Source organism: Flavobacterium sp. ASV13, assembly GCF_000745775.1.
Taxonomy (GTDB): domain Bacteria; phylum Bacteroidota; class Bacteroidia; order Flavobacteriales; family Flavobacteriaceae; genus Flavobacterium.
Genome location: NZ_JQJY01000008.1, coordinates 115,344 through 230,686 on the forward strand (window position 1 = coordinate 115,344; position 115,343 = coordinate 230,686).

Annotated in this window: 86 protein-coding genes (2 of these 86 cut by a window edge); 41 read left to right on the forward strand and 45 right to left on the reverse strand. The window is 34.1% G+C overall.

What is annotated here, in order from left to right; all coding sequences use genetic code 11:
- From GQ47_RS17040 to GQ47_RS17125, 18 genes are all read right to left on the reverse strand, one after another.
- Positions 1 to 675, reverse strand: partial view of an AsmA family protein gene (locus GQ47_RS17040; protein ID WP_035650951.1) — the beginning only. It extends 2,145 nt beyond the left edge of the window; only the first 675 of its 2,820 coding nucleotides appear in the window; its start codon is at positions 673 to 675; its stop codon lies beyond the left edge, outside the window.
- A gap of 12 nt (positions 676 to 687) precedes the next feature.
- Positions 688 to 1,533 (reverse strand): MlaD family protein, encoded by an 846-nt coding sequence (locus GQ47_RS17045; RefSeq protein ID WP_035650954.1) that lies wholly within the window; start codon positions 1,531 to 1,533, stop codon positions 688 to 690.
- A gap of 22 nt (positions 1,534 to 1,555) precedes the next feature.
- A complete protein-coding gene (locus tag GQ47_RS17050; RefSeq protein ID WP_035650957.1) occupies positions 1,556 to 2,335 on the reverse strand; it encodes an ABC transporter ATP-binding protein in 780 nt (259 codons plus the stop codon).
- Between the two features lies 1 nt (position 2,336).
- The gene (locus GQ47_RS17055) at positions 2,337 to 3,095 is read right to left on the reverse strand and encodes an MlaE family ABC transporter permease (protein WP_035650960.1); all 759 of its coding nucleotides are present in this window, start codon (positions 3,093 to 3,095) and stop codon (positions 2,337 to 2,339) included.
- Positions 3,096 to 3,357: 262 nt separating this feature from the next.
- Entirely contained in the window at positions 3,358 to 5,628 is a 2,271-nt protein-coding gene (locus GQ47_RS17060; RefSeq protein WP_035650962.1) for a glycosyltransferase, read from the reverse strand.
- The gene (locus GQ47_RS17065; protein ID WP_035650964.1) at positions 5,609 to 6,688 is read right to left on the reverse strand and encodes a glycoside hydrolase family 130 protein; all 1,080 of its coding nucleotides are present in this window, start codon (positions 6,686 to 6,688) and stop codon (positions 5,609 to 5,611) included. Before GQ47_RS17065 ends, GQ47_RS17060 begins: the two co-directional genes overlap by 20 nt.
- A gap of 510 nt (positions 6,689 to 7,198) precedes the next feature.
- The gene (locus GQ47_RS17070) at positions 7,199 to 7,666 is read right to left on the reverse strand and encodes a hypothetical protein (RefSeq protein ID WP_035650966.1); all 468 of its coding nucleotides are present in this window, start codon (positions 7,664 to 7,666) and stop codon (positions 7,199 to 7,201) included.
- A gap of 34 nt (positions 7,667 to 7,700) precedes the next feature.
- Positions 7,701 to 8,210, reverse strand: a complete 510-nt coding sequence (locus GQ47_RS17075) for a DinB family protein (RefSeq protein ID WP_035650968.1) — start codon at positions 8,208 to 8,210, stop codon at positions 7,701 to 7,703.
- 20 nt (positions 8,211 to 8,230) lie between these two features.
- Positions 8,231 to 8,605: a VOC family protein gene (locus tag GQ47_RS17080; protein WP_035650970.1), complete on the reverse strand. Its 375-nt coding sequence runs from the start codon at positions 8,603 to 8,605 to the stop codon at positions 8,231 to 8,233.
- A gap of 71 nt (positions 8,606 to 8,676) precedes the next feature.
- Complete coding sequence (locus GQ47_RS17085; RefSeq protein ID WP_035650972.1) at positions 8,677 to 8,886, reverse strand: hypothetical protein; 210 nt, start codon at positions 8,884 to 8,886, stop codon at positions 8,677 to 8,679.
- 12 nt (positions 8,887 to 8,898) lie between these two features.
- The gene (locus GQ47_RS17090; RefSeq protein ID WP_035650975.1) at positions 8,899 to 9,279 is read right to left on the reverse strand and encodes a DoxX family protein; all 381 of its coding nucleotides are present in this window, start codon (positions 9,277 to 9,279) and stop codon (positions 8,899 to 8,901) included.
- Between the two features lie 258 nt (positions 9,280 to 9,537).
- Entirely contained in the window at positions 9,538 to 10,269 is a 732-nt protein-coding gene (locus GQ47_RS17095) for a GNAT family N-acetyltransferase (RefSeq protein WP_035650977.1), read from the reverse strand.
- A 69-nt stretch (positions 10,270 to 10,338) separates the two neighbouring features.
- On the reverse strand, positions 10,339 to 10,944 hold the full coding sequence (locus GQ47_RS17100; RefSeq protein WP_035651392.1) for a Crp/Fnr family transcriptional regulator: 606 nt from the start codon (positions 10,942 to 10,944) through the stop codon (positions 10,339 to 10,341).
- Positions 10,945 to 11,236: 292 nt separating this feature from the next.
- Positions 11,237 to 12,655: a TolC family protein gene (locus GQ47_RS17105; protein ID WP_035650979.1), complete on the reverse strand. Its 1,419-nt coding sequence runs from the start codon at positions 12,653 to 12,655 to the stop codon at positions 11,237 to 11,239.
- A gap of 124 nt (positions 12,656 to 12,779) precedes the next feature.
- Positions 12,780 to 15,944 carry an efflux RND transporter permease subunit gene (locus GQ47_RS17110; protein WP_035650981.1) on the reverse strand — a complete coding sequence of 1,055 codons (3,165 nt, stop codon included), beginning with the start codon at positions 15,942 to 15,944 and terminating at the stop codon, positions 12,780 to 12,782.
- Positions 15,945 to 15,955: 11 nt separating this feature from the next.
- Positions 15,956 to 17,173 carry an efflux RND transporter periplasmic adaptor subunit gene (locus GQ47_RS17115; RefSeq protein WP_035650983.1) on the reverse strand — a complete coding sequence of 406 codons (1,218 nt, stop codon included), beginning with the start codon at positions 17,171 to 17,173 and terminating at the stop codon, positions 15,956 to 15,958.
- Between the two features lie 245 nt (positions 17,174 to 17,418).
- Entirely contained in the window at positions 17,419 to 18,012 is a 594-nt protein-coding gene (locus GQ47_RS17120) for a TetR/AcrR family transcriptional regulator (protein WP_035650984.1), read from the reverse strand.
- 325 nt (positions 18,013 to 18,337) lie between these two features.
- Positions 18,338 to 19,249 (reverse strand): SMP-30/gluconolactonase/LRE family protein, encoded by a 912-nt coding sequence (locus tag GQ47_RS17125; protein ID WP_035650985.1) that lies wholly within the window; start codon positions 19,247 to 19,249, stop codon positions 18,338 to 18,340.
- Between the two features lie 397 nt (positions 19,250 to 19,646).
- On the opposite strand from GQ47_RS17125, the gene GQ47_RS17135 reads away from it, so the two are divergent.
- The gene (locus GQ47_RS17135) at positions 19,647 to 21,083 is read left to right on the forward strand and encodes a gluconokinase (protein WP_081909373.1); all 1,437 of its coding nucleotides are present in this window, start codon (positions 19,647 to 19,649) and stop codon (positions 21,081 to 21,083) included.
- A 62-nt stretch (positions 21,084 to 21,145) separates the two neighbouring features.
- On the opposite strand, the gene GQ47_RS17140 is transcribed toward GQ47_RS17135, so the two are convergent.
- Positions 21,146 to 21,445: a type II toxin-antitoxin system RelE/ParE family toxin gene (locus GQ47_RS17140; protein ID WP_035650987.1), complete on the reverse strand. Its 300-nt coding sequence runs from the start codon at positions 21,443 to 21,445 to the stop codon at positions 21,146 to 21,148.
- Complete coding sequence (locus GQ47_RS17145) at positions 21,435 to 21,662, reverse strand: hypothetical protein (RefSeq protein WP_035650988.1); 228 nt, start codon at positions 21,660 to 21,662, stop codon at positions 21,435 to 21,437. Before GQ47_RS17145 ends, GQ47_RS17140 begins: the two co-directional genes overlap by 11 nt.
- Before the next feature lie 125 nt (positions 21,663 to 21,787).
- Here GQ47_RS17145 and GQ47_RS17150 point away from each other — a divergent pair, with 125 nt between their 5' ends.
- Together GQ47_RS17150 and GQ47_RS17155 are read left to right on the forward strand one after the other, a co-directional pair.
- Positions 21,788 to 22,231 (forward strand): cupin domain-containing protein, encoded by a 444-nt coding sequence (locus GQ47_RS17150; protein WP_035650989.1) that lies wholly within the window; start codon positions 21,788 to 21,790, stop codon positions 22,229 to 22,231.
- Between the two features lie 285 nt (positions 22,232 to 22,516).
- On the forward strand, positions 22,517 to 23,494 hold the full coding sequence (locus tag GQ47_RS17155) for a 3-keto-disaccharide hydrolase (protein WP_035650990.1): 978 nt from the start codon (positions 22,517 to 22,519) through the stop codon (positions 23,492 to 23,494).
- A gap of 117 nt (positions 23,495 to 23,611) precedes the next feature.
- On the opposite strand, the gene GQ47_RS17160 is transcribed toward GQ47_RS17155, so the two are convergent.
- The 10 genes from GQ47_RS17160 to GQ47_RS17205 form a co-directional block, all read right to left on the reverse strand.
- Positions 23,612 to 23,956 (reverse strand): dimethylsulfonioproprionate lyase family protein, encoded by a 345-nt coding sequence (locus tag GQ47_RS17160; protein WP_035650991.1) that lies wholly within the window; start codon positions 23,954 to 23,956, stop codon positions 23,612 to 23,614.
- 16 nt (positions 23,957 to 23,972) lie between these two features.
- Positions 23,973 to 24,398, reverse strand: a complete 426-nt coding sequence (locus tag GQ47_RS17165) for a DoxX family protein (RefSeq protein ID WP_035650992.1) — start codon at positions 24,396 to 24,398, stop codon at positions 23,973 to 23,975.
- 222 nt (positions 24,399 to 24,620) lie between these two features.
- Positions 24,621 to 25,415 carry a helix-turn-helix domain-containing protein gene (locus GQ47_RS17170; RefSeq protein WP_035650993.1) on the reverse strand — a complete coding sequence of 265 codons (795 nt, stop codon included), beginning with the start codon at positions 25,413 to 25,415 and terminating at the stop codon, positions 24,621 to 24,623.
- 142 nt (positions 25,416 to 25,557) lie between these two features.
- The gene (locus GQ47_RS17175; protein ID WP_035650994.1) at positions 25,558 to 25,875 is read right to left on the reverse strand and encodes a GIY-YIG nuclease family protein; all 318 of its coding nucleotides are present in this window, start codon (positions 25,873 to 25,875) and stop codon (positions 25,558 to 25,560) included.
- 360 nt (positions 25,876 to 26,235) lie between these two features.
- Positions 26,236 to 26,649: a hypothetical protein gene (locus GQ47_RS17180; RefSeq protein ID WP_035650996.1), complete on the reverse strand. Its 414-nt coding sequence runs from the start codon at positions 26,647 to 26,649 to the stop codon at positions 26,236 to 26,238.
- A 198-nt stretch (positions 26,650 to 26,847) separates the two neighbouring features.
- Entirely contained in the window at positions 26,848 to 27,174 is a 327-nt protein-coding gene (locus GQ47_RS17185) for a hypothetical protein (protein WP_035650997.1), read from the reverse strand.
- Positions 27,175 to 27,177: 3 nt separating this feature from the next.
- Complete coding sequence (locus tag GQ47_RS17190) at positions 27,178 to 29,082, reverse strand: SIR2 family NAD-dependent protein deacylase (RefSeq protein WP_035650999.1); 1,905 nt, start codon at positions 29,080 to 29,082, stop codon at positions 27,178 to 27,180.
- Between the two features lie 411 nt (positions 29,083 to 29,493).
- Complete coding sequence (locus GQ47_RS17195) at positions 29,494 to 30,582, reverse strand: efflux RND transporter periplasmic adaptor subunit (RefSeq protein ID WP_035651000.1); 1,089 nt, start codon at positions 30,580 to 30,582, stop codon at positions 29,494 to 29,496.
- Positions 30,572 to 33,856 carry an efflux RND transporter permease subunit gene (locus GQ47_RS17200; RefSeq protein WP_035651002.1) on the reverse strand — a complete coding sequence of 1,095 codons (3,285 nt, stop codon included), beginning with the start codon at positions 33,854 to 33,856 and terminating at the stop codon, positions 30,572 to 30,574. The genes GQ47_RS17195 and GQ47_RS17200 overlap by 11 nt, the downstream gene beginning before the upstream one ends.
- Before the next feature lie 11 nt (positions 33,857 to 33,867).
- Complete coding sequence (locus tag GQ47_RS17205; protein ID WP_035651004.1) at positions 33,868 to 35,253, reverse strand: TolC family protein; 1,386 nt, start codon at positions 35,251 to 35,253, stop codon at positions 33,868 to 33,870.
- A gap of 164 nt (positions 35,254 to 35,417) precedes the next feature.
- Between GQ47_RS17205 and GQ47_RS17210 the strand changes: the two genes are divergently transcribed.
- The 3 genes from GQ47_RS17210 (at position 35,418) to GQ47_RS17220 (ending at position 37,729) form a co-directional block, all read left to right on the forward strand.
- Positions 35,418 to 36,455 (forward strand): sensor histidine kinase, encoded by a 1,038-nt coding sequence (locus GQ47_RS17210; RefSeq protein ID WP_035651006.1) that lies wholly within the window; start codon positions 35,418 to 35,420, stop codon positions 36,453 to 36,455.
- The gene (locus GQ47_RS17215; protein ID WP_035651009.1) at positions 36,455 to 37,153 is read left to right on the forward strand and encodes a LytR/AlgR family response regulator transcription factor; all 699 of its coding nucleotides are present in this window, start codon (positions 36,455 to 36,457) and stop codon (positions 37,151 to 37,153) included. Before GQ47_RS17210 ends, GQ47_RS17215 begins: the two co-directional genes overlap by 1 nt.
- Before the next feature lie 171 nt (positions 37,154 to 37,324).
- On the forward strand, positions 37,325 to 37,729 hold the full coding sequence (locus tag GQ47_RS17220; protein WP_238568004.1) for a hypothetical protein: 405 nt from the start codon (positions 37,325 to 37,327) through the stop codon (positions 37,727 to 37,729).
- Positions 37,730 to 37,817: 88 nt separating this feature from the next.
- On the opposite strand, the gene GQ47_RS17225 is transcribed toward GQ47_RS17220, so the two are convergent.
- From GQ47_RS17225 to GQ47_RS17255, 7 genes are all read right to left on the reverse strand, one after another.
- Entirely contained in the window at positions 37,818 to 38,534 is a 717-nt protein-coding gene (locus tag GQ47_RS17225; protein WP_035651011.1) for a DUF4386 domain-containing protein, read from the reverse strand.
- 172 nt (positions 38,535 to 38,706) lie between these two features.
- Complete coding sequence (locus tag GQ47_RS17230; RefSeq protein WP_035651014.1) at positions 38,707 to 39,471, reverse strand: SDR family oxidoreductase; 765 nt, start codon at positions 39,469 to 39,471, stop codon at positions 38,707 to 38,709.
- A 104-nt stretch (positions 39,472 to 39,575) separates the two neighbouring features.
- Positions 39,576 to 40,298: an SDR family oxidoreductase gene (locus tag GQ47_RS17235; RefSeq protein WP_035651015.1), complete on the reverse strand. Its 723-nt coding sequence runs from the start codon at positions 40,296 to 40,298 to the stop codon at positions 39,576 to 39,578.
- A gap of 153 nt (positions 40,299 to 40,451) precedes the next feature.
- Positions 40,452 to 41,375: a helix-turn-helix domain-containing protein gene (locus tag GQ47_RS17240; protein WP_035651018.1), complete on the reverse strand. Its 924-nt coding sequence runs from the start codon at positions 41,373 to 41,375 to the stop codon at positions 40,452 to 40,454.
- Between the two features lie 140 nt (positions 41,376 to 41,515).
- The gene (locus GQ47_RS17245; RefSeq protein ID WP_035651020.1) at positions 41,516 to 42,079 is read right to left on the reverse strand and encodes a 2'-5' RNA ligase family protein; all 564 of its coding nucleotides are present in this window, start codon (positions 42,077 to 42,079) and stop codon (positions 41,516 to 41,518) included.
- Between the two features lie 25 nt (positions 42,080 to 42,104).
- Complete coding sequence (locus tag GQ47_RS17250; RefSeq protein WP_035651021.1) at positions 42,105 to 42,419, reverse strand: response regulator; 315 nt, start codon at positions 42,417 to 42,419, stop codon at positions 42,105 to 42,107.
- Positions 42,420 to 42,886: 467 nt separating this feature from the next.
- Positions 42,887 to 43,819: an alpha/beta hydrolase gene (locus GQ47_RS17255; protein ID WP_035651024.1), complete on the reverse strand. Its 933-nt coding sequence runs from the start codon at positions 43,817 to 43,819 to the stop codon at positions 42,887 to 42,889.
- A gap of 374 nt (positions 43,820 to 44,193) precedes the next feature.
- On the opposite strand from GQ47_RS17255, the gene GQ47_RS17260 reads away from it, so the two are divergent.
- The 9 genes from GQ47_RS17260 to GQ47_RS17300 all read left to right on the forward strand — a co-directional run bounded on the left by GQ47_RS17260 (position 44,194) and on the right by GQ47_RS17300 (position 55,494).
- Positions 44,194 to 45,789, forward strand: coding sequence for an MFS transporter (locus GQ47_RS17260; RefSeq protein WP_035651026.1), 1,596 nt, complete (start codon positions 44,194 to 44,196; stop codon positions 45,787 to 45,789).
- A gap of 41 nt (positions 45,790 to 45,830) precedes the next feature.
- Complete coding sequence (locus tag GQ47_RS17265; protein ID WP_035651028.1) at positions 45,831 to 47,147, forward strand: MFS transporter; 1,317 nt, start codon at positions 45,831 to 45,833, stop codon at positions 47,145 to 47,147.
- A 100-nt stretch (positions 47,148 to 47,247) separates the two neighbouring features.
- Entirely contained in the window at positions 47,248 to 48,087 is an 840-nt protein-coding gene (kduI, locus tag GQ47_RS17270; protein ID WP_081909374.1) for a 5-dehydro-4-deoxy-D-glucuronate isomerase, read from the forward strand.
- 5 nt (positions 48,088 to 48,092) lie between these two features.
- Entirely contained in the window at positions 48,093 to 48,884 is a 792-nt protein-coding gene (locus tag GQ47_RS17275) for a gluconate 5-dehydrogenase (protein WP_035651032.1), read from the forward strand.
- A 25-nt stretch (positions 48,885 to 48,909) separates the two neighbouring features.
- Positions 48,910 to 50,313 (forward strand): glucuronate isomerase, encoded by a 1,404-nt coding sequence (gene uxaC, locus GQ47_RS17280; RefSeq protein WP_035651035.1) that lies wholly within the window; start codon positions 48,910 to 48,912, stop codon positions 50,311 to 50,313.
- Between the two features lie 178 nt (positions 50,314 to 50,491).
- Positions 50,492 to 51,514, forward strand: coding sequence for a sugar kinase (locus GQ47_RS17285; RefSeq protein ID WP_035651398.1), 1,023 nt, complete (start codon positions 50,492 to 50,494; stop codon positions 51,512 to 51,514).
- Positions 51,515 to 51,521: 7 nt separating this feature from the next.
- Positions 51,522 to 52,193 (forward strand): bifunctional 4-hydroxy-2-oxoglutarate aldolase/2-dehydro-3-deoxy-phosphogluconate aldolase, encoded by a 672-nt coding sequence (locus GQ47_RS17290; protein WP_035651037.1) that lies wholly within the window; start codon positions 51,522 to 51,524, stop codon positions 52,191 to 52,193.
- A 214-nt stretch (positions 52,194 to 52,407) separates the two neighbouring features.
- On the forward strand, positions 52,408 to 53,856 hold the full coding sequence (locus tag GQ47_RS17295) for a tagaturonate reductase (RefSeq protein ID WP_035651040.1): 1,449 nt from the start codon (positions 52,408 to 52,410) through the stop codon (positions 53,854 to 53,856).
- 18 nt (positions 53,857 to 53,874) lie between these two features.
- Positions 53,875 to 55,494, forward strand: a complete 1,620-nt coding sequence (locus tag GQ47_RS17300; protein WP_035651042.1) for a UxaA family hydrolase — start codon at positions 53,875 to 53,877, stop codon at positions 55,492 to 55,494.
- A 149-nt stretch (positions 55,495 to 55,643) separates the two neighbouring features.
- Here the strand turns inward: GQ47_RS17300 and GQ47_RS17305 are convergent, their stop codons facing one another.
- Entirely contained in the window at positions 55,644 to 56,672 is a 1,029-nt protein-coding gene (locus GQ47_RS17305; protein ID WP_035651045.1) for a LacI family DNA-binding transcriptional regulator, read from the reverse strand.
- Positions 56,673 to 56,959: 287 nt separating this feature from the next.
- Between GQ47_RS17305 and GQ47_RS17310 the strand changes: the two genes are divergently transcribed.
- The 9 genes from GQ47_RS17310 to GQ47_RS17350 all read left to right on the forward strand — a co-directional run bounded on the left by GQ47_RS17310 (position 56,960) and on the right by GQ47_RS17350 (position 69,108).
- Complete coding sequence (locus GQ47_RS17310; RefSeq protein ID WP_035651048.1) at positions 56,960 to 58,399, forward strand: glycoside hydrolase family 28 protein; 1,440 nt, start codon at positions 56,960 to 56,962, stop codon at positions 58,397 to 58,399.
- Between the two features lie 211 nt (positions 58,400 to 58,610).
- Positions 58,611 to 59,546: an alpha/beta hydrolase gene (locus GQ47_RS17315; RefSeq protein ID WP_035651051.1), complete on the forward strand. Its 936-nt coding sequence runs from the start codon at positions 58,611 to 58,613 to the stop codon at positions 59,544 to 59,546.
- Positions 59,547 to 59,587: 41 nt separating this feature from the next.
- Complete coding sequence (locus GQ47_RS17320; protein ID WP_035651402.1) at positions 59,588 to 60,808, forward strand: glycoside hydrolase family 88/105 protein; 1,221 nt, start codon at positions 59,588 to 59,590, stop codon at positions 60,806 to 60,808.
- A gap of 146 nt (positions 60,809 to 60,954) precedes the next feature.
- Positions 60,955 to 62,553, forward strand: a complete 1,599-nt coding sequence (locus tag GQ47_RS17325; protein WP_051951615.1) for a glycoside hydrolase family 43 protein — start codon at positions 60,955 to 60,957, stop codon at positions 62,551 to 62,553.
- Positions 62,554 to 62,766: 213 nt separating this feature from the next.
- Positions 62,767 to 64,767, forward strand: coding sequence for a pectate lyase (gene pelA, locus GQ47_RS17330; protein WP_035651054.1), 2,001 nt, complete (start codon positions 62,767 to 62,769; stop codon positions 64,765 to 64,767).
- Between the two features lie 24 nt (positions 64,768 to 64,791).
- Entirely contained in the window at positions 64,792 to 66,141 is a 1,350-nt protein-coding gene (locus GQ47_RS17335) for a glycoside hydrolase family 28 protein (protein ID WP_035651056.1), read from the forward strand.
- Between the two features lie 69 nt (positions 66,142 to 66,210).
- Entirely contained in the window at positions 66,211 to 66,954 is a 744-nt protein-coding gene (locus GQ47_RS17340; RefSeq protein ID WP_035651059.1) for a rhamnogalacturonan acetylesterase, read from the forward strand.
- Between the two features lie 452 nt (positions 66,955 to 67,406).
- Positions 67,407 to 68,321 carry a PorP/SprF family type IX secretion system membrane protein gene (locus GQ47_RS17345; RefSeq protein WP_035651061.1) on the forward strand — a complete coding sequence of 305 codons (915 nt, stop codon included), beginning with the start codon at positions 67,407 to 67,409 and terminating at the stop codon, positions 68,319 to 68,321.
- 388 nt (positions 68,322 to 68,709) lie between these two features.
- Positions 68,710 to 69,108 (forward strand): hypothetical protein, encoded by a 399-nt coding sequence (locus tag GQ47_RS17350; RefSeq protein WP_035651063.1) that lies wholly within the window; start codon positions 68,710 to 68,712, stop codon positions 69,106 to 69,108.
- A 96-nt stretch (positions 69,109 to 69,204) separates the two neighbouring features.
- On the opposite strand, the gene GQ47_RS17355 is transcribed toward GQ47_RS17350, so the two are convergent.
- From GQ47_RS17355 to GQ47_RS17370, 4 genes are read right to left on the reverse strand one after another with little or no spacing between them, the layout of a single operon-like run.
- Entirely contained in the window at positions 69,205 to 71,010 is a 1,806-nt protein-coding gene (locus GQ47_RS17355) for an alpha/beta hydrolase fold domain-containing protein (protein WP_035651064.1), read from the reverse strand.
- Complete coding sequence (locus tag GQ47_RS17360; protein ID WP_035651066.1) at positions 70,994 to 73,960, reverse strand: glycoside hydrolase family 2 protein; 2,967 nt, start codon at positions 73,958 to 73,960, stop codon at positions 70,994 to 70,996. Before GQ47_RS17360 ends, GQ47_RS17355 begins: the two co-directional genes overlap by 17 nt.
- Complete coding sequence (locus GQ47_RS17365; RefSeq protein WP_051951616.1) at positions 73,960 to 75,084, reverse strand: glycoside hydrolase family 88/105 protein; 1,125 nt, start codon at positions 75,082 to 75,084, stop codon at positions 73,960 to 73,962. Before GQ47_RS17365 ends, GQ47_RS17360 begins: the two co-directional genes overlap by 1 nt.
- 22 nt (positions 75,085 to 75,106) lie before the next feature.
- Positions 75,107 to 77,905, reverse strand: a complete 2,799-nt coding sequence (locus GQ47_RS17370; RefSeq protein ID WP_035651068.1) for a glycosyl hydrolase — start codon at positions 77,903 to 77,905, stop codon at positions 75,107 to 75,109.
- Positions 77,906 to 78,352: 447 nt separating this feature from the next.
- On the opposite strand from GQ47_RS17370, the gene GQ47_RS17375 reads away from it, so the two are divergent.
- The 14 genes from GQ47_RS17375 (at position 78,353) to GQ47_RS17440 (ending at position 102,835) form a co-directional block, all read left to right on the forward strand.
- Positions 78,353 to 81,508 (forward strand): SusC/RagA family TonB-linked outer membrane protein, encoded by a 3,156-nt coding sequence (locus GQ47_RS17375; protein WP_035651069.1) that lies wholly within the window; start codon positions 78,353 to 78,355, stop codon positions 81,506 to 81,508.
- Positions 81,509 to 81,549: 41 nt separating this feature from the next.
- Positions 81,550 to 83,652 (forward strand): RagB/SusD family nutrient uptake outer membrane protein, encoded by a 2,103-nt coding sequence (locus tag GQ47_RS17380; RefSeq protein ID WP_035651071.1) that lies wholly within the window; start codon positions 81,550 to 81,552, stop codon positions 83,650 to 83,652.
- A gap of 453 nt (positions 83,653 to 84,105) precedes the next feature.
- Complete coding sequence (locus GQ47_RS17385; protein WP_035651073.1) at positions 84,106 to 87,225, forward strand: SusC/RagA family TonB-linked outer membrane protein; 3,120 nt, start codon at positions 84,106 to 84,108, stop codon at positions 87,223 to 87,225.
- 19 nt (positions 87,226 to 87,244) lie between these two features.
- On the forward strand, positions 87,245 to 89,188 hold the full coding sequence (locus tag GQ47_RS17390; protein ID WP_035651076.1) for a RagB/SusD family nutrient uptake outer membrane protein: 1,944 nt from the start codon (positions 87,245 to 87,247) through the stop codon (positions 89,186 to 89,188).
- Between the two features lie 314 nt (positions 89,189 to 89,502).
- A complete protein-coding gene (locus GQ47_RS17395; RefSeq protein WP_035651079.1) occupies positions 89,503 to 91,038 on the forward strand; it encodes a sialate O-acetylesterase in 1,536 nt (511 codons plus the stop codon).
- Between the two features lie 224 nt (positions 91,039 to 91,262).
- A complete protein-coding gene (locus GQ47_RS17400; RefSeq protein ID WP_051951618.1) occupies positions 91,263 to 92,282 on the forward strand; it encodes a family 43 glycosylhydrolase in 1,020 nt (339 codons plus the stop codon).
- A 2-nt stretch (positions 92,283 to 92,284) separates the two neighbouring features.
- A complete protein-coding gene (gene rhaM / locus GQ47_RS17405; protein ID WP_035651080.1) occupies positions 92,285 to 92,614 on the forward strand; it encodes an L-rhamnose mutarotase in 330 nt (109 codons plus the stop codon).
- A 42-nt stretch (positions 92,615 to 92,656) separates the two neighbouring features.
- Positions 92,657 to 93,925 carry a DUF4861 domain-containing protein gene (locus GQ47_RS17410; protein ID WP_035651083.1) on the forward strand — a complete coding sequence of 423 codons (1,269 nt, stop codon included), beginning with the start codon at positions 92,657 to 92,659 and terminating at the stop codon, positions 93,923 to 93,925.
- A gap of 28 nt (positions 93,926 to 93,953) precedes the next feature.
- Positions 93,954 to 95,303 carry a glycoside hydrolase family 88/105 protein gene (locus GQ47_RS17415; protein WP_035651085.1) on the forward strand — a complete coding sequence of 450 codons (1,350 nt, stop codon included), beginning with the start codon at positions 93,954 to 93,956 and terminating at the stop codon, positions 95,301 to 95,303.
- A 248-nt stretch (positions 95,304 to 95,551) separates the two neighbouring features.
- Positions 95,552 to 96,886 (forward strand): hypothetical protein, encoded by a 1,335-nt coding sequence (locus tag GQ47_RS17420; RefSeq protein WP_035651087.1) that lies wholly within the window; start codon positions 95,552 to 95,554, stop codon positions 96,884 to 96,886.
- An 80-nt stretch (positions 96,887 to 96,966) separates the two neighbouring features.
- A complete protein-coding gene (locus GQ47_RS17425; RefSeq protein ID WP_035651089.1) occupies positions 96,967 to 98,343 on the forward strand; it encodes a family 43 glycosylhydrolase in 1,377 nt (458 codons plus the stop codon).
- Positions 98,344 to 98,365: 22 nt separating this feature from the next.
- Positions 98,366 to 99,694 (forward strand): rhamnogalacturonidase, encoded by a 1,329-nt coding sequence (locus GQ47_RS17430; protein WP_035651092.1) that lies wholly within the window; start codon positions 98,366 to 98,368, stop codon positions 99,692 to 99,694.
- A 299-nt stretch (positions 99,695 to 99,993) separates the two neighbouring features.
- A complete protein-coding gene (locus tag GQ47_RS17435) occupies positions 99,994 to 102,435 on the forward strand; it encodes a glycosyl hydrolase 115 family protein (RefSeq protein ID WP_035651095.1) in 2,442 nt (813 codons plus the stop codon).
- Positions 102,436 to 102,658: 223 nt separating this feature from the next.
- Entirely contained in the window at positions 102,659 to 102,835 is a 177-nt protein-coding gene (locus GQ47_RS17440; protein ID WP_026729959.1) for a histone H1, read from the forward strand.
- A gap of 126 nt (positions 102,836 to 102,961) precedes the next feature.
- Here the strand turns inward: GQ47_RS17440 and GQ47_RS17445 are convergent, their stop codons facing one another.
- From GQ47_RS17445 to GQ47_RS17455, 3 genes are all read right to left on the reverse strand, one after another.
- Positions 102,962 to 104,470: a rhamnogalacturonan acetylesterase gene (locus tag GQ47_RS17445; RefSeq protein WP_035651097.1), complete on the reverse strand. Its 1,509-nt coding sequence runs from the start codon at positions 104,468 to 104,470 to the stop codon at positions 102,962 to 102,964.
- A gap of 156 nt (positions 104,471 to 104,626) precedes the next feature.
- Positions 104,627 to 107,509, reverse strand: coding sequence for a glycoside hydrolase family 2 protein (locus GQ47_RS17450; protein ID WP_238568005.1), 2,883 nt, complete (start codon positions 107,507 to 107,509; stop codon positions 104,627 to 104,629).
- Positions 107,510 to 107,515: 6 nt separating this feature from the next.
- Positions 107,516 to 108,892 carry a rhamnogalacturonan acetylesterase gene (locus GQ47_RS17455; protein ID WP_035651099.1) on the reverse strand — a complete coding sequence of 459 codons (1,377 nt, stop codon included), beginning with the start codon at positions 108,890 to 108,892 and terminating at the stop codon, positions 107,516 to 107,518.
- 293 nt (positions 108,893 to 109,185) lie between these two features.
- On the opposite strand from GQ47_RS17455, the gene GQ47_RS17460 reads away from it, so the two are divergent.
- The 3 genes from GQ47_RS17460 to GQ47_RS17470 all read left to right on the forward strand — a co-directional run.
- Positions 109,186 to 112,551 (forward strand): DUF4450 domain-containing protein, encoded by a 3,366-nt coding sequence (locus tag GQ47_RS17460; protein WP_238568006.1) that lies wholly within the window; start codon positions 109,186 to 109,188, stop codon positions 112,549 to 112,551.
- A gap of 198 nt (positions 112,552 to 112,749) precedes the next feature.
- Positions 112,750 to 114,873, forward strand: coding sequence for a hypothetical protein (locus GQ47_RS17465; protein ID WP_035651415.1), 2,124 nt, complete (start codon positions 112,750 to 112,752; stop codon positions 114,871 to 114,873).
- A gap of 219 nt (positions 114,874 to 115,092) precedes the next feature.
- Positions 115,093 to 115,343: the start of a rhamnogalacturonan lyase gene (locus GQ47_RS17470; protein ID WP_371199648.1), read on the forward strand. Its footprint extends 1,534 nt past the window's final position; the window shows 251 of its 1,785 coding nt (coding positions 1-251); the start codon lies at positions 115,093 to 115,095; its stop codon lies off the right edge, out of view.

Consider the following 115,343-nt stretch of genomic DNA (forward strand, 5'->3'; position numbering starts at 1 on the left):
TTTTCTTCTCAAATACCCAGTGCGGTCATAATAAAAATCAAGATTGTCAATGTCAGCATTGGTATTTAAATCAAAAATATCTTCGCTTAGATTTCCTTTTCCAACATAATTAAAACCTTTTGCATCGATTAAAACTTTTGCCGAACGGTCATTATATTTGACATGGCAATTTTTAAGATCTATTCTTTCGAGTCGTATTGCAGTTCCTTCTTCGGGCGCGTTAGGATCTTTTTTATCGTTTTTTCGATCCTCGGGCGCAATATAAATATTGTAGTTCGCTTGCCCTTTTTGGTTGATCATTATATTGATCAAAGCATCAGAAACGTACAATTTATTGATTTTGACTTCATTGTCAAAAATCAATCTTTTCAGGTTTATTCCAAATGAAACCTGTTCGGCTTTCAATAAAGTATCATTGCCGAAAGGAGCAGATCCCGTCATCGACAAATCATCTAACGAAACGGTCAGTAATGGAAAATGAGTAAAAAAGGAGAGCTTAGATTTCGAAAAATCCAATTTGGTATCTAAACGTTCATTGGCAATTTTTTTAACTTCAGAGGCAATTTTTCCGGGAAAAAATAACGGAATTAGAAAAAGCAATAATAATATTCCTGCGATTGTTATTCCACTCCATTTTAGAATTTTAAGGCTTATATTTTTATACGAAGTTTTCATGGCGTAGAAATTTTACTGTTTTTTTTCAGGCTCTTTTTTAGCTTCCTCGGCTTTTTGTTTGTCCTGTTTTTCTTTTTCTTCTTTTTCTTCTTTAGCTTTTTCTTGTTTTTCCTTTTCTTCTTTGGCAGCTTTCTCTTGCTGTTCCTCCTGTTTCTCTTTAATTTCTTCTTGCTTTTTCGCTTTTTCTTTTTCTTTTTCTTTTTTCTTGAAGTAGCCTCTAAAAAGGAAATTGCTTTTTGCTGCTTCCATATTTTCACTGAAACCTTTAGTACCGCTTTCTAAGTTTGAAAGCGTATTTGTAACACTATTTGCCATTTTATCATCGCGCACTAGTCTTGCCAAAGCACCGTTTCCGTTGTTCATACTGTGGCTGAAAATGGCCAGTTCTTCAGAAATTACGCCTACGTTGTCAACACTTTTTTTGACGCTTTTCATGATGTCATTCATTTCGATTCCGTTAATAGAAGCAATCACACCGTTGTCTTCAATAATTTTTGTTGATTTAACGCCGGGAGTAATGGTCAGCACTTTGTCGCCCATTAATCCGTCAGAACCAATAGACGCGCGGGCATCGGTTTTGATGAATTTTCGAATTTCATCTTTAATAACCATTGAAACTACTACAGAAGAATCGTTTATAATGCTGATTTCTTCTACAGTTCCAATGTTAATACCAGAAAAACGAACATTGTTCCCGACTTCTAAACCGCTTACCGTTTTAAATTTTGAACTGATGTGAAAAGTAGAACCAAACAGATTTTTTTGTTTTCCAATAAAATAAATGGCCATAATAAACAGCAGCAGCCCAACCGATACAAACATTCCTAATTTCCAATTATATCCTGATTCCTTTTCCATGATTTCTACAATTTATTTTGCTTTATTCAAAAAATGAGCGCACCCATTCGTCTTCATCTTTTTCCAGTTCTTCATAGGTTCCTTCGGCATGGATGACTCCATCTTTTAGAACCATAATGCGGTCGGCAGTCATTTTGGCGCAGGCCATATCGTGCGTAATTATTATCGATGAGGTTTTTTGTTTATGTTTTATATCCAGAATAAGTTCGCTTATTTCTCGCGACGTAATTGTGTCTAATCCTGTTGTGGGTTCATCGTATAGAATGATTTCTGGTTTTAGAATTAATGTTCTTGCTAAACCAATTCGTTTTCTCATTCCGCCAGATAATTCAGCAGGCATTTTATCAATTGCATCTCCTAAACCAACACTTTCAAGGGCTTCAATAACTTCATTTTCAATTTCCTCTTCGTTTAAATCTCTTCTGTGTGCACGTAATGTAAAAGCCAGATTTTCTCTAACCGACATTGAATCGTAAAGCGCACCGCTTTGAAATAAAAAACCAATTCGAACCCGCATTTTATTTAATTCTTCTTTTGAAAGATTCAGTAAATTTTCATCAAAAACAGTTATTTCGCCCTGATCCGGTTCAATCAAGCCCACAATACATTTTATAGTAACTGATTTTCCAGAACCAGAACGGCCTAGAATCACCAAATCTTCACCTTTATTGACGGTGAGATTGACGCCTTTCAGAACTTCATTGTCTTTGCCAAAAGTTTTACGCAGATTCTTGATCTCAATGATTGGAGTCTGTTTTTTTTCTTTTGATTTTTGTTTGATATTTTTTTCTTCTTTAATCATCTTAAAAAAATAAATCGGTTATTTGTACTGCGACCATATCAATAATAAATATGCTTAAAGAAGCCGTAACGACAGATGAATTTGCAGCTCGGCCTACGCTTTCTGTTCCATTTGCGGCATTAAATCCTTTATAACATCCAATCATTCCAATAAAAAATCCAAAGAAGAATGTTTTTATGGTTGCCGGAATCACATCTAAAAATTCTAAAGACTGAATAATTTGAGTTAAATAACGATAGAAATTGACATCTCCGTGAATATTTATTCCAACGTATCCACCAATAATTCCAACGGCATCGGCAAAAAACACTAATATTGGGACCATTAAGGTACAAGCGGCAATTCTGGTTACAACCAAATAATTATAAGGATTGATGGCCGAAACTTCCATAGCGTCAATTTGTTCTGTAACTTTCATAGAACCTAATTCGGCACCAATTCCAGATGAAATTTTACCTGCACATATTAAGGCTGTTATCACGGGAGCAATTTCGCGAATCAGCGAAAGTGCCACCATTCCGGGAAGCCAGCTTTCTGCGCCAAATTTTACCAATGTGGGGCGAGACTGAAGCGTGAGCACCAACCCCATTATGAAACCTGTTATAGCAACCAATGGCAATGATTTGTAGCCAATAACATAACATTGTTTTAAGAACTCTTTTGCCTCATAAGGAGGAATTAGAAGCTCCTTAAAAAAACGCGATGCAAACACGGTTGCATTTCCAATTTGTGCGAATGTATTTTTTAAGCTGAGAATCAAAATAATGTTGTTTTAGAGTTGAAACATATTGCAAATCAGTTTTTTTAACAGTTTTGTATGCCTTTTGTAATTATAGAGGAAAGTTACCCTAATACTTGTTAAAATCTTTTACACAACTTTTTTGGAAGCTTATATAATTTTCATTAGGATACAATAATTCGTCAGAAATTGCGTTTTTTGGTCCTCAAAACAAAAAATCCCTTTCATTGAGAAAGGGATTTTAAGGGTTTAAAAGAATTTTGGTCAGCTTTGCTGTTTGAATTTATGAGTTGATTGCAATTCCTGTTCTAGATTTCAAAAGCGGAATAACTCGGAACTGCGATAAAGCTAATTTCTCCATTAATAATCTTGCCGTCAGAAAACATACAGTTGATTCGGCACCTTGATTTAAGTTAACATTTTCTTTTTCAAGTCCGTCATAACCACCGCCGCTCACCGGATTGTACATAATTTGATTTAAATGATTTTTGCCTAAAAACCAGTTAAAGGCAGCTTTCATTTTCTTTTTGTAATGCGGTGTTTTAAAAGCATTATAGAAAGTATTTAATGTTTGAATTGTATAGGTAACATCAATTGGCTGTTCTCCGTATTCATTTGGTTCAGAGCCTTTATGATGCCAGCTTTGATTTGAAATTGCTTTAAAATTGCCATTTACAAATGTTTTAGAGATCAAGAAATCTAATGAGTCTAATGCTACTTTTTTGTAGACAGGTTTATTGGTAATTAAATAAGCATAAAGCATTGATTCTGGAAGAATTCCATTTCCGTATGTTAAATAATTTTCAAACCACTGCCACTCTTCAGTTGCTGTGTCTTCATAATTTGCCAGCAATTTTGCATTTAGTTTATTGATTATGGCTGCGACATATAAATTAGGAATTGCAGTGTGATACAAATACAAACCTTTAGTAGCAAATCCAATAGAACGTGGTGACTGAATAGTTTCTGCCCATTTTAATGAATTCAATAAACATTTTGTTGCTTTTTTAATAATAGCTTCCGGAAGCATATCTGAAAGAGAAACTACCGTTCCTAACGCCCAGATTGCTCTTGCATTTGAATCTTCTAAATTAACTTCGGCATTTTGTTCAATATGCTCTCGGTTTTCCTGATCGACATAATTGATGAAATCTCCTTTTGGTTTTTGACAACGCTGAATAAAATCTAAATAGATTAAAATATAAGGTAAATCATCTTTATCCTGAGTCAGTTTATAATGCATGCAAAAAGCAATTAATGCTCGTGCATTATCATCTAAAGTATAGCCTGAATCTAAATCGGGAACAGAAATTTTGCTGAACTGAATAATACCAAGTTCTGTAGTCAGTTTTTTAATATGATTCAAGCGAATTTCAGGATAACTAAATTTGATTTCCGATGGATTTTCTATTAATTTTTTATAGGTATTGATGTGCGTAATGGCGGCATTTTCCCAAGAAGAAGCGCGCATTTTAGTAAACGATTGGATTCCCATTTCGTTTCTTAAATTTTCATCAGAAATCAGTTTTATTGCTGCTTCTGCAAATTGATCGACATTTCCAATATCAACTAATATTCCTGAATCTGGCGTTAAAACTTCTCTTGTATGCGGAATTTTTGAAGCAACAATCGGACAAGCACAGCTCATCGCATAAGCAAATGTGCCACTTACTGCCTGATTTGGATCTTTAGAAGTAAACATGTAAATATCTGTTGCTTTTAGATAATCTAAAAGTTCATCAGTATCTAAATATTGATTAATGAAACGAACGTTGTTTTCAAGTTTTAAATCCGCAACAATCGCTTCAAGTTTATCTCGGTAAGTATCTACGCCATCTTTAATTAAATTTGGGTGCGTTTTTCCAATTATTAAGTAAAGCGCATTTGGTGCTTTTTCAATAATTTTTGGAAGCGCCTGCAATCCTGTTTCTATGTTTTTTCCTTCGCCTAAAAGTCCAAAGGTAGAAAGCACTAATCGATCCTGAATATTTAATTTTTCTTTTGCCTGAGCTGGAGTTTCATAAACCACGATGTGAGTTCCGTGTGGTACGTAGGTAATTATTTTTTCATCGATTTCATAATCCTCAATCAAAATTTCCTTTGATTTATTTGTCATTACAAAAACCGAATTGCTGTAACTCAATAACAGTTTTACAAACGTTTTTAAATCATTATTCGGATTTGGAATTACACTATGAAAAGTAAAAGTAACCGGTTTTTTAATCGCATTTAAAAAGTCTAAAATATAATCTCCATAATTCCCTGAAAATAAACCAAATTCATGTTGAATATGAACTAATTTTACCGCTTCATCTTTATTGATTTCTTCAGCTGTTTTAGCATATTCCTCTCTGTTTTTTGTGTTTAAAGTAAATGCCTGTGTAGGTTTTTCTTTTGGTTTATCAACAAGTTCACATATTTCGCATTTGATTGATTTACCATAAACATCTGTGATTCCTTTAATTGTATCTTGTGTATAAGTTGCTATTCCACATTGAGTTGGAGGAAAAGTTGAAAGAAAAACTATTTTCGATTTATTTGATATCGTCTTCATGGGGATTCTGTTTTAATTCGGTTAATAAGTCGTTCAAGTTCAGTGAAGCCACCGCAATTTTGTCATCGGCGGCACCGTAATAAATATATAGAAGGTCATCAAAAATGGCTGTTCCGGTTGGAAAAACTACATAATTTACATAACCGTGTCGTTCGTAATGTTCTGAAGGCGTAATGATAGGTTTTGTTAATCTTGCCAACACTTTTGCAGGATTATTAAGATCCAATAAAGCAGCGCAGGCATGATATACCAAGCCTTTTTCTCGTCTTTCAGCTGCATGATAAATCAGCAGCCAACCATCTTTGGTTTCAATTGGTGGGGCGCCTGGACCAATATGACTGGTTTCGTGGTCAAATTTTGGTTCCAGAATAATATGGTCTGGTAAGTTTTTAATGTACTCTTTCCAGAATTCAACAGTTAAGTCACTTTTTTTATCAAAAGAGACAATCTGAATGGAAGGAAACAATCTGTGTAAAGCTATAAATTTTCCACCAATTTTCTTAGGAAAAAGGACTACATTTTTATCCCAAACAAACAAATTTTCTTTCATTGTTTCTGTCAGCGGATAATTTCTTGCTGTATTGAAAGCTAATATTCTTGCTATACTTGGGTTTTGTAAGTGTCTTCTAATCAGATTTGTAAAATCGTGTAAAATAAATTTAGGCGTTATTATCCCTTTTTTTTTAAACTTGATTAAATCTTTTGATGTTGCCAAAGCACCACATGCATTTATTCCGTCGTATGTTACATACGTCATATAAAACGTATTATCAATTTTTGTAATTCTGGGATCTTCGACGCCGTGGATTTCATAAATATATTCAGGAACAAAAATTGGCTCTGTATGGCGCTCCACTAATGTTTTTGGTCCCTCAAATCTGCAATATCCAATCGTTGAAAAATTACCTCTTTTTGCAGCTCTGTAAAACATATGAATGTTATTTCCATCTTGATAAATAGCAGGATTTAAAACACCTAATTCTTCAAAAGAGCGTTCCGTTTTTTCTAAAATTATGCCATGCTTTGTAGCTGTAATGCTTTGAACCGTTGCTATTTCCATAGTGCTAATAAATTTTATCTAAAATTACTTTACGAACTAAGCGACGATTAATCCAATCGATCAAAAAGTTAACTCAAAAACATTTGTGTGGGAATTTTGTAACAGCTATTCGTGAATTGTAAAACGTTATGAGCGAGTATAGTAAAATCCTAATGCGTTAATAAAAAAACTTTTAGAGTCAATGAAAATCTGTTCAGAAATTACCTTTGAAAAATAATAAAAAGACTATGAAAATTTTATTAACAAATAAAATCATGAAGTATGACACATTGGACAGTTACTTTTGTTGTACTCGCTTTAATAGCGGGAATCTTGGGATTTGGGACAATGGGAAATGATCAATCCTTGTTTTGCCAGGCGCTGTTTATTGTATTTTCAATATTATGCTATATAACCGTAATAATTGGAAAGATAAAAATAACGCATTAAAAAAGTTGTAACTAGAAAACAAAAAAGCGAAACCTAATAATTTAGGTTTCGCTTTTTTTAATTTTATATTTTGTTGTCAAGCTATTGTCGAAACGATAGATATTTTTTGTGAAGGAAGGCTATCGGAATTCCAATGCAACAGATCAAAATTATCATGGATAAGAATAACGGAAAATCTAAATGTTTTTCTGGCAAAACTGGAAATACAACCGGAAGAACTACAAGATTCATTATAATCCAAACAAAAATGCCGTAAACAATTCCAGATATTAATGTGTTTTTTTTCAAAAATGAAAAATAAGGGTAAACGGTAAAATAAAACCAAGTAAAGGTAAAAGCTATAAAATAATGCAATAATAACCCGTATAATGCCATTTGCGAGCCTCCAGAATAGGCTTCTTTTTTAAAGATACCGCTTGCAATAGATTGTAAAATTTTAACTCCGGTGGTTTTGTTCAGAATTCCGGCATAAATAGTAATTGCAGCAACAACGTCGAGAGTTCCGGCAATTAATCCTGTAATAAAAATTGCTCCGCTTTTTGATTTCATATAAATAGGTTTTGGTTGATTTGAAGCTTTGGAATTATATTTTGGTCAGCATTTTAAAAATAGAATTTAATTGGTGTGTATGTCTTTGCGTATGTACGAGTGCAAAATGAATCCATTCATAAATCGTGAAATTTTCAAAACCAGGAACATGAAAATCCAGACAAGTTTGGGTTAAATCATGCTTTTCAGTTTCCTCAAGCAAATCCGATTCTATTTTTAAGATAGATAAAGTTAATGAATTTTTATTGTAATCTTTTTTTTCCGGTACAAGAAACTCAGGAGAGCTCATTTTAGTATTAAAATTGAGAAAAATGGAATCTAATTGCGATACAAATTCATCATATTTTCGAATGGTTTTTTTTTTATTTCCCCCAAATAATTTTGGATAGCCAGAACAGGCAAGTATAATATGTTGCGTTGTTTGTCCTGCGGTCCAGCCGTCTTTATAAGGAATTGTGTTAAATTCTTCTTCTGAAAAAGAAGAAACTATTTCGTTTAATTTTTTGAATGTTTCAACAATATTCTTTTGAACTTCGGTTTTCATATTATTGATTTTTAAGTTAATCAGTTTACTGATGTAATCCACCAGACATTTCCAAACGGATCAGTTACGCCACAGGTTCTTCCATAATCCTGATTGCTTAATCCCATTAAAGAAGTGGCTCCGTTTTCTAAAGCTTTTTTATATGTTTCATCAGCATTTGGAACATAAACAAACAAGTTTGCATTTTGTTTCGCCCAGTCTGTTGTTTCATCGGTAATCATTATGGTGCTTCCGTTGAGTGTAATTTCGGCATGCATAATGGTTCCATCTTCGCGAAGGGATTTGGAACTCGTTTCAGCTGCTCCAAAGACATTTTTTGTGAAATCTATAAATTTAGATGCGCCTTGCAAAATTAAATAAGGCATTATCGTTTGATGTTCTGCTGGAATATTCATTTTTCAAAAAATTAAGTAAATTAAAATTACAATTTTATTTTTAATATTTTGTAATTCAGTTGATTATGAATTTAAAGAAGTGTTTCGCACTGATACCCGCAGGAATTTAGAAGTTCAATTACGCTAGTATTGCAAATAGATGATGCCTGGATACGAAGAATTTTATCGCAATCTTCTAAATCAAAATTGATAATGCTGTTTGGAAAATGTTCAAGAAGTTTCCCAACAATCAGATTAGATTGTTCAACTTCCTGAACATTTGTTTTGAAAACCTCAATCATCACAACACAAGGTTATAAGGCTATATTTTTATAACGCTCAATTTTATGATAATAGATATATGAAATGGCTAAAATCAGTAAAATGATCAATGGGAAGAAACTTTGAAAGTTCACTCCATCAACTGCAAAATGGCTAATTGAAGCAAAGATAAAATCGAATCCGAATCCGGCGTATGCCCATTCTTTTACATTTTTTGGAACTTGAGGAATGACTAACGCTAAAACGCCCAATACTTTGAAAACGACTAAAGCATTTCCAAAATATTCCGGATAACCTAAATGTCTGATTCCTTCTTTCGCCAATTCAGTTTGCGAAGTAAGTGCGGGCATAACTCCTTCGAATAAGAAAATTAGAATTGTCGTTGTCCAAAAAATAATTTTTGCTTTTTTCATGTGGTTTTGTTTTTTAAATAGTTATTAGTTAATGTCTTACAAACTTAATAAACTTATTTTTCTCCGAAATACACATTTACGACTATTTTAGGGGCATTTGAGACAATTAAAAGGCTCAAAGGCTGAAAGTGACAAAGCTTCAGAGGTTTTTTATTGTTGTGTTAGAGTTTTATAATTAAAAAAACCTTTGGCAAAGTTTAAAACTTTGACAAAGGTCAATCATAAGTATATTGGAATTTGGATTTTAAAATTTGGAATTTACATAAGTTGATAATTAGTAATCCTAAACAAATCTTCAAAACCTAATCTGCTGTAAATGTTTTTTCCTAAAGCAGATGCTTGTAATTGTGCATATTCGCAATCAGCATCAATAGCTTCATTGATGGCAAATTTCATGATTTCTTCGGCAAAACCTTTTTTGCGCATTTCTGGAATAACACCAACTCCGTGAATTCCCATAATATCTTCTGTTTGAAAAAGCGTAAGGGTTCCGATTGGTTTTTCTTCGAAATGAACGAGATAAAATTTGGCATTTTGATAATTTGAAATCAATGTTTCTTTACTGATTACATAATTAAAAGATAACGGATAAATATCAGACCACGTTTTAGCATCTTCTTCATTTAAAACTCTTTTGAAAGTAAACTTGTTTTCAAGTTGAAATTTTTCATCCAATTTTAAAGCCATTGCTACAAGTTGGTTTCGAATTTCAAATCCGTTTTTCTCAAGAATTTCATTTGAATTACTTTCGAAAATATCCCAATACGGAATCACTAAACCTGGATTTTTTTCAATTGTTTCCAGAATTTGAGGAAGATTTTCTTCTGTAATATCTTCTCGAAACCATAATCGGTTTGGCCAGCCTGAATTTTTTATTTGGCTAAATTCAAATGGATCATTTTTATGGTAAGAAAGGAGCGGAGTGGCAACCGTTTTCCAAAGCGTTGTAAGATTGTCAATGTTATCTTTGATGCGTTTTATATTTTTCATTTTAATATCAAATTAATTATAAAACAAAGATAAACGGGCAATGTGAGGAAAGCCTTTACATATGTTGATTTACAAAACTTTTTCAAGATTTTTTCTAATTCGGCTTAATTGTGTTGGTGTAATGCCTAAATGCGATGCAATATGCAATAACGGAACGCGATCTGCAATAGTGGGGTGTTTCTCTAAGAAACTTAAATATCTTTCAGTTGCATTTTGCATAACCAGAGCAATTTCTCTTTGTTCTTTTTCAATAATCCAGTTTTTTTCCAAATAGGCAATATAGAAGGTTTTAAGATCATCATTTTCGTTAATCAACTGAGTATATTTTTTGTAATCAAGAGTGATTAAAATACAATCTTCTAAAGCTTCGATCGTAAAGCTGGAAGGAGTTTGCAGTATTGATGAAACTTTAGAGCAGGCAAGTTTATTTTCGAAAAAAAGGTTTTTGTTATAGAAATTTCCTTGTTCGTCTGTAATAAAAGTTCGCAGAATTCCTTTTGCAATAAAATAAAGGTTTCTGCAGATTTCCCCATTTTCAAGTACTATTTCTCCTTTTTTGATGGTCTGGAAATGTGTCAGGTTTTCAATCAATTTCCAGGACTTTTCAGAAATAGGAGCATAACTTTCGAAATATAGTTTTAGATTGTTGAGGTAATTCTGTTGGTCAGATGTCATTTTATTTTTGCTTTTACGATAGACTAAAATTAGACAAGTTTTTTGTTTGATGCAAGGTAGATTAATAGCTCTCGCAAAGACGCGAAGGCGCAAAGTTATTTTAGTATTTATTTCACGCCGATTCTGCATGAAAAATAAGCCTTTGCGACTTTGCGAGAAATTGAAAAAAGCTTTTGCGTTCTTTGCGTAAACCTTCGCGCCCTTCGCGGTTAAAAGCAAAAAAAACGCCATGAAACCAAAAAGTCTCACAGCGTTTTCATCTCAAAAAATAAATAATTAACGGGTATGGGTATTATTTCCAGCCGCCTCCGAGTGCGCGATACAGTTCCGTATTGGCTGTTAATTGTTGTCTTTTTATGTCTGCCAATTCTAATTCGCTTTGTAATAAATTAGCCTGTGCAGTCAAAACTTCAAGATATTCTGCCATTCCGTTTTTGAAAAGCAAATTGGCATTTTTAATAGCTTGTTGAAGTGTTTTTACTTTTTCCTGAAGAAAAGTTTCCTGTTGTTGCAATTTTTCGTTTACCACCAAAGCATCAGCAACTTCGCTTACGGCAATTAAAACCGATTGTCTGAAATTTAAAACTGCTTTTTCTCTTTCGGCAACAGCGATATTATATTGCGTTTTTAATCTTTTATTATTTAATAAAGGTTGAGTTAAACCTCCGGCAACCGTTCCAAACAAAGAAGCTGGAATTGTAAACCAACTGCTGGTTTCAAAAGAATTCACACCACCTTGCGCTGTAATTCTCAATGTTGGATATAAATCTGCTTTTGTGATTCCCACGTTTGCATTTGCAATTTTCAAAGCCAATTCAGCACTTTTAACATCAGGTCTTCTGCTTACTAATGAAGACGGAATTCCTACTGAATTGTTGTTTTTAACCGGAACTGAGCTTAAAAGAACTGTTCTTTGTTTTGATGTTGGAAACGAACCAGTTAAAACACTCAAAGCATTTTCCTGAATCGCAATATTTTGTTCCAATAACGGAATCAATTGTGCTGAGTTTAATTTCTGCGCTTCAGATTGCTGAATTGCCAATGACGTTGTTTGTCCAGCATCATATTTTAATTTGATGATGTTGGTTGTACTGTCATTTAATTTCAGATTTTGTCTTGCAATATCCAATTGTGCATCCAACATCAAAAGATTATAATATCCTCTTGAAACATTGGCAACTATATTTGTTTGCAAAGCTTTTTTCACTTCTTCAGATTGAAGATATCCTGCAAAAGCACCTTTTTTCTGATTTTTGATTTTTCCCCAAATATCAGCTTCCCAAGAAAGCGTTGCTCCAGCCGAATAATCATCGATATGTTTAGCACCTAAAGCCTGATTCAAGTTCATTCCTGTAAAACTATTGTCAGACGGATTGCTTGAACTTGCATTTACAGCTAAGTTAATCTGAGGAATATTTCCCCATTTTGACTGAGTGAATCGGTATTGCGCAATTTCGATGTTTTTAATAGCAATCTGCAAATCATTATTTTTTGCGATAGCGCTGTCAATCAACTGTACAATATCTTTTTCGGTATAGAAATTTTTCCACTCCAAATCGCCAATACTTGCCGTATCTTTTGAAACAGCTGCATTCCTGAAATTCTCAGGAAATGCATCTTTTGGTGTTTCAATATCCTTTGATACCTTACAGGATATTAAGGTCGTGATCAGAATGGCGAAGACCACGATTTTGGTTATATGATTTTTCATTGTCTTTTTATTAGATTTCTGTACAAGTATCTTTTCTAGTTTCAAGATCTTTTGAGATTCTGTACGATATATAAGCGATGCCAACTATTATGGTCACCAAGATTGTCGTTATATAGTTTTCCATTTATTTTTCTTCGTTATGAATTACTGCTACTGGTTTTCCAGTAACTTTTTCTTGTAAATGTTGGAATACGATGAATAAAACCGGAATAATAAATAATCCGAGAATTACTCCAGAAAGCATTCCGCCCGCTGCTCCAATACTGATCGAATGATTTCCTTGAGCCGATGGTCCTTTGGCACTCATCATTGGCACTAAACCAACCACAAAGGCTAGGGAAGTCATGATAATTGGTCGCAAACGTAGTTTTGCTGCGTCGATTGAAGCTCGTACTAAAGCTTGTCCTGATTTTCGTTTTTGGACCGCAAATTCCACAATCAAAATGGCATTTTTCGCTAGAAGTCCAATCAGCATGACAAGTGCAACCTGAACGTAAATGTTGTTTTCAATTCCGGTCAAGCCGATAGCCACAAATACTCCAAAAATACCTGCAGGGATTGATAAGATTACAGCCAATGGCAGAATATAACTTTCATACTGTGCGGCAAGTAAGAAATAGACGAATATCAAACACAGTAAGAAAATCGTTGCCGACTGTCCTCCAGAAGAAATCTCTTCGCGAGTTTGTCCTGAAAATTCATAACCATAACCTGCAGGCAATTGTTGTGCTGCAACTTCTTCAATTGCTTTAATAGCGTCTCCAGAACTAAATCCAGGTTTCGGAATCGCATTAATCGAAATTGAGTTGAACAAGTTGTAACGTGAAGCGGTTTCTGAACCATAAACACGTGTTAGTTTTACTAAAGTGTTTATCGGAACCATTTCACCTGTTTTATTTTTTACAAAAACTCTGTCAATTGATGATGGATCAGCTCTGTCAGCAATATCAGCCTGAACTACAACTCGGTAATATTTTCCGAATCTATTAAAATCGGAAGCCTGAGCACTACCAAAATAAGTCTGCATAGTTTGTAAAATGTCTTTTACATTTACACCTAACTGATTTGCTTTTTCATCATTGATATCCAATTGTAATTGTGGATAATCGGCTTTGAAACTGGTAAATGCTACAGCAATTTCCGGACGTTTCATTAATTCTCCAATGAAATTCTGAGAAATTCCACTGAATTTATCCAGTTTTCCTCCGGTTTTATCCTGAAGCACTAAATCTAAAGCTTCAACATTACTAAATCCAGGAACAGTTGGGAAACTGAAGACGAAGAAACTTCCGCCTGAAATACTACCCAATTTACCACGAACCTGATTCATGATTTCGTCGATGTTTTTCACTTCACCTCGGTCTTCATTTGGTTTAAGCAATACGAAAACTACTGCTGAAGATGGACTAGTAGAATTAGTCAACAAGTTGAAACCTGAAATTGCGGTTACAAATCGTGAAGCATCTAAACCTCTTAAAGTATTTTCAGCTTCCGTCATTACTTTTTGAGTTCCGTCAAGAGATGTTCCAGATGGTGTATTTACTGCAATCGCAATAAATCCTTGATCTTCAGTTGGAATAAATCCTGCTGGAGTTGTTTTTACCAATATAACAGTTGCTATTGTAATTGCAGCTAATCCGCCTAAACTCAACCATTTTTTTCTGATTAAGAATTTAATTCCGCCCACGTAACGATTGGTAAGAGAGTCAAAACTGCTGTTGAATGCAGTGAAGAATTTTTCTTTAAATCCTTTTTTCACGTAAGGCGCATTTGTATCGTGAGCACCGTGATTATCTTTCAAAAATAATGCAGCAAGTGCCGGAGACAACGTCAAGGCATTAACAGCCGAAATTACAATTGCAATCGCCATAGTAAAGGCAAACTGACGATAGAAAACTCCTGTTGAGCCTTCCATAAAACCAACCGGCAGGAATACAGCAGCCATTACCAGCGTAATCGAGATAATAGCACCCGTTATTTCGTGCATTGCTTCATGTGTGGCTACTTTTGGAGATAAATGTTTATGCTCCATTTTCGCATGCACGGCTTCTACCACGACAATCGCGTCATCCACCACAATACCAATCGCCAGAATTAATGCGAAAAGCGTTAGAAGGTTGATCGAGAATCCGAATAACTGCATGAAGAAGAACGTTCCTAAAATTGCTACAGGTACAGCAATAGCCGGGATTAATGTTGATCTAAAATCCTGAAGGAAAATAAATACCACAATAAATACTAGTATAAAAGCTTCTAATAAAGTGTGTTCAACCTGTTCAATTGATTGATCCAGCGATACTTTTGTACTATAGAAAATATTATGTTTTATTCCTTTTGGGAAATCTTTTGAGGCTTTTTCCATCATTTTATTGATGGCAATCTGAATATCATTTGAGTTGGAACCCGCTAACTGAATAACTCCAATTACAACTCCTTTTTTACCATTTAAACGTGTTAAACTGTTATAAGAATATGCACCTAATTCAACTCTTGCAACATCTTTTAAGTGAAGAACAGAACCGTCAGGATTAGAGCGAATAGCTATATTTTCATAATCCTCAGGTTTAGTTAGTTTTCCTTTGTATTTGATTACATATTCAAAAACTTCTTTGCTTCGTTCACCAAATTTACCCGGAGCAGCTTCCAAACTTTTATCCTGAATAGCACTCATGATTTCGTTTGGCGTGACTTTGTAAGTTGACATTTGCGTTGGATTCAACCAAACACGCATAGAATAATCTTTTACACCACCAAAAATACTGGCAGAACCAACACCCGGAATACGTTTTAATTCCGGAATAATATTAATTTGTGCATAATTGGCAACAAAAGTCTGATCGTATTTCGATTCATCTTCGGTATACATACCAATCGCCATGATGAAACTGTTTTGTTGTTTCGCCGTGATCACACCTTGTTGTACAACCTCTGCAGGAAGTTGGCTAGTTGCCTGAGCAACTCTGTTTTGAACGTTAACTGCAGCCTGGTCGGCATCTGTTCCTAATTTGAAGAAAACAGTGATAGCCAAACTACCGTCATTACTCGCGGTAGAACTCATGTAAGTCATGTTTTCTACACCATTTATAGATTCTTCCAAAGAAGGTGCAACAGAACGCAAAACCGTTTCTGCGTTTGCTCCCGGATATACCGCCGTTACCAAAACCGATGGAGGCGCAATATCAGGAAATTGCTGTAAAGGCAATTTAGTTAAGCCAAGTACTCCCAGAATCACCAATAAAATGGAAATAACGGTTGCCAGTACAGGCCTTTGTATAAATATTTTGAACATTGTCGTTTTTATTATTTTTGATTAATTACTTGGGCAACTTTAGTTGATTTTTCAGGTTGAATGACCTGTCCTTCCTGAAGTTTGTCAATACCGCTCAAAACGATTTGGTCACCCGATTTTACACCATCTTTAATCAGATAGTTAACACCGCTTTTACCAGCAATTGTGATTGGCATTTTGCTTACTTTATTGTCTTTGCTTACAGTGAATACAAATATTTTATCCTGCATTTCAACCGTAGCCGATTGCGGCACTAAAATCGCATCGTCGTGTTGAACGCCTAAACGGATTCTTCCTGTATTTCCAGAACGTAAAATTCCGTTTGCATTCGGGAAAGTTGCTCTTACAGTAATCGCTCCGGTAGTTTTGTCGAACTGACCGTCAACCATATCAATTTTTCCGGTTTGAGGATACGCATTGTTATCTGCCAAAACTAAAGTTACAGGAGGCAGTTTTCTGATTTTATCGTCGATAGTATTTCCTGCATATTGTGCTTTGAAGTTGATGAAATCAGTTTCTCCAAGAGAGAAGTAAGCAAAAACTTCATGAACATCTGAAAGATTTGTCAAAGGTTCAACATCTGTAGCTGAAACTAAACTTCCTTGTTTTTTAGGTAATCTTCCAATGTAACCACTTACAGGAGCAGTTACAGTAGTATATCCTAAATTGATTCTAGCCGAACCCACCATTGCTTTTGCTTGTTCGATATTTGCAGCAGCAATTTTTTGAGAAGCTTTAGCCGTTTTTAATTGATAATCTGAAACTACTTTGTTTTGAACTAACGGAGTCAATTTGTCAACTTCTAAATTAGCGTTGATTAAAGCCGCTTCTGCTGCGTGAAGATTTGCTAAAGCATTGTTCAATTGCTCACGGAAAGGGCGTTCGTTTATTTTGAATAAAGTTTGACCTTTTGTTACATAAGCACCTTCGTCAACATAAACTCTTTCAAGGTTTCCGCTTACTTGCGGACGAATTTCAACGTCAACAGTACCTTGTATAGAAGCAGGATATTCAGCGTCAGTAGTTGTGTTAGCGCTTGTGATTGCTGCCACAGGTAAAACCGGTGGAGGCGGAGCAGCAGGCGTCTGATTTTTATCAGCACAGCTGCTTAGTACTAATGCCAGAATAAAGCTGGTTATAATTACATTTTTCATTTTCATATTGGTTTTAATTTGTTGGACATTCATTTGTTTTAAAATCTTTTGCATTCTGACATTCTCAGGATTCATAATTAATTTAATTAAATTATCTAACGTTGTTAAGTTTAAGTGCGCAATTTTCTTATTGTAAGCTGTTTTTTTGATTCTGCTTTAAATCAGTATTAAATCATTTATCACTGTTAAGTAAAAGAGTAAAAAAAGGCTCTAATTACGTTAATTAAATTTTCTAACAGTGTTAAGTGAAACTTCTAAAAAAAAGGATTTTAAATTGTCCTTAAATTATTTTACACTGTTAAGTAAAATTAAAAATTTTTTTATTGTATTGATTTGATAATACCGCCAATAGCGTCTTTCAAAATTTGATTGTTGATACTTTCTAAAGCTCCATTTCTGTTGATGATGTTGATCGCAATCAAACCATGAATAATAGAAAAGAAAGTAAAATACTTTTGTTTAATAATTTCCGGATCCGGATTACTGCTTTTCATGACTTCAGCAATAACTGCCGTGAACATCATATAAGGCGAATCTGAAAGCGAACATTGTTGCGAACAGCAATTCATCTGAACCCCAAACATTACCTGATACATTTCAGTATCTGTAAAGGCAAAATCCCAATAGGCCATCCACATGGCTTCTAATTGTTCTTCAGGTTTTTCAAATTTTGCTTTCGCTTTTTCTAATTCTTTTGCCAGTTTAATAAACCCTTGACCAGTTAATTCAGTCAAGATAGCATCTTTATTAGAAAAGTATTCATAAATAATAGGGGCAGTATATTCAATTCTGTCAGCAATTTTGCGCATACTCAAACCATTCCAGCCGTCTTCTTTTACGATGTCATAAGCAGCCCCAAGAATGTTACTTCTTGTCTCTTCTTTTTGTCTTAAAATTCGATCTTTACTAGCCATTTTGATTTAGTATTAAATTGTTTAACACTGTTAGGCAAATGTATGGCAGTTTTTCTGATAATGAAATATTTTTATCATAATATTTTCTTATTGAATCATAGAGAGAACTAAAACGTTAGCAAAATAAGGTATTTCGAAAGGTTTTGTGTTTTTACAAAACTTCATTTTAAACAAAATTCAAACAAAATTCAAACGAAATTCAAATCAAATTAAGATGATTTTGAAGTTTTTTGATTCAGAAAAAAGTCTGATTTTCTCATTGACGAATAAAATTTCAATCAAAATTTTGGAAAATGCTAAAAATAAACAAGAGAAATAGGAACGATTATTTCATTCCCCGAACGTTCATTTCTATCGTATAAACACTTTTACTGGCAGTAATAAATAATGTTTTTAATTTTTTTCCTCCAAAACAAACATTAGCTGTCCAAGGTTCAGTAACATCAATATGGGCTATTTTTTCTCCCTTTGGATTGAATACGGTAACTCCGTTTCCGCATAAGTAAATATTTCCGGACGCGTCTATTGTCATTCCATCTGAACCTGATTCGGTAAACAGTGTTTTTTTGCCTAAAGAACCGTTACTTTCGATAGTATAAGAGTATGTTTTATTTGCTCCTATATCTGCTACGTATAAGGTTTTTCCATCCGAAGTTCCAATAATACCATTCGGTTTTACAAGGTCATTACCAACGTTGAAAATTTTGGATTTATCCGGAGATAAATAGTAAACACATTCTTTCTCAATTTCTTTGTAAGTATGTTTCCAGTAATCTCTTTGGTAGAAAGGATCTGTAAAATAGATTCCGCCTTTTGGATCAACCCAAAGATCATTGGGGCCATTCAGTCTTTTTCCTTCGAAGTTGTTTAGTATTACAGTATAATTTTTGTTTTGGTCTATTTTCCAAAGTTCATTTTTTTCATCGGCGCAAGCCAAAAGGTTGCCTGCATGATCAAAATACAAACCGTTAGACCTTCCTGCATTTTCCATAAAAACAGAAAGTTCGCCATTAACCGACCATTTCATGATTCTATTATTAGGCTGATCCGTAAAATAAATATTTCCCTTTTTATCCGAAGCAGGTCCTTCTGTAAAACTGAATTGATCTGATAGTTTTGTGAGAACTGCGCCATTTGCAATTAAATTATGGTTTTTTTGAGCGTATATAAAATTTGTAAAAGTTAAAGTAATAACAAATAAGAGAAGTGATTTTGTTTTAAGTTGGTGTTGATTCATTATAAAAAAGTTGCTTTTGAAGTGGTTTTAAAAGTAGTTTTTATTTCTGATATTCTGCAAAGTTGGGTTAAGATTCTTTTCAGAAGCAGAAATTTCGTTTTCAAAAGAATGTTTTGTCCTGCTCTCCACTATATTCCCGATAAACAAAAACTACGGCTAAAAAGCCTTGTTTTTCTAAATCGGGAGATGCCGTTTCCATCAGGGCTAGACGAGAAGGTCTCTTTTTCATAATTTTCCTAAGCAACTTTAAATGAATTTATTTAACATATTAAATTTGAAATGAGGACTTTTAACGTGTAGAAAGTGATAATTTTACGAGACAAATTCAAAAACAATTAATCAATAATTTAAGTATGTGGCGCTACACAGCGAAGCGGTTCTGTTATACTTTAAATTTATGGATCAAATAAATAACATGGAGGCATTGTATATAGGCATTGACATAGGAACAACAGCCACAAAAGCTGTTTGTTTTGATAAACAGGGAAATGTGCTTCGACAAATTGTAAAGTCGTACGAAATGTATCATCCCAAGCCGGAATGGAGCGTTCAAAAACCATACGAAATTTTGCAAACCATAAAGGAATGTATTAACGAGATTACAAACGGAATTCAGCCTCAGTTTATCAGTTTTAGTTCAGCGATGCAAAGTGTTATTGCAATTGACGAAAATGGAAAACCACTGACAGACGCTATTTTATGGGCAGATAACAGAGCGACGGGAATTGCCGAAAAACTTAAAAATTCAGATCAGGGAAAACACTTTTATCAAAAAACCGGAATACCAATTCATCCTTTTTCTCCCTTGACAAAAATTGCCTGGTTCAAAGAATTCGACTCTGAACTATTTTCCAAAACTTATAAATTCATCAGTATAAAAGAATATGTCTGGCATCATTTGACTAATGAATATTATACAGACACTTCAATGGCGTCTGGAACGGGATTATTAAACATTCATACTTTAGATTGGGATGAGGAAGTTTTAGATTTCTTAAACATAAAGCCACATCAACTATCTAAAGTTTGCGAAGTCACACACCAATGCAAAGGAATTTCAGATGATTTTCTGTATATAATGGGCGGTGGCGACGGTGCGTTGGCCAATCTCGGAACAGGTGCCATGAACAAAAATTGTATTGCTTTAACTATTGGTACGAGCGGAGCAGTTCGACTACCCATTGACAAACCGTATCTTGACGACCAAATGCGTACGCAGTGCTATCATTTAATGGACAATCAATATCTTACTTTAGGTGCTGTCAATAATGGTGCGATAATTTTACAATGGCTGAAAGAAAATTTGCTAAATACAACACAATCTTTAGAAGTTCTTATTGAAGAAGCTGCAAAAATTCCTGCGGGTTCTGATGGACTGCTTTTTGTACCTTATTTATTGGGAGAACGAGCGCCAATCTGGGATGCCTCGGCTCAAGGAACCCTTTTAGGAATGCAGATTACGCACACACAAGCGCACTTGGTACGAGCTACTTTAGAAGGAATTTTATTTGGATTGTTCCAAATCACAGAAATTTTAATTCCGAATCCCGAACATAGAAAAGATACAAAAGTTATGGCCAGCGGCGGATTTGGTAAAAGCGAACTATGGCTCCAAATGGTTGCTGATATTTTTCAGATGCAGGTTGAAACCTCGCAAACTATCGAAGGATCTTCTTGGGGTGCTGTTCTTATAGGTTTAAAATCACTCGGCGAGGAGATCACAAATGATAACAAAACGGGACAAACCTATTTTCCTAATATTGAAAATAAAAGTGTATATGAAGTTGCGTTCAACAAGTTTAAAAAAGTATATCCTTTATTGAAGGATTTTTAAGAACTAATATGAATTTGTATCAGAGCTTTAAAACATAAAAATTAATTATTGGTGTTGGCTCTTTATCTTAAAGGATATTTTTCTGGATTTTGAGCTGTATGAAAAATAGCATTTAAAAATATAGTTTTTGACAACTCATCAACTATATAAAATGCAACATAAGGAAATTTTTTAAATGGAAGATAGCGGTAATTGTTGTCATGAAATTGGTAAAGAGGATTTAACTGCAATGCTTTATAAACCTTTCTATAATCATTAAGAAAGTCTAAGGCGACTTTTTTGCTGACTTTTAAAATATAATATTCAACTGCTTCTTCAATATTTTTTAGTGCAATTGGAGAAACAATAACCTTATAATTCATACTTGTTTTTTAAATCTGTATAAAGAGATTCTGCATCAGTATAAAGATTTTTATCTGAAGCAATCTGGTCATTTAAAATTTGTTGTTGTTCTTCAGATAATTCGTAAGGCTTTACATTTGCTATTTCAAATTTGATCTTTAGCGACTTCATAAAAGATTTAACAGCTTCTATTTGAGAAGCATCTTCAGTGTATGCTGTGATGTTAATTGCTTGCATGATATATTTACTAAAGTTAATAAACAAAGTTAAGACAAAAGTCTAATTTTCATGTTAATCTCTGTATTTATTTGTATTCTCATTTCTACTAATTGCAATTTTTCGTAACATTACAGCAAAAAATAATGAAACCAACAACAATCATAAAAACCACATTAGCTGTTCTGTTTTTCCATCAAATTAGCTTTTCTCAAGAAGTAAAAAAAGAAACAACTTCAACAGAGCCAAAATACACAATCGAAAACTGTGTTAATCACTTTGATTTAAACAAAGCCACAAAAACAAAAGTAGGTTATCAATATTGGTTTGCCGATAAAAATTTCACTCAGGAAAATACACTCAAAATGAGCATCGTCGAACCTGGAAAATCTACACACGCTCCGCATCACCATCCCGAAGAAGAATTTTTCTACATCTTAGAAGGAACAGCTGAATTCTTCCTAGATGGAAAAACCGTTACAGCCGGACCTAACACTAGTTTTTACTGTCCGCCAAATGCTGAACACGGAATTAGCAATGCTGGAAAAACAGATCTGAAATACTTGGTTATTAAGAAGGATTTGAAGTAAATATATTGCAGATATAATAAAAGCTTAAAAAAGTAAATTTCATTTTTTCATAAAATAAAAAACAAAAATTCCGAAGGAATGATTCATATTGTAGAGCTGGACTTTAGTCCAGTTTAAAACGAATGTATTAACGTGGAAATTTGTTTCGTAAAAATAATTATCTAAACTGGACTAAAGTCCAGCTCTACAATATTGGCAGAGCCTTTGGCTCTTTTTTTAGTCTTAAATATTTGACTGCAAATAGATTTCTTTTGAAAATTAATTATCTTTAATATCAAAAAAGATATGAACCAGAAAACCAAAACCACAGCATTTCCAAATTTCCGTAACCACATTTTGATAGTTAGCTTGTTATTGACTCTTTTTGCTAGCCAAATCAGCAACAATCTTTATGCTGTTGAAAAAGATACTTTAAAAGGACATTGGGACATAACAATTGATATTGACGGAAAACCTGCGCCAGCCTGGCTCGAAATCAGACGATCGGGACCAAAAACACTCGTAGGACAATTTATGTGCGTAGTAGGCAGCGCCAGACCAATATCTGAAATTCATGTTCAGGATCGAAAATTTAGCTTTTCAATACCACCGCAATGGGAGAAAGGAAGCAACGATCTTCGTGTAGAAGGCGAAATTGAAGGTGAAAAAATATTCGGAACCTTGCAAACTGTTGATGGAAAAACCCAAACCTGGACTGGTGTTCGTTCGCCTGCACTTCGTCGCACTGCTGCACCTGTGTGGGGTAAACCGATTCATCTTCTCAATGGTAATTCAATTAAGGATTGGCATACAGAAGGAACGAATCAATGGACTATCGAAAATGGTATTTTGCGAAGTGCAAAATCGGGTGTTAATTTAGTGACCAACGAAAAATTTAATGATTTTAAACTTCATATAGAGTTTCGTATTCCAAAACACAGTAATAGCGGTGTGTATCTTCGCGGTCGTTATGAAGTACAGGTGACAGATGGCAAAGGAATGGAACCTGCTTTGGATCAAATGGGAGCGATTTACGGACTGCTGATTCCAAATGAAATGGTTGCCAAAGAAGCCGGCGAGTGGAATACGTACGATATTACCCTGATTGGTAGAATGGTAACGGTTGTTGCCAATGGTAAAACAGTAATCAGCAATCAGAATATTCCCGGAATTACTGGTGGCGCTATAGACAGCAACGAGGCCGAGCCCGGACCAATATTCCTTCAGGGAGATCACGGTCCTGTTGAATATCGTAATATTATTATAACTCCGGCGAAAAATTAAAAACTTCAAAACAAAATAAAAGTCAGGAGGCTTTTATTTCGTTTTGAAGTTTTAAGATTATTAAAAAAAAACGCAAAGTCGGGAGACTTTGCGTTTTTTTTTAATAACTCATTTTGTTTACTTCAAAATCACAACTTCCTCAGGCACCATAAACAAAAGCGTACAGCCAGTTCTTGAAAATACTGAATGCGTACTTCCAGGAGGCATATACAAATAATCACCTGCTTTTAGTTCATCTTTTCCGGAGCGCACTTCGCCTTCGAGAACGTAAATTTCTTCGCCTGCCGGATGCACGTGATTTGGGTACGACGCGCCGGGTTCAAATTTTAAAAGAAAAGTAGGAGGTCGGTTGGTGGTTTTGTCGAAGCGTAATACTTTAGCATAAATTCCGTCTGTTTTTATGCCTTCTTCCTGAAGTGGTTTCCACTCTAATTCATTGCTTTTTGTGATTTTAGTTTCCATAATTTATTCCATTTAATTAGTTAATTTTTAAAAGATATTCATCTAAACTCCATCGGTATTTGTCGGCGGTTGCTAAAAGAAAAGCAGCTATAGAAAAGACAAACACAGAATAATCAAGAGGTTCTTTAATTCCGAAGGAATACGTCATTGCCAGCGCAAACAAAAAAGTTAGAATTGAAGCACCAATAGCAGTTTTTCTGGTTTGATATCCAACCAACAATAAAACAGCAAATAATGATTCCAAAAAAGTACTGAAAATTGCAATTGACGGAATAAAACTTTTAGGCAAAAAAGAATTGACTTCTTCGGCGTAAGCCAGAAAATTTTCCCATCCTGAAGATTGTTTTCCCAACAAACCCAACCGACTTAAAACGGCGGATAAAAATCCAATTGCCATTGCAATTCGTAAAAGCAAAATGGCATAATCCTGATATCTTTTCATAAACTATTTTATTAGTTATTAATCAGATACAAAGATCGGGCGGTGGTACTTTTTAAAGAATAGAGAATTCTGGAAAAAGCATGTAATTATGTGGGGGTATTATTAAATAGACCACAGATGGCACTGATTGAACAGATTTACACTGATAATTTTTTGCACCAGTATGCAATAGAAAATCTGTGTAAATCTGTTCAATCCGCGTTATCAGCGGACCATTTTAAATCAAAGGCTAACCAATTTTTCTTTATAAGATTTTGGAGAAATATTAGTATGCTTTTTGAAGAAGTTCGAAAAATAAAACGGATCATTAAAACCCAAAGCATAAGCGGTTTCTTTTACCGAAAATTTCTCGTAAGTAAACAAACGTTTTGCCTCAGAAATAATCAATCCGAAGATGATATTTTGAGCGGTTTTATTGCAATGCAGTTTTGAGAGTTCATTTAGTTTGGCTTCGGTAGTTCCAATTAAATTGGCAATTTCAGTAACCGAAAGATTTTTGTCAAAATTCCCGCGAATGGCCTCCAGAAAATGAAGAAACAAAGCATCGGGTTTATAGATTTCTTCTCCAAGTTTTATTTTAGAACGATTGATTTCAATTAAAATCAATTGGATTCTGGAATGAATAGAGATGAGGTATTGATATGGTTTTTCGGCAATTTCCTGCTGAATAAGTTTTAATGAATCAACAACCAATTTTTCGTCATCAACTTGAATGACTTCATTCATTGCAAAATGGCAGAACAAACTGTTGTGAAAAATCAATTCGATGTCGTTATCATTTTTGCAGAAAAAATCATAAGTAAATTCGAGAACAAATCCGGTTGCTTGGTTGCTGTTTTTGATATAATGAATTTGACCAGAAGTAATCGTAATGACTGAATTTTTGGTAATGATATATTCATTTTCATCCACAGAAAGCGTCATTTCTCCCGATGTACAAAATAGAAGCACATATTTTAATACACGTCTTGGATTTTGTAAATCTTTTGCTTGATCAAATGTTTTTATATCAATCATTTATTGGGAATTTTATACTCAAAAATAGGAATATTTTTGTTGAGATTTTGGTTTTCGGATTTTTGAGTTCAGTTTGTCATTTCGACCGAAGGGAGAAATCACACTCGTTGATCGACAAAGATTGTAAGGTATATTTAATTTTTTATTGAAACTGAAAATTAAGAAATTCAAAAGTTTCATTAAAGCTTCTTATCAATTCAATTTTTTTATCTCTTCGCCATTTTTTCAATTCTTTTTCTCTTGCGATTGCTTCTTGTATCCAAGTGAATTTTTCGTAATAAACTAAAAACTGAATATTATATTTTCCTGCAAAACTATTAATGTTCAAATCTATATTTTCTTTATGTTTTGCAAGTCTTTGTTTTAAGTTATTTGTAACACCAATGTAAAAAGATGTTCGATGTTCATTTGTTATAATGTAGACATAATAGCTATGAAAGCCAATTTGAGGATTAAACATGTTGTTTTTTTTGTACGAATATACATGTTTTTCTATTCGATTTTGTCATTTTACACAATAGTTCAATGCGTACAGTTTGTCATTTCGACCAAAGGGAGAAATCACACCCGTTGATCGACAAAGATTGGCGACATACTTTGCGGAGTTTCTAGTGTGATTTCTCCCTTTGGTCGAAATGACAAAATCGTATCAAACGTTCAGTTTGTCATTTCGAGGGACGAGAAATCCCCACAAGTAGCTCTACAAAGATTGACGATTCAAAAGTATTTAGGGAAAAGTCAGGAGACTTTTAGTTTGTTTAGAATTTCTAAGAACTGATAAAAAAAACGCAAAGTCTCCTGACTTTGAGTAGCGGGGCTTTTATGGCATAATTTCTTTAATTTCCTTTTCTGAATATTCAAAACTGTCAATTTTTCCATTTCGATGAACTATTTTCACAATAATCTTTTCATAATTGAAAGGAGAATTTATTTTGATAAGGAAATTATAATAATTGAGTGCTATTTTTCTAGAATGAATTTGAATATTTTGCAAATCTTGATCCAATAAATCACTATTGGTTAAGGTATATCTATAATTGTTTTTTCCATTTCCATTTTTAATTTCTTCTTGTTGCATCATTTCAGGCCGATATAATTGACCAATCTCTCGGATTTCATAATCAATTTTTGGAGGACCTATTTTTTTTACATTTTGTTTTTCCTGAACTTCAATTTTATTTTCTTTACAAGAGAATAACGTGATTAAAATGGCTAAATAGATATATGTTTTCATATTTTTTGTCGATTGCTGTATTTATGATTTAAGTACTAGTAATAATTTATCCGTCTCCGTAACAGTTTTACACAATATAGTTCATTAATACAAAAAAGCAAACCAATCTTTGTGGGCACAGATTGCAAATCCGCGCTATCGGATTTTTTGTTTATAAATATTGTAAGTAATATTAATCAGAAATAATAAGAATATCCTTCAGCTTAATTTTTCGAAATATCTCCATCCATATTCGGGTGTTAACATTACAAAACATTTAGGCTCTTTTTTTATATATAATTTTAAATTTAATATGGTTTTTTCTAATTCTAAATGTAGACCATTAACTATAATATTAAAATTTTCATCACCCATATCTTCTATATCATAAATTCCTTCTGCAATTATTCGGTTATTACTTTCTGTTTGATATAAAGTTGCATACTTTCCGAAATGAAATGTAAATTCTATTCTATCTTCATATTGATAGAGAGGAAAATCTTTACTAATCCATGTTCCGATTAATTCTTCTCTTGTTGGGATCATTTATTATTTTTTTTGTTTTGGTGAATTTGATATAAGTGTTTCATTATCTGAATATTGAAGATAAATTAAATTATCTTTACTTTTCATAATTATTTCATTTTCCTTATTAGATTTTACATTCTCCCAGTTTTCTACTACGATGTTATAAATGATGTTATGTAGATAGCCTATTTCAAATTTATTGTCATACAATTCTACAATTGTTTTTTTGTTTTCAGACATTATTAAAACTCTTTCGTCATTACCTGTCTGAACAAATTTATCAAATTCATTTTTATCCTCAATTTTAAATGAATGTCCATCAAATTTTTGAGGAATTGATTTTTTATCTATATATGAGATAATTTTTTCTATAGATTTTTCAAATGTTTTATTTAATGAAATCTTACTAAATCTTACGTCAAAATGCTTTTCTATTTTCTTTAAATTTTGAAAATACTTTAGTAACAATTTTGCATCAAATGTATTTTCATCAAATATTAATTTTGGAGAATAACTGTATAAAAGTTTATTATCTTGATAAATTTTGAATTTTTGATTAGTGGCTATTCTGGATAATATTTGATAAAATTTTAAGCCAGACATAGTAGATTTTATCTCATCATTTGGAAGAATTTCAACATTATATTTTGTTTCATCTTCAATTGTTTTGAATTCAATTTTTATGACAACATTGAAATCATCTAGTTCTATCTTTATATGAAATTCATTCTCATTAGGATTTATACAATAAAGTTTAAAAGGATAATTATCGATTTCAAAATCATCATCAAAAATTATATGAATTTTAAAATCGTAAAATGGCAGTTTTTTAACTATAAGATTAGCAATATCTTCTTTAGTTTTAAAACGGAAGCCATTAAAGAAAAAGTTGAGTTCTGTAAAATCGGTATGATTTATATGAATATCGTCAAAATTTTTACCATTTAAAGAATTTAATATACTTTCTGTGGTTTCATTTTTAGGTAGTTCAAATTTTACTTCAATTTTGTGATTTTGATTTTTATCTAATGATTTAATATTGCTTATTCCAATTTTTTCCTCTTTTTTTTCTAAAGTTATACTTATCTGATTTGCATTTGCAAAATCTAAAGCAGTACCTGCTACTCCAATTCCTTTAGATAAATTTGTAAAATAATTTAATCTCAAATCTTCATGTATTTCATTGATTAACTTTTCGCCAGTAGATTCAATATATTCGATACCCAATCTTTGAAAATATTTTAATTTAGCAGGAGTTATAGAAGGTGACACGAAGAAAATTTCCTTTTTATTAGAACCCAATTCTTCTATGATTTTATCTAGTAAAACATTGATATTTGAATCTTCCATTCCATAACCAATAAATAGAATATGATTCGATGCAAGTCGATCTCTAACTGCATTCCAAAATACAGTATTTTCTTTAGCTTTAGAAAAATAATTAATATAATCTGAAGTTGTCAGGATAATGTTTTCCGTGTCACTTAGGTCAGAATGTATTTTAAAAAGGAATGTTTTTTTTGGATCAGCAATCGAGTAATCAGCACTTTTACGAATAACTTCAATATTCTTATTTGTGGATTCAATTAATGTATCATAATTAGTAGTTATAATATTTTTAAAGTGAGGTATTTTTGCTAATAATTGGTGAGTTTCAGTTGAGGTGGGTGTTTTTTGAAATATTTTTTTAAGAGAAGAGAATAAATAATTTTTATTTCCACCCTTCATATTACAGATTTCTTCTGTTAACTTTGATAAATCATAATTTAATGGAATATCACTTTTTAATTCATCTGTAAGACCTTCATGCAAAATTTCGGCGAGTTTTACACCAGATGGATAACCAGCAGATATAGACATTCCAGCTCCGATAAACAAAACAACTTCTTCATTTCTTATAAGTTCGAAAACTCTCTCTTTAGCCATATTTATTATAATTTAAGATACTTGACCAATTTAATAATATTTCTAATATTAATCTTATGTTTATAAAAGAAATAGCCCCCAAATTCATGAGGGCTGTTAGGCAAATTTTAAATTTGCATTCTTAAGAATGCGAACAGTTTTTGGTAATCCCCGTTTGCGTGAGCGTCTAGCTCGTGAACGTAATCTAAATTTTCTTATATCAATTAGGATTTAAAAAACTTTGCGACTCAGCGCCTTTGCGAGATTAATTTTTAATCACAAAAAAAAGAAGCGGCACTAAAAATAGCACCGCTCCCTTTTCAAAATAAATTTAATTTTGCATTTTAAAACCAAATCAAATTTTAAAATGCCGCATTCGTAAATGCGTACAGTAATTTTGGGTAATCTACTAAAAAGAAGACTAAACGCAGGTTATTCGTTTATTGTATCGCCTTCCTTAGTTTCTTCGCTGGCAATTTTTACCAGTTTATCTTTCAGAGTTAAATCACCGAAAATTTCAATTTTATCGTCGATTTCTCTTCCTTTTTTAATATCAACTCTTGTGGCTTTGTGGTTTACCACTTTTACCACATATATTCCTTCTGCAGAACTTACTACCGCTGATTTTGGCACTACAAATGTGCTGTCTTTCGCGTTAAGCGGTAATAAAACTTCGGCAACCATTCCTGGCAATAAATCGCCTTTTGTGTTGTGAACGTCCATTTCGACTCTTTCAGAACGTAATTTTAAATCCAGAGCGCCAGACATTCTTGTAATCGTAGCTTTAAAAGTTTCTGGCAATGATTTTACGTTGAAACTCATTTCGTCGCCTTGGTGCAAATATCCTGTGTACAATTCCGGAACTGAAACCGCTAAACGCAATTTGCTTTGTTCCTGAATGGTCAATAAAGGCAAATCAGAACCTTTTCCTGACGGACCAACAAATGTTCCTAAATTCACATTTCTAGCGGCTACAACACCGTCAAACGGCGCACGAATTTCTAAATAACCTCTTATAATCGAAATTTCTTTGTGCGCTGCAATCGCGGCTTGATATTGTGCATAATCAGAGTTTTTCTTTCCGTTTGCCATTTCTAAATCATTTTTAGAAATCGTTCCTTCCACTTTGCTCGTTTCATACAAACGGTTGTACGTGCTTTTGCTAGTTGCGTAAATGGCTTCCATCGATTTTAATCTCGATTCGGCTGCAGCCAATTGCGAACTGATTTCAGGCGCTTCCAAAACAATCAAAAGCTGTCCTTTTTTTACTTTGGAACCAATATCAACTTTTAAATCTTTTACGAAACTGCTCACTTTTGCATATAAATCTACTTGTTGAAAACCAGTTAATTCGGCTGGTAAACGCAATTCGGTAGTCAGTTTTTCTTTTTCTAAAAGAAAAGTTTCTGTTTTAGGTTCGATTTCTGCCGTAACAACTTCTTCTTTTTTAGAATTACAGCTGTTCAGGAAAAATAATGCTGAAAAAAACAGCGCGCTATATTTTATAATTTTAGTGTTCATTTTTTGGTTTTAAAGATGAGATATAATGGATGCTTTCTTCGTCTTCAGGATCTAAAGAAACAGATTGTGTTGTTGTTTTTTCTTGTGCCCACGCAAATATCTGCGGAAGGATTAACAGTACGGCAAAAGTAGAAAATAATAATCCACCAATAACCGCTCTTCCTAACGGAGAAACCTGATCGCCTCCTTCGCCGTGTCCAATCGCCATTGGCAACATTCCCATAATCATCGCAACTGATGTCATGATAATTGGACGTAAACGCAAGGCCGCAGCTTCACGCGCCGATTCTAATGCATTTCCGTTTCGTTTTCGTAATTGTTCGGCATTGGTAACTAATAAAACGGCATTCGCAATCGAAACCCCAACCGACATGATGATTCCCATATACGATTGTAAATTCAATGTTGAACCAGTTAGTGTCAGCATTATTAAGGCTCCCAAAACCACCGCCGGAACGGTTGTTAAAATAACCAGTGAAACTTTGAATGACTGGAAATTAGCGGCCAACATTAAGAAGATTACAAAAATGGCAACCAATAATCCTACTTGTAAACTGCTTAATGTTTCTTCCAATACTTTACTCAAACCAATTGGCGTAATGAATAACCCCCTAGGTAATTCTCCCAATGAATTTATAGTTGCAGCAACATCTTTTGACGCGGTCCCCAAATCGGTCTGGTTGATGTTTGCTGTAACGGTAATGTACGGCATTGCCCCTAAATTGTCATTTTCACCGCTGACAAAGCTTGGTGTAATTTTTGCAACATCACTTAAAACTGGACGAAGCGAGTTTTTCAATACTGGAATTTCTCCAATATCGGTTTTGCTTTTCATTTTGTTCAATGGCACTTGTACCTGAACGTTGTATGATAATCCGGCTCTTTCATCGACCCAGGTATTTTTCTCGGTATATCTTGATGATGAGGTTGAAGCCACAAGTGATCTCGAAATATCGTTCATATCAACGCCTAATTCGGCGGCACGCGTTCTGTCAATATCAATATTCATTGCTGGATAATGAATTGGCTGTCCAATTTGAACGTCTCTGAAATAGGAAATCGCTTTTAGTTTTTCAACAATTTGATTGGCGTATAATTCATTTCTTTTTTTGTCTTTTCCTGCAATTCGAACTTCGATTGGAGTAGGAGAACCTTGGCTTAAAACTTTATCCGTCAATTCGATTGGTTCGAAAGAAAGTTTAGTATCAGGTAATACTTTTTTTAGTCTTGCTCTAAATTCATCTTTAAAGTCATCCATGTCTTCGTGATATTCTTTCAAACTCACTTGGAAAACTGCTTCATGAGAACCCGCCATGAATAAATAAATTGGGTTGATTGAGAAAAGAGAAGGGTGCTGGCCGACATAAACAGAGGAGATTCCGATATGTTCTTTGCCAACCATTTTTTCCAGTTCTTTCAAAACAATTCTCGCTTGTTCTTCTGTTCTTTCTAAACGCGTTCCGTCAACAGCGCGTATTCTCAATTGAAACTGACTTGAATTGGTTCTTGGGAAAACATCTTTTCCAATAAAAGTAATTAATAGGATAGCCAATGCCGTAGCAGAAACCAAATACGTAATACTTGTTATTTTTTTATGAACGAATAAACGATCCAGCAATTTCATAAAACGAACTTTGAATCGCTCAAACGGACTTATTTTTCCATTTTGATCGGTATCCAATCTTTCAACCATTACTTTTTTCTGCGTAATCAAATCTTGTTCAGATTCTGGCGTCAGTCCGCAAGCGTTAAATTCTGCTTCATCATCTGTGATTTCAGGCGTATGTTCGTGTTTTTCATGTCCTTTCATCAACCAGTTTGCCATTACAGGAACAAATGTCTGAGATAATAAGAATGAAATTACCATTGAAAAACCAATTGCTAAAGCCAAAGGCAAAAACAACGCTCCTGGAATACCAACCATTGTAAATGCTGGTGCAAATACAGCCAAAATACAAAGCAAAATCAATAATTTAGGCAACGCAATTTCCTGACAGGCATCCCAAATGGCGAGTGCTTTTGGTTTTCCCATGTCGAGATGCTGGTGAATATTTTCAATTGTTACGGTACTTTCATCCACCAAAATACCAATTGCCAAAGCCAATCCTGATAAAGACATCAAGTTGATTGTTTGACCGAATAATTTTAGGAATAAAACTCCAGAAATAATCGAAATCGGAATTGTCAAGATTACGATCAAAGCCGCACGACGGTCGCCAAGGAATAATAAAACCATTAATCCCGTTAAAACCGCACCAATAATTCCTTCAGTAATCAAACTTTTTACCGAGTTGATTACATAAACGGATTGGTCAAATTCGTATGATAATTTTACGTCTTCAGGAAGTGTGCTTTGGATTTTTGGCAATTCAGCTTTTAATTTCTGAACCACATCCCAAGTTGAAGCATCTCCCGCTTTTGCAATACTGATGTAAACCGAACGTTTTCCGTTTACCAAGGCATAACCCGCAGTAATATCGGCACCGTCTTTTACAACTGCTACATCACCTAATTTTAGGTTTTGAACACTTCCTTTAAATAGTGGAATATTTTCAAAATCTTTAATTTCTTTAATCGTATTGTTGGTTGGCGTAATATAGTTTTTGTCGCCCATACGAACGTTTCCTGATGGCGCAGTCTGGTTGTTTAAACGAATCGCCTCTACGATTTGATCTGGCGTCATATTGTGAGAACGCAATAAATCGGGATCTACGTTAATCTCAATAGTTCTTGGACTTCCTCCAAACGGAGCTGGAGATAATAAACCAGGAATTGAGGTAAATGAAGCACGAACATAAACGTTGGCCAAATCCTGTAATTCATTATTTGATCTGATTTTACTGCTCAAAACCAATTGTCCGATTGGTAATGAAGAAGCATCAAAACGAATGATAAACGGAGGTTGTGTTCCCGGAGGGAAAACCGCCTGGATTCTGTTTGAAAGTGCACTCAACTCGGCAGCAGCCTGAGCCATATTTGTACCTTCGTAATAGGTTAATTTCATAATCATTAACCCTTGAATATTTTTGGTTTCTACTGATTTTATACCATTCGAGAAAGGCAAAACATTCACGTAGTTTTTGGCAAAATAAGCCTCCATTTGATCAGGTGTATAACCTCCAAACGGATGCGCAATATAAATTACCGGCAAGTTCATTTTTGGCAAAATATCTACCTTAATGTCCTTGATGGCACCAATTCCGAAGAAAAATAGACCCGCAACCAATACTAAGATGGAAATGGGCTTGCGGAGTGCAAAACGTATTAAATTCATTTGGCTTTTAATTAAAATTCATTTATAAATAAGTCGAAATTGCCCGTTGCAGCAACTTTCAGCAAATACGACTGCCATACATTATTGTTGACAATATCACGGTCGATTTCGGCACGGTTTAACGTAAACATCGTTTGAGTCAAATCGGTCAAATCTGTTAAACCGTTTTTGTATAAAGTTGATTTTTGAATATAAGCGCGTTGTGCAGCATTGACCTGAATTGGCGCTTCGGCATAATTTTCCAAAGTGATTTTTATTTTGTCTTCGGCAAAAGTCAACTGCGATTGCAATTCTCTGCTCGCCTGATTGTATTCTTCCTGCAAAGCCTGAGAAACAAATTTTTGAGACGTTACTTGTTTGTTAGCTCTAAAAGGCGTCGTTAAATTCCAGGTAATTCCAACTCCAACTAAATAATTAGAGCGATCCGGGTTTACACCATCCCAATAATTTCTGCTGAAGTTTGACTGATCTACTGCATAACCCGTTTCAAAACCTGAAGCTCTGGTTTGCAAAACACCAAAAGCGCTCATAGTTGGGTAATAAAAACGTTTGTATAATTTAACCTGTTGGTTGCTGTAATCAATTTTTGTTTTATAAAATTGCAATAAAGGATGCAAACTGTCAGTTGAAGCCGTTGATCTTAAAACTTCTTTCGGAATTTGATTTACAAATAAAGTATCGGCGATAAAATCCTGAGGCGCAACACCCATTAAATCAACTAATTTGTTGTTTTGTTCTTTGACAAAATTTCGCGCAAGATTCAAGGCAATTTTTGCTTTTGAAACTTCAGCAGTTGCTAAGGTCGAATCAACTCCAGCCAATAATCCGTTTTTAACTCGGGCAACAGCTGTCTTTTTGAAAACTTCTGCACGGCTTAAATTCTTTTGCTGCGAAATCAGTAACCTTTGGCTCGCCAATAAATTCAAATAAGCAGCCGAAATTTTAATTTTCTGCTGAAACATCTCCTGCTCTAAATCTTTTTCTTTTGCCTGAACATCAACTTTTGCTAAATTGATTTTTTCCTGAGTTTTTCCGAAAGTGAAAAAGTCCCAGTTCATGTTCACTAAATATAACGCACCAAAAGCAGAGTTCCAGTTTTGTTCTGGCAAGACTGGTCCGGAAGAAGCCGTTCCTAAACCATTAAATCCGTAAAGCGCACCATTTTGGCCATTAATAGTTCCATAATCTTGTTGTGCGGATAAATTAAGATTAGGAAGATAATCACGTCGAGATTGTTTTAATGTCTCTTTTGAGGCACTGGCGTAATTGTTTTTTGCTTTGATCGAACCATAGTTTTCGAGACCTGTTTTTATTGCTTCTTTTAAAGACAAGGTTTGTGAATAACCATTTGAGGCTAAAATCAAGAAAAATAATAAAGTAATTTTTTTGAAATACATAAAACTCAAAGTGTGAAATTAAAGCGCAAATTTATTTCTCTTATGGTGATAAAGCTCAGGTTAAGTGATGTACTGCACTGATAAATGACCAATTGAATTTGTCATTTTTTGGAAAAAATAATTAAATATTTGTCCGTACTTTGTACACTATTTAAGTTTTAAAAATGAATAAAAAGATTGATAATATTTTGGATAACAAGTGGTGGCAGGAAATTGCTGTTGTCCTTTTTTCATTTACAATTTATACATTAAAAAATGACTGGATGCTTTTCAGCTCCGTCACTTCCATTTTAATGGGGATTTTTTTCTATTTTATTTTGTACATGCATGCGCAGTTCAATCGGTTTTTTCTTCTTCCTATATTATTCAAAACGCAGCGTCCTTTAACTTATATTTTTCTGACTCTTTTCGGAGTTTTTGTGTTCTCTGTTATTTTGTATGAAATCACAATGTTGGATATGTTCAGCAATTGCCGTTTGTATCAGAATTCGCATCAAAGAAGTTATGTATACCAATTGGCGAGTGTTTTAGGGACTTTGGTTTGTATTTTAAGCCCGATTATTGTTTTTAAATTCTACAGAATTCATAAAAGAAGAACTGATGAAACTTTGTTGTTCAATCAGATGCAATTGAATTCCTTAAAAGGACAATTAAATCCGCATTTTTTATTTAATACCTTTAATACGCTTTACGGAATCAGCTTGGAATTCCCTGACCGAACTCCGGATTTGATTATGAAAGTATCGCAATTAATGCGTTATCAGCTCGAAAGCAATAATAAACAATGCGTATCTTTAGAAGATGAATTGGAATTTATAAACAGTTATGTACAGCTTGAAAAAGAACGAGTAGGGTATCGTTGTGATATTACTTTTGATAGTAAAGTTGATAATGAAAATGCCTATAAAATTTCGCCGATGCTGTTGATTGCTTTTATAGAAAATGCGTTTAAACACGGAACTTGCGCGATTGAAAAATGTTTTGTCCGAATTTTTATTACGGCTGAAAACGGATATCTTCATTTGCACGTTGTTAATTCAATTCCGACGAAAAAAACAGATGTGGTTTCGACTAAAATTGGTTTGAAAAATACCATCGAAAGATTGAATTTGATTTATGGAAAAGACTATAAATTAGATATTCAGGATGAAAAAAATACCTATATAATTGATTTGAAACTGCAGTTGAAAAAGTTTTTATAATGAAAGAGCCAAAAAAATGTATAATTGTTGATGATGAGCCGGCGGCGCATTATGTTTTGGCGAATTATATCAAACAAAATCCACAATTGGAATTGGTTTTTCAAGGATATAACGGAATCGAAGCAATGGATTATCTGCGTGAAAATCATGTCGATTTAATGTTTTTGGATATTAATATGCCAGAGATTTCAGGAATGGAATTATTAAAGATCATTCCGAATCATCCCAAAACAATTTTAACTACAGCTTATTCTGAATTTGCTTTAGAAAGTTACGATTACGGTGTAATTGATTATTTGCTGAAACCTATTTATTTTCCAAGATTTTTAAAAGCAGTTGACCGTTTTTTCTCAACAGAAACATTAAAAGTAAAAGAAGAAGAAACTATCGTAAATTCAATAAGCGTTAAAGTTGATGGTTATTTTATTGATATAGAATTAGATCAGCTTTTATATGCGCAGAGTTTTGGAAATTACGTTAAACTTCACACCATTAAGCGAACCTATCTGGCTTCCATAACTACGACTGAATTAGAGAAATGTTTGCCAGAAAAAAGCTTTATTCGAATCCATAAATCGTATATCGTTGCGCTTGATAAAATTGAAGAGACAGAAAAAGATTTTGTGGTCATCAAACACGAAAAATTACCAATTGGAATTACATATAAAAGAGAATTATCAGACCGTTTAAAAAGATAAGAAATTGTTGATAAATTTTTTGAAGGCCTTCATTTAATCTTCATTTAAAAGTAGTAATTTTAATACGTTATTTCAAGGCTATTAATTTGTAAATGAGGGATTATGAGAAATCTTTTGCTGATTGTTCTTTTTTTATCCAATGGTTTTCTTTTTGCGCAGGAAGGCATAAATATGAAGAAAGTAATAACGCCTCCGGAAAAGGTTCGATTTGCTTTTGAAAAAGAATATCCCGGAAAAACTGCGGTTTGGTCTGAAGAATATGTTGGCGATGATGATGACGAAGTTCGTTATGAAGCGAAATTCAACAAAGATAAAAACACAAAAGCGGTGGCAATTTATGATAATTCCGGAGTTTTGAAAGCGTTCCAACTTCAAATTCCTTTAAGCAAACTGCCAATTAATGCACAGACTTATTTAAAAAAGAATTATTCGCCAAAAGCTATTAAAGAAATTGCGGTTGTTGTTGACGATAAAAATAAAACAACGTATGAAGTTGGAGTTACAAAAGACTCAAAATTTTACGATGTTGTTTTTGATAAAGATGGTGACTTTAATGTTTCTATCGAGAAAAATTGAAATATACTTGCTTACTAATTCAATATATTTAAAAAGGCAAACCCGGCAGTTTTTATGACTGTCGGGTTTTGTTTTTTATGAGAATAAATTATGAAATGGCTAATTTTTCTTTCCAAATATTTAGCCTTACGCCTTTGAAAATAAGCCATAAAGTAAGTCCGAATTCGGCAACTATACATGGAAATAATAATGCAAAGCTAGAAAGTTCAGGCGCCAGAATTGATGCAAAACTATTTGCTAAATAACAAATTCCTGCAATTGCCATTAGAACACCCAAAACTTTTGGAAAATAACCAGATTTATAAATTAAATACCCTTCAATCAGACACACAAATCCAAAAAAGATCAAACCAACTCCAAATCCATAACCATGCAATTTTATGGAAAGATAGGCAAGCGTATGCAATTGGTCAGGATTAAAGGATTTTAGATATTCGCCATCTCCTAAAAAGAATAATGCAGCAAGAAGATTTAATTTATTAGCTACCAAAACGGCAGTCTGAATCAAATTAAAGGATACATTAAGAAGTGCCAATTTTTTGCTTACAGGCTTAAAAAGATGATAAAGTATAATCATTACAGGCAGATCGCAAATCTGCATAATCAAATCAGCGCTGATGCCTAATCTCCATAAAAAATCAGCATGAATAATATTGTTTGCTGTTGCATTAGCGTTTCCAGGAACAAATAATTTATTTCTGACGAAAGCTTCAGCAAATAAGCCCGTTAGTATAATGACTAAGTATAATAGTCCCGCTATTCTCGCATAAAACTGCGGAGAAGTTTCAAAATTTTTTGGTTTCATATTTTGGTTGGTTTTAGATAAGACGTTTGTCTAATCAAATTGTTACCAGCCTATGAAAATAGTTTAATGTTTTGATATTGAATGAGAAAACCCGACAGATTTCATTACTGTCGGGCTTTGTTTTTATATTAAAGTTATAGTTAATAATTTACAATTAACCATTTACAATTAATTAAAGCATCATTCCGCCAGAAGCTTCAATACGCTGCGCATTTACCCAACGTGCATCTTCGGTACATAAAAATGCAACAACGCCGCCAATATCGTCTGGCAAACCAACTCTTCCTAAAGCAGTCACAGAAGCAATTTGCTGATTCATTTGTTCATTATCGCGAACAACGCCTCCTCCAAAATCAGTTTCGATTGCGCCTGGAGCCACAACATTAGCTCTGATTTTTCTTGCGCCCAATTCTTTTGCCTGATATTTGGTTAAAGTTTCAATCGCACCTTTCATAGATGCATAAGCAGCGTAACCTGGGAAAGAAAATCGAGCTAAACCAGTTGAAATATTTACAATTCCGCCACCGTCATTCATTACATTTAATGCTTTTTGCGTCAGGAAAAATGGACCTTTAAACTGAATATTAGTCAATTGATCAAATTCAGCTTCAGTTGTTCCAATGAATGAATTGTGAATCCCGATTCCTGCATTATTCACCAAAAAGTCAAATTTGTCTGTTTTGAAAGTATTTTTTAACGCGGTTTTTACTTCTTCAAAAAAAGAATCAAAAGTCCCAGAATCAGCAACATTCAATTGAAGTGAAGCTGCTTTTTGTCCTAAGTTTTCAATTTCTTTAACTACTGAATCAGCTTCTTCTTTTTTACTGTTGTAAGTTATGATTACGTCGATTCCTTTTTTTGCAATTGCAATTGCCATATTTTTTCCTAAACCTCTGCTTCCTCCTGTAACCAGAGCTATTTTTGTATTTACTGCCATGTTTTTTTAATTGTTAATTATTAATTGTTAATTGTTAATTGTGAATGGTGAAATGTCAAATGCTTTGTCTTTTTAATTAACAATTCACCATTTATCATTTACCATTAATTATGCATTGCATTAAAATGATTTCTCAAATCTTCTGCACTAGCGTTTAATCTTGTTTCGCTGGTTCCAAAAGTAAGTTCTGATCTTCCTTCTTTAAGTTGTTCAAAGATTGATTCAATAAAACTGCTTACGCTTGGGTGCGCGTCATGTAGACCAATTCCGCCTAAATCTGTGTTTAATGCTGGTGGAATAATTTCAATTACTTCGATATTTTTCGCTTTTAGCAAATGACGAAGTGAAAGTGTAAACGAACGGAAAAATGCTTTTGTAGCCGAATAAACCGGAACTTTTGCAAAAGGAGAAAATGCCAATCCAGAAGTTACATTCATCACTGTTGTCAATGATTTCAGCTGAATAAATAAAGACGTTAAATGTAATTGAGCTTCAATATTAGTGGTAAGTTCTGATTTCATACTTTCGTAGAACTCAGCATCTGTAACTGAAACCCATTTCTGAATTCCTGCATTATTGATTAAAACGTTTAAATCCGGATGATTTTCAGAAATCCATTCATAAAGTGCAATACGTTCTTGTTCTACAGATAAGTCACAGACTTTAGTAATAACTGAAGGAAATTTAGCTTTCACTTCATTTAAAGCCGATTCTCTTCTTCCGCAAATTATAACAGTATTGTTTTCCTGAATAAATCGTTCGGCAAGCCCAAGTCCGATACCGCTTGCACCGCCTGTTATTAAAATTTTGTTGTTTGATAAATTCATCTTTTCGATCTTTTAAATTGATAAGACAAAGGTAGGAGTGAAGTAGATGTGGAGAATTGTAAATATCAAACCGATTTTTGCAAAATTCAAATCAGGTATTAAATTTTTAATTTATAGATTTCAAACTTGAAACCTGAAACCTGAAACAAAATATTAACTCCTAAAAGCCAGAGGCGTCAAAGAAGTTTGTTTTTTAAAAAAGTTAGAAAAATGCGCCAATTCTTCAAAACCAAGCGAATAAGCAATTTCAGAAATGTTCCAATCCGTTTGTTTTAGAAGGATTTTGGCTTCGTTGGTTAATCTTGAACTAATTAATTCGGTTGTGGTTTTTCCTGTGTTTTCTTTTAAAACCTTATTTAAATGATTAACATGAACGGATAATCGGGCTGCAAAATCTTTCGCGGTCCTTAATTCTAATTTCTGATGTGGCGATTCAATTGGGAATTGTCTCTCTAATAATTCAGCAAATAATGAAGAAACCCTCGCAGCCGAATTATGTTTGGAATATAATGCTGTAATAGGTTGTAATTTTTGTCCAAAGTGAATTAATTCCGCAACATAATTTCGGATTAAATCGTATTTGTAGATGTAATCAGAATTAATTTCTTTTTGTATTTTATTGAAAATCAATTCAACTTCTGAAACTTCTTCATCTGATAGCTGAAAAATGGGATAACCGTCAGAAGCAAAAATTGGAAGTTCGTCCAAATCAATTCCGCTTTTGTTTTTGGATAAAAATTCACTGGTAAAAACACAAAATTGTCCACCTTGATTGGTGTCTTGCGGTAAATAGTTATAAGGAATTTTAGGAGTGGCAAACAACAATCCTTGTTTTTCTATTTCGATTACTTTATCCGCATATTCAGCTTTGTTGTGACCTCTAATAAGACTTATTTTGTAATAAGCTCTTCTGTCATAAGGCATTCCAGGTTTTCCTTTCATACGTTCCAGAAGCTCTTTAATGTCAAAAACATTAAAATGGCCAATTTCTTTTTGAATGTCATTTGGTAATAAAGAGTTCGGTTCAATGGTTGAGCCTTCGGTAATATCCTGATAAAATGAATCTAGAGATTTCATATTGTTATGAATTGTAAAATTCAAATATACGAAAAAATAAGCTTCGTAGGTTTAACCGCAAAGAACGCAAAGAATTTACGCAAAGCACCCTATTTTATTTTTCTTGCGAACCTTGCGTAAATTCTTTGCGTTCTTTGCGGTTAAAAAAGGCTTCCCTGAACAAATTCAAGTTCTGGATTATTGCCAAAGGGAATTGTGTCAATTACAAAAAACTGCTTTACAACAGGATCAAATTCGCGTAAGACGATTTTATCGCACAAAAAATCCATATTTATTGTAGTAAAAAGTTGTGACGCGATTTTTAGATTTTCGGGAGTTAGTCTTCTACCAATTGAAATGTGTGGGTCGTCACTTTTTTTTAGTTTTAAAGATTTTAAAGTTTCATGAATCTTTTTCATGATAGGCTTTAAATTATTTTTAGAATCTTCATTTGGATTTATAAAAAACGCGCCGCTGTTTTGATAAGATCCAAAATCATTAAGATAAACTGTACTCGAAGAAAAAGTATTGCAGATTTTAACAAGTTTTTGATTGAAGTTTCCAAATTGCGATTCGTCAATCGTAAATTCGCAAATTGTAATATGCGCAACAGAATTGCAACTGTTGTACCATTTAATTTTACTTCTTAAAAAATCCTTCATTGTTTTGATAGCATCAATGACTTCTGGTGAAGGATGAAATACAACAGAATATGTTTTCTCCATTTTTAAGGCTTTGGTTTGAACAAATTTAAAGTTTTCCCTTTAAATATAATCGATGCAGGATTTCAGATTTCAATAAACCGCTTCCGCCGCCAAAATGCTCAATTACTTCAACATTTGGTTGTTGTTTTAGGCAAAATGAAGTAAATTCTTTTTCGACATGATCTTCGATTCCAGAACTTAAAAGAACAATATCAATTTTATGATTTTGAAAATATTCCTGTGCTTCTTTTTCATTGTTGAAAGCAACAGCATTCCAATTTTCATCTGCATTTACTAATCGAAGCAAAATAGCTAAAATGGCTTCGTTTTTTCCGAGCAATAAGAATTCAAGCGTTTTCATAGTATTTCAGTTTTCAAAGCAAATTTATTGGTTAAATCGTGATTCCAACTTAATCTAGAATAAGAAATAATGTAAAGAAAAAGTTAAGTTTTGTATTTTTTTAATTTTTATAAGTTAAAATTTAAAACGTTAGTCCTTTGTTTTCAGTGTTTTAAATAAAATACGAATGTTAAAAATAAAATTATTTTTTTAGAATGAGGAAAACCGTAATGTTTTAGCAAATCATGAAAGTAAATTTGTCGCATAGAAATAGAGATTTATGGTGTTTTTGCCTTTTTTAATCATCATTTAAAGATTTCTATTGATTGTTACTAGTTTTTGGAGAAACACAGTAAGTTGAAATTTGACACATTCATTTGATCGTGGGTACTTGTATAAATTTGCAAGATAAATACAAGAAGTCAAAATTTTTATCGGGTTTTTAGATTTGGTTACACGTTAGCTGAATTTAAAAACCCTTTTTTTATTTAATAATATCCATGACTTTTAAGCCATTCTTCGCAGTCTTTTGTCCAGTTTTTGCTGGTATCTTTAACGCCTAAACCAAAGCCGTGACTGCCATTTTCATATAAATGTAATTCTGATGTAACATTATTTTTTTTGAGTGCGAGATAGTAATTAATACTGTTTTCGGGTAAAACGGCTGTATCATCGGTAGCATGCACTAAAAAAGTCGGAGGTGTTTGTTGTGTCACTTTTTTGTCATTGGAAAAAGAATCAATTATTTCCTGTGATGGATTATTTCCCAATAAATTGGTTTGTGAACCTTTGTGTGTGATGTTATTTTCCATAGAAATAACGGGATAAATTAAAAGAGAAAAATCTGGACGTGCACTTATTTTTGAAACAGATTCATACGTTTTGTCATTGTAATGTGTTGCCAAAGTGGAAGCCAGATGTCCGCCAGCCGAAAACCCAATTGTACCTATTTTATTACTGTCGATATTCCATTTTGCAGCATTTTCACGCACATAACGAATAGCTTCCTGAGCATCCTGCAACGGACCAATATTTTTGTTTTTCATAATTAAATCGCTTGGCAAACGATACTTTAAAACAAAGGCAGTAATACCTAAACTATTCAGCCAGTTTGCGACTTTTGTTCCTTCTTTATCCATTGAAAGGTGCGAATATCCTCCGCCAGGAAAAATAATTATAGCGGTCTGATTTGGTTTTACATCTTTTGGAATAAAAATACTTAGAGTTGGTATTGTAACAAAACTTGTGCTTTGAAGGATCCCATCTTTTATAGTTTGTTTTTCCTGGTAATCTGCAGAAATAATTTCATCTGGAATTTTACTCCATAAAGGAATTATTTGGTTTTGGGCCTGCAGTTGACAAATAGTTAATGTAAACAAAGTGAGCAGGATGAATGATTTTGGATAAAAAAGGGCTTTCATTTTTATGATTTATGATGTAATAGTTTGATATAGTTTATGGTAAGGAAAAATGACTTAGAAATACGGGCAAATATCCCTTATTGTTTCAGGACAATTTTTGTACTTTAAACGGATGAATTTAGCACTTTGATATTTAACAAATATATTGTTTAATATGTAATATTGTGGTATTTTTTTTATTCGATATGTTTATTTATTCAAATAAAATAATTTTTTATATAATTTATTTGGATTATAAAGATTAAAAACTATATTTGTGCAATCGATTACATTAATTTGTTTTATTTGTATTAAATCCTTGTTTTTTAGTGCTTTTAAATTCGAATTGAGAGATAAAACTAACTAACTAAAAAACATAAATTTTTATACCAACCATGAGCCAAAAAGATTCAGTTACTACCAGCCAAAGCAGTAAATCAATAGGGAAATATCGATGGAGCATTTGTGGGTTGCTTTTTTTTGCAACAACAATTAATTATTTAGACCGTCAGGTTCTTTCGTTGACTTGGAAAGATTTTATTGCGCCAGAATTTCATTGGACAAATAGTGATTATGGAGATATAACTGCTTTGTTTTCGATATTTTACGCTGTTTCACTGTTGTTCGCTGGTCGATTTGTGGATTGGTTAGATACAAAAAAAGGATTTTTGTGGGCAATTGGAATTTGGTCTATAGGAGCTTGTCTTCATGCTTTTTGTGGGATTGCTACTTCTGGAATAATTACTGGAGATTGGTTTGTGGGCTTTCATGGATCAAAAGAAATAATAAGCACAGTCCAGGATACTGCTTTGGTAATTAATGTGAGTGTTGCTTTATTCATTTTTGCACGTTTTGTTCTAGCTGTAGGAGAAGCAGGAAACTTTCCTGCTGCAATTAAAACTACGGCAGAATATTTTCCAAAAAAAGACAGAGCTTTTGCAACAAGTATTTTTAATGCTGGAGCAACAGTTGGGGCTTTGGCGGCGCCGGTTACAATTCCTTTTATAGCTAAATCTTTTGGTTGGGAAATGTCTTTTATAATCATTGGAGCTTTAGGATTTATCTGGATGGGATTTTGGATGTTTATGTATGATAAACCAGAAAATCATAAAAATGTATCTGCAGAGGAATTGGCTTATATTCAGCAAGATGATATTGCTGAAAGTAAATTAGAAAATTTCGTTCCAGAAACTTCTTCAAAAGTGTCTTTAAAAGAATGTTTTAAATACAAACAGACATGGGCTTTTGCATTTGGAAAATTCATGACTGACGGGGTTTGGTGGTTCTTTTTATTCTGGACGCCAGCTTATTTGAGTTCAGTTTACGGAATGGATTCTACTGAGGCAGCTTTGCCGTTGTTTGTTCTTTATATGATTACGTTATTGTCAATCATTGGAGGATGGTTACCGACTTATTTTGTAGAAAAAAAAGGCATGAATCCGTATGAAGGGAGAATGAGATCGATGCTTATTTTTGCCTTTTTTCCTTTGTTAGCTTTAGCTGCTCAGCCTTTAGGTTATATTAGTTATTGGGTGCCAGTTATTATTATCGGAATCGCAGGTGCAGCGCACCAGTCTTGGTCAGCAAATATTTTTACTACTGTTGGAGATATGTTTCCAAAAAAAGCAATCGCAACGATTACAGGTATTGGAGGATTAGCTGGAGGAATTGGTTCTACAATTATAAACAAAGGTTCAGGCGTATTATTTGATTTTACACAAAGAAATTGGAGTACTATAAATGGTCAGCCATTATTAGAAAAATATCCACAATTCCAAAATGCAGTAACAGAAAAGGCTTTTCTGGCTGAAAGAGGAGTGGGGAATTTAGAAGATTTCTTAAAGTCGCTTACAACTGCGGGTGAAAATGTTGTAAACGGAATAAATACAGGATATATGATTATTTTTTCAATCTGTGCTGTTTCTTATTTGGTAGGTTGGTTAGTGATGAAATCATTAGTTCCAAAATACAGTCCAATTAAGAATCTTTAAAAGATTAACTGACTACCAACCAACTAAAACCAAAAACAACCATGAATCAAGCTAATGCAGCAATAGGAAAATACCGCTGGACTATTTGTAGTTTAGTTTTTTTTGCAACGACTGTCAATTATTTAGACAGAAATGTAATAAGTTACCTTAGGCCTTTTTTAGCAGAAGCTTTTCATTGGACACCTGAACAAGAAGTTATTGATTATTCGAATATTGAATTAGCATTTAAAATTGCATATGCTCTGGGAATGCTGGTTGCAGGTGGGATTATTGATAAATTGGGTACAAAATTAGGATATGCAATTGCAACCGGTTTGTGGAGTTTGGCAGCAATTGGACATGCATTGGCAACTGGAACAGGAGGTTTTTTAATTGCTCGTGTATTTTTAGGAATTACAGAAGCAGGAAATTTTCCGGCAGCGATAAAAGCGACAGCTGAATGGTTTCCACAGAAAGAAAGGGCTCTTGCAACAGGGATTTTTAATTCAGGAAGTAATATTGGGGCAATCATTGTACCGCTTACAGTTCCTCATATTGCAGAAAAATACGGTTGGCAATGGGCTTTTATCTTAACAGGGATTGTTGGTTTTGTTTGGCTTTTATTATGGTTTTTATTGTATGAAGTGCCTCAAAAACAAAAGCGTTTATCTCAGGCTGAATTAGAATATATTATTTCAGATCAAGTTGAAATTGCTGAAGTGGATTCAACAGAAAAAGTTTCATGGATAAAACTCTTATCATTTCGTCAGACATGGGCTTTCGCAATTGGAAAACTGCTGACAGACCCAGTTTGGTGGTTTTACTTATTCTGGCTTCCTGACTTTTTAATGAAACAATACAAACTGACTGCAACTGAAATTATTTGGCCTTGTGCGCTTGTATATATGATTGGAAGTGTTGGAAGTATTGGCGGTGGCTGGCTTCCGCTGAAATTAATAAATAATAATTGGCCGGCATACAAAGCTCGTAAAACAAGTATGTTGCTCTATGCGTTTGCAGTTTTGCCGGTTTTGTTTTCACAATATCTCGGAACGATAAATATGTGGTGGGCAATTTTAGTTATTGGTTTGGCAGTTTCAGCACATCAAGCATGGAGCGCAAATATCTTTACTACAGTTTCGGATATGTTTCCTAAAAAAGCCACAGCATCTGTTACAGGAATGGGAGGAATGTTTGGTGCGCTTGGCGGTATATTACTGACTTTATTAGTGCAAAAAAACATGTTCGTTTATTATACCAAAATTGGTAAAATTGAAACGGGATACTTCATTATGTTCTGCATTTGCGGATTCTCTTATTTATTAGCGTGGCTCATCATGCATATATTGGTTCCGAAAATGAAAAAAGTAGAATTATAAAGAAAAAACAACGCTAAGTGAAATATTTTTTTGGTTTCAATTATGGTATTTCAATATAAAAAATTAAATTTGTGCAATCGATTACATTAATTTAGAAATTATGACAAAATATAGTTCAAGATACGCATCAAGCCCCGAAGCTGTAAAAAAATATGACACACAACAATTGAGAGAAGAATTCTTAATTGACGACTTAATGCAGGAAGATGAAGTGGTGTTGGTTTATTCTCATTACGATAGATATATTGCTGGATCAGCAGTTCCTGTAAAAGGAGATTTGGCTTTGGAAACAATTGATCCGTTGAAAGCGCCTTATTTTTTAGAAAGAAGAGAATTAGGTATTATTAATGTTGGAGGAAGCGGTTCTGTTGTTGTTGAAGGAACTACTTATGAGTTAGGTTTTAAAGATGCTTTGTACATCGGAAGTGGTAATAAAGAAGTAATTTTCAAAAGTACTGACGCTAAAAATCCAGCTAAGTTTTATCTTAATTCAGCACCAGCTCATACAACTTATCCAACTGTAAAAGTAAGTTTGGCTGAGGCAAATAAATTAAACTTAGGTGCAGTGGAAACAGCAAATCACCGTACAGTAAACCAAATGATTATTGGAAGTGTGGTTACAACTTGCCAACTGCAAATGGGAATGACAGAATTAAATACAGGAAGTGTTTGGAATACTATGCCAGCGCACGTGCACGATCGTAGAATGGAAGTTTATTTCTATTTAGATATTCCAGAAAACCAGGCGGTTTGTCACTTTATGGGACAGCCACAAGAAACAAGACATATCTGGATGAACAATCATCAGGCAGTTATTTCTCCGCCTTGGTCAATTCACTCTGGTTCAGGAACTAGTAATTATACTTTTATCTGGGGAATGGCAGGTGAGAATTTAGATTACGGAGATATGGATGTTTGTAAAATCACAGATTTAAGATAAGAATTATGACAAACTTATTTGATATAAATGGAAAAGTTGCGTTAATCACAGGAAGTACACACGGACTTGGAATGGCAATGGCAAAAGGATTAGGTCAAGCGGGAGCGACAATTGTGGTGAACGGAAATTCTTCTCAAGAAAAAATTGACAACGCTGTTAATGAATTGAAAAGTGAGGGAATAAATGCTGTAGGATATAAATTTAATGTAACTGAAGAAAAAGAAGTTGCAGAAGCAGTTCAAAAAATTGAAAAGGAAGTTGGTCCAATCGCTATTTTAATCAACAACGCAGGAATCATTAAAAGAATTCCGCTTCTAGAAATGGAAGTTGCTGATTTCAGAGAAGTAATTGATATTGATTTGGTAAGTCCGTTTATCGTTTCGAAGCATGTTGCAAAAGGTATGATCGAAAGAAGACAAGGGAAAATAATCAACATTTGCTCGATGATGAGTGAATTAGGAAGAAACACAGTTTCTGCTTATGCTGCAGCAAAAGGAGGCTTGAAAATGCTGACTAAAAATATGGCGACAGAATGGGCAAAATACAATGTTCAAATCAACGGAATTGGTCCTGGATATTTTGCAACGGAACAAACAAAACCTATCAGAGTTGACGGACATCCGTTTAATGATTTTATCATCAGCAGAACTCCGGCAGCAAAATGGGGTGATCCGAGTGATTTAGCTGGAGCGGCGATATTTTTGTCTTCAAAAGCAAGTGATTTTGTAAACGGTCACATTTTATACGTTGACGGTGGTATTTTGGCAACTATCGGGAAACCATCAAACGAAGAATAATTCTCAATTTTTATTAAAAGAAGACATGAGCGCGAATACATTCATAAACGATAATTTTTTATTAGAAAATAAATTTGCTGAAGAATTATATCATAATTATTCTAAAAACCAGCCAATTATTGATTACCATAATCACTTAAATCCACAGTTTATTGCCGAAGATAAAATTTTTGACAATATCACACAGGTTTGGATAAACGGTGATCACTACAAATGGCGCGCAATGCGTACATTAGGAATCAACGAACAGTTTGTAACCGGAAATGGTTCTGATAAAGATAAATTCTTGAACTGGGGAAAAACAGTTCCGTACACTATGCGTAATCCTTTGTATCACTGGACGCATTTAGAATTGGCTCGTTATTTTGATATTTATGACCTTTTGAATGAAAAATCGGCTGAGAAAATTTATATCGAAACTTCTGAAAAAATAAATTCTCCGGCTTACAGCACGCAAAATCTTCTTAAAAAAGTAAATGCTGAATTAGTTTGTACTACTGAAGATCCTATTGACAATTTGGAATTTCATAAAAAACTGACTCAAAATCCAATTGGAACTAAAATGAGTACAGCTTTCAGACCTGATAAAGCGATTTTAATTTCAAATGACGGATATAATGCCTATGTAGATACTTTAGGAGAAGTATCAGGCATCGCGATTGAAACTTATACTGATTTACGTGCAGCACTGAGAAAAAGAATTGAATTCTTTAATGCAAATGGATGTAAATTAAGCGATCACGGACTTGATCAGATTTATTTTGAAAATTTCACTGAAAATGAAGTAAGCGCAATTTTCAAAAAGAAAAGAGAAAACGGAGAATTAGCTCCAGAAGAAGCATTGAAATTCCAAAGTGCCATTTTATTGTTCTTGTCTGAAACGTATCATGAATTTGGATGGGTACAGCAGTTTCACTTAGGTGCTTTGAGAAATAATAATGCACGTATGCACAGAATTTTAGGTCCAGATACTGGATGGGATTCTATTGGAGATTATCCGCAGGCGCAAAAATTGTCTAGCTTTTTAAATGCTTTAGACAGTAAAGATAAATTATCAAAAACGATTATCTATAATTTAAATCCTGCCGATAATGAAGTAATGGCGACGATGATTGGAAATTTCAATGACGGAAGCGTTCGCGGAAAAGTACAATTTGGTTCAGGATGGTGGTTTTTAGATCAGAAAGACGGAATGACTAAGCAGTTGAACGCACTTTCAAACATGGGGTTAATCAGCTGTTTTGTTGGAATGCTAACAGATTCTAGAAGCTTTTTATCATTCCCAAGACACGAATATTTCAGACGTATTTTGTGTAATCTCCTTGGAGATGAAATTAAACGTGGAGAACTTCCAAATGATATGGAATGGATTGGGAAATTAGTTTCTGATATTTCATACAACAACGCTAAAGAATATTTCAAATTTTAATTTTTTTTAACCATTAAGGCATTAAGAAAATTAAGTTTTTGGTTTATTAAATAGTTACTTAAATAATGAAGATAATTAAGCGAGTGCGCTTAATAAACTTAACCTTTAATCGCAAAGAGAACATAAAGTAAAGCTTAATTTTCTTAATGCCTTAATGGTAAAATTAAAAATAAAAAAAATGAGTAGAGTAGTTTCATTTGGAGAAATTATGTTGCGTCTATCTACAGAAAGACATTTACGTTTTTCGCAATCTACAGCATTTGGTGCTACGTACGGAGGTGGAGAATTTAATGTAGCAGTTTCTTTAGCAAATTATGGCGTGAATGCAGAATTCGTTACAAGATTACCGGAAAATGAAATTGGTTTTTCGGCATTAAAAGAAATCCGAAAAATGAATGTCGAGTCTAAAAACATTGTTTACGGAGGAGAACGTTTAGGGATTTATTTTCTTGAAACAGGTGCAGGAACCCGCGGAAGCAATGTAGTTTACGATCGTGCGCACAGTTCGATGGCAACTATTCAAAAAGGAAATATTGACTGGGATAAAGTTTTAGATGGTGCCGAATGGTTTCATTGGAGCGGTATAACGCCAGCAATTTCTGAAAGTGCTGCTGAAGCTTGTTTAGAAGCAATTAAAGTCGCTCACAAAAAAGGAATTACTATTTCCTGCGATTTAAATTATAGATCAAAATTGTGGCAATACGGAAAAACGCCAAGCGAAGTAATGCCAGAAATGCTAAAATACAGCAATGTGATTTTAGGAGATATTGATACGGCTTATTTTATGTTAGGAATCCCTAAAGTAAATCCTAATTATCAGGACGAAAAAACACTTCCGGCGGTATATGATAAATTGTTCGAATTGATTCCGAATCTTAAAGTTGTGGCAACGACATTACGCTATTCTGTTAGTGCTTCGCATCAAAGAATTGGCGGGATTTTATACGACGGAAAAGCAATTTACAGCGCTGCAGTTAAAGAAGTAACGCCTGTAGTTGACCGTGTAGGAAGTGGAGATGCTTTTATGGGCGGATTAATTTATGGTTTGCTACAATATCAAAATAATAATCAGAGAGCTTTGGATTTTGCCGTTGCTGCTTGTTGCTTAAAACATACAATTGCCGGTGATTATAACTTGGTAACATTAAAAGAAGTTGAAAATATGATTGATGGCGATGGTTCGGCATTAGTTTCAAGATAAAATAAAAATGGCAAAATATTCAAGAATTGAAGTAGCACAGCAAATGAAAGAAAACGGAATGGTTCCGTTATTTTTTCATTCTGATATAGAATTAAGCAAAAAGGTTTTAAAAGCTTGTTATGATGGTGGTTCACGTTTAATGGAATTTACGAGCAGAGGCGATTTTGCCCATGAAGTTTTTGGTGAATTGAACAAATATGCATTAGCAGAATTACCTGGAATGATGTTAGGAGTTGGTTCGATAACAGATGCAGCTTCAGCTTCACTTTATATGAGTTTGGGCGCAAATTTTATTGTAACTCCAGTTTTTAGAGAAGATATTGCAATTGCTTGTAATCGTCGTAAAGTATTGTGGTCGCCAGGTTGCGGAACGCTTACTGAAATTGCAAGAGCGGAAGAATTAGGTTGTGAAATTGTGAAATTGTTTCCAGCGGATATTTACGGACCAGAATTCATCAAAGCAATAAAAGGACCATGTCCTTGGACAAACATTATGCCAACTGGAGGTGTTTATCCAACGGTTGAAAGTTTAAGTTCTTGGTTAAATGCCGGAGCAACTTGCGTGGGTCTTGGTTCACAATTGATTTCAAAAGATATATTGGATAAACAAGATTTTGACGGTTTACAGACTAAAGTAAGTCAAGTTTTGGAGATCATTAAAAATATTAAAAATAAATAGGGAATAATCATACCAGTTCCTTATTTGGCATGCGGTTTTTTTTAGAGTTTTAGATGTTGTAATTGAGCATTACGCTTGCAAAATAAATCTTGTCACTCCTCACAGCAGGATTTATTTACTCTTTCAGGTGTAATGTTTCTTTTACAATATAAAGCCGAGAAAAAATGAATAAGGTAATGAAGATGGTTATTTATAACGCTCAAATGAATTTATAATGGAAAAAATAAACAGATCAAATACGGAGTTTTCACATAGACTTCCGATAAAAATAGTGCAGTTTGGAGAGGGAAATTTCTTGAGAGCTTTTGTAGAATATGCTTTTCAGGAATTAAATAAAAAAGCAGATTTCAATGCTGGAATTGCAGTTGTACAGCCTATTGACAGAGGATTAGTGAACATGATTAATGATCAGGACGGTCTGTATACTTTATTCATGAAAGGTGTTAAAAAAGGTGAGGAAATTCAGGAAAAAGAATTGATTACAAATATTGTAAAAGCGGTTGATCCTTATGCTTCTTTTCAGGAATTTTTGTCTTTAGCCAAAGAAGAAGAATTAGAATTTATTATTTCTAATACAACTGAAGCTGGAATAGAATATATTGAGTCTGATAAACCTACTATGCAGCCTCCAGTTTCTTTTCCTGCAAAATTAACCGTACTTTTACATGAAAGATTTAAGCATTTTAATGGCGATAAATCAAAGGCTCTAACAATTATTCCTTGTGAGTTAATTAATTATAATTCAGATACTTTAAAGGAAATTGTTTTGAAATATAGCAATGATTGGAATCTTGGAGAAGATTTTAAATCATGGCTAACTAACGATTGTTCTTTTCATAATACTTTAGTTGACAGAATTGTTCCTGGGTATCCAAAAGACCAAATCGAAGAATACAATAGTCAGCTTCTTTACAAAGATGATTTGATTGTAAGTGCTGAAAGTTTCTTTTTATGGGTTATTGAAGGAGATGACAAATTAAAAGCGAAACTTCCGTTTGAAAAAACAGATTTAGATGTGAAAATTGTGGCTGATATGCAGCCGTACCGTACGCGTAAAGTTAGAATTTTGAATGGTGCACACACTGCAATGGTGCCATTTTCATTGCTTTACGGAAACGAAACTGTAAAAGAAACTGTTGACAATGCCTTTACTGGAGAATTTGTAAATAAAGCAGTTTTTGACGAGATTAATGAGACTTTAAATATGGATAAAGCGGAATTGGCTAGTTTTTCTGAAGAAATATTAGACCGTTTCAGGAACCCATTTATAAAGCATTTATTGTCTTCTATTGCTTTAAATTCTATTTCTAAATTTAAAGTCCGTGTATTACCAAGTTTAACGGGATATGTTGATGTTCATCATAAATTACCGGTTCATTTAACTTTTGCATTTGCGTGTTTAATTCGTTTTTATAAAGGTACTTGGAAAGGTGAAAGCTTGCCAGTTCAAGACAGTGAGGATATTGTTTCGTTCTTTAACGGACTTTGGACGTCAGATGATTATAATAAAATAGCAAGATTGACTTTGCAAAATAAAAACTTCTGGGATGAAGATTTGACTGAAATTCCTTCTCTTACAGAATCAATTGCAAAAGCTTTAGAAGAAATTGATGCAAATGGAGTTGAGCAAGGCTTCATCAATTTTCAAAAACAATTAAATTAAGAATTACATACGATAGTTATGGCAACGCAAAAAAAATTAATAAAAGTCAACCCGGCAGATAACGTAATTGTCGCTTTAACCGATTTGGTACAAAACGAACAAATTATGTTTGAAGGAACCACTGTCTCGCCAACAACTGATGTTAAAGCAAAACATAAAATCGCAGAGAAAGATTTTTCAATTGGTAATGATATTATAATGTATGGTGTTTTGGTTGGAAAAGCTGCTAAACCTATAAAAAAAGGAGAAGTAATTACCACCGAAAATGTAAAACATCAAAGTGAAAAAGTTTTTGGTAAAAACGGAAATTTAGGTTGGACTCCACCAAATGTAGATCGTTGGAAAGACAAAACTTTCAACGGATACCACCGTACTGATGGACAAGTTGGAACCAAAAACGTTTGGTTGTTTTTTCCATTGGTTTTTTGCGAAAACAAAAATATCGAAAAACTGAAAGATATTTTTGAAAATGAATTAATGCCCAAAAAAGAAGTTTCTTATAAAAATTTGTTGCGCTCCTTAATTGAAGAAAAAAGCGTAGAAGAAGTTTCGAGTAAAAATTTAAATGAAAATCTTTTAGATAATGTCGAAGTAAAATTTATCAATCATCAAGGTGGTTGTGGAGGGATTCGACAAGATTCAGAATTGTTGGCAAAACTGCTTGCAGGATATGTGAACAACCCAAATGTTGCAGGTGCAACTGTTTTAAGTTTAGGTTGCCAAAATTTGCAAGTTGATATTTTTAAAAAGGCATTGAAAGAAATGAGTCCGAATAGTGATAAAGAAATTTTGATCTATGAGCAACAACAAATTGGAACTACTGATCAAATGTTTCAAATGGTGATTAAAGATTCTTATGAAGCCATTAAAAGAGCCAACAAAATTGAACGCAAACCTGCTCCTCTTTCAAAGCTAAGTATTGGTTTAGAATGTGGAGGGTCTGACGGATTTTCCGGAATTTCTGCTAATCCGGCATTAGGAATTGTTTCAGATATTTTTGCGGCTTTGGGTGGGAAAACAATTTTGGCAGAGTTTCCAGAATTATGTGGCGTTGAGCAAGAATTGATGAATAGATGTGTGGACGAAGAAAAAGCAGATAAGTTTTTAACTTTAATGAAAGCTTTTGAAAAATCAGTTGTAGATGCAGGTTCAGGGTTTGATATGAATCCATCTCCGGGAAACATCAAAGACGGATTAATTACAGATGCAATGAAATCTGCTGGCGCAGCTAAAAAAGGTGGAACTTCACCTGTTGTAGATGTTTTAGATTACGGAGAATATATTTCAAAACCAGGATTAAATCTTTTAAATACGCCAGGAAATGACGCAGAATGTACCACAGGATTGGTTGGATCGGGCGCAACAGTTGTTTTATTTACCACAGGTTTAGGAAATCCGATGGGAAATCCGATTGCACCCGTTGTAAAAATTTCTTCGAATACGGCATTAATTAATAGAATGTCTGATATTATCGATGTAAATGCCGGAACGGTGATTACTGGTGAAAAAACCATTACGGAGGTTGGAGCAGAAATAGTAGATTACATTATAGAATTGGCGAGCGGAAACGTGGAAACAAAAGCAGACCAGTTGAAACAAGATGTATTTATTCCTTGGAAAAGAGGAGTTTCATTGTAGTTTTTTAGGCTCAAAGTTACAAAGATACAAAGTGACAAAGTTTTATATGTAGAGACGCACGGTAGTGCGTCTTTTTTTTTGTCTATATATAGACAAAAAAATAAGCCCACTTTTAAATGGGCTTATATAACTTATATGGTGAAAAAAAATTAGAAGTTTGTTCTCGAAGAAGACTTACGAATATGTAATTCTGGTGCAAGAACTACCTTTTTCTCAATTTTGATCGTCTCTGTTTTGTCTACTTGTTCTAAGAAAACTCGGGCTGACATTTTACCCATTTCAAGAGGCGATTGATCAACAGAAGTAATTGATAATTCCATGAATTTAGTAAAAGGTTCGTTACTGAAGCCCGCCACACAAAACTCTTTAGGAATACTGATATTTCTTTCTTTAAGTTCTTGAATAGCACCTAAAGCAGCAAAATCACTGGCAGAAAATAAAGCATCGGGAGGAGTGTCTAACGCTAATAAAGTATCAATTGCTTCTTTTCCGGCATCAACACTACTTTTAGTGTGAATTACATATTCTTCTTTAAAGGTCATTCCGTTGTCAAGTAATGCTTGTTTATAACCTAAAAACCTGTTTTTGAAGATTTCAAGAGATTGATCTCCTGAAAAGTGAGCAATTGCACGGCAACCTTCATTTATTAAATGTTTGGTTGCTACATATCCTCCTTTAAAATCATTAATAGTGACAGAGCTTACTCCGTCTATATGTTTGCTTCGGTCAAAAAAGATTAATGGTACATTTTTCTCCAAAACATAATGAAAAGCCCCATCATTCTCGTCAGTAACATCAGTAACTGACATCATAATACCATCGACTTGTGCATCGATTAAAGTATAAAGATTTTCATTTTCCCTTTTTGGACTTTCATGCGTCTGGCAAATGATAACCTGATAACCATGTGGATGAAGTTCTTCTTCAATTCCTCTAATGACAGATGCGAAAAAGTTGCTGTCAATACGAGGAACAATAACACCGATATTATTGCTTCTTCCGCTTTTTAATGCTAAAGCAAGTTTGTTTTGCTTATAGTTCATTGATGCAGCGGTTTTAATAACCAGTTCCCTTGTGCTTTCCTTTATTTTTGGATTATTATTTAAAGCTCTGGAAACAGTGGCAGCAGTGATATTCAATTTCTTGGCAATATCATAAATGGTTATTTTTTCGCTCATTCAAAAAGGTTTTCAGAATTAATTTAAGACAAAAATACATTTTTTTTATATATCTCAATATTTTTTGTTATCGATTACATAATTAATAACTAAAACGTTTGCAACTCTGTAATGATAAAAAATTATGTGTTTTTTTATCATAACTGTAATTATAATTGCAAATAAAAATTAAATATATAAATTATTTCTAAATAAATTTGTTCTGTAGAAACAAATTTTATACTTTCGTGTAATCGATTACATAATACAAGACTATTTGCTCGCTTAAATTATAAATTACTGTGTAAATGATTACAAATAAGAATATAGCGTTAAAAACATTCTCCTTTCTTGGAGTATTTTCTTTGCTTCTACTATCATGCGGAAAACAAGTTTCGGGCGTTTCTGAAACTGATCCATGGAAAAAGATGGAATTAATTGTAAAAAGTATACCAGATACACATTTTATAAATAAGACTTATAATATAAATGATTTTGGAGCTGTTGCAGACGGAAAAACGATGAATACGCTTGCATTCGAAAAAGCAATTAAAGAATGCGCAGCAAATGGAGGTGGTAAGGTTTTAGTTCCAAATGGAAAATATTTGACAGGACCAATTCATTTAGAAAGCAATGTGAACTTACATTTAGAAGATAAGGCTGAAATTCTTTTCAGTACAAATCCTAAAGATTATCCTTTGATTCATACTTCATGGGAAGGAACAGAATTAATGAATCATTCACCACTAATTTATGCAAAAAACAAAACGAATGTTGCTATAACGGGAAAAGGAACTTTAAACGGACAAGCAAATAATACAAATTGGTGGCCTTGGTGTGGAAGTAAAAGATATGGTTGGGACAAAGGACAGCCATCGCAACATGATCCATTAAATCGTGATAATTTGGTTGAAATGGCTGAAAAAAATGTTCCGGTTGCAGAACGTGTATTTGGCGAAGGACATTATTTGCGCCCTAATTTTATTGAGTTTTTCGAATGCAATACGGTTTTAGTAAAAGATATCACGGTTGTTAATGCGCCATTTTGGATTTTGCATCCGCTAAAATCGAATAATGTAATTATTGATGGCGTTACAGTAAACAGCCATGGACCGAATAACGACGGCTGTGATCCTGAATATTCTCAAAATGTAATTATAAAAAACTGCACTTTTAATACTGGCGATGATTGTATTGCAATTAAATCGGGGAGAGATGCTGATGGTAGAAGAGTTGGAATTCCGAGTAAAAATATCATTGTTCAAAACTGTAAAATGATTGACGGCCACGGCGGTGTTGTTATGGGAAGCGAAATTACAGCTGGAGTAAACAATGTCTACGTTGAAAATTGTGTGATGGATAGTCCGGAATTGGATCGTGCCATAAGAATCAAAACAAATTCGAAACGTGGTGGAACGACAGAAGATATTTATGTTAGAAATATTGAAGTTGGAACCGTAAAAGAATGTGTTTTGAGAGTGACAATGTTTTATGATATATACGGCAGTCAAGTTGGGAATTATATTCCAGCAATTAAAAATATAAGCCTTGAAAATGTCAAGGTTAAAAATGGCGGAAAATTTGGGATTTTGGCCGATGGTTACAAAGAATCTCCAATTGAAAACATAACATTTAAAGACGTTACAATCACAAAAGTAGATTCTGTTTATTCTCTGAAAAATGTGAAAAGGGTAAATTTTATAAATACCTACATCAACGGAAAAAAAATGGAATCCATTAAAAATTAAACCACTTAATTATACTTTATAACCAAACCAATTTGTAAACTTTCAATAATTATCAAATGAAATAAAAAGCAGTTTTGTTTTTTTATTTTTCGAAAATCTTGGTTAGTAATGATTTGATAATTTTTTCGAAAGTTGTTTTTTGAAGTTGTTAAAAAAGGAGTTTGGTCAAGTACCGAACTCCTTTCTTAACTAAAAAACTAGAAGCTTAGAAATGAAAAAGAAAATATTGTTTTTATTACTGCTTTTAAATGCTGCAACGGTTCAGAGCCAATACAGTATTGATACTTCATATACGGTGAAAAGTACTTACAATAAATTGATTAAAAAATATCCTTTTATCACGATTGCAACTGAAAAAAAGGTTAATAACGTTAGTCAGATTAATGATCTTGTTTATAATCAAATAGCGAAAAGAGCTTTGCATTTAGATGCTTATTTTTATACATCAAAAAAAGCAAATCCGGCTGTAATTATGATACATGGCGGTGGTTGGAGATCTGGAAATAAAAGTCAAATGCAAATTATGGCGCAGGAAATTGCAGCAAAAGGATATGCTTGTTTTCCGGTTGAGTACAGATTATCTTTAGAAGCAAAATATCCAGATGCGGTTTATGATGTAAAAAATGCTATAAAGTTCATAAAAGATAATGCGAAAAAATTCCATGTTGATCCCAATAAGATAGCAGTTTTAGGATGTTCTTCTGGCGGTCAAATGGCGGCTTTGATTGGTACAACAAACAACAATACAGCCTTTGAAGATTCAGATTTTAAAAGCAAATCTTCTTCAAAAGTAAATGCCATTATTGATGTTGATGGAATTCTGGCTTTTAAGCATCCAGAATCTCAAGAAGGAGAAATGGCATCGTTTTGGTTAAAAGGAACTTATGAAGAAAATCCTGAAAACTGGAAAAACGCTTCAGCTCTAACTCATACAGATAAAAATACGCCTCCAGTTCTTTTCATAAATAGCAGTTTTGATAGATTTCATGCCGGAAGAGATGATATGATTGCGATTCTAAATCAGAATAACATTTATAACGAAGTAAAAACGATTAAAGATTCTCCACATTCATTTTGGTTTTTTCAGCCTTGGTTTGATGAGATGATGAATTATACAATACCATTTTTAGACAAAATATTTAAATAATAATAAAACGAATGATAGCAAAAATTAAAATATATTTTAAAATGGAAAATAATAGAAAACTTAAATATTTAGCCTCGACAGCAATGGCTTGTTTTATGCTTTTTACAAGCTCTAAAGCAATTTCGCAAGAAACAGTTGCCAAAGATATTGTGATTTCAAAAAACGCAAAATGGTCAGATAAAATGGCTTTGACTTTGATGAAGCGCCATCCTGAATCGTATATGATTGATGATTCAAAAGCGCCGAAATGGGATTATGTACACGGTCTGGTTTTGCATGGTTTTGAAGAACTTTATAAAAAAAATCCAGATCCAAGATATCCAATTTATGTAAAAGGATATGTTGATGCATTAGTTCAAAATGACGGAACGATTAAGTCGTATGAATTAGATAAATACAATATTGACATGGTTGTTTCTGGCCGTCTGCTTTTTAATATTTATGAAACAACAAAAGAAGAAAAATATTTAAAAGCGATGCAACTTCTTCGCAAACAATTATCAGAACAACCAAGAACACCTGAAGGCGGATTTTGGCATAAAAACATTTATCCAAATCAAATGTGGTTAGATGGTTTATACATGGGAGAACCATTTTACGCTCAATACACAGTAACTTTTGAAAACGGAAAATACTTAGATGATGTTGCAAAACAATTCGAAGAAATTCAGCTTCACGCAACTGATCCAAAAACAGGATTATTATATCATGGCTGGGATTCAAGCAAAAAAATGCCATGGGCAAACAAAGACACTGGAAACTCGCCAAACTTTTGGTCAAGAGCTTTAGGCTGGTACGTTATGGCACTTGTTGATGTTTTAGATTATTTCCCAAAAGAGCATCCAAAACACAAAGAATTAGTTGGATATCTTAATAATGCTGCAGCAAGTATCGCAAAATTTCAGGATAAATCTGGTTTATGGTATCAAGTGACTGATAAAGGAAATAAAGAAGGAAATTATCTTGAAGCTTCTGGATCTTCGATGTTTGCTTATGCTTTTGCAAAGGGAGCAAATAAAGGTTATTTGCCTGCAAAATATAAAAAAATAGCTAACAAAGCATTTGACGGATTAACAACAAAACTAATGAAAGTTGATGCCGATGGTGGTATTACTTTGACTCAGGCTTGCCAGGTTGCTGGTTTGGGAGGAACCCCTTACAGAGATGGTTCTTATGAATATTATGTGAAAGAGAAAAAGAAAGATAATGATCCAAAAGCAACCGGACCATTTATTTTAGCAGCTTTAGAGTTAAATAGATAAGTGTTTAAAAATCAATTTCTTAATTATAAGAAGCTGTTTCCCGCTATCGCGGAACAAAAAGGATACCGGCTCTATCGGGGCTAGGGCATTCGGTTTCAAAAGAAAGTTTTTGAATTCAAAAGATGCATCAAAAAATCATATTAAAAATGAAAAATATAAAATTCCTCTTTCTTTTATTATCGGCCATGTCTGCGCAGCAAAATTTTTCGCAGGTTTGGGTGCCAGACAATGGAGATGGAACTTATACAAACCCAATAATTCATGCTGATTATTCAGATCCAGATGTAGTAAGGGCAGGAGATGATTTTTATATGACGGCATCGTCGTTCAATTGTATTCCCGGATTACCAATTTTGCATTCTAAAGATTTGGTTAACTGGAAAATTATCGGGCATGCGCTTATCAAACAAACGCCAACAGAAACTTTTGATAAAGTCCAGCACGGAAACGGAGTTTGGGCGCCAAGCATAAATTTTCATAACAATGAATTTTATATTTATTACCCCGATCCAGATTTCGGAATTTACATGATTAAAGCCCAAAAAGCAGAAGGTCCTTGGTCAGAACCGGTTTTGGTTAAAGCCGGAACAGGACTTATAGATCCGAGTCCGTTGTGGGATGACGACGGCAAAGTTTATTTAGTTCATGCTTTTGCCGGAAGCCGTGCAAAAATTAAAAGTTTGCTTGTAGTCTGCAGCATGAATGCCGAAGGAACAGCTACAAACAATGATGAAGTCATGGTGATTGACGGTCATGATGGAGAAGGAACAATTGAAGGCCCAAAGTTTTATAAGCGAAACAATTATTATTACATTTTTGCGCCAGCAGGAGGAGTTTCTACAGGTTGGCAGACGGTTTTAAGATCAAAAAATGTTTTTGGCCCGTATGAGAAGAAAAAAGTTTTAGAACAAGGCAAAACCAATATAAACGGTCCACATCAAGGAGCATGGGTGCAGACGCAAACCGGCGAAGATTGGTTTATACATTTTCAAGATAAAGGTGCTTACGGAAGAATCGTCCATTTGCAACCAATGAAATGGGAAAATGATTGGCCTGTAATGGGACAAGATTTTGATAAAAATGGAATTGGCGAACCTGTAACGACTTTTAAAAAACCCAATGTAGGAAAAAAATATCCTATTGAAACTCCATCGGAATCAGATGAGTTTAATTTGCCAAAATTAGGCTTGCAATGGCAATGGCAGGCAAATGCTCAAAATAATTGGGGTTTTCCAACAAGTTTAGGTTATTTAAGCTTGTACTGTGTTCCAACAATAAAAGACAGTAAGAAAATTTTTGAAGCGCCAAATTTGCTTCTTCAAAAATTCCCTGCGGAAGAATTCATCGCAACGACAAAAATAACTTTCAACACAAGATTAAATGGCGAAACGACCGGTTTGATCATTATGGGATTAGATTACAGTTATTTGAATTTAAAAAATGATAATGGTAAATTGTATTTGAATCAAAAAACAGGAACTTTCGATAAGAAAATTGAGGAGACAGAAACAAATCCAATTTTGATTCCGAACGATACAATTTATTTGAGAGTCAAAATTAAAAAAGGAGGAATCTGTAGTTTTTATTATAGTTTGGATGATAAAAAATATCAAGCAATAGGAAATGATTTTATTTCAAAAGAAGGAAAATGGATTGGCGCTAAAGTTGGTCTTTTTGCTTTGAGCGAAAAAATCACCAACGATTCTGGAAATGTTGCGGTCGATTGGTTTCGAGTAACAAAATAAAAAAGTGCTAAGATGCAATTTTTTTCGAATTTTCAAAAAAATGACCTTCATAAACTGTTTTTAAGGGAAAAACTTAAAAAAGTAATACTTAAATATATTTTGTAAGAAAAGGATTTCTTTAAGTGTGTTTAAAATGGTTTTTGAAATTTTTTGTTATTCAAAAATTAATATTTCGGCGTTGAAAATAAATAATAAGAGTTAAAAGAGATTAAAATGATTCAACTAAAAAAAATAGCGGTACTTTTTGTGTTAGTTTTTAGCATTGCGCTAAATGCTCAAAATACGTATAAAAACTGGCCTGATATTATTCGTAAAAATGAATCATCTTGGTTTGGTTCAGAGGAGGCAAAAAAAATTGCCGAAAACGTTTTGCTTTATCAGAGAAATATTGGCGGATGGCCAAAAAATATTCAGATGCAGAATGAACTTTCTCCAGCTCAGAAAAAAGATTTAATTACTCTTAAAAAAACAGCTGTAGAAACCACAACTGATAATGGTGCAACATGCCAGGAAATGCTTTTTATGTCCAGAATGTATGCTCAGGTAAAAGATGAACGTTATAAAGAATCATTTTTAAAAGGAATAAATTATTTATTAGAAGCACAATATGCAAACGGCGGCTGGCCTCAGTTTTATCCATTAAAAAAAGGATATTATACGCATATTACTTACAATGATGATTCGATGGTAAACATTTTGAACGTCATGAAACAAATTAGTGAAGAAACTGATTTTTATAGCATTAAACCATCAAAAGAAATTATTGAAAAATGCAAAAAAGCATTTGATAAAGGAATTGACTGTATTTTGAAAACACAATACAAACAAAATGGTGTTTTAACGGCTTGGTGCGCACAGCATGATGAAATTACTCTTGCTCCTGCAAATGCAAGAGCATTTGAATTAGCTTCATTAAGCGGCTATGAATCTACAAAAATAGTATTGCTTTTAATGTCAATTGAAAAGCCTTCAAGAGAAATTGTTACCGCAGTAAAAAGCGCTGTAGCTTGGTTTGAAAAGACAAAAATCACAAATTTAGAAGAAAAGAGAATTTTAAACGACGAAGGAAAAATTATAGATAAAAAGATGATTCCAGCCACAAATGCTGGGCCAATTTGGGCAAGATTTATGGATTTAGAAACTAATGAACCGTTCTTTTGCGATCGCGACGGAATCAGGAAAAAATCGTTAGATCAAATTGGTTCTGAAAGGAGAAATGGCTATTCCTGGTATTCTGACGCACCAAAAGAAGTACTAAAAAAATACCCTGCTTGGGCAATTAAAAACGGAACAAAAGTTTCTTCAGCGGATAAAAAAAATGTTACACTGATTACTGTAGCACAAGATGGTTCAGGAGATTTTACTAAAATTCAGGATGCCGTTTATGCCTGTCCGGCCTTTCCTTATGAAAGAGTAACCATTGCAGTAAAAAACGGAATTTATAATGAAAAAGTCCGAATTCCTGAGTGGAATACAAATGTGGTGCTGCAAGGAGAAAGCAAAGAAAAAACCATTATTACTTTTGATGATAATTTTTCGAAAATCAACTTAGGACGTAACAGCACTTTTTATACTTATACTGTTTTGGTAGAAGGAGATGATTTTTCTGCATCAAATCTTACGATTAAAAATGCTTCCGGTGATAATGGCCAAGGAATTGCTTTATCAGTTGTTGCCAATCGTGCCAAAATTTCAAACTGCAATATTCTTGGAAATCAGGATACTTTATATTTATCGGGAAAAGAAGCAAAGCAATATTTTGTAAATTGTTATATCGAGGGCACAACAGATTTTATTTTTGGAAGTGCAACTGCCTTTTTTGAAAATTGTGAAATTCACAGCATAAAAAATTCCTATATAACTGCCGCTTCAACGCCTGAAGGAACTCCTTTCGGTTTTGTTTTTAAAAATTGCAAATTAACTGCTGAACCATCCGCAGATGCGGTTTATTTAGGAAGACCTTGGCGTATTTATGCCAAAACGGTTTTCTTAAATTGTGAACTAAACAGACATATTAAGCCAGAAGGCTGGGAAAATTGGTCAAAACCTGAAGCTGAAAAAAATGCTTTTTATGCCGAATACAATTGCAGTGGAGAAGGATTTCAGCCTACTAAGAGAATTTCATGGTCGCATCAGTTAAAAAAGGATGAAGCTGAAAAATACACATTAGAAACTATTTTGAAAGATGACATTCCAACTTGGTATTCAAAGTAAATTCTAATTTTAAAATGTTTTATTATGAGTTTTAAAGTGCTTTTATTTTTATTAATTTCTACTGTTTCTTTTGCTCAAAACAGCGAATTTCCATCTGCAAAAGTAGATTCAATTGTAAAAAGAATTCAGTTGCCAATTATTCCTTCTTATCAGATTAACATCCTAAAACTTGGAGCAAAAGGAGATTCAGTTACAAACAATAAATCTTTTTTTGATAAGGCAATGTTGTTATGCAAAAAGAATAATGGCGGAACCATAATTGTGCCAAAAGGAATTTATAAAATTAATGGTCCAATTCATTTTGTCAGCAATGTTAATCTTAAAATAGAAAAAGGGGCAAAAATAAAATTCAGTGATACCCCGAAAGATTATCTTCCAATGGTTTTAACAAGTTGGGAAGGTACAATCTTGTATAATTATAGTCCGCTTATTTATGCTAATGAATGCTCAAATATTGCAATTACAGGTGAAGGAGTTATTGATGGCGAAGGAGGAAATATTTGGAAGAGTTTTAAAGCAAAAGAAGAAGCAGGTAAAAATAGAAGCCGTGAAATGAATCATAATAATGTCGTATTAAATGATAGAAAGTTTGGTGAAGGCTACTTTTTGCGTCCGCAAATGATCCAATTTTTTAATTGCAAAAATGTATTAGTTGAAAATGTCAGAATTGAGAATTCTCCATTTTGGTGTCTGCATTTATTAAAATCGCTAAGTATTACAATTCGCGGAATAAGTTATAAATCCTTAAATTATAATAACGACGGTATTGACCCGGAATATTCTAAAAATGTTTTAATTGAAAATGTGACTTTTAATAATGGTGATGATAATGTAGCTGTCAAAGCAGGTAGAGATCATGAAGGGCGTGCTAATACAACAACACCAAGCGAAAATATTATAATTAGGAACTGTAACTTTAAAGGACTTCACGGTGTTGTGATAGGCAGTGAAATGTCAGCTGGAGTTCAAAATGTATTTGTAGAGAATTGTAAAACGATTGGTTACTTAAAAAGAGGTATTTACTTGAAGACAAATGCAGACAGAGGAGGTTTTATTAAAAATATTTTCGTTAGAAATATTCAGTTGGATGAAGTTGAAGATTGTATATATATAACAGCCAATTATCATGGAGAAGGAAGCGGTTTTCAATCGGATATTTCAAATGTGCATTTCTCAGATATTACTTGTAATAAAGCATCAGAAAGCGGAATCGTAATTCAGGGATTTCCAGATAAAAAAATTAGAAACATATCTTTAAAGAATATTGAGATAAAATCAGCTAAAAATGCACTTTCAAACGAAAATGCCGAAAATGTTTTAATGACAGATGTTTTTATTGGAAAAAAAGCATCAGTGCCAACGGCAGCAAAATAAGTTTTAAAGACGCTAAGATTCTAAGGTTCTGAAATCCTCACATACTGACGATAATTAAAAATAACAAAAATGAAAAAATATCTTCTTATAGCATTCCTAATCACATCGGTAAGTTTTGGACAAAAATCAACGCTTTATTGCATTGGCGATTCAACAATGGCAAGTAAAAAAGACCCAGATCGTAATCCAGAACATGGCTGGGCTCAGGTTCTGCAATCTTTTTTTAAGGATGATATTACAGTTGTAAATAAAGCAGTAAATGGTCGAAGTTCAAAAAGTTTTATTAATGAAAAACGCTGGGATTCTATTTATAAAAAACTAAAAAAAGGAGATTATGTTTTTATAGAATTTGGGCATAACGATGAAAAAATTGAAGATTCCACTCGCTACACAAATCCGCATACTGCTTATCGATATAACTTAATTAAATTTATTAATGAAAGTAGGGAAAAAGGAGCGACCCCAATTTTATTGACTTCAATTGCCCGACGTAATTTTAATGAAAAAGGTGTTTTGGTTCCTACGCATGGAGATTATCCTTTAGAAACGCGATTGGTGGCTCAAGAATATAAAGTACCTTTCATAGATTTAGAATATTACACAGAATTGTTAGAGCAGTCTTATGGCCCAGAAAAATCAAAATTGCTCCATTTGCATTTCAAAGTTGGAGAAGTTCCTTATTATAAGGATGAAAAAAAAGACGATACGCATCTCTCTTTATTAGGGGCAAATAAAATTGCACAAATTGTAATAAATCAGATTAAAACTTTAAAAGATTCTTCTCTCATTACACTTCAAAAAGGAATAAAATAATATTCCTTTCTTCTTTTTTATAAAAATTAATAAATTATTATTGTAATTTATTGATTTTCAGTAATTTTGATAGATGTTCGGATTTTTATTCTGAATTGTATATTTCTATCTGCTCTTAAATTAACTGTTTTTCTTAAAAGCAGTTGGATGTATTCTATTATAAGCCCTATGAGTTTATATCTTCATGAAACAAGTATTTTACATATTTGTTTCATTATTAATTGCCTTTATTTTCATTTTAGTTTCGAATAATCAAAAGATACCTTCAAAGTCATTTGATGGGTGATTTTTTAAGGCCTAAATTTTACTATTTATGGCTTTTGTATTTGTTGTATATGCAAAACCCCATTGCAATAAAACCTATTGTTGTGTTACTATAAAGCTTCTGATCCATTTAAAAGCGCATAATGGACAAAGAAGGCGCATTTTTCAGATGATCCTAAACAGCAATTATGAATCAAAAAATACTTCTAATTTTGATTTCGTTATGTTTTTTTCCATGTTTTGCCCAGCAACAATCGCAGTACACACAGTATATGTACAATACGATGAGTATTAATCCGGGATACATAGGAACACGCGGTGTGCCAAGTGTATTCGGACTCTATAGAGCACAATGGGTAGGATTAGAAGGTGCTCCTGAAACGGCAAATTTTTCAATTCAGAGCCCTATCGCACAAAATGGACAAGGTGTTGGGCTGTCTATTATTAATGAACAGATTGGACCTTCTACAGAAACCATATTTTCAATTGGTTATTCACGCCCCATACAACTCTCGGAATCAATCACAATGTCTTTAGGTGTTAGTGGATCGATTGATTTCTTGCAAGTTGACTTTAATAAACTGAATGTTTATGATCCTGACGATCCCTACTTTACTGGAGTTCTGAGTCAGGTTTCTCCTAATATAGGAGCAGGTGTTTACTTTCATTCTGACAAATGGTATTTAGGTTTGTCTATTCCTCAAATTTTAGAAACTAAATTTTATGATGATGTTAAAATATCAATAGCATCACAAAAAATGCATTTTTATGCAATAGGGGGGTACGTTTTTAAATTGAATGAAAATATTCAGTTTAAACCTGCTACAATGGTTAAGGCAGTAAACGGCGCACCCCTTGCCGTAGATGTTTCTGCTAGTTTTCTTTTTATGGATAAATTAACACTTGGAGTGGCTTACAGATGGGATGCAGTCGTAAGTGGAATGGCTGGGTTTCAAATCAGCGAAAGTCTTAATATAGGATATGCTTACGATTATGATGTAACTAATATTGGAAATTACAATGGGGGCTCTCATGAAATTTTTCTTCGTTTTGATTTGTTAGGTAGAACAAAATCTAGGATAACCTCACCAAGGTTTTTTTAATCAAGAGCTTTATAGGTTTATTTATTCCCAAAGTATGTCTAGAATAGTTTTCCTGATAAGTGATAAAGATGTTTTTTTTCTCTTTTATATTGTTTTAGTTGTTGATAATAAGTGATTTATGAGATAAAAGCCATATATACCCTAATCTATAAGTTTTAAAACTTTTGCAGGTAGAAATAAATCTATTTTCAAAAGAACTTTGCACCTTCAAATTTAGATGTTTGAATTCTAAAGACTTAAGAAAAAAGTAAATACATAATAATAAATGTTATGAAAAATAGATTACTCCCTTTATTTGTTGTTTTAGGATCCTATTCAGCTTATTCACAGGTTGGTGTTGGAACTATAAAACCAAATGCATCGCGATAATAAAGGGATCTTTTTAAAAATGTTTAAAAGAAAATTCAAAAATGAGTTCGATTTTTCAGAAGAATCTTTTTTGTTTAATAATGAAAAAGACTTAATTAAATATGATCGTTCAATATTCGTTGTTTATGAAAAAAACGAATTATTAGAATTTTTAAAGATGGATAAAAAAGGGCGAAATGTTTTGGTTTGCCTGTTCAATAAGCAGTTATATAGTAGTTTATCTCTTTTAGATGAAATTAATAATTTAATTGTTTTAGATAATGCAAAAACAAGACCTGAGATAGTTAGTGAGTTAAAGCAACATCTTACCGAAAATTCAAAATCTAAAGATCAAAATAAGGAAGAGAACTTTTTTAACAGTTCTATTTTTCAAACACAATTTAATAACTTTTATAAAGGACTATTTTTTTTGATGTAATTAAAAAAAATACAAAAAATTATATTAATTCATTTTTTTTAAAGCAGGATATAAGTTGCTCAATATCCTGCTTTTTTATTTTCAAATAAATAAATGTTATTCTTTTTTCAGCGCATTGATTTCTTCTGAAGAAACTTTTATAACTGTTCCATGACGTGTTCCTATCGGAAAACTTACTTGTTCAGAAATATCTTCCCAGCCTTTTGAAGTTTCCTTAACAGCTCCATATTTTTTTTGCGTGTATTTATCAAAATAAACAATCCAATTGTTGTCTATTTTTATTGCTGTGGGGCCTTCTGCCCAGTAATCACCGGTAATGGCTTTGCTTGCTGAACTATATGGGCCGGTCAAATTTTTGCTCAATGCAATTTTGATATTTTTCTGAACCGGATTACGAGTTTCATCTTTTAAATACATTACAAATTGCTGCTCTTGTTTTACAATAGAAGCATCAATTACATTAAAGCCTGGTTCATATAATAATTTTGTTTTCGTGAACTTTTTAAAATCCTTGGTTGTGGTATAATAAATTCGATGATTATATCCTTTTTCTTCCTCTGATTTTGTTTCCAAAAATTTACCTTCGATTGTAGAAGCCCAATAAATCATGTATTCTTTTGATTTTTCATCATAAGTAATTTCTGGTGCCCAAGTATTTCTTGCTTTTTCCTCATGAGCCATTACCGGAATAAATTCTTGTTTTGACCAATGAATTAAATCTTTTGAAGAAGCATAACCAATTCCTTTATCTGTCCAACTAACAGTCCAAACCATATGATATAATCCATCTCCGCCTTTGATAACGCACGGATCTCGCATCAGTTTATCTTTTCCTACTTCTGGAGTTAAAAAAGAAGTGTCGTTTTTTAAAGCCGTCCATTTATAGCCATCTTCACTATAAGCCAGATGCAGTCCGTCTTCACCATTTCCTTTAAAATAGGTAAATACATAACCATCTGGTTTTAAAGTGTAATTGTTTGCTGTTAGCCATTTTTCGCAGTCTTTTGGCCAGTTTGCATTTGTTCCTTTTACTCCTAAACCAAAACCGTGACCGCCATTTTCGTATAAATGCATTTCTGCCAGAACTTTTTCTTTTTTTAGCGCTAAATAATAATTGATACTGTTTTCAACCGGAACCGCTTTGTCATCTGTTGCATGAACTAAAAATGTTTTTGGAGTTTCAGCAGTTATTTGTTTTTCATTTGAATATTTGTCGGCTAATTCAGCTGGTGCATTTTTCCCTAATAAATTATCTTTAGAACCTTGATGCGTAACACCTTCCTGCATCGAAATTACAGGATAGATCAAAATCGAAAAATTGGGTTTGGCACTAGTTGTATCTGAAGGGGTATAAACTTTATCGTTATAATGTGTCGACAGCGTAGATGCTAAATGTCCTCCAGCAGAAAAGCCCATGATGCCTATTTTATTCGGATTCAGTTTCCATTTTGAAGCATTTCTTCTAACAAGTCTTACTGCTTCTTGCGCATCTTGAAGTGGAGCAACGGTTTTGTTTTTCATGATTAAATCGCTTGGCAGTCTGTATTTCAAGACAAAAGCATTTATTCCTAAACTATTAAACCATTCGGCAACTTTAAAGCCTTCTTTATTTATTGCCAGCATTCCATAACCGCCTCCAGGACAAATTATAACGGATGTTCCATTTGATTTTTCTGGATCTGCTAAATAAACAGTTAATGTTGGTAAAGTTACTTTTCGAACTCCTTCTGAAAGTTCGTTTTTGTGGTCTACTTCTTCAGAATATTCTTTGGATACAATTTCATCTGGAATTTTATCCCATAACGGAATTTCTTTTTTCTGCGAAAGTGCCGGAATTGTCAGCGATAAAGAAATGAAAAGCAATGAAGCTTTCAGACGGCTTAAATTATTTGATTTTTTCATAAAATTCTATTTCAACAATGCGTAATTGTCCGGTCGCGTCAACCGATGTTTTATCTTTATATAAATCTAGTTCTTTTGTTGGATCTACTTCAACAATTTTTGAAAATCCGTCTTTTTCGGTATTAGCGCCAATTAATTCAATTGTAATTTTTTCAGCTAAAATTGGTTCTAGTGGAATAGTGATGTAACCCAAGCTTTGAGTTGTATTTCCTTTGAATACTTCTTTCCCGTCGGCTAAAATTCGGATTGGATAAATTTTAGTTCTCCAGCCTGTAAATTTTATAACAGCTTCATTTACAATTGAAGGTTTTGCAAGTGTATAGGTTATAGATCCTGTCGAAATGTTTCCATCATTTCTCCATTCCGTTAATTCGTTGTCGTCATAACTTTTGTATGTATCATTATTATTTGAAGGAGAAATAGCATTTAAGATATTTACCGGAATTCTTTTTTGTGTATATGATGGTGTTTTTGGAGTTGGTCCTCGTTCTAAATTTGAAGGAAGATTTTTTCCTGGTAATTCTTCAGAAAGGCCATTTACAGAATTTACATCTTTAGTTTCAAACGATAATTCGGCCGATTTTAAACTATTGGATTGAGCGGAAATAGTTATTTTTCCGGCTTTTGCCAATGACTGAATCAAAACTCGATTAATGCCATTTTCAACCGGAATTTCTTTAGAAAGAATATAATTTTTTGGTCCTTGCGCAATACCGCCAAGCCAAGTTGCTGGACCACTTACAGAAAATGAAATCATATTATTACTTATTGGACAGCGATTTCCATCTTTATCAATTACTTCAACATCAATTAATGCAGTATCAGCACCGTCAGCAATCATTCCTTGCGGTTGGGTAATTAATTTTAATTTGATTTGAGATGGTTCTCCTGCAGTTCTTTTTTCATCTTGACTTAAAACACTTCCATTTTCATCGTAACCAACCGCTTTTATTGTACCCGCTTTCCAAGCAATATTTTCAAAAGTAAATAAAAATTCACTGCTTCGTTTTCCAAAACCTTGAGAAATTCCGTTTACAGAAAGTTCCACTTTTGGAGCTGTTGAAACTATATAGATATTCTTTACAACATTGTCAGTATAATTCCAATGTCCAAGAATATGAGTTCGCTGTTTCTTAATATCAACCCAGCCATCCCACATGACCTGATGCGCCCAATAACCATCTTTTGGAATGCGCATTGCATCAACTTCACCGCTCGTTCTATAGTTTGATTCGCCTCGATGATGTGTATTTGAATCAGAGAAAATAATATTTACACCTCCAGAGTTTACTCTTTTTCCGGTTCCGGGTCTTTCTCTGTAATAATCATACCAGCGAACTACATTTTCAATAGCATGACGGTCTTGATTGTGATTATAATCTGATGCGGGAGTTCCACGATATAAAGGTCCGTCGCCTTCTTTATGAAAGGGAGGTGAAAATTCGTCCCAATATTTACGCATACCTTCGTCTCTTGAATATTCGGTTGCCCATAATGGTTTACGGGCACTTTTATTAATGTAGAGCATTTCTCCGCCATATTCAGCTTCTTGGCTGTCCAGCATTTCGCGTGAACCAATAGCACGTCCGCCAAAAGGATCGTAAGTATCTCTTAGACTTTTCATTTCGTGCATATGTGCTTCGCTGATCGATTCATTGCCACTTTCGTAAAAAATAATACTCGGATTATTTCTATTATAAATAATAGCATCACGCATCAAATTTACACGTTGTTTCCATGTATCACCTTGCGCATCTTTTTCGGCATCACCGGCTGGCATTGCTTGTAATAATCCAACCCGATCACAGGATTCTACATCTTGCTTCCAAGGGGTAACATGCATCCATCGAACTAAATTTCCGTTGCCTTCGACAATTAATTTATTGCTGAAATCACTCATCCAAGCAGGAACAGACATCCCTATTGCGGGCCATTCGTTGCTCGTTCTTTGGGCATAACCTTTTACTTGTAAAACTCTGTCATTGAGCCAAAATTGCCCTTCAGTGAAAGCTGTTTTTCTAAAACCGGTTTTAGTTGAAACTTCGTCAATAATTTTTCCATCAATTTTTAAAATGGTTTTTATGGTGTATAAGTAACCATATCCCCAGCTCCAAAAATGTAAATTATTAAGATGAGAATTTGCTTTTAGAATTTTAGTTTCATTCGGGGAAATTGTCGTTTTTTCGCCAGAAAAAGAAGCGACTTTTTTTCCTTCTAAATCTTCTACAATTACGTCATATTCAACAGTTTTTGCAGATTCAAATTCGTTACGGATTTCAGTTTCGGCATTGACAACAGCACTTTCTGTCTGAATATCAATTTTAGAAGGATAAATATAAACTCCAGTAGTTTTTAGATTGGAATAGAGTGGAAGTGTCTGATATAATTTGCTGGTTATATGAAGAAAAACATTTTTTGGAATACCACCATAATTAGCATTAAAGTTGATATTATTCCATTGATAAGGAGCGCCAGTTGCCTGTTCTTTGTATTTCCAGTCATTGTCAATTCGTAGAGCAACAATATTTTCTTGTGGAAAAGGCTTAATTAAATTTGAAATATCAAAACCAAAAGCCATTACGCCATTTTCATGAATTCCGACTTTTTGCCCGTTGATATAAATGATTCCAGCTTGTCGGATTCCTTCAAATTCTAAGAAAATTTTTTGGTCTTTGATTCCTTTTGGGAGTTTAAACTTTTTTCTGTACCAAACAATTCCGGTAGTAAGATGTTCAATATCTTTTTCAAAAGCTTCTTCCTGATTATAGGCGTGCGGAAGCGTGATTTTTTTCCACGAATTATCATTAAAACCAAAAGACTCTGCATTTTTAGAGTCTCCGGTTTTTAGCTTCCAATCTGAATTGAAGTTGTATTTTTCTCTCTTAAATTCCTGAGAAAATATCGAGGTTTTAAAAAGAATTAAAACAAGAAATAAGAGTGTTTTTTTCATTATTTCATTTTATAAATTTCTGAGCCTGCAAGTAAAAAACAACCTAAACCATAATCTTCAAAATCAGGAAATTTATCATATGAAAGTGGCTGACCATCTTTAGGTTCTTTTCCTGTTGATTGTAAAAAGCCTAAAGCACCATTAGTATGCAGACTTTCTTTTATCATTGCATCCCAAGCTTTTTGGACAACTGGCAAATACGTTTCTTTTTTCAAAATACCACTGTTGATTCCATAAGCCATTCCGTAAACGAATAAAGCTGTTCCAGAAGTTTCTTTTTCGCCAAAATTTGTTGGATCATGCAAACTTACATTCCAGAAACCGTCAGCTCTCTGAATTGGAACTAATGCCGCCGCCATTGCTTTTAAATCTTTTACATATTGGTCTCTATGTGGTGCGTTTTCAGGAATAATGGTAAGTACTTTTGCTAAAGCTCCAATAACCCATCCATTTCCGCGGCTCCAGTAACAATCTTCTCCGTTTGGTTCTTTATATGGAGGATCGAAATCGGCATCGCGCCACCATAAACCATCTTTTGGATTAAATAATCCGTTATCGCCGTGTTTGTTTCTTGAGTACATGTACATTTGGTACATTTTTTCGAAATAACGATTGTCTTTTTCCAAAACCCCTAATTTGGCAAAAACCGGCATTCCCATTTGAATGGCATCAATCCAAGACCAATCGTCTAATTGAGGCGTGTTTAAAAGCATGTTGATATTTGCTTTTGTATTTTTTAGTTTCTTAGCATCTGGCTCTAAATTGTACAAGTCGATGTAAGTCTGCGCTGCGCAGTAATTATCTGCGTTGCGAGTTGTATTTCCTCCGTTAAAACCCCATTTGTGAAACTCTGACCATGAATAAGCATAATCATAATAAGCTTCTTTTGGGAAAATTTCATGAAGCGCCATTAATCCTTCATAATAAACACCACGCGTCCAAATATTACTTGGGCGTTCTTTGTTTGTGATAATTGTTTTGCCTGTTTCTGGCCATTTTTGCATGAAATAATCATTAGCCAAAATCATTTGTTTTAAAACTAATTTTTTATCAAATGGCTGTTGCGCGTTTATTGTACACGTATACAAAAAGCATATCGAGAAGAATAAGGATAATTTTTTCATTTTTTGTATTCTTAGTTAATAGTTAGTTTTGCTGTTTTAATGGTGTGATTGTTATTGGCCCTAAAAGACCTGATGGCATTGGAGACCATTTTGTAGCGTCGAATTTTTTATAATCTTTGTCAACCATGTTGATTTCATAAAAAATCTTCCATTCTTCGCCTTTTAATTCTTTGTCGCGAATTCGGTTTGCGGAAAGATTGGTAACCTGAATTTTCAAGATATTTTTTCCAGATTTTAATTTCCCGATGTTTAATTGATAAGGGACAGACCAAGCTGTACCAATGAATTTATCGTTTACCCAAACTTTTGCGCTTTCGCGGACATCTCCCAAGTTTAAACTCCATTGTTCAATTTTAGCATTTGGATTGTTGAATTCCAAAGTGTAAGTTGCTGATCCAGAAAAAGCTTCGGCTTCAGGACTTAATTTTGTCCAAGATTCTAAATTTGAAATAGTTGCGCTTGGAGGTAATTGTGGTCCGCCTTTGTCGAAATTTATTTTCCAGTTTCCTTTTAACGGAATTGCATCGGCAGTTGCTTCATAATAATTCCATTTTTTCTGCGAAGCTGTATTTTCGGTCTTTAAAAAATAAGATTCTCCCGACGCAATTTTAATTTTTACCAATGTTGTATTGGCCGATTTTTGTACAATGGCATTTCCAAATTCTCTAGTAAGTGGATTTAGGATAACTACTTCTTTATTTCCAGCTTGAATTGGGATAAATCCATCAATTGTTTTTGTGGTATGATTAACTAAATAATATATTTTTTCACCATCTATATTTCTTCTTGTAAATTTCAAACCTGTATTTACAAGCGTTTCAGGATAGATTTGAGTGTTTTCTAAAGTTTTTAAAACATCTGAAGTTGGTTTTACCAATTCATTGTTTGCAGTTAAAAGATTTTGAAGTTGTTTTTCCTGATTTTTATAATCATTAAAACCAGGAACAGATTCTGGAAGGCTTTCGAAAATGATGTTTGCTCCCGCTTTTTTCAATTCAATCAATTTCTGCAAAGTTGCAAGAGGCATTTTTTGCGTGGGAGGAATTACTAAAGCTTTAAAAGTTGTACCATTAAGACTAATTTTTCCGTCGATTACTTTTGCATCGGCAATAAAATTATCAGAGATAAAATCTAAGCCATAACCTTGATTCATTAGTTTTTTGGTAGAAGCATAGAAAGAAGTCGGATGAAGCCATTCCTGAAGTGAATGTATTTTGAATTCAAAAAATAAAGTTCCTTTTTGATATTTGTCCCAAGTATCAAAAATTGGCCAATAAAGCAGAATCTCATTATCTGATTTTCCTTGCTGCAACATGGATTGACAGTTTGCAATATAAGAGAATAGAGAAGGAGCATCTTCCCAAATACTATTATTTGAATTGAAATTTACCGAAGCATAAAACTGCCATCCCGGCCAAGCTGCTCTGTCTGGCGAATAAGTAGAACCATGAAGAAAAATATGATTGATTCCGCTCAACATTAAATCCTCAGCTTCTGGCTTGCATTGTGATAAAGCAGCTTTGAAATGTTCGCGAAGCCACGTAAAAGTCTCAGATGAAACTAGATTTTTCCCTGAAATATGTGCCGCCGATGATGAAAATTTAAGCATTACCGGATCAGCATCTCCTTCACGAATATCTTCTTTTTCTCTTCTGAATCCCGGAATATCAAAAGGCATCGAACCAAAAGTTTCACATTCTGGAATATCAGCAGCAGCATATAAATCTATCAGATTTCCTGGAGATCCATGCGCTTGAAGTTTTGTTTTGAAATTTTTCGAATGCGCCCATTCTGTCCATGGTTTATCGAATTTGTTCAATAATAAATCACCAATTGTTTGGCGATAATCGCTTCTAATTCGGTTACCTATTTCACTATCGGTTTCATTCAATAATAAAGGCAATTCTTTTTTTAAATCATAACCGCGCAGTTTTTGAAATTCTTCGAAAAATTTAGGTGTAAAATCAGTACCGTAAACTTCGTAGCTGTCATTAAAAATAGCTCTGATTTTGCCTTCGCGTCCTTTAAAAGCATTATTAAACGGAACTACATAAGCGTCTAATGCCTCTGTTGAATAATGGTCTAAAGTAAAACCGCTTCCGCCGGGCGCCGCTCTTTTTACTTGTTGCCCTGTTTTTCCGCTAAAGACAGCGTAAAGGGTATAATCTGTTTTTTTTGCTTTCCATTTCAGTTTATTAGGTTCAGTTTGGTTCGGAATTTCAACAGCTTTTCCGTCAATACCTTTGTCTTTTATTTTGGTTTGATTTTTTTTAAGCTGATCGGTCAAATTGATATACGAGCCATCATTTCCATAAGCTACTACATATAATAATTCGGCAGGATTTTTTTCTTTTTTGTTTTTAACAGTAATATTTCGGTCAAATATTTCGTCTTTTTTTAGCGGATATTTTTCAATAATCAGTTTTGTTGCAGCATTTGCAACCGTTACATGCGATCCTCCATAAGGCCATCCTGTTCCTAAAACCATATCAACTTGCATGTGCAGACTATCTGCAACATGAACTGTATAGTCGAGCATTTCCATCCATTTTGGAGATAGATAATCAATGAAATTATTTTCCTCGCCTTTTACACCATATATAGGAGTAATTTCTACACCACCAATTCCTGCATTATGAAAATCTGAGAGTCTTTTTTTTAAGTTTGGCTTATCTACAGCGCTTCCCATCCACCACCAGCGCGCCCATGGCTGATTTATATTCGTAGATTTTGGCCAAGGTGATTTTGTTTCCTGAGCGGAAGAATTCAAAACCCAGCAAAGGGACAAGAGGATAAGACAATTTGATGTGGTTATTTTCATTGGTTGTGGTTCAATAGTTTTATAAAACGGTTACTAAATTACTTACTTCATATAAGTATAGAGATATATAATAGTAACTTTTTAATGGTTGTAATAAGGTAAAAGTAGTAGCAGAAACTCAATTTGCTATCCTGTAGCGTCCTGTTTCCTGTCATTTTATTAAAAATCAAAAGAGTAGTAATTTGTCATATTTTTTTCTCAATTCATATTTTTAGGTCAGAATTACTATGAATTACAAAAAAAATATTAAAGAAAATTTCGGATAATTTATTTGTAGATTATACACTTATTCACCCTTGTAAATCAGATAGTTGAAGTTTTTTTGAGTTAATAAAAACATAAAATTAATTATAAGAACCTGAAAGTTAACAGGATACTACAGGATGCTGTGCCCCCTTGTTCTAAATAAATTTGGATGAACTAATTAATTAACCAAATTTAACTTTTATGAAAAACAAATTTAGTCTTTTGCTGATTTTGGTCATGTTTGCGCTGTTGCAGACAGCAGGTTATGCGCAGAACAAAGTGGTTAAAGGTACAATCACTGATGCGGCAGGTCTGCCAATACCAGGGGCAAATGTACTTATTAAAGGAACAAAACAGGGAACAAGTACTGATTTTGATGGTAAATACTCTATCAGTGCAAGTACTGGACAAGTATTAGTATACTCGTCTACTGGTTCAAAATCTGTTGAAAGAACAGTTAGTACTTCTTCAGAAATTAATGTAAAACTTGTTGAAGAAGTATCTCAACTTAATGAGATTGTTGTTGTTGGTTATGGAACTGCTAAAAAATCAGACGTAACAGGATCAGTTTCAACTATAAATGCGCAGCAATTAATGAACAGACCTGTTTCAAGTGCAACTGAAGCACTACAGGGTAAGATTGCCGGAGTTGATATTACTACAAACGAGCGTCCGGGATCTCTTGGTACAGTACGTATTCGTGGTAACCGTTCTTTAACAGCAAGTAATGACCCTTTATATGTTGTTGATGGTGTGCCGTTAATGTCTGCATCTGCAATTGAAACTTTAAATCCAAGAGATATTGAATCGATGGATATTCTTAAAGATGCTTCAGCAACAGCTATTTACGGATCGCGTGGTGCAAATGGTGTTATCATTGTAACAACTAAACAAGGAAAATCAGGTAGATTTACTTTAAATTATGCTGGTACAGTGACTACTTCTGATATTGTTGACAGATCACCATCAATGAGCGCATCTGATTTTATTACTTTCAGACGTTGGGCTGCATACAATTTGGATCCAGCTAAATATGCTAATCCAGCGACTCCAACTCTTGCAAATGATAAATTGATTTTTGACAGTGCATTAGATGGTCAAACGTCAAGAGACAATGTATTAAGAGGATGGGCAAGTGGTACTTGGGATGCTTCTAAAGTAATTAACACTAACTGGACTGATTATGTAACGCAGACAGGAGTTAGCACAGAGCATGTTATTAGCGCTAGTGGTGGTTCTGAAAAAGTAAATACGTATGGTTCTGTTGGTTATTTAGATAATCAAGGTACTCAAAAAGGGCAGTGGTACAAACGTTATACTGCAAAATTAACTTCAAATATTACTCCAGTTGATTGGTTTAAAATGACTGCTTCTTTTAATGTTTCATGGAGCGAGCAAGATTATGGTATGTCAACTTTAAGTGCAAGAAGCGGAACATCTCCGGATGCAATTTATGGTGCTGCTAAACAAATCTATAATATTGCTGTTCCTTATGATGCAAACGGTAATACAATTATTAATCCGGGTGGTGAATCAGGTGTTTATACGATCATGGATGAGTGGGAGAAAAGTACACAGCAATCGCAAACAATGCGTGTTTTAGGTAATTTTTCTGCTAATTTAGATTTTGGTAAAATGACACATTCATTAGAAGGTCTTACCTATAAATTAAATTTCGGACCTGATTTCCGTAGTTGGAGAGAAGGTGTTTATGTTGACGGAACATCATCACTAAAAATTAATGCAAATGGTAGTGCAGGTAGTAATTTTGCTCGCCTTTCAAACCGTCGTGATCTTTCTTGGACTGTAGATAATATTATTAACTACGACCGTACATTTGCTGCTAAGCATAAAGTTGGTTTGACTTTATTACAAACTGCGTCATCTTGGAATATCGAAAATTCTGCTATGAGTGCAAATAATATCCCTAAACCTTCATTCTTATGGAATGCAATGGGTTCAGTAGATGCTACAAATGCTGCTAATAATGCTCGTATGAGTTCAGGTATTACAGAGCGTGCAATTAGTTCTTATATGGCTCGTGCAAATTATGGTTATGATAATCGCTATTTGTTAACAGTTTCAGGACGTTGGGATGGAGTTACGCAATTATCTGAAGGACACAAATGGGATTTCTTCCCTTCTGCAGCATTAGCTTGGCGTCTTAATAACGAAGAATTCTTAAAAAATGTTGATTGGATTAAAAACTTAAAACTTCGTTTAGGTGTTGGTACTTCTGGTAACTCTTCAGTTAATCCTTATGGAACTTTAGGAAATATTAGCCAAATATTCCTTCCTTTTAATGGTCAGAGTAATGCAATTGGATTTACTACAAATGAGCCTTATTACACAGACACTCAAACAGGAATGCCTAACAAAAACTTAGGTTGGGAAAAAACAACTCAATACAATCTTGGTGTTGATTTTAGTTTCTTAAACAACAGAATCAGTGGTACTATTGATGCTTACAAATCAGATACTAAAGATTTATTATTAAGAGTAGACATACCGCCAGTATCAGGTTATCCATACATTGTTTCGAATATTGGTCAAACAAAAAATCATGGAGTTGAGGTAACGCTTAATCTTATTCCGATTCAAACTGCTACAGGATTTACATGGGAAACTAATTTAAATGGTGCGTGGCAGAAAGATGAAATTGTTGGATTAGCAAATGGTGCGCAAGACATGGTAAGTAACTCATGGTTTATTGGTCAGTCTATCGCTGTTCGTTACGGATATGATAATAATGGTCTTTGGCAAAATACTCCAGAAGATGTTGCTGAAATGGCTAAATGGAATGCTAACGGTTATAAATTTACACCAGGTAATGTAAGACCTAAAGATCAAAATGGTGATTACAAAATGGATGGTACAGACCGTGTAGTTATAGGAAACAGTAATCCTTATTATACAATGGGATGGAACAACAACTTTACTTATAAAGGGTTTGATTTAGGAATAAATCTTTACGGACGTGCAGGATATACTGCTTCTTTAGGAGGTGAAGCTTTAACAGCGCATGCAAATCAGCGTGAAACAGATTACTGGACTCCAGATAATCCAGATGCTGAATTCCAAAAGCCAATTTTAGGTCAGGCAACTTCAGGTTCTGCAGATCCTTTTTCTGGACTTCTTGGTTTCCAAAAAGCATCTTTCGTAAAAATTCGTAATATTTCTTTGGGTTATAATTTATCTAAAGACGTTGCAAATAAAATTGGATTAGCAAACATGAAACTTTATGTTCAGGCTGTAAATCCAGGAAGCATCTACCAATCTCTTAAGTGGTATGATTTTGATACTGAGAAAACGTATTACAACCGCAGTTTTGTTATGGGTATTGAAGTTGGGTTTTAATAAGTTGTGGCGAATTGAAGTATAACAATAAAAGTAAAAAAATGAATAATATAAAAAATATAGGAATTGGTCTTTTATTAACAGCGGGGATATTTTTCACTTCGTGTTCGAAAGACTTTCTGGACGAAGAACAAACAAATGCTTATTCGACAGCTTATTTTGATACACCTGAAGGTCTTCAGGCGCTAACGGTATCTCTTTATGGTAATATTCGCTGGCATTTTGGTTTCGAATGGTCGTATGGAAATACTTTGTATGGTACAGATGAGTTTACCAATGCAAATGACCTTACTAACGAAATGTGGAATACCTATGATAACCGTTTTGGACCAGTAGGTGCATCAGCAGCAACAGGAGCGGCTAACGGAAATGCAACTAATCCAAACGCGCTTTGGGATGAGATGTATTATGGTATTGCTTCTTGTAATACGATTATCGCTAAAGCAGAAAAAGTAATTACAGATACAAAAATTAGAAACCGTTGTTTAGCTCATGCTTATTTTTTAAGAGGGTATAACTATTACAGACTTGTTGCGCAATATGGAGGTGTTGTTCTTCAAACTACACCTATTGAAGGAGTTGTTCGTAATTATGAGCGTGCAAGTGAAGAGAAATGTTGGGAACAAGTAATATCTGATTTCCGCCAAGCTTACAGTCTTTTTGAAGGTGAAGTTTTTACTTATGGAAAAGGAGTTACCTGGACAAAAGCAACTGCTGCACATTTTTTAGCAAAATCGCTATTATTCCGTGCGTCTGAGCGTAATGATGCTTGGAATGCTGCTTACAAAGATGCTGATCTTAAGGAAGCAATCGATGCTTGTTCATATGCAATTACAGCTCGTGGACCATTGACTCCTAATTACAGTGATTTATATGCAAACTGGACAGGAGTTGACTGCCCTAATGAGCAACTTAATGAAATTTTAATGGCTGCAGGGCACAATGCTGATGCTGCTACAGTTGGTCGTTTTGGAAACCGTACATATAGTTATTTCGCTCCTCAGTTTTCTAGTTTTTCTGGAGGATGGGTAAGACGTGGTGTTTGGATTGGAAGTATGGATTTTCAGCGTTGTCGTCCTACAGAATACACATATGGTGTGTTTGATCACGTAAATGATGCACGTATGTGGAAAACTTTTAGAACTGTTTATGGTGCAAATACTGTAATTGCTCCTAATCCGTCAGGGGTAAAAGTTGGAGATCCTGGTATTGTGATGATCTTGAATACTAAAAATGACAATACTTATGACGGTGCTAAATTTGGTGCGAGTGTTCAGGCTCCAACTTGGACAGATGCAGCGGGTCGTTTACCAGAATGGAATACAGGAGCAAGACAAACTGCTACTACTGGAACTTTAGCAGTTAAAAAAGGACAATATGTACCTAACTCTTCGGTGTTGTATCAAAATGGAGTTTATGTAGCACCTACATTTAAAAACCAGCCAATTTGTAACTTCTTTGCTGGTATCAATAAAACAGAATGTGGATCTCGTACTGCTGAAAGAGGTGATTCACACCGTGATGTAATTATGGCTCGTCTTGCTGAAACTTATTTAATACGTGCAGAATGCTATGTTCGTCTTAGCCAGTATGGAAATGCAATGCAGGATATCAACGTAGTAAGAGCAAGAGCACAATGGAAAGCAGGAGAAAATAGATCTTATTATAATGATGGTTCTCAAGCGTTTAAAACGAATCCTTTAAATACAGGAACTTCAGCTACAGCCTTTACAGCCTCAAATTTAGATATGAATACTTATTATTTGTCTAATCCAACAATTCCCGTTACAACAGCAGCATCTGATTTGACATTGAAATCTTTCCCTAATAATTTACCTGCGGAAGATGAAGCTGTTATGGCTAAAGTTGGTGCTTCGACAGATAAAGAACGTGCTATAAACTTTATTCTTAATGAGTCTACTCGTGAGCTTTTAGGAGAATGGCAACGTTGGGAAACACTTTCTCGTACTGGAATGCTTATCAAACGTGCAAAAGCATTTAATGCTGAAGCGGCACCTAATATTAAAGTTGGTAAACACGAACTTCGTCCAATTCCTCAAACTTTTATTGATGGATTATTAAACGATGATGGTTCTAATTTATCAGCTGCACAAAAAGCAGCTTGGCAGAATCCAGGTTACTAAAATCTTTTTACTTTTTGTTTTTGAAAGCCGTCTCATTATGAGGCGGCTTTTTTTTGTGTTTTTAAAGTGAAAATGATACTAGTAAATCATGAAAATAAACGGATCATAAAATATTTTTAGAAAAAAAATGCAATCGATTACATTGGTTTGGAAAAAATATCATAATTTTCGGATATTAATTTCACATTCAATAAAAATTTTTGAATAAAATTATGGTATGTGAAAAAATAATAACGTTTCGTTTTTATATTCATATTTAGAAGCCTTTTATTCAATTTTCCTTTGAAAATCAAGTGTTTGAAGGATTTTATGGTTAAAAAAATCTTAAATAATTTTTGTAAAACTCTGTAAGTTAGAATAGTTATAAATTATTTTGCAGGATACTACAGGACAGTGCGAGATTAACTTCTAAATAAATTTGAGTAACTAATTAATTAACCAAATTTAACTTTTATGAAAAACAAATTGAGTGTGCTGCTGTTGATAGCCATGATTGCATTATTCCATGCATCTGGTTACGCGCAGAACAAAGTAGTCAAAGGTACCATTAAAGATGCTACAGGATTGCCAATTCCGGGTGTCAATGTACTCATCAAAGGAAGCCAGAATGGAGTGAGTACCGATCTGGATGGAAGTTACTCTATTAATGCGGCTTCTGGAAACATTCTTGTTTACAGTTTTATCGGTTTTAAAAAACAAGAAATTACTGTTGGCGCTGCAACTGTTTACAATGTTTTGTTGAAAGAAGAGGACAATTCTCTTGAGGAGGTAGTCGTAGTAGGTTACGGTACAAAAAAGAAAAAGGATCTTACTGGATCAATTGTGAGCGTAAATGCTGAAGAAATCGCATCAAGACCGGTAGTTAATGCCGTACAGGCTATGCAGGGAAAAGCTGCGGGTGTAGATGTTTCTTCAAATGAACGTCCGGGAACTGTTGGAAATATTACTATTCGTGGAGCTCGTTCTATTTCTGCTTCAAATGCACCGCTTTATGTAGTTGATGGTATTCCTCTAAATTCAAGATTGATTACTGATGCCTCTACAGGTAAAATTAGTGTTGATGCCAATTCTGGAGGTATCGACTTCTTAAATCCAACTGATATTGAAACAATCGACGTTTTAAAAGATGCTTCTGCAACGGCAATTTATGGTTCACGTGGTGCAAACGGAGTTATCATTGTTACAACTAAAAAAGGTAAAAACGGAAAATTTACTTTGAATTATGATACTTCTTTAATGACGGAAACAATTCATGAAAATGCACCAATGATGTCAGCGGGAGAATATATCGAATTTCGTCGTTGGGGAAGATATTACTCTAACCCGTCAGCTTTTCCTAAAGGAGATGCTCCTACAATAGAAAATGATAAGTTAATTTTCCTTGCTTCTGCTGACCCGGCTGCATGGGCAAACATCGAGAAAGGATGGGCTGGCGGAACTTGGGACGGTTCTAAAGTGGCAACTACAGACTGGACTAAATTTGTAACCCGTACCGGAATCACACAACAGCATACTATTGGTGTAAGCGGTGGAACTGAAAAAATGAAAGGTTACGGTTCTTTTGGATATTTAGATAACACAGGAACTTTATTTGGACAAAGTTATGTGCGTTACAGTGGAACTGCCAATGTTGATATTACACCAACAAAATGGTTTTCTATGGGTGTGAGTCTTAATACAAGTTATGGTATAAATGAATATGGGCAATCAAACGTAGGTAGAACTGCCGTTACAAGTTCAACAGGAATTTATGCAACAGCACGTACAAACCTTCCTTACGCAGTTCCTTATGACAGCAACGGAAACCGAATTGACAGTCCAGGTGGAGATTCAACGATCAGAACTCCTGTTGATGAATATAAATTGTCTCAAGATCAGCGTATAACTTTGCGTGCTTTTGGTAGTTTGTATGCTCAGTTTGATTTGGGAGCAATTTCTTCAAAACTTGACGGTTTAAAATACCGTATCAATTTTGGTCCTGATCTTACCTCATTCCGTGATGGTGTTTATTTGGATGGTAAATCGGCTATTCGTTCAGGAACTAGTTTTGCTTCTCTAGCTAAAGAACAAACAATTTCATATACATTGGATAACTTGATTTTCTACAACAAAACATTCGGGAATCACAGTTTTGGAGGTACATTATTAATGAGCCAGACGGAGTATCATAATGAAAACAGTTCAATGTCTGCAAATGATATTAAAAACCCTGAAAACAAATGGAACGCTCTGAATCCTGCGAATGTTACACTTGCTGGATATTCTTCGGGTCTTACTGATACAGGTTTATTGTCATACATGGGTAGGGTAAATTATACGTATGCTGATAAATATTTGTTTACTGCTTCTGGCCGTTATGACGGAGCTTCGCAATTAGCGGCAGCAAACAGATGGGCATTTTTTCCGAGTGCTTCAGCTGCATGGATATTAAACAAAGAAAAATTCTTAGAAAATGTTTCTTGGGTTAATCAATTAAAATTGAGAGTGGGTTACGGTGAAACTGGTAACGCTGCAGTTCCTGCATATGCAACACAACCTCCATTAGTTGGGATTGTTTATCCTAATGGATCGGGTGTTGTAAACAATACATCTTTAGGAAATGTTGATTTGGGTTGGGAACAAACGGCTCAATTTAACTACGGTATTGATTTCGCATTATTCAGTAATAGAGTTTCCGGTGCTTTGGATTATTTTACAAGCAGAACAACTGATTTGTTATTAAAAAGCAGTGTACCAACGGTTATCGGGGTTAAAGATACTTACCAAAACGTTGGAGAAACAGAAGGTAAAGGTGTCGAACTTACTTTGAGCACGGTAAACGTTACAACAAAAGATTTTGAGTGGACTACTAACATCAGTGCTTCTTATCAGCAAAATAAAATTGTATCGCTTCAAAACGGAAAATTTGACGATATCAACAATAACTTATTTATTGGAGATTCTCAAAATGTAATTTACGGTTTCGAATCAAACGGAATCTGGAAGCCAGAGGACGCTGCCGAAATGGCCAAATTTAATGCAGTTATGGGGCCAAATACTTTCACTTTTGGTAATGCAAGACCAGTTGACCAAAATGGCGATTATAAAATTGATGCAAATAATGACCGTGTTATTATTGGTTCAAAAGATCCGAAATATATTTTTGGTATGACAAATACTTTCAGCTACAAAAATTTCGAATTATCATTCTTTGTATATGGACGTATGGGCTATTTGTATGATACTTTAGGTGAAAATGAAGGTGCAAAAGGAAGCCAGAGATCTATTAATTATTATACAGATAATAATACAAATGCAGAATATCAAAAACCTATTTATTCAGCAGGTACAGGAGATCCTTATTACCCAATTTTAGGATATCGCAATGGGGCATTTTTGAAAATGAGAAATATTTCTTTAGGATATCATTTTGATAAAGAATTAGTACAGAGCCTTGGACTTTCTAAATTGAGAATTTATTGTCAGGCTACTAATCCGGGTATGATTTTTACAAAAGTAAAATGGACTGATTTGGATACGCAGACAACGGCTTCAAACAGAGGTATAACTTTAGGGTTAAATGTAGAATTCTAAATAATTAAAAAACATCATTATGAAAAATTATAAAAAACTATATATCAACTTAATGCTTGTTGCAGCGCTGACTTTAGGAAGTTCTTGCAGCAAAGACTTTCTTGACGAAGAGTTGACAACGGCTTACAGTTCAGATTATTATAAAACTGAGGCTGGAATTCAGGCTTTGGCAGTCGGAACTTATTATCAGGTATTTGCAGCAGAATTTCAAGGCGAAGTACCACTTACTGCTACAGAATCTGGAACTGATGAATTTCATGCCGGAGGTGACCCTTCAAACTGGATTTGGAATTCGTATTCTTCTGGATTTAAGGCTTTTGTAACAGTTTCGAATGCGAATACTGTTGCGGCAAATACACACTGGGATAACTTATATATCGGAATTGGGAATGCCAATACATTAATTGAGTCGGCCACAAATATCGTTTCATCAAATGACGCAATTAAGAAAACGGCTTTAGGTGAAGGTTACTTTTTAAGAGCTTTTAGTTATCTGCAATTAGTAAGTCAGTATGGCGCTGTTCCTTTAAAATTAAAAACAAGTTCTACAGTTGAGTTAGAATTTACAAGAGCCGCTCCACAAGAAGTTTTAGCTCAGGTTATTGCTGATTTTACTCAGGCTTATAATTTATTAGGAAATGCTGGAGCTCCGGCAAAAATCACTAAAGATGCAGCGGCTCATTATTTGGCGAAAGCTTATTTAACTCGTGCAAGTGAAATTAACGACAGCTGGAATGGAACTACAAAAACGGCCGATTTACAGCAAGTTGTTGCTTTATCTGATGAGGTAATTTCGCGTCACCCATTAGCAGCTAATTATGATAATTTATGGTCATACACAACTGCTGACGGTGCTAACGAAAAACTTCCGGAGTTGATTTTATCTGCACAGTTCAATGCAAGTACATTAACAACTGGAGGAAATCAGCAGCATTTATATTTCCTTTCTACTTACGACCAATTGCCCCAAATGAAGCGTAACCTTGCCGGCGGAAGACCTTTTAGCCGTTTGGCCCCAACTTATTTTGTATATGATGCTTTTGATCACGTAAATGATTCACGTTTCTGGAAAAGTTTCCAAACAAAAAGTATTGTCAATAATGCATCTGGAGCTGTTTATAAAAATGGCGATTTAGGAATTATGTATATTGTCAACACAGCTGCAGACACACGTTTTGCAAAAACTAAAAATACCGATGCGATCATTTATCCAAAAACAGGAAAAACAATTCCGAGTGTTTATGTAGCTTATGCAGCTGATAAAGTGGGGTTAATGGCCGATGTAAGATTTCCTTCTTTAAGTAAATATATGGACGGAAACAGAATCGATTTGAGTAATATAAAAGGATCTCGTGATATTACATTGGCTCGTTCCGGAGAAACTTACTTAATGGCTGCCGAAGCAAAAATCCGTTTGGCAAAAGCTGGTGGCGCAACATATGCTGATGCGTTGCCTTATATCAATACGGTTCGTGCTCGTGCTGCATACAAAGCAGGTGAAAATCGTGCTGCTTACGCGGATGGTTCAGCGGCATATACAACGACAGGTCAGGCAGGAATTCCAATTTCGTATATTCCTGAAAACTCGTATTATGAGTCAAATAATATTGCAGTTGCAACAACTGCAACAAACTTAGCAATTAATAGTATTACTGCATTACCAGCTGAAGATATGGCTGTAATTGCAAAATTAGGATACGGAACTGATTATGACAGAATGTTATGTTTAGTCCTTAATGAACGCACTAGAGAATTGTGTGGAGAATTTCACCGTTGGGAAGATTTAAGCCGTACTAAAACATTAGTTGCCAGAGCGAAAGCGTATAATATTGAAGCAGCTGCAAATATTCAGGAATATCATAACCTGCGTCCAATTCCACAGACTTTTCTTGATGGAGTTTATGCAAGTGGAAAACCTTTGACTGCAGAACAAAAAGCCGCTATGCAGAATCCAGGGTATTAATATCAAACTTATTTTTTGGTTTTTTATGTTAGGAACCGTCTCAATTTTTGAGGCGGTTTTTTTTATTATATAGCAGGGTACAACAGGATAGTTTTCAGTTATTTAATATTTAAATTTGATTATCATTTTAAGGATATTGGTTTTCGTTAATATGGTAATGGTAAAATTAAGTGGTTTTGATTTTACGAAGGCAGTAACGTTTGTTGCTGCCTTTTTTGTTTTTTATATTTCTGAACCAAAACAGGGAAGCACAGGATACCGATATCGTTTTAGTACTTTATCTTTAAAGTTTTAGTATTAAAATTATATTCCGAATGATTTATTTAAAGAAATTGTTGTTATTATTCATTGTTTTAGGATTAAAACTGACTGCTGTTGCTCAAGTAAAATTGCCTGCATTAGTTGGTGATAATATGGTTTTACAACAAAATTCGAAAGTGAATTTATGGGGATGGGCTTCTCCAAACGAAAAAATCAAAATCCAGTTAAGTTGGCAATATAATCCTGTAGAAATTACTGCAAATCCTGACGGAACATGGAAAACAGCAGTCAGTACACCAGTAGGAAGCGAAAAACAATATGATATTACAATCGATGCTTCGAATAAAATTATTCTTAAAAATGTTTTGATTGGTGAAGTATGGATTTGTTCTGGACAATCTAATATGTATTTTCCTGTTGGAAAAGAAGAAGGAACTTGGAAAACCGGAGTAAAAAATTATGAAGAAGAAATCCAAAATGCCAATTTTCCATCGATACGATTATTTACTGTCCAAACAAAAGCGTCTCAAAAACCTTTAGAAGATGTTACAGGAAACTGGGTTGAATGCTCACCATCTAGGATTAAAACTTTCTCAGCAGTAGCGTATTTCTTCGGAAGAGATTTGTACCAAGATTTAAAAGTGCCAATCGGATTAATTTCAACTTCTTGGGGCGGAACCAAAGCAGAGGCATGGACTTCGCAAACTTTTCTAGAAAGCAATCCGGATTTTCTTCCAATTTTAGAACAAGATGCAAAAAACGAAAAATTGTTTCAGGAAAAATTAGAAAATTATTATGCAGATTTAGCAAAAGAAAGACTTGCAAATAATAATGATATTTCTAAAACCCAATTAAAAAAACCAAAAAAAGAAGAAAATAAAACCTCTTATGTTTTGTACAATGCAATGTTGCATCCGGTAACTAATTATACGATGAAAGGTGTGATTTGGTACCAAGGAGAAAGCAATGCAGAAAAGGCATTTTTGTACAGAACCCTTTTTCCGGCAATGGTAAAAAGTTGGAGAAGCGAATGGAATCAAGGCGATTTCCCGTTTTATTTTGTTCAGATTGCACCACACAAAGGACAAAATCCTTACATCAGAGAAGCACAATTAATGTCCTCAAAAGTAATTCCAAACAGCGGAATGGTCGTTACAACCGATATTGGAAATGCTGAAAATATTCATCCAATTGACAAACAAACTGTTGGTTATCGTTTGGCTTTAATTGCAAAAGCAAAAACGTATGGAGAGAATAAATTAGTTTATTCAGGACCAACATACAATCATTTGGAAATCAAAAAACAGCAAATTAAATTGTTTTTTGACGACGTTCCTAACGGATTTAAAAAGAGCGACGATAATTTAAAAGAATTTGAAATTGCAGGAAATGACAAAGTATTTTATCCCGCAAAAGCTAAAATTGATAAAAAAACGATTCTGGTTTCTTCTCCAAATGTAAAAGAACCAGTTGCAGTTCGTTTTGCATGGAAAGCGGTTCCAGAACCAAATTTATTTAATGTTGAAAATTTGCCGGCATCACCTTTCAGAACGGATGATTGGGTGATTGAAAATGAAAAGAAAAATTAATTAAGAAAAGGTTAAACATAAAGTTTGTCATTCCGAGGAACGAGGAATCACACAAGTGATTAACAGGAAGTAATAAGTACAGTTTGTCATTCCGAGGAACGAGGAATCTCCACGAGAAGCTCTACAAAGATTGGACTTTCGTTGCGGAGTTACTCGCGAAGATTTCTCCTTCGTCGAAATGACAAGATTGAGCAATAAATGACAAAAAAACAACAAAAAAATAAATGAAAATTAAACCAAAATATCTTTTTACAATCCTAATAACTGCATTGTTCAGCCTAACAATGACAGCACAAAAAGACATTCAAAAAGATCAAAAACATATTGCTCCAAAACCATTATTCCGCGATCCAATTTATGACGGAGCCGCCGATCCAACAATTATTTGGAACAAAAAAGAAAAAAAATGGTTTATGTTTTATACCAATCGAAGAGCAAAAGATTCAACAGCAAAAGGAATTACTTGGGTTCACGGAACAAAAATTGGTGTTGCAACTTCTGAAGATGGTGCAAAATGGACATACAAAGATACTTGCACGATTAATTACAAATTAAAAGATGTAACGTATTGGGCGCCAGATGTTATTAAATACAAGAACAAATATCATATGTATTTGACTATAGTTCCCGGAATTTTTAATGACTGGTATCATCCGCGTTCAATTATTCATTTAACGAGCACGAATTTAATGGATTGGAATTTTGAATCAGAATTAAAACTAGCTTCAGAACGTTGTATTGATGCTTCGGTTTTTCAATTACCAAATGGAACTTGGAGAATGTTTTACAATAATGAAAATGATGGAAAATCAATTTATTACGCAGATAGTAAAGATCTATACAATTGGACCGACAGCGGAACGAAAATTGTAAAAGATAGAGGAGAAGGCCCAAAAGTTTTTGTTTGGAAAGGGAAAAACTGGATGGTAACAGATTCTTGGAGAGGTTTGAATATTTATTCTTCTGAAGATTTTTTAAATTGGAAACGCCAGGAAAAAAATATTCTTCAAACTCCCGGAACTGGTGAAGATGACAAGGTAATTGGCGGGCATCCGGATGTAATTGTAAATGGCGATCGAGCGTATATTTTTTATTTCACACATCCCAGTAGAACTCCAGAAAATAAAGGAGTTGAAGGTTATGAAACGAAAAGAAGTTCTATTCAAATAGCAGAATTGCAATATATAAATGGCGAAATTAGCTGTAATAGAGATGAGCCTGTTCAAATAAATTTAAAGCATTAAAAATGGCAAATAAAAACACAATTCGAAACGCTTTCAAAATGAAATTAAAATCTGGTTTTGAAGCGGAATACAAAAAAAGACATGACGAAATCTGGCCAGAATTATCGGCTTTGCTTTCAGAAACTGGAATACAGGATTACAGTATCTTTTTAGATGAAGAAACACTGATACTTTTTGCGGTGCAGAAAATCAGTTCAGATTTTGATTTCGACTATTTGCCAAATCATCCAATAGTAAAAAAATGGTGGGCATATATGGGCGATATTATGGATACAAATCCTGATAATTCGCCAATTTCGGTTTCATTAAAAGAGGTTTTTCATTTGGATTAAACCTGAAACTTTAAACAAAGAAAACCTGAAACAAAAAGAAAAATGAAAACAAAATATTATTTGTCAATAGCTTTTGCAACAGCAATTTTAGCAAGTTGCAATGCACAAAAAGTTACTTTAAAAAACACTTCTGATTTAGGAGTGCCTCAAAAAGCAATCAGTATAAAAAGAAGCCAAATTGCATCAAAATATGTTGCAAATAGTTTCCCAATTTTGATTGCTAAAAATGATACAATTCCGGCACAGCTAAATGATTTAGATGGTGATGGAAAATGGGACGAACTTTTCTTAGTAACTAATTTTGCTCCAAACGAAAAGAAAACAGCAACATTAACTTGGTCTTTAAAAGATCCTAAATTTCCAATAAAAACAAGTGCAAGATTCGGAAAAAGAGAAGCTAAAGATTTACCGGTTCAGCCAGCGACAGAGGAAGTTTTAATGGCGAATCAGGTGCATAAAAAACTAGGTTTCCAAAAATATCAAACTGACGGGCCAACTTGGGAAAATGATAAAGTAGGTTTCAGACATTATTTAGATGGAAGAAATTCTAAAGATGTTTTCGGAAAAAAAATCCCTGCCATTACACCAGAAAATGTTGGAATAAACAGCAAAGGAGCTGTTGAAGACAATTATCACGTAATGTACGATTGGGGAAGAGATATTTTTCCTGTAGGGAATTCTGCAGGTTTGGGCGGTTACGCTTTATTGATAAACGACAAAATCAACCGTCTCGGAATTTTGACAAACGATACTTTAAACAATGTCGAAAAAACAACTTTCAAAATTGTAAGTGAAGGTCCGGTCAATTCGGTTTTAAGTTATAAATACCAAAACTGGAAAGCTTCTGGAAATAATTACCAAGTTCAGGAAACGACTTCAATCTGGCCGGGAATGTACGGTTATGAAAACACAGTTTCTATCAGCGGACTTAAAGGCGGAGAAACTTTTCTTGCAGCAATTTCAAATATCAATAATAAAAATCCGCTTCAAGTTGTCGAAGCTGGTGATTGGGTTTGTTTTATTCAGCATGATAATTTGACCTACAATCGCGAATGGATTTTAGGAACTGCAATTTTAGTTCCGAAGAAAATTTATCAAGGCTACATTGAAGCACCAAAAACGGGTCAGTTAACAGATTCCTATTTGGCAAAGTTAAATGTAGAAAACAATAAGAAAATCAGTTACTATGCCATTGCAGGCTGGGAACTGAGTGCCGATAAAAACTTTAAAGATGCAGCTTATTTCAGCAATTATGTAACCACTTTGGCAAAACAGCTTTCTGCCAAAATAACGGTTGAAATCAGTAAATAAAACAATTTTAAACTAACACACTAACCATATGAATTATAAATCAACCATTTTAGCAATGCTTGTGTTTGCATCATTTACAAATGCAAATGCACAAAAAACAGATGCGACAGCGCCATTGCATTTAATGCAGCCTGATTATCCAACTCCATATGTTATTCCGCAAAAGGAAGATATAAAAGTGGTTTTGGACCGAGTTTATAATTTTTTAGATAAAAATTCGGCTTCAAAAATTGTCGATGCAAATACTAAAGCTGTTATTACAGATTATAAAAAAGGCAATCAGGATATTGTTTTTGAACCGGGTGCTTTCAGATTGACCAGTTATGAATGGGGTGTTACGTATGCCGGAATGCTTCTAGCTTCTAAAGCAACAGGCGAAAAATATTACGCTGATTACTCCAATAAAAGAATACAGTTAATCGCTGATATTGCCGAAAATTATAATGAAAAAAATATCAAGGATAAGGACATGCTTAAAACGCTTCATCCTGAAGCATTAGATTTTGCCGGAGCTCTTTGTGCAGCTTTTATTAAAGCCAAAAAAAACGGTTTAAAAGCCAATATCGATCCTTTGGTAAACAACTACATCGACTTTATCAGTAACAAACAATTCCGATTAAAAGATGGAACTTTAGCAAGAAACAGACCACAGGATAATACGCTTTGGCTTGACGATATGTTTATGAGTGTACCTGCTTTGGCACAAATGGGAAGTTACACCGGAAATACAAAATATTTTGACGATGCTGTAAAACAAGTGAATCAGTTTTCTGAAAGAATGTTTAACAGCCAAAAAGGAATTTACATGCACGGTTGGGTTGAATCTATGACGGTACATCCTCAATTTCATTGGGCAAGAGCAAATGGCTGGGCAGTTATGACAATGGTTGAATTATTAGAAGTTTTGCCAAAAAATCATCCTGGTTATCCTCAGGTTTTGGCACAATTGCAAAAACACATCGCTGGTTTGGTTCAATATCAAGACGGAACCGGTTTTTGGCATCAATTATTAGATAGAAATGATTCTTATTTAGAAACTTCGGCAACGGCAATTTATGCGTATTCTATTGCTAGAGCAATAAATCGTGGTTATGTGGATAAAATGACATACGCACCAGCAGTTTTATTGGCTTGGAATGCTGTTGCAACAAAAGTAAATGACAAAGGTCAAGTAGAAGGAACTTGCGTCGGAACCGGAATGGGTTTTGATCCTGCATTTTATTACTATCGTCCAATAAATGTTTTTGCCGCTCACGGTTATGGTCCAGTTTTATTGGCCGGAGCCGAAGTAATTATGCTTTTAAAAGACAGTCAGTTTCAAATAAATGACAGTTCTATACAATTAAAAATCGAAGGGAAAGATAACTTACATAAGTAAAATAGATATTAAGGCTTTTTGTAAAGTTTTAATCTCGCAAAGGCACAAAGACGCCAAGTTTGAAAGTTTAAATTTTAATTGCCTCCAGTTTTAACTGGGGGTAAAATATAAGTCATCACTATCGGCTTTAGCCCAATTCTGTTGTTCATAGTAAAAAAACTTTGCGTCTCTGCGACTTTGCGAGATTCATTGACAAAGTAATTTAAAAAGAAAAACTTTACGCCTTCGCAGCAAAACACGACCAACATATGAAATCAACAATAAATATACTTTTCTTATTAATCGGCACAATTGCTTTTGCGCAGATAGGAAAACGATTTCCATCAGAAAAAAAAATAATCAAAGATCCCGTAACTGGTATCGATTTAATTTTTTTAACCACAAAATCAGCGGGAGATTCGAAAACATATCCAACGCATCCACAATGGACTGCTGATGGTGAATGGCTTATCTTCAGAACCAAAAGAGCCAACGGAGAAGCAATGGCGGTCAACGAAAAATCGGGTATAATGGTTCAGGTTACCGAAGGCGGATATACAGGAACTTTATGCATGGCGCAAAAATCAATGAAATTGTATTTTATGCGAAAAGGCGACGGTGATAAGATGCAGATTATGGAAGTGAATTTGGAAGCTGTTTTTGCTGATAGTGAAAAAGGAAAAATGAAACCTGTATCAGCTTATGAACGTGTTTGCGGCACAACAAATCCAGAAATGGGCGCTTCAGGAGATATGGCTCTGGATGCTAATGAAGATCGTGTTTATTTCAGAATTGGAAAAGAAGAAGCAGCTCGTCATTTGGATCCAAATATTAAAATTGAAAAAAGTTTCGGGCCAAGAAATATGGGTGCAGGTCCAGGTGGAATCAGCAGTATGGATATCAAAACCGGAGAAATTAAACATGTAGTTTCAGTACCGTTTCAGGTTGGACATATTCAATCGAATATTTGGAATCCGGGTGAATTGGTTTTTTGCTGGGAAACAGGCGGAAAATCTCCACAGCGAACTTGGACCGTAATGGCGGATGGTTCAGGCTTACGACCATTATACCCAGAATCGGATTATGAATGGGTAACGCACGAAGTCGTAATTTCTAAAGATGAGGTTGCAATGGCGATTATGGGACATCGAAAAATTGATATTCAGAAAGAAGCTCCCGTTGAAGTTACTTCTAGTACCGAAGTTCGAAATCCTCAAAATCCGGGTCAGGAAAGCAATTGGGGAAATTCGGGAACGAGAGAAAAACCTACTGGTTTGGCAATTGTAAACCTAAGAACCAGAGAAATGATTATTGCCGGACAAACTAAAAGCGGAAGCGGTTTATGGCACGTTCATGGTTCTTCTGACGGAAGATGGGCTGTTGGAGATGACTTTTCTAGAAGTTTATATTTAATTGACAGAAAAACAAATGAAATGATGATGCTGACAACCGGACATAAAGAAACAGCAGCAGATCACGTTCACCCAACTTTCAACAGAGACGGAACAAAAATTGAAATTCAGTCGGCGATGCTTTCTGAGGATAATAGAACGCTGAATATCTGTATTGTAAATGTTCCGAAAGAATGGCTGAAAAGAAAGTGATTAGTAAAAAGTGAAAAGTAATTAATAAAATGTTTAAAAAGAATTATTCAGTTTTGTGTCGCTTAATTTTCATTGTTTTTATGAGCAATGTGGCGGTTTCTTTTGCGCAAGAATCAGGAAAAATGGATGCCATTTATTCTGGTGTTCCTTGGCTTGACCAAAACGGAAATATTGTAAGCGCGCACGGAGCCAACATTATAAAAGAGAAAGATACATTTTATTTATTTGGAGAAGCGCATAGCGATACCAGCAATGCATTTGCAGGGTTTAATTGTTATTCTTCAAAAGATCTTTACAATTGGAAATTTGAAAAAGTAGCGCTTCCATTGCAAGAATCTGGAAAATTGGGGCCAAATCGTGTTGGTGAACGAGTAAAAGTGATGAAATGCCCAAAAACCAATGAATTTGTAATGTACATGCACGCCGATACTTTAACGTATAAAGATCAGTTTGTGGGTTATGCGGTTTCAAAAAATATTGAAGGTCCATATACTTTTAAAGGACCACTTTTATTGGATGGAAAACCAATCAAAAAATGGGATATGGGAACTTTTCAGGATACTGATAATTCGGGATATATTTTAGTTCACGGCGGTGAAATTTACAAATTAAGTGATGATTATAAATCGGTTACCGAAAAAGTAAATGAAAATATAACAACCGGATTTGAATCGCCTACAATGCTGAAAAAAGATAATTTGTATTATTTTATTGGTTCGCATTTGACAAGCTGGGAGAAAAATGACAATTATTATTATACCTCAAATTCAATTAAAGGACCTTGGGAATTTCAAGGTTTAATTGCACCAAAAGAAACACTTACGTGGAATTCGCAATCGACTTTTGTTTTGCCAATTCAAGGTTCAAAAGAAACGACATACATGTTCATGGGCGATCGTTGGTCGTTTCCGAAACAGGCTTCATCAGCAACTTATGTTTGGCAACCTTTAACAATTTCAGGAAAATCGCTTTCAATTCCGGTGTATCAGGAAGCTTGGAAAATAGATGTTTCTACAGGAATTATTTCTATTTCGGATAAGAAAGATCAGATTATCAACAACAGAAACAAACAAATTCGATATAAGGGAAATTGGAAATATGTAACCAATGGAAATATGGTTTATGAAAGTGAATCAGATGATAAAGATGCTTCATTTTCGATAAAGTTTAAAGGTCAACAAATAGGTTTGACGAGTTTTGTTGGTACAGAAAATGGTTATGCAAAAGCTGTTTTAACCGACAAAAAAGGAAATACAATACTTACAGCAATTATTGATATGTACAGTAAATATTCAGATTTGATGCAAGTTTTTAAATCTCCAATTTTAAAAAAAGGCACTTATAAATTGACTGTTTCGGTTACGGGAGAAAGACCAAATTGGTCAGATAAAAGAAAATCAAATTATGGAAGTACAGGATATTATATTTCTGTTACTCAGATTGAAATAAAAAAATAAATAAAAAATAAAACAGCTTACAATGAAAAAGTTTTTCACTTTGGTTTTATGTGTTTTGGGAATTTCCCAAAGCTCATTTTCGCAGAAATACAGCAACGATAAATTTCCAGACGGAACTGAAATTACATCTTGGTTTAAAGATTATAAAAAGCTTCAATTAAAAGATTTAGGAAAAAAATACACTATAACTGATTTTGGAGTAAGCAAAGACAGTACAAAAGTTCAGACTGTTGCGATTCAAAAAGTGATTGATAAAGCGTCTGCAAATGGTGGCGGTGTAATTGTAATTCCGAAAGGAGTTTACTTGAGTGGCGCTTTGTTTTTTAAACCAAAAACAGCTTTATATATCAGCGAAGGCGGAGTATTAAAAGGTTCTGATGATATTTCAAATTATCCAATAATGCCATCAAGAATGGAAGGCCAGAATTTAGATTATTTCCCAGCTTTAGTAAATGCTTATGGCGTTGATAATTTTTCGATTTCGGGAAAAGGAACAATCAACGGAAATGGAAGAAAATATTGGGATGCTTTCTGGGCACGCCGAAAAGAAAATCCGAAATGTACCAATCTTGAAGTTTCTAGACCAAGATTAGTTTTTGTTTGGAATTCGAACAACGTACAATTTCAGGATGTAAAATTCATTAATTCAGGTTTTTGGACCAATCATTTTTACAAATGCAATAACATAAAAATATTGGATGCTTATATCTATTCTCCACACAAAAAAGGTGATGCTCCAAGCACCGATGCGATTGATCTTGACATTTGCAACAACGTATTGATAAAAGGCACCAACATGTCTGTAAATGATGATGCTATAGCGTTAAAAGGAGGTAAAGGACCGTATGCAGATCAGGATAAAAACAATGGGCCAAACACCAATATTATTATTGAAGATTGTAAATTCGGATATTGTCATTCGGCTTTAACTAATGGAAGTGAGGCAATTCATAATCGAAACATCATTATGCGTAATTGTGAAGTTGATGGCCCATCAATATTGTTGCATCTTAAAATGAGACCTGATACACCACAGCTTTACGAATATATCAGATTGGAAGATATTAAAGGGCAAACTAAAAACGGTCTGGCGATTTTAGCATGGAAACAGTTTTTTGATTTAAAAGGTCGTCCTGATGTTCCGTTATCGTATGGCGATAATGTTACGTTAAAAAATATTGACCTAAAATGCGAGATGTTCTATAAAGTGGAGAACGATCCAAATGTACGTTTGTCAAACTTCACTTTCGAAAACTTAAATGTTGAATCTGTTAAGGCTGATATTGATAAAAGTTTGATTAAGAATGTGACTTTTAAAAATGTTTTTGTGAATAAGAAGGCTTTTGAATAGAGGTTCAAAGGTTCAAAGTTACATAGAGGTTTTTTATAGAGGCGTACAGCAGTGCGTCTAACACAAAGTAACCATAAAGTTTGTCATTCCGAGGAACGAGGAATCTCCGCAAGAAACTCCACAATCTAAATTGACAATCTTTGTAGAGCTACTTGTGGAGATTCCTCGTTCCTCGGAATGACAAGATTGTGTGTTAATTTCTTTTGTGATTCCTCGTTCCTCGGAATGACAAAACTGGCGCAAATCCGTTAAATTAGTAAAATCCGTGGCCCAATAAAGCGTCCAAAATAAATTCCAAAATGAAAAAAATACTGCTATTAGTTTTCTCGATTTCATCCATAAATGTTTTCTGCCAAAACAAAAACGCAAGTGATTTTGTAATCGCTGATTCAAACAACGCGGTAAATATTTTCATTGATAAAAATACAGATCCTTTAATTATTTGGGCAGTAAATGAATTGGCCGATGATGTCAAAGAATTAACCGGAAAACGACCAGAAATACTTCAAACAAATTCATTTTCTAAAAACGGAATTTATATTGGAGAAGCTTCAAATGCACTTTTTAAAAATAGAAAAGAGCAAAAAGAACTTTCGAATCAATGGGAAAAATTTTCTATCCAAAAGGAAAAAGAAAATCTAATAATTGCCGGTTCTGATGTTCGCGGAACCGTTTATGCAATTTTTGAAATATCAGATCGTCTCGGAATTTCCCCTTGGAAATGGTGGGCAGATGTTCATCCCATAAAACAAGAAAAACTCGTTTTAAAACTTTCGAAACAACAAATAATTTCTTCGCCTTCGGTACAATATCGAGGCATTTTTTTGAATGACGAAGATTGGGCGTTACAACCTTGGGCTGCCAAAACATTTGAACCAGAAACGGGTGATATTGGTCCGAAAACTTACGAGAAAATCTTTCAATTACTATTGCGTTTAAAAGCCAATACCATTTGGCCGGCGATGCATCCGTCAACAAAAGGATTTTTTACCATTGCCGGAAATAAAGAAATGGCGCAGAAATATCATATCGTAATTGGTTCTTCGCATGCGGAACCAATGCTTCGAAATAATGTTGATGAATGGAAACCAAAAATCTACGGTGATTACAATTATTTTACGAATAAAACTCAGGTTGATAAATATTGGCAAGATCGTTTAGATGAATTAAAATCGGCTCAAAATGAAACGATTATGACGCTTGGAATGCGAGGCGTTCATGACAGTAAAATGGAAGGAGCAAAGGATTTGAACGAATCGATTTCGATGGTGGAAAAGATTATTATGAACCAGCGCGAAATGCTTTCAAATACTTTCAAAAAGCCTTTAGCAGATATTCCGCAAGCTTTTGTTCCATATAAAGAAGTTTTAGAATTATACGACAACGGACTTAAAGTTCCAAGTGATATTACGTTAGTTTGGCCTGATGATAATTACGGATACATTCGCCGTTTGAGTAATGATGAAGAGCAAAAAAGAGCAGGAGGAAGCGGTGTTTATTATCACATCAGTTATTGGGGAAGACCACACGATTATCTTTGGCTGAGTACAATGCAACCAGGTTTGATTTGGTACGAAATGAACAAAGCCTATCAAAACGGCGCAAAAAAAATGTGGATTGTAAATGTTGGAGATATAAAGCCTGCCGAATATGATACGGAACTTTTCCTAGATATGGCTTGGAACATCAATTCTATTAAATCGGACGGACTTAATCAATATTTGAAAGATTGGGCTTCAAGAGAATTTTCGCCTAAAATTAGCGCCGATGTAAGTACTGTTTTTGAAGAATATTATCGTTTGGCTTTTCTCAGAAAACCAGAATATATGGGCTGGAGCCAAACAGAACCAACGACTCCAGTAAAACTATCCGATTTTTCAGAAAAGGAAATTTGGAACCGAATAAAGGCTTATGATAAACTTATTGAAAAAATAGACAGTCTTTCAGCATTCATTCCGGAAGAGCGAAAAGATGCTTGGTTTCAATTAGCTGTTTATCCTGTAAAAGGAGCAGCTTATATGAATCATAAGTTTTTATATTGGAATTTGGCATCAATTGTTTCAGATGAAAAAGAAAAGGCAAAATACGAACTTTTAGCTTCAGAAGCTTTCCATAAAATTGAAACACTTACCGATTTTTACAATACGAAATTAAGTGATGGAAAATGGAATAAAATGATGTCAATGCATCCTAGAAATTTACCTGTTTTTGATTCGGTTAAAAAGCCTGAATCAGTTGTAAAATTGCAAAAGGAAACAATAAACCGAATTGCGATTCAGGCCAATACATTTGTTTCTCAAAAGGGTTTTAAAAATTACAATTGGAAAACAATCAACGGTTTGGGTTACAGCAACAATGCTATTACTTTGTTTCCATTAAAACAACAGTATTTCAAAACAGAAAAACCTTTTATAATTTATCAATTTGAAATTAAGACTGCTGGAGAATATGAAATAGAAGTTCGTTTGTTGCCAACGCATGCTAACAATTTCGATCATGAAATTGGTGTTCAATTGGATAAAAATGTCTTACAAAATTTTAAAACAAATACGAGAGACAGAGATAAAACCTGGAAAGAAAATGTTTTACGAAACAGCGCCATTGTAAAACTTCCTGCATCGAATTTAGAGAAGGGAAAACACACAATCAAAGTTGAGGTGAATCAGACAGGCATTCTACTAGATCAGTTGGCAGTTTATCCGTCAAGCGAAGGAAGTTCCTACGAAATACCATTAAAATAAGCATTAAATGATGATTATGAAGCAGTAACAGTTGGGAAAAGGAGAAAAAAAATAAAAAAAATAATTTTTTAAATTTTTGTAATCTGTTGATATAGAGATTTAAAGAAAACAGGTTAAATAATTATTAACTCAAATAGCCAAAACAGTTATAATTTTAACATTAAACGTGCGTTATAGTTCCAGCAAACTTTTATTTTTGCGCCTTAATTTAACAAGTATAAGCATGAAAGATCTATTAGTAAAAATCAACGCCGAAATTGACACATTTAAAGCAGAAGCTGAATCTTTAACTGAAAAAGGTATCAAAGCTGCTGGACCAAGAGCTAGAAAAGCTACTTTAGAAATTGAAAAACTTTTGAAAGAGTTCAGAAAAGTTTCTATCGAAGAATCAAAAAAATAATACGCTTCGTATTTCAAAAACAAAAACCTCGCTTATGTAATGTAAGCGAGGTTTTTTTTTAGTTATGAGTTATGAGTTATGAATTATAAGTTTATTTTGACTTTGTATTTAACTCATAATTTATAATTATTTCGGGGTTTCAATATAATCTTTCAAATTACAATCTTTTATTTTTTTAAGACTTTCTGCAACAGTTAATGCATTTAAAGTAGCACCTTCTAAACCTGTATGTGTATGATCTTTAGGGAAAAATGGTTTTACTTTTTCTTTTCCTAAAGCTTCATATTTTAAAGCGACAATATCATTCAAATCGATAAACGGAACTTTTTCTTTTTCAGCTGCAATTTTGGACCAAACTACATAAGTATCCGTTCTGCGTTCGGCTTTGTCATTCGGCCATTCGTTTCTTGGCGTCAAACTTAAAACAATCGGAATTGCGCCTTTTTCTTTAGCTTCTTTGATGAATTTCTCCATATACCACCCAAAAGTATGTACAATTTCTTTTGAGTCGTCTGGACGCGTTACTTCTTGCGTTTCGTCTCCATTTCCTTTTAATGAACCTCTGAATTTCTCTTTGTCAATATCGCCCGCATCATTATGTCCAAACTGGATAATTACAAAATTTCCTGGCTGAAGTTGATTTTTTACTTCGTCCCAAAGACCTTCATAAACAAAAGTTCTGGTGCTTCGTCCACCTCTGGCTTTATTGATTACCTCAATTCTCGTTGTGTCACAATATTGCGGAAAAGGAACTCCCCATCCAACGGCATCAGGATTATTGTTGTTATTGGCCATTGTTGAATCGCCAATTAAAAATACTTTTTTCTTTTGCGGAAGCACAATTTTGGGGTTTGGCAAAATGTAATTTTTTAAAGAATTTTTGCTCGCTTTCAATTCATTAATAATAACCGAAGCCGAAAGCACTGCACCTTTTGCAGAAGTATGCGTATGGTCTTTTTTGTAGAAATAAGTTCCGGTTACTTTTGCTTCACCGAGTTTTTCCATTTCTATAGCCATTTTTTCATTCAAATTGATGAACGTAACTTTTTCCTTTTCAGCAATTTGTTTGGCCCATAAACCGTATGATTTATCATTTCTCGGCACTTTTCCTTCTTTCCAATCGTTTCTCGGAATTGGTGAACAAATAATCGGAATGGCGCCTTTCGATTTTGCCTCACGAACTACTTTTTGAATATACCACCCGTAGCTGTGAACAGTTTCGTGTTTTTTAGTAATCAAATTATCGATTTCCTGACTTTCATTTCCAATTCCTTTTATTGTGCCGCGCGCGCGAAGAGTATCGTTCAAAGGCCCGTCATCATTATGACCAAACTGAATTAAAACGTAATCACCTTTTTTAAGCTTATTTAAAACTTCAATCCATAAACCTTTGTCCTGAAAAGTTCTGCTACTGGTTCCGCCCAAAGCATGATTTTCGATATTGACTTTTGTAGTATCTAAAAACTGTCCAATATAATCGCCCCAGCCCCAAAGTCCGCCTGCACCATCGCCTTTGCCGTTTTTCACGGTTGAATCACCAACCATATAAACAGTTGGTTTGTTGTTTTGATTGGATGTAAAATTGAAAAATAATACTGCTAAAATTAGGGCAGAAAGTATTTTGATTGATTTCATAATTAGTGAAATATAAAATGTGTATTTAACCGCAAAGTTCGCAAGGGTTTACGCAAGGCACGCTAAGCTTTGCGAACTTTGCGATTTCTCAGCGCAAAGAGATGAAAATCTTAGCGTGCTTTGCGGTTAAAATGATAAAGTAATTAAACCTGAAACTTAAATTTTATCTCTAAAATCAAACCACAAATTCATCTTAATTCCGTCGTCACCGCTTTTAATTCTGATGTTTATTGGCTGGCTTTGTGGCCCTTGTTGCTCCAAAGGTTTAAAATCTCTCATCGCTGGAATTTCATACATAAACGAAATATCGCCTTCAGGAAATGCCGGTTGTGGATTACTTCCTGCGAAACCATTTTTAGGCAAATCAGGCGTAAATAATCTCAAGAATAAATTATCAGATTCGCTGAAAACTTTAAACGATGAAGCGCCTGCTTTTAAGTTTGCTCCCAATAAATTAGCATGATAACCTTTAAATTCTGGATAAACTAGGTTTTCGAAACTTTCGCCCGTAATAGTATTGTTATAATCTTTCTCCCAAATTCCGTATGTTGTTCCTTTAATTCTATTTTTCCAAACGTGATAAGGACCTCTTCCAAACCATTTGATGCCTGTAACTTCTTTTTCAGGAAAACTGAAAGTGATTCCGAATGAATTTATTTTATCCTCGAAAAAAGCACCATCGAATCCGTCTGCACCGTTTGCTCTTTCATTTTTTAAAACTATCATTTCCATTTTAAATCTTCCGTCTGGTTCCATAGTCCATTTGATAGAAGAGATTCCGCCAACGTATGAAACCGTACAAACCGCTTTATCACCTTCCTGAGAAACCTGAATGTCTTTTAATTTAGCTTTCATTCCAATTGGGCGCGGACCATTTGTTAAGGGAATTGTTGCCGATGCATTTTTAACAGATGTAATTTCTCCGTTAGTCGAACTCAAAACAACAGTAACATCGCCGCCTTTTAATGTAACGTCAGTTCCTGTTTTTACTGCTGATGCTTTTGCTTTTGTATTTTGAACTGCTAAAAATTTATTGGCATAAAATAAAGCTTTGTGAATAGGCCATGTCCAAGTATAAATTTCTTTGCCAAACTGATCATAAGCCGAAATTGACAAAACATCGCCTTCAGCAAAATTGTTAGGAACAGCAAACTGAATTTTGCGTGTTTCGCCTGGATCAATACTCGGAATTTCAATTTTTCCTCCGCTTATTTCTTTGGCATTTCCAGTTGTATAAAGCACATTTTTATCCGATTGTAATACTTTGAATTCCATTTTGCAGGTATTCAAATTACTGAAAAGATAGTCGTTTTTGATTAAAAATGAACCATCAAAACCTTCTGTAACTTGTTTTGGTGTGAACTGAATTGGAGCCCAAACTTCTTTTACTGTATAATAACTTCCTTCTCTTTCACGATGCGGACCTAAAATTCCGTCTGCAGCTAAAGAACCTTTTGAGTCAAATTTTGCATCTCCTTTCCAATCAGAACGAAAAACGGCTTCGTCCAACATCGCCCACATAAATCCTCCTGCAAAAAGCGGACTTTCTTTGTAACGATTCCAGAAATCTTCCAGAGCTGCGCCATGTCCGTTATCATATGTTCCGTGCATAAATTCGGTTGGGAAAAATACATTTTCGCCAGCGTTAAAACGATGCATTCCCGTTAAGTAAGTCGGGTAGTGGTGTGTGTCCCAGCCATTAAAATCGGCCCAAGGATGAATTACGATTCTTTTTTGCGGATCAAGATCTGCGAAGACTTTATCAGTATCATAATTCCATCCACCTTCATTTCCATTATCCCAAATAATTACAGAGGCATGGTTAACATCACGCGTAATCATTTCAGTCGCTAATTTTTTTCCAGTTTCGGTATCATAAGAGTTTTGCCAGCCTGCCAATTCATTCAAAACAAAAAGACCAAGCGAATCACAAACTTCCAAGAAGTGCGTATCTGGAGGATAATGTCCACGAACGGCATTCATATTCATGTCTTTGATTAATTTTCCGTCCAGTTCGCTGATGCGTTTGCTGGTGCTTCTTCCGCCTTCTGGCCAAAATGAGTGACGGTTAATTCCTTTCATAATGATTTTAGTACCATTAAGATAAATTCCGTCTTGTTTTTTAAATTCTAGAGTCCTGAAACCGATTCGTTTGTCATATTGATGAACTGCAGTTCCGTTTTGTTTTAAAACCAATTGTAATTCATATAAATTTGGATTTTCAGGATTCCAAGGTTTTATGTTTTTCCATTGTGCAGCAATAGTTTCTTTTGTAGATTTCGCTTTAAGCGGAAAAGTAAAAGTCTGGAAACTTTCTCCGTTTAAACCTTTTAAAGTAGCTTCTAAAGTAACATTTTTAGAAACATTTTTTAAATTCAGATCAACTGTAATCGAACCATCCATTTTCGGGTTTACAGCAATATTTTCAATATGAGTTTTTGGTGAAACTTCTAACCAAACCGGACGATAAATTCCGCCAAACAACCACCAATCCGCTCTTCTTTCCGCAGCATTTACTGATTTGTTAGCCGATTGTTTCCAAACGTGAACTTCTAAAGTGTTTTTTGCACCATATTTTAAAAGAGACGAAATATCATATTTAAACTCATAAAAACCACCTTGATGAATCGCTCCAGCCAGTTTTCCGTTTACTTTTACTTCAGTATCCGTCATTGCACCGCCAAATGCAATTAAAACCTCTTTATCTTTATAATTGGCAGGAATTTCAAATTCATACTTGTATAAACCTTCTTCTTTGCTTGGCTCTTTTTGGTTCAATTCTTTGTACCAGCGTCCGTATGTATATTCGCCAAAACCTTCCAATTCCCATTGTGACGGAACATTTATTTTTGACCAAGTTTTACTGTTGTTTCCATCGGTACAATAAAAATCCCATTGCACAGGATGTTCAAAATCTTTTCCTGAAAGATACACTTTATCAGTTTGTTGTGCATGGCTATTTTGGGTCAGAAAAAGCGAAAATGCAAGAATAGAGAGATTTTGGATAGTGTTTTTTAGTAGCATAGTAAAGTGATTCATTGATGGTTAATTGCCATCTGGTTTAACAATTTCAAATCGGGCGCTCATAGGCAAAGTCCAGCTTGAAATGAAATTTGGTTTCTTCGGATTATAATCTGGTGTTTCTTTTTTGATGTGTTTTTTTAGCGGAAGATCAAGTTCACGAATTCCTTTTAAAACGCAAAGGGCAATTTCGTTGGCTCCAAATCCATTAAAGTGAGTATTGTCATCTAATGCTTTTTCTTGTCCCGGAAAAGTATTCGCAGGATATTGTACGAAAGCTTTTCTTGAAGGTTCGTCGCCCCAAGTTTCGTACAATTCAGTTGTCATTTTTGTAACATCAATTAAAGCGATATTATTTTTTTGAGCAACTGATCTCATTGCAACAGGAAATTCGCCATGCGTTTCTTTTAAAGTTCCATTTTCATTGAAAAAACGGCGTTGCGTTGGTGTGACCAAAACCGGAATTGCACCTTTCTCTTTAGCCGAATTTACAAACTCAGCCAATAAAGTAGAATAAGATCCAAAAGCTCCATTTCCTTCGCCTTTTATTTTTTCGTCATTATGTCCAAATTCCACAAATAAATAATCTCCTTTTTTGATTTCAGAAAGTATTTTTTTCAAGCGATTTGCTCCTTTGAATGAACTTAGAGATGAACCCGAATAAGCATAATTTGCTACTACAATATTTTGATCAAAATAATTGGTAATGAATTGTCCCCAAGATGCCCAAGGTTCAACATCTTGATCTGTAACGGTTGAATCTCCAGCCAAATAAACAACAGTCAAATTGTCTTTTCGTGTTATTTTTATACTTTGGATGGATGCCTCACCAAGAAATTCAAGTGTCAGTTTATGATCCCAGTTTAAAATTTCTTTTTCACGGTCTTTTAAACTGATATTGGTTTGATCGTCTATTTTGATATTTCGGACATTAACATTAAAAGTCTGAGTGATTTTTTGCCCTTTTTTCACCACAAATTCATTCAGCATTAATCGTCTTGATTCTGCTTTTATGGTCACTTTTGAATCTTTTTCTGTACTTCCCATTGTAACTTCAACTTGATAATTTCCTTCAGGAACGGCAACTGAAAAGTAGGTTGGTTTTGTAATCGAAAAAGAATTCGCATTGATTTTTACATTTGAAGCCGAATTAAAATCAAATCCATAACCTTTTGCATCCGCATAAACTAATGCATTGTTTACTAAAGTGTTTTTTTTGTTTTTTACCGAATTTCCAAAAACAAAAAGCTGTGATTCGGTATTATTTTTTACACTGTCATTTTTATTTTCTGAAGAAGAATAAACAGTATTATTGATAGGCAAATTAGAATGCATAGCAAAGAACTGATTCGGTATTGCCAAACAAACAACCATCGATAAGAAAGTAGTGATTTTTACCAATTTTTTGAGATTTTAATTTTTTTATTTTCAAACTTAATGGTTCATTTTTGATATAGTATCCTGTACTATGATGTTAAAAAGAATTTAAAAACGCTAAAAATTAATATACTTTTTATATTTCGTAAATCAGGAAGGTACAGGATAGTATACCACAAAAAAACAAAGAAATTGCATCATAATTATTGAATTGATAAAAAAAAGCGATTTTAATTTTATTTAATTCTTATTTAGTTTTAGCCCTTTTTTACTGCTTTATGAAAACAAAAAAATATTTTTTTATAACGTTTTTAAGTTTGCTTTTTTTATTTCCTGTCTCGACTTTTGGACAAAATAAAGAAGTTCGCAAACTGCATTATGCGCCAGAAGAAAATAGTTTTGTTTTAAAAAATGGCACGCGAAAATTCAATCGAGCTTTATATGGTTCGAATACCGGATTTAGAGTGGAAACAGGCGATTTGCCAGAATTTGCCATGTACATGCCGGGAATGGGAGGAAATTTCAAACTCGGAATTTCAAACGGAAAGGAAAGCAAATGGATTACCGAAGCTTCTAAAATTGATACTAGATATGTTTTAGGAACAATGCATTACACAATTGAAGATGCGATTTTAGGAAGCGGAAAATTATTTGTTGATGTTGTTGCTTTAAAAGAAAAAGAAGGTTTTATTGTAAAAGTTTATGGAAATTCGGTTTCTAAAAATGTGAATATTATTTGGGTTTTTGGTGGCGCAACTGGAAAGAAATTTAGTCGTGACGGCGATATAGGTGCCGATCCGGAATCGGTATTTTATTTACAGCCTGATTATTGTCTTAATAATAAATACACTTTGCAGAAGCAGTCTTTTTTGCTGGAATACGGTTCTGAAAGCAACAAACAGAAAACAGGAAATAATAAAACTTTAAGTGGCTTTTTTCCCGAATCGAAAGTGGTTTTGGCAAACGCAAAAAATCAAAATTCACCTTTAGAATTGTATAATTCAAGTGCAGAAAATTTGCCGGTTGTTTCAGGTAAAATCAATTCGATTTCTGAAAAAGCTATTTATTGGCTATTTTCTTCAGAAGAAATAAAGACGGCCGTTTCGCAAAAAGAAATTGCACAGCTTTATGAAAAATCAGTTCAAGAAACACAGGTTTTGGCGAATCGAGTTAAAGTCAAAACGCCCGATCCATATATCAATAATTTAGGTTTTGCACTTTCAATTGCTTCTGACGGAATTTGGGAAAATCCCGCATATCTTCACGGTGCAATTGCGTGGAGAATGTATTTGAATGCGTGGCGTGGCGCTTATACTGCAGATCCATTAGGATGGCACGACCGAGCAAAAACGCATTTCACAAGTTACAGCAATTCGCAGGTAACTTCACCGGAAAACGGTCCGATTGTTTTTGATGAAGAAAGAAATCTGGCGCGTCAAAAAGAAGAAATTGGAACTTCAATGTTTAGTAGCGGTTACATTTCTAGAAATCCGAATAAAAATACTGTTGCGCATCATTATGATATGAATTTGGTTTTTATTGATCAAATGCTGCGTCATTTTAAATGGACAGGAGATATTGTTTTTTTGAAAGAAATGTGGTCCACAATTGAAAGACATTTGAATTGGGAAAAAAGAAACTTTGATCCAGATAACGACGGACTTTATGATGCTTACGCGACAATTTGGGCGAGCGATGCCTTGCAATATAGTGGTGGAGCGGTGATTCATTCTTCGGCGTATAATTATTATGCGAATAAAACGGTAGCTGAATTGGCAAGAAAAATTCAAAAAGATCCAACGCCTTACGAAAAGGAAGCGGAGAAAATTTTAAAAGCTTCAAACGAACAGCTTTGGCTTTCAAAAAAAGGAATTTTTGCCGAATATAAAGATGCTTTAGGAAATCGATTATTACATGATTCTCCGGGAGTTTGGAGCATTTATCATACGATAGATTCGGAATTATCAAATCCTTTTGAGAGTTATCAAATGCTGAATTATGTAAATAATCAAATTCCGCATCTTCCAATTTCTGCGGATGGATTAGATAAAAAAGATTTATATGTAATCAGTACAACAAATTGGCAGCCTTATACTTGGTCAATTAACAATGTGGCTTTGGCCGAACAATTGCATACTTCGCTGGCTTTCTGGCAAGGCGGACAGTCGGAAAAAGCATTTAAAATGTGGGAAAGTGTTTTGATTGAAAGTATGTATTTAGGCGCTTCGCCGGGTGGTTTTGAACAGCTTTTGTATCAGGATAAAATGCGTGGCGAATTGTATCGTGATTTTGCAGACCCAATCGGAATGGCATCTCGAACTTTGGTCGAAGGACTTTTCGGAATCAAACCTGATGCAGTTGCGGAAGTTTTGACTATTCAGCCCGGTTTTCCTAAAGAATGGAACGAAGCTTTTTTAGAAGTTCCTGATATTTCGATTGCTTTCAACAGAAAAAATAGACAAGACACATATCATATTGAAAATCATTTTGCACCAAAAATGAATTTGAACTTGATTCTAAATGCCCATTACGAAGGGATTGAAAGTATTAAAATAAACGGAAAAAATGTATCATGGAAAGCGATTCCAGAAAGCATTGGAAATCCTAAAATAAGTATTGAAATAACTTATAATAAAGTTTATGAAATCGTAATTAATTGGAAAGAAGGAAGTTTAGCAACAATGATTACTAAAGCTTCTTACAATTCTGATGACGCTTTAAATATTCTTATTGGAAAAGGAGAAATTGTTTCAGTTTATGATCCACAAGCTGTTTTGGGAAAAATTGTAAAATCAGAACGAACTTTTCAATCAACTGTAAATGGCGAGGGAAATAAAGCATTTTTTATACAATTAAAGCAGGGTGATTTTTCTTGGTGGCAACCAATTGAATTTACTTTAAAAAGCAAGAAAGAATCAAAGGAAATTACAAACTGGGATATTCCTTTGAAGAAATCACAACGCGCAGAAACCATTTCGCTTTCTTCGTATTTCAATGCAAAAGTGACAGACATTTTTGCAAATGAATATTTGTCTCCAAGACCGCAGACAGTGACTTTACAGCTTCCAAAACAAGGAATTGGAAATTGGTGTTACCCAAATATTTCGGTCAAAATTGATGATAAAGGTTTACGTGAAAAAGCCAAACAAACGGGTGAAATTAAAACACCAAATGGAATTCCGTTTAAAACTCCGTCAGAGGAAAATCAGAAAAATATAATCTTTACTTCAATGTGGGATAATTATCCGAAAAGTGTTGATATTCCTCTTGACGGAAAAGCTTCACACGCTTATTTTATGCTTGCCGGAACAACAAACCCGATGCAAAGCCGAATCACCAACGGAGAAATTGCAGTAAATTACAGCGACGGAACATCTGAAATTTTAGAGTTGAAAAACCCAGAAAACTGGTGGCCAATCGAACAGGATTATTTCACAGACGGCCTTGCATTTACAACTGATGCACCCAAACCGCCAAGGGTTTATTTGAAAACCGGAGAAATTTCGAGAGATTTTAAAGATTTCACCATCATAAAAGGATTCACCAATTATGGCGTCGACGGTGGAGCAGGAACAATTTTAGATTTGCCATTGGATAAAAATAAAACATTAAAAAGCCTGACACTTAAAACAATTGCTAATGATGTGGTGATTGGTTTGATGAGTGTTACTTTAATTAGATAATAATATGAAACAGATTGAGATTTAACCGCAAAGCACGCAAGTTTTTTTGCTTTTAGAATTCTAAAAAAGCGCAAAGTTCGCAAAGCTTTGTGTAGATAAAGCCTTGCGAACTTTGCGTTTGTAAAATATAGCTTAGTGAAAAAACTAGCGTGCTTTGCGGTTAAATCTCATTTCAACTTGAAACCAAAAAATAACCAAATGAAAAAACAACTTTTAATTATTGCAATTTTATTTTCAGCATCGTTGTTCGCTCAAAAAATCGATCGAAAAGCATTGGTGAATCGTCATAACGTTCAAATTACAGCTATAGATACTTTGGCTTCTTTGACAGTTGGAAATGGAGCTTTTGCCTTTACGGTCGATGCAACAGGACTGCAGACTTTTCCTAAAACATATCAAAACGGAATTCCGTTAGGAACGGAGTCGGAGTGGGGTTGGGACAGTTATAAAAATACGGAGAATTTTAAGTTTTCTGAGACTCTAAAAGAGTATCAGCAATATGGCAGAAATGTTTCGTATACGGTTCAGATTAAAGAACCAAAGAGAAAAGTAGATGCAATAAATTGGTTCAGACAGAATCCGCATTTAGTGCAATTAGGGAATTTAGGTTTTGAAATTTTGAAAAAAGATGGAAGTCAAGCAAAACCATCAGACATTAAATCGATTTCCCAGAAACTGAATTTATGGACAGGCGAAATTGAAAGTTATTTTGAAGTAGAAGGAACTCCGGTAACGGTTTTAACAGCTTCTCACCAAGAAAAAGATGCAATTGGTGTAAAAGTAAAGTCCGATTTATTACTGCAAAAACGCTTAAAAATCAGTTTGAGAATTCCGTTCCCAACTGGAGATTGGGCAGATTTCGGAACTAAATATGAAGGAACACAAAATTACACAAGTACCTTAAAACAAAAATCAAAAACGGAAGCTGTTGTAACACATGTAATGGACAGTATTTCATACAACGTTGATTTGATGTGGAAAGGTAATGCGAAAATTAAAAAAGCTGGAAATCATTATTTTGTGGTTGAAGCTTCAAATACAAATACGTTAGAATTGAGTTGTCTTTTTGCTTTGGCAGATAATAAAACTCAAAATTCATCTTTTGCAGAAATAGAAAACAGTAGTGTAAAAGGCTGGGAAAATTTCTGGAAAAGTGGCGCAGCAGTTGATTTTTCAGGAAGTACAGATCCGCGTGCGAATGAGTTGGAACGAAGAGTAATTCTTTCTCAGTATTTGACAAAAGTGCAATGTACAGGAAAAGTACCGCCTCAAGAAACGGGTTTAACGTACAACAGTTGGTACGGAAAACCGCATTTAGAAATGCATTGGTGGCATGGTGTTCATTTTGCACTTTGGAATAGATCAGAATTATTAGAAAAAAGCCTTCCTTGGTATCAAAAGGTTTTTGATAAAGCGAAAAATATTGCCAAAAGACAAGGTTTTGAAGGCGCAAGATGGCAAAAAATGACAGATCCGGATGGAAATGAAAGTCCGTCATCTGTAGGTTCATTTTTGATTTGGCAACAACCACATTTTATTACGTATGCGGAATTGATTTATCGCGCAAAACCAACAGCTGTAGTCTTGAAAAAATACAGCGAGCGTGTTTTTGCAACCGCTGATTTTATTGCTTCGTTTGCAAATTATGATGCTAAAAACGATCGTTATGTTTTAGGCCCGGGCGTCATTCCGGCGCAAGAACGCTTTAAGGCGATGGAAACTTTTAATCCAACTTATGAATTGGCTTATTGGAATTGGGCATTGAAAACGGCAATTTCATGGAAACATGGGTTGAACCAAGATGTGCCTGAAAAATGGGAAAAAGTTTTGGCTAAATTATCAAAACTTCCGGTTTCTGGCGATGTTTATTTGGCGACTGAAAGCGCAACAGATTCGTACACAAATCCTGAATTCAAAACCGATCATCCATCAGTTTTAGGAACTTTCGGAATGCTTCCTGAAACTTCTTTATTGGATAAAAAAATCATGAAAAACACTTTCGATTTGGTTTGGAAAACGTGGTCTTGGGATAAAACTTGGGGTTGGGATTTTCCAATGACAGCAATGACGGCAGCAAGATTAAATATGCCAGAAAAAGCTATTGATGCCTTGTTTATGAATGTGACGACAAATACGTACTTGAAAAACGGACATAATTATCAGGCAGAAAGATTGACGCTTTATCTTCCAGGAAATGGAGGATTATTGACTGCGGTTGCTATGATGTGTGCGGGTTGGGACGGAACGACAGAATCAAATCCAGGTTTCCCGAAAGATGGAACTTGGAAAGTGCAAAGCGAAGGATTCCAAAAGATGTTTTGATTTTTTTTATTTCTCGCAGATTTTACAGATAAAGCGGATTTATTTAGTCTCGCAAAGACGCAGAGCCGCAAAGTTTCATTTTAATTTTTCTTTGCGTCTTCGCGACTTTGCGAGATTAAAAAACAACAAACTCACATTTTAAAATACAATATGAAAAATCATAAAAACTTTGTAGTAATACTACTTTTCTTAAGCCTAAATATATTCAGTCAAAGGCAAATGGAAAATCTAGATCGAGGTGTTATTGCTGTTAAAGATAAAAATCAGTTTTTTATAGGCTGGCGCGTTTTAGGAACTGATCCTGATAATCTTGCTTTTAATTTGTATCGAAAAAGCGGTACTAAAAAAGCAATTAAATTAAATGACAAACCAATTTCTGGAGCGACTAATTTTCTTGACACAAAAGCAAATGCTCAGGAAGAAAATACTTGGTTTGTAAAAACAGTTTTAAAAGGAAAAGAATCAGATGC

Coding starts and splice junctions, on each gene's coding strand:
- GQ47_RS17045 (WP_035650954.1), bottom strand. CDS start 1,533: ATGGAAAAGGAATCAGGATATAATTGGAAATTAGGAATGTTTGTATCG.
- GQ47_RS17050 (WP_035650957.1), bottom strand. CDS start 2,335: ATGATTAAAGAAGAAAAAAATATCAAACAAAAATCAAAAGAAAAAAAA.
- GQ47_RS17060 (WP_035650962.1), bottom strand. CDS start 5,628: ATGAAGACGATATCAAATAAATCGAAAATAGTTTTTCTTTCAACTTTT.
- GQ47_RS17065 (WP_035650964.1), bottom strand. CDS start 6,688: ATGGAAATAGCAACGGTTCAAAGCATTACAGCTACAAAGCATGGCATA.
- GQ47_RS17070 (WP_035650966.1), bottom strand. CDS start 7,666: ATGAAATCAAAAAGCGGAGCAATTTTTATTACAGGATTAATTGCCGGA.
- GQ47_RS17075 (WP_035650968.1), bottom strand. CDS start 8,210: ATGAAAACCGAAGTTCAAAAGAATATTGTTGAAACATTCAAAAAATTA.
- GQ47_RS17080 (WP_035650970.1), bottom strand. CDS start 8,605: ATGAATATTCCAGCAGAACATCAAACGATAATGCCTTATTTAATTTTG.
- GQ47_RS17085 (WP_035650972.1), bottom strand. CDS start 8,886: ATGATTGAGGTTTTCAAAACAAATGTTCAGGAAGTTGAACAATCTAAT.
- GQ47_RS17090 (WP_035650975.1), bottom strand. CDS start 9,279: ATGAAAAAAGCAAAAATTATTTTTTGGACAACGACAATTCTAATTTTC.
- GQ47_RS17095 (WP_035650977.1), bottom strand. CDS start 10,269: ATGAAAAATATAAAACGCATCAAAGATAACATTGACAATCTTACAACG.
- GQ47_RS17100 (WP_035651392.1), bottom strand. CDS start 10,944: ATGACATCTGACCAACAGAATTACCTCAACAATCTAAAACTATATTTC.
- GQ47_RS17105 (WP_035650979.1), bottom strand. CDS start 12,655: ATGAAAAATCATATAACCAAAATCGTGGTCTTCGCCATTCTGATCACG.
- GQ47_RS17110 (WP_035650981.1), bottom strand. CDS start 15,944: ATGTTCAAAATATTTATACAAAGGCCTGTACTGGCAACCGTTATTTCC.
- GQ47_RS17115 (WP_035650983.1), bottom strand. CDS start 17,173: ATGAATCCTGAGAATGTCAGAATGCAAAAGATTTTAAAACAAATGAAT.
- GQ47_RS17120 (WP_035650984.1), bottom strand. CDS start 18,012: ATGGCTAGTAAAGATCGAATTTTAAGACAAAAAGAAGAGACAAGAAGT.
- GQ47_RS17125 (WP_035650985.1), bottom strand. CDS start 19,249: ATGAATCAACACCAACTTAAAACAAAATCACTTCTCTTATTTGTTATT.
- GQ47_RS17135 (WP_081909373.1), top strand. CDS start 19,647: ATGGATCAAATAAATAACATGGAGGCATTGTATATAGGCATTGACATA.
- GQ47_RS17140 (WP_035650987.1), bottom strand. CDS start 21,445: ATGAATTATAAGGTTATTGTTTCTCCAATTGCACTAAAAAATATTGAA.
- GQ47_RS17145 (WP_035650988.1), bottom strand. CDS start 21,662: ATGCAAGCAATTAACATCACAGCATACACTGAAGATGCTTCTCAAATA.
- GQ47_RS17150 (WP_035650989.1), top strand. CDS start 21,788: ATGAAACCAACAACAATCATAAAAACCACATTAGCTGTTCTGTTTTTC.
- GQ47_RS17155 (WP_035650990.1), top strand. CDS start 22,517: ATGAACCAGAAAACCAAAACCACAGCATTTCCAAATTTCCGTAACCAC.
- GQ47_RS17160 (WP_035650991.1), bottom strand. CDS start 23,956: ATGGAAACTAAAATCACAAAAAGCAATGAATTAGAGTGGAAACCACTT.
- GQ47_RS17165 (WP_035650992.1), bottom strand. CDS start 24,398: ATGAAAAGATATCAGGATTATGCCATTTTGCTTTTACGAATTGCAATG.
- GQ47_RS17170 (WP_035650993.1), bottom strand. CDS start 25,415: ATGATTGATATAAAAACATTTGATCAAGCAAAAGATTTACAAAATCCA.
- GQ47_RS17175 (WP_035650994.1), bottom strand. CDS start 25,875: ATGTTTAATCCTCAAATTGGCTTTCATAGCTATTATGTCTACATTATA.
- GQ47_RS17180 (WP_035650996.1), bottom strand. CDS start 26,649: ATGAAAACATATATCTATTTAGCCATTTTAATCACGTTATTCTCTTGT.
- GQ47_RS17185 (WP_035650997.1), bottom strand. CDS start 27,174: ATGATCCCAACAAGAGAAGAATTAATCGGAACATGGATTAGTAAAGAT.
- GQ47_RS17190 (WP_035650999.1), bottom strand. CDS start 29,082: ATGGCTAAAGAGAGAGTTTTCGAACTTATAAGAAATGAAGAAGTTGTT.
- GQ47_RS17195 (WP_035651000.1), bottom strand. CDS start 30,582: ATGAACACTAAAATTATAAAATATAGCGCGCTGTTTTTTTCAGCATTA.
- GQ47_RS17200 (WP_035651002.1), bottom strand. CDS start 33,856: ATGAATTTAATACGTTTTGCACTCCGCAAGCCCATTTCCATCTTAGTA.
- GQ47_RS17205 (WP_035651004.1), bottom strand. CDS start 35,253: ATGTATTTCAAAAAAATTACTTTATTATTTTTCTTGATTTTAGCCTCA.
- GQ47_RS17210 (WP_035651006.1), top strand. CDS start 35,418: ATGAATAAAAAGATTGATAATATTTTGGATAACAAGTGGTGGCAGGAA.
- GQ47_RS17215 (WP_035651009.1), top strand. CDS start 36,455: ATGAAAGAGCCAAAAAAATGTATAATTGTTGATGATGAGCCGGCGGCG.
- GQ47_RS17220 (WP_238568004.1), top strand. CDS start 37,325: ATGAAGAAAGTAATAACGCCTCCGGAAAAGGTTCGATTTGCTTTTGAA.
- GQ47_RS17225 (WP_035651011.1), bottom strand. CDS start 38,534: ATGAAACCAAAAAATTTTGAAACTTCTCCGCAGTTTTATGCGAGAATA.
- GQ47_RS17230 (WP_035651014.1), bottom strand. CDS start 39,471: ATGGCAGTAAATACAAAAATAGCTCTGGTTACAGGAGGAAGCAGAGGT.
- GQ47_RS17235 (WP_035651015.1), bottom strand. CDS start 40,298: ATGAATTTATCAAACAACAAAATTTTAATAACAGGCGGTGCAAGCGGT.
- GQ47_RS17240 (WP_035651018.1), bottom strand. CDS start 41,375: ATGAAATCTCTAGATTCATTTTATCAGGATATTACCGAAGGCTCAACC.
- GQ47_RS17245 (WP_035651020.1), bottom strand. CDS start 42,079: ATGGAGAAAACATATTCTGTTGTATTTCATCCTTCACCAGAAGTCATT.
- GQ47_RS17250 (WP_035651021.1), bottom strand. CDS start 42,419: ATGAAAACGCTTGAATTCTTATTGCTCGGAAAAAACGAAGCCATTTTA.
- GQ47_RS17255 (WP_035651024.1), bottom strand. CDS start 43,819: ATGAAAGCCCTTTTTTATCCAAAATCATTCATCCTGCTCACTTTGTTT.
- GQ47_RS17260 (WP_035651026.1), top strand. CDS start 44,194: ATGAGCCAAAAAGATTCAGTTACTACCAGCCAAAGCAGTAAATCAATA.
- GQ47_RS17265 (WP_035651028.1), top strand. CDS start 45,831: ATGAATCAAGCTAATGCAGCAATAGGAAAATACCGCTGGACTATTTGT.
- kduI (WP_081909374.1), top strand. CDS start 47,248: ATGACAAAATATAGTTCAAGATACGCATCAAGCCCCGAAGCTGTAAAA.
- GQ47_RS17275 (WP_035651032.1), top strand. CDS start 48,093: ATGACAAACTTATTTGATATAAATGGAAAAGTTGCGTTAATCACAGGA.
- uxaC (WP_035651035.1), top strand. CDS start 48,910: ATGAGCGCGAATACATTCATAAACGATAATTTTTTATTAGAAAATAAA.
- GQ47_RS17285 (WP_035651398.1), top strand. CDS start 50,492: ATGAGTAGAGTAGTTTCATTTGGAGAAATTATGTTGCGTCTATCTACA.
- GQ47_RS17290 (WP_035651037.1), top strand. CDS start 51,522: ATGGCAAAATATTCAAGAATTGAAGTAGCACAGCAAATGAAAGAAAAC.
- GQ47_RS17295 (WP_035651040.1), top strand. CDS start 52,408: ATGGAAAAAATAAACAGATCAAATACGGAGTTTTCACATAGACTTCCG.
- GQ47_RS17300 (WP_035651042.1), top strand. CDS start 53,875: ATGGCAACGCAAAAAAAATTAATAAAAGTCAACCCGGCAGATAACGTA.
- GQ47_RS17305 (WP_035651045.1), bottom strand. CDS start 56,672: ATGAGCGAAAAAATAACCATTTATGATATTGCCAAGAAATTGAATATC.
- GQ47_RS17310 (WP_035651048.1), top strand. CDS start 56,960: ATGATTACAAATAAGAATATAGCGTTAAAAACATTCTCCTTTCTTGGA.
- GQ47_RS17315 (WP_035651051.1), top strand. CDS start 58,611: ATGAAAAAGAAAATATTGTTTTTATTACTGCTTTTAAATGCTGCAACG.
- GQ47_RS17320 (WP_035651402.1), top strand. CDS start 59,588: ATGGAAAATAATAGAAAACTTAAATATTTAGCCTCGACAGCAATGGCT.
- GQ47_RS17325 (WP_051951615.1), top strand. CDS start 60,955: ATGAAAAATATAAAATTCCTCTTTCTTTTATTATCGGCCATGTCTGCG.
- pelA (WP_035651054.1), top strand. CDS start 62,767: ATGATTCAACTAAAAAAAATAGCGGTACTTTTTGTGTTAGTTTTTAGC.
- GQ47_RS17335 (WP_035651056.1), top strand. CDS start 64,792: ATGAGTTTTAAAGTGCTTTTATTTTTATTAATTTCTACTGTTTCTTTT.
- GQ47_RS17340 (WP_035651059.1), top strand. CDS start 66,211: ATGAAAAAATATCTTCTTATAGCATTCCTAATCACATCGGTAAGTTTT.
- GQ47_RS17345 (WP_035651061.1), top strand. CDS start 67,407: ATGAATCAAAAAATACTTCTAATTTTGATTTCGTTATGTTTTTTTCCA.
- GQ47_RS17350 (WP_035651063.1), top strand. CDS start 68,710: ATGTTTAAAAGAAAATTCAAAAATGAGTTCGATTTTTCAGAAGAATCT.
- GQ47_RS17355 (WP_035651064.1), bottom strand. CDS start 71,010: ATGAAAAAATCAAATAATTTAAGCCGTCTGAAAGCTTCATTGCTTTTC.
- GQ47_RS17360 (WP_035651066.1), bottom strand. CDS start 73,960: ATGAAAAAAACACTCTTATTTCTTGTTTTAATTCTTTTTAAAACCTCG.
- GQ47_RS17365 (WP_051951616.1), bottom strand. CDS start 75,084: ATGAAAAAATTATCCTTATTCTTCTCGATATGCTTTTTGTATACGTGT.
- GQ47_RS17370 (WP_035651068.1), bottom strand. CDS start 77,905: ATGAAAATAACCACATCAAATTGTCTTATCCTCTTGTCCCTTTGCTGG.
- GQ47_RS17375 (WP_035651069.1), top strand. CDS start 78,353: ATGAAAAACAAATTTAGTCTTTTGCTGATTTTGGTCATGTTTGCGCTG.
- GQ47_RS17380 (WP_035651071.1), top strand. CDS start 81,550: ATGAATAATATAAAAAATATAGGAATTGGTCTTTTATTAACAGCGGGG.
- GQ47_RS17385 (WP_035651073.1), top strand. CDS start 84,106: ATGAAAAACAAATTGAGTGTGCTGCTGTTGATAGCCATGATTGCATTA.
- GQ47_RS17390 (WP_035651076.1), top strand. CDS start 87,245: ATGAAAAATTATAAAAAACTATATATCAACTTAATGCTTGTTGCAGCG.
- GQ47_RS17395 (WP_035651079.1), top strand. CDS start 89,503: ATGATTTATTTAAAGAAATTGTTGTTATTATTCATTGTTTTAGGATTA.
- GQ47_RS17400 (WP_051951618.1), top strand. CDS start 91,263: ATGAAAATTAAACCAAAATATCTTTTTACAATCCTAATAACTGCATTG.
- rhaM (WP_035651080.1), top strand. CDS start 92,285: ATGGCAAATAAAAACACAATTCGAAACGCTTTCAAAATGAAATTAAAA.
- GQ47_RS17410 (WP_035651083.1), top strand. CDS start 92,657: ATGAAAACAAAATATTATTTGTCAATAGCTTTTGCAACAGCAATTTTA.
- GQ47_RS17415 (WP_035651085.1), top strand. CDS start 93,954: ATGAATTATAAATCAACCATTTTAGCAATGCTTGTGTTTGCATCATTT.
- GQ47_RS17420 (WP_035651087.1), top strand. CDS start 95,552: ATGAAATCAACAATAAATATACTTTTCTTATTAATCGGCACAATTGCT.
- GQ47_RS17425 (WP_035651089.1), top strand. CDS start 96,967: ATGAGCAATGTGGCGGTTTCTTTTGCGCAAGAATCAGGAAAAATGGAT.
- GQ47_RS17430 (WP_035651092.1), top strand. CDS start 98,366: ATGAAAAAGTTTTTCACTTTGGTTTTATGTGTTTTGGGAATTTCCCAA.
- GQ47_RS17435 (WP_035651095.1), top strand. CDS start 99,994: ATGAAAAAAATACTGCTATTAGTTTTCTCGATTTCATCCATAAATGTT.
- GQ47_RS17440 (WP_026729959.1), top strand. CDS start 102,659: ATGAAAGATCTATTAGTAAAAATCAACGCCGAAATTGACACATTTAAA.
- GQ47_RS17445 (WP_035651097.1), bottom strand. CDS start 104,470: ATGAAATCAATCAAAATACTTTCTGCCCTAATTTTAGCAGTATTATTT.
- GQ47_RS17450 (WP_238568005.1), bottom strand. CDS start 107,509: ATGAATCACTTTACTATGCTACTAAAAAACACTATCCAAAATCTCTCT.
- GQ47_RS17465 (WP_035651415.1), top strand. CDS start 112,750: ATGAAAAAACAACTTTTAATTATTGCAATTTTATTTTCAGCATCGTTG.